General features: G+C 42.9%; 115 protein-coding genes and 1 tRNA gene (2 of these 116 only partly in view). 71 read left to right on the top strand and 45 right to left on the bottom strand.

All coding sequences use genetic code 11. The annotated features are described in order from the left end of the window. Positions 1-894, bottom strand: the 5' portion of a protein-coding gene (locus CYL31_RS13300) for a LysR family transcriptional regulator (protein ID WP_212915689.1). The gene continues 12 nt to the left of window position 1, outside the view; the window shows 894 of its 906 coding nt (coding positions 1-894); the start codon lies at positions 892-894; the stop codon falls past the left edge of the window. A gap of 118 nt (positions 895-1012) precedes the next feature. On the opposite strand from CYL31_RS13300, the gene CYL31_RS13295 reads away from it, so the two are divergent. The 5 genes from CYL31_RS13295 (at position 1013) to dld (ending at position 6018) form a co-directional block, all read left to right on the top strand. Then, positions 1013-1786 (top strand): YqcI/YcgG family protein, encoded by a 774-nt coding sequence (locus tag CYL31_RS13295; RefSeq protein WP_206610566.1) that lies wholly within the window; start codon positions 1013-1015, stop codon positions 1784-1786. Next, positions 1783-2409 carry a LysE family translocator gene (locus CYL31_RS13290; protein ID WP_212915688.1) on the top strand — a complete coding sequence of 209 codons (627 nt, stop codon included), beginning with the start codon at positions 1783-1785 and terminating at the stop codon, positions 2407-2409. The genes CYL31_RS13295 and CYL31_RS13290 overlap by 4 nt, the downstream gene beginning before the upstream one ends. A 217-nt stretch (positions 2410-2626) precedes the next feature. Then, positions 2627-3505: an alpha/beta hydrolase gene (locus CYL31_RS13285; RefSeq protein WP_249411579.1), complete on the top strand. Its 879-nt coding sequence runs from the start codon at positions 2627-2629 to the stop codon at positions 3503-3505. A 171-nt stretch (positions 3506-3676) separates the two neighbouring features. Next, a complete protein-coding gene (locus CYL31_RS13280; RefSeq protein ID WP_212915687.1) occupies positions 3677-4105 on the top strand; it encodes a BLUF domain-containing protein in 429 nt (142 codons plus the stop codon). A gap of 173 nt (positions 4106-4278) precedes the next feature. Beyond that, positions 4279-6018, top strand: a complete 1740-nt coding sequence (dld, locus tag CYL31_RS13275; RefSeq protein ID WP_212918904.1) for a D-lactate dehydrogenase — start codon at positions 4279-4281, stop codon at positions 6016-6018. Positions 6019-6088: 70 nt separating this feature from the next. Here the strand turns inward: dld and CYL31_RS13270 are convergent, their stop codons facing one another. Then, positions 6089-6403, bottom strand: coding sequence for an XRE family transcriptional regulator (locus CYL31_RS13270; RefSeq protein ID WP_212915686.1), 315 nt, complete (start codon positions 6401-6403; stop codon positions 6089-6091). 11 nt (positions 6404-6414) lie between these two features. Next, positions 6415-6783: a type II toxin-antitoxin system RelE/ParE family toxin gene (locus CYL31_RS13265; protein ID WP_212915685.1), complete on the bottom strand. Its 369-nt coding sequence runs from the start codon at positions 6781-6783 to the stop codon at positions 6415-6417. A 208-nt stretch (positions 6784-6991) separates the two neighbouring features. Here CYL31_RS13265 and CYL31_RS13260 point away from each other — a divergent pair, with 208 nt between their 5' ends. Beyond that, complete coding sequence (locus CYL31_RS13260; protein WP_212915684.1) at positions 6992-8482, top strand: carboxypeptidase M32; 1491 nt, start codon at positions 6992-6994, stop codon at positions 8480-8482. A 139-nt stretch (positions 8483-8621) separates the two neighbouring features. Here the strand turns inward: CYL31_RS13260 and CYL31_RS13255 are convergent, their stop codons facing one another. Continuing rightward, the gene (locus tag CYL31_RS13255) at positions 8622-9449 is read right to left on the bottom strand and encodes an SDR family oxidoreductase (protein ID WP_212915683.1); all 828 of its coding nucleotides are present in this window, start codon (positions 9447-9449) and stop codon (positions 8622-8624) included. Positions 9450-9549: 100 nt separating this feature from the next. Here CYL31_RS13255 and CYL31_RS13250 point away from each other — a divergent pair, with 100 nt between their 5' ends. The 4 genes from CYL31_RS13250 (at position 9550) to CYL31_RS13235 (ending at position 13891) form a co-directional block, all read left to right on the top strand. Next, on the top strand, positions 9550-10440 hold the full coding sequence (locus CYL31_RS13250) for a LysR family transcriptional regulator (RefSeq protein WP_212915682.1): 891 nt from the start codon (positions 9550-9552) through the stop codon (positions 10438-10440). 134 nt (positions 10441-10574) lie between these two features. Then, complete coding sequence (locus CYL31_RS20920; RefSeq protein ID WP_212915681.1) at positions 10575-10733, top strand: hypothetical protein; 159 nt, start codon at positions 10575-10577, stop codon at positions 10731-10733. Between the two features lie 604 nt (positions 10734-11337). Further along, positions 11338-11775, top strand: a complete 438-nt coding sequence (locus CYL31_RS13240) for a hypothetical protein (RefSeq protein ID WP_212915680.1) — start codon at positions 11338-11340, stop codon at positions 11773-11775. Between the two features lie 187 nt (positions 11776-11962). Then, positions 11963-13891 carry an AAA family ATPase gene (locus tag CYL31_RS13235; RefSeq protein ID WP_212915679.1) on the top strand — a complete coding sequence of 643 codons (1929 nt, stop codon included), beginning with the start codon at positions 11963-11965 and terminating at the stop codon, positions 13889-13891. Positions 13892-14269: 378 nt separating this feature from the next. Here the strand turns inward: CYL31_RS13235 and CYL31_RS13230 are convergent, their stop codons facing one another. Continuing rightward, complete coding sequence (locus CYL31_RS13230) at positions 14270-15001, bottom strand: hypothetical protein (protein WP_212915678.1); 732 nt, start codon at positions 14999-15001, stop codon at positions 14270-14272. Between the two features lie 163 nt (positions 15002-15164). Here CYL31_RS13230 and CYL31_RS13225 point away from each other — a divergent pair, with 163 nt between their 5' ends. The 9 genes from CYL31_RS13225 to CYL31_RS13185 all read left to right on the top strand — a co-directional run bounded on the left by CYL31_RS13225 (position 15165) and on the right by CYL31_RS13185 (position 19486). After that, entirely contained in the window at positions 15165-15605 is a 441-nt protein-coding gene (locus CYL31_RS13225; RefSeq protein WP_212915677.1) for a hypothetical protein, read from the top strand. Between the two features lie 28 nt (positions 15606-15633). After that, entirely contained in the window at positions 15634-15906 is a 273-nt protein-coding gene (gene brnA, locus CYL31_RS13220) for a type II toxin-antitoxin system BrnA family antitoxin (RefSeq protein ID WP_212915676.1), read from the top strand. 255 nt (positions 15907-16161) lie between these two features. Then, positions 16162-16767, top strand: coding sequence for a pyridoxamine 5'-phosphate oxidase family protein (locus tag CYL31_RS13215; protein ID WP_212915675.1), 606 nt, complete (start codon positions 16162-16164; stop codon positions 16765-16767). Positions 16768-16828: 61 nt separating this feature from the next. Further along, the gene (locus CYL31_RS13210; RefSeq protein WP_212915674.1) at positions 16829-17317 is read left to right on the top strand and encodes a 2-thiouracil desulfurase family protein; all 489 of its coding nucleotides are present in this window, start codon (positions 16829-16831) and stop codon (positions 17315-17317) included. Beyond that, a complete protein-coding gene (locus CYL31_RS13205; protein ID WP_283248205.1) occupies positions 17314-17535 on the top strand; it encodes a nucleotidyltransferase family protein in 222 nt (73 codons plus the stop codon). Before CYL31_RS13210 ends, CYL31_RS13205 begins: the two co-directional genes overlap by 4 nt. 46 nt (positions 17536-17581) lie before the next feature. Then, positions 17582-17734: a hypothetical protein gene (locus CYL31_RS13200; RefSeq protein WP_205114951.1), complete on the top strand. Its 153-nt coding sequence runs from the start codon at positions 17582-17584 to the stop codon at positions 17732-17734. Between the two features lie 141 nt (positions 17735-17875). Beyond that, a complete protein-coding gene (locus CYL31_RS13195; RefSeq protein ID WP_212915673.1) occupies positions 17876-18133 on the top strand; it encodes a type II toxin-antitoxin system Phd/YefM family antitoxin in 258 nt (85 codons plus the stop codon). After that, the gene (locus CYL31_RS13190) at positions 18121-18435 is read left to right on the top strand and encodes a type II toxin-antitoxin system RelE/ParE family toxin (protein ID WP_212915672.1); all 315 of its coding nucleotides are present in this window, start codon (positions 18121-18123) and stop codon (positions 18433-18435) included. Before CYL31_RS13195 ends, CYL31_RS13190 begins: the two co-directional genes overlap by 13 nt. A gap of 316 nt (positions 18436-18751) precedes the next feature. Further along, positions 18752-19486, top strand: a complete 735-nt coding sequence (locus CYL31_RS13185; protein ID WP_212915671.1) for a spermidine synthase — start codon at positions 18752-18754, stop codon at positions 19484-19486. Between the two features lie 209 nt (positions 19487-19695). On the opposite strand, the gene CYL31_RS13180 is transcribed toward CYL31_RS13185, so the two are convergent. After that, positions 19696-20856: a hypothetical protein gene (locus tag CYL31_RS13180; protein WP_212915670.1), complete on the bottom strand. Its 1161-nt coding sequence runs from the start codon at positions 20854-20856 to the stop codon at positions 19696-19698. A 114-nt stretch (positions 20857-20970) separates the two neighbouring features. Between CYL31_RS13180 and CYL31_RS13175 the strand changes: the two genes are divergently transcribed. Continuing rightward, positions 20971-21876, top strand: a complete 906-nt coding sequence (locus tag CYL31_RS13175; protein WP_249411577.1) for an ankyrin repeat domain-containing protein — start codon at positions 20971-20973, stop codon at positions 21874-21876. An 83-nt stretch (positions 21877-21959) separates the two neighbouring features. On the opposite strand, the gene CYL31_RS13170 is transcribed toward CYL31_RS13175, so the two are convergent. Then, complete coding sequence (locus CYL31_RS13170; RefSeq protein ID WP_212915668.1) at positions 21960-22835, bottom strand: MYG1 family protein; 876 nt, start codon at positions 22833-22835, stop codon at positions 21960-21962. A gap of 555 nt (positions 22836-23390) precedes the next feature. Here CYL31_RS13170 and CYL31_RS13165 point away from each other — a divergent pair. Together CYL31_RS13165 and CYL31_RS13160 are read left to right on the top strand one after the other, a co-directional pair. Further along, entirely contained in the window at positions 23391-24362 is a 972-nt protein-coding gene (locus CYL31_RS13165; protein WP_212915667.1) for a calcium/sodium antiporter, read from the top strand. Positions 24363-24406: 44 nt separating this feature from the next. Beyond that, entirely contained in the window at positions 24407-25258 is an 852-nt protein-coding gene (locus CYL31_RS13160; RefSeq protein WP_212915666.1) for a mechanosensitive ion channel family protein, read from the top strand. Between the two features lie 138 nt (positions 25259-25396). On the opposite strand, the gene CYL31_RS13155 is transcribed toward CYL31_RS13160, so the two are convergent. Together CYL31_RS13155 and CYL31_RS13150 are read right to left on the bottom strand one after the other, a co-directional pair. Further along, positions 25397-28285, bottom strand: coding sequence for a ligand-binding sensor domain-containing diguanylate cyclase (locus tag CYL31_RS13155; RefSeq protein WP_212915665.1), 2889 nt, complete (start codon positions 28283-28285; stop codon positions 25397-25399). 472 nt (positions 28286-28757) lie between these two features. Continuing rightward, positions 28758-29555, bottom strand: a complete 798-nt coding sequence (locus CYL31_RS13150; protein WP_212915664.1) for a M48 family metallopeptidase — start codon at positions 29553-29555, stop codon at positions 28758-28760. 379 nt (positions 29556-29934) lie between these two features. Here CYL31_RS13150 and CYL31_RS13145 point away from each other — a divergent pair, with 379 nt between their 5' ends. The 4 genes from CYL31_RS13145 (at position 29935) to CYL31_RS13130 (ending at position 34936) form a co-directional block, all read left to right on the top strand. Further along, positions 29935-32139: a GGDEF domain-containing protein gene (locus CYL31_RS13145; RefSeq protein WP_212915663.1), complete on the top strand. Its 2205-nt coding sequence runs from the start codon at positions 29935-29937 to the stop codon at positions 32137-32139. Between the two features lie 262 nt (positions 32140-32401). After that, entirely contained in the window at positions 32402-33091 is a 690-nt protein-coding gene (locus CYL31_RS13140; protein WP_212915662.1) for an AHH domain-containing protein, read from the top strand. Positions 33092-33102: 11 nt separating this feature from the next. After that, the gene (locus tag CYL31_RS13135) at positions 33103-33696 is read left to right on the top strand and encodes a hypothetical protein (protein ID WP_212915661.1); all 594 of its coding nucleotides are present in this window, start codon (positions 33103-33105) and stop codon (positions 33694-33696) included. 544 nt (positions 33697-34240) lie between these two features. Further along, positions 34241-34936, top strand: a complete 696-nt coding sequence (locus CYL31_RS13130) for a VC0807 family protein (RefSeq protein ID WP_212915660.1) — start codon at positions 34241-34243, stop codon at positions 34934-34936. Between the two features lie 120 nt (positions 34937-35056). Here the strand turns inward: CYL31_RS13130 and CYL31_RS13125 are convergent, their stop codons facing one another. After that, positions 35057-35299 (bottom strand): hypothetical protein, encoded by a 243-nt coding sequence (locus CYL31_RS13125; protein WP_212915659.1) that lies wholly within the window; start codon positions 35297-35299, stop codon positions 35057-35059. After that, positions 35296-35673, bottom strand: a complete 378-nt coding sequence (locus tag CYL31_RS13120) for a Tse2 family ADP-ribosyltransferase toxin (protein WP_212915658.1) — start codon at positions 35671-35673, stop codon at positions 35296-35298. The genes CYL31_RS13125 and CYL31_RS13120 overlap by 4 nt, the downstream gene beginning before the upstream one ends. Before the next feature lie 461 nt (positions 35674-36134). Here CYL31_RS13120 and CYL31_RS13115 point away from each other — a divergent pair, with 461 nt between their 5' ends. From CYL31_RS13115 to CYL31_RS13075, 9 genes are all read left to right on the top strand, one after another. Next, complete coding sequence (locus tag CYL31_RS13115) at positions 36135-37112, top strand: dipeptidase (RefSeq protein ID WP_212915657.1); 978 nt, start codon at positions 36135-36137, stop codon at positions 37110-37112. 67 nt (positions 37113-37179) lie between these two features. Then, positions 37180-37725: a DUF5943 domain-containing protein gene (locus CYL31_RS13110; protein WP_212915656.1), complete on the top strand. Its 546-nt coding sequence runs from the start codon at positions 37180-37182 to the stop codon at positions 37723-37725. 95 nt (positions 37726-37820) lie between these two features. Further along, the gene (gene dgcA / locus CYL31_RS13105) at positions 37821-39887 is read left to right on the top strand and encodes a dimethylglycine demethylation protein DgcA (RefSeq protein WP_212915655.1); all 2067 of its coding nucleotides are present in this window, start codon (positions 37821-37823) and stop codon (positions 39885-39887) included. 180 nt (positions 39888-40067) lie between these two features. Then, positions 40068-41996: a (Fe-S)-binding protein gene (locus CYL31_RS13100; RefSeq protein ID WP_283248204.1), complete on the top strand. Its 1929-nt coding sequence runs from the start codon at positions 40068-40070 to the stop codon at positions 41994-41996. Next, positions 41996-43270: an electron transfer flavoprotein subunit alpha gene (gene etfA / locus CYL31_RS13095; RefSeq protein ID WP_212915654.1), complete on the top strand. Its 1275-nt coding sequence runs from the start codon at positions 41996-41998 to the stop codon at positions 43268-43270. The genes CYL31_RS13100 and etfA overlap by 1 nt, the downstream gene beginning before the upstream one ends. After that, positions 43260-44036: an electron transfer flavoprotein subunit beta gene (gene etfB / locus CYL31_RS13090; protein WP_212915653.1), complete on the top strand. Its 777-nt coding sequence runs from the start codon at positions 43260-43262 to the stop codon at positions 44034-44036. Before etfA ends, etfB begins: the two co-directional genes overlap by 11 nt. A gap of 74 nt (positions 44037-44110) precedes the next feature. Further along, complete coding sequence (locus CYL31_RS13085; RefSeq protein WP_012070409.1) at positions 44111-44341, top strand: hypothetical protein; 231 nt, start codon at positions 44111-44113, stop codon at positions 44339-44341. A gap of 414 nt (positions 44342-44755) precedes the next feature. Further along, on the top strand, positions 44756-46723 hold the full coding sequence (locus CYL31_RS13080; RefSeq protein ID WP_212915652.1) for a methyl-accepting chemotaxis protein: 1968 nt from the start codon (positions 44756-44758) through the stop codon (positions 46721-46723). 150 nt (positions 46724-46873) lie between these two features. Then, the gene (locus tag CYL31_RS13075; protein ID WP_212915651.1) at positions 46874-47962 is read left to right on the top strand and encodes an ABC transporter substrate-binding protein; all 1089 of its coding nucleotides are present in this window, start codon (positions 46874-46876) and stop codon (positions 47960-47962) included. 79 nt (positions 47963-48041) lie between these two features. Here the strand turns inward: CYL31_RS13075 and CYL31_RS13070 are convergent, their stop codons facing one another. The 11 genes from CYL31_RS13070 to CYL31_RS13020 form a co-directional block, all read right to left on the bottom strand. After that, positions 48042-49025, bottom strand: a complete 984-nt coding sequence (locus CYL31_RS13070; protein ID WP_212915650.1) for an aldose epimerase family protein — start codon at positions 49023-49025, stop codon at positions 48042-48044. A gap of 62 nt (positions 49026-49087) precedes the next feature. Continuing rightward, entirely contained in the window at positions 49088-50398 is a 1311-nt protein-coding gene (locus CYL31_RS13065) for an extracellular solute-binding protein (RefSeq protein WP_212915649.1), read from the bottom strand. Positions 50399-50497: 99 nt separating this feature from the next. After that, positions 50498-51343, bottom strand: coding sequence for a carbohydrate ABC transporter permease (locus tag CYL31_RS13060; RefSeq protein ID WP_212915648.1), 846 nt, complete (start codon positions 51341-51343; stop codon positions 50498-50500). Continuing rightward, complete coding sequence (locus tag CYL31_RS13055; RefSeq protein ID WP_212915647.1) at positions 51340-52221, bottom strand: carbohydrate ABC transporter permease; 882 nt, start codon at positions 52219-52221, stop codon at positions 51340-51342. Before CYL31_RS13055 ends, CYL31_RS13060 begins: the two co-directional genes overlap by 4 nt. A 1-nt stretch (position 52222) precedes the next feature. Continuing rightward, positions 52223-53323, bottom strand: a complete 1101-nt coding sequence (locus CYL31_RS13050; RefSeq protein WP_212915646.1) for an ABC transporter ATP-binding protein — start codon at positions 53321-53323, stop codon at positions 52223-52225. Positions 53324-53366: 43 nt separating this feature from the next. Then, the gene (gene arfA / locus CYL31_RS13045; RefSeq protein ID WP_212915645.1) at positions 53367-54875 is read right to left on the bottom strand and encodes an arabinosylfuranosidase ArfA; all 1509 of its coding nucleotides are present in this window, start codon (positions 54873-54875) and stop codon (positions 53367-53369) included. Positions 54876-55164: 289 nt separating this feature from the next. Next, on the bottom strand, positions 55165-56085 hold the full coding sequence (locus CYL31_RS13040) for an ArsR/SmtB family transcription factor (RefSeq protein WP_212915644.1): 921 nt from the start codon (positions 56083-56085) through the stop codon (positions 55165-55167). A gap of 127 nt (positions 56086-56212) precedes the next feature. Next, the gene (locus CYL31_RS13035) at positions 56213-57493 is read right to left on the bottom strand and encodes a TRAP transporter large permease (RefSeq protein WP_212915643.1); all 1281 of its coding nucleotides are present in this window, start codon (positions 57491-57493) and stop codon (positions 56213-56215) included. Then, positions 57493-58014: a TRAP transporter small permease gene (locus CYL31_RS13030; protein WP_212915642.1), complete on the bottom strand. Its 522-nt coding sequence runs from the start codon at positions 58012-58014 to the stop codon at positions 57493-57495. The genes CYL31_RS13035 and CYL31_RS13030 overlap by 1 nt, the downstream gene beginning before the upstream one ends. Before the next feature lie 87 nt (positions 58015-58101). Then, the gene (locus CYL31_RS13025) at positions 58102-59097 is read right to left on the bottom strand and encodes a TRAP transporter substrate-binding protein (RefSeq protein ID WP_212915641.1); all 996 of its coding nucleotides are present in this window, start codon (positions 59095-59097) and stop codon (positions 58102-58104) included. 60 nt (positions 59098-59157) lie between these two features. Further along, positions 59158-60291, bottom strand: coding sequence for a mandelate racemase/muconate lactonizing enzyme family protein (locus CYL31_RS13020; protein ID WP_212915640.1), 1134 nt, complete (start codon positions 60289-60291; stop codon positions 59158-59160). A gap of 251 nt (positions 60292-60542) precedes the next feature. Here CYL31_RS13020 and CYL31_RS13015 point away from each other — a divergent pair, with 251 nt between their 5' ends. Continuing rightward, entirely contained in the window at positions 60543-61259 is a 717-nt protein-coding gene (locus CYL31_RS13015; protein ID WP_249411576.1) for a FadR/GntR family transcriptional regulator, read from the top strand. Positions 61260-61311: 52 nt separating this feature from the next. On the opposite strand, the gene hpxO is transcribed toward CYL31_RS13015, so the two are convergent. Next, on the bottom strand, positions 61312-62490 hold the full coding sequence (gene hpxO, locus CYL31_RS13010) for an FAD-dependent urate hydroxylase HpxO (RefSeq protein WP_212915639.1): 1179 nt from the start codon (positions 62488-62490) through the stop codon (positions 61312-61314). A 294-nt stretch (positions 62491-62784) separates the two neighbouring features. Beyond that, positions 62785-63150 (bottom strand): hydroxyisourate hydrolase, encoded by a 366-nt coding sequence (gene uraH, locus CYL31_RS13005; RefSeq protein ID WP_212915638.1) that lies wholly within the window; start codon positions 63148-63150, stop codon positions 62785-62787. Positions 63151-63344: 194 nt separating this feature from the next. On the opposite strand from uraH, the gene uraD reads away from it, so the two are divergent. Further along, complete coding sequence (gene uraD, locus CYL31_RS13000; protein ID WP_212915637.1) at positions 63345-63866, top strand: 2-oxo-4-hydroxy-4-carboxy-5-ureidoimidazoline decarboxylase; 522 nt, start codon at positions 63345-63347, stop codon at positions 63864-63866. On the opposite strand, the gene CYL31_RS12995 is transcribed toward uraD, so the two are convergent. Further along, complete coding sequence (locus CYL31_RS12995) at positions 63863-64468, bottom strand: LysE family translocator (RefSeq protein WP_249411575.1); 606 nt, start codon at positions 64466-64468, stop codon at positions 63863-63865. The genes uraD and CYL31_RS12995 overlap by 4 nt on opposite strands. 112 nt (positions 64469-64580) lie before the next feature. Here CYL31_RS12995 and CYL31_RS12990 point away from each other — a divergent pair, with 112 nt between their 5' ends. Then, a complete protein-coding gene (locus CYL31_RS12990) occupies positions 64581-65981 on the top strand; it encodes an aminotransferase-like domain-containing protein (RefSeq protein WP_212915636.1) in 1401 nt (466 codons plus the stop codon). Between the two features lie 68 nt (positions 65982-66049). Here CYL31_RS12990 and CYL31_RS12985 read toward each other — a convergent pair whose 3' ends face one another. The 8 genes from CYL31_RS12985 to CYL31_RS12950 form a co-directional block, all read right to left on the bottom strand. Beyond that, positions 66050-67036 carry an isopenicillin N synthase family dioxygenase gene (locus CYL31_RS12985; protein ID WP_212915635.1) on the bottom strand — a complete coding sequence of 329 codons (987 nt, stop codon included), beginning with the start codon at positions 67034-67036 and terminating at the stop codon, positions 66050-66052. A gap of 153 nt (positions 67037-67189) precedes the next feature. Then, positions 67190-67666 carry a nucleoside deaminase gene (locus CYL31_RS12980; RefSeq protein WP_212915634.1) on the bottom strand — a complete coding sequence of 159 codons (477 nt, stop codon included), beginning with the start codon at positions 67664-67666 and terminating at the stop codon, positions 67190-67192. 14 nt (positions 67667-67680) lie between these two features. Continuing rightward, positions 67681-68475, bottom strand: a complete 795-nt coding sequence (locus CYL31_RS12975; protein ID WP_212915633.1) for an ABC transporter permease — start codon at positions 68473-68475, stop codon at positions 67681-67683. Continuing rightward, positions 68453-69259, bottom strand: coding sequence for an ABC transporter ATP-binding protein (locus CYL31_RS12970; RefSeq protein ID WP_212915632.1), 807 nt, complete (start codon positions 69257-69259; stop codon positions 68453-68455). Before CYL31_RS12970 ends, CYL31_RS12975 begins: the two co-directional genes overlap by 23 nt. Positions 69260-69263: 4 nt before the next feature. Continuing rightward, positions 69264-70259 carry an ABC transporter substrate-binding protein gene (locus CYL31_RS12965; protein WP_212915631.1) on the bottom strand — a complete coding sequence of 332 codons (996 nt, stop codon included), beginning with the start codon at positions 70257-70259 and terminating at the stop codon, positions 69264-69266. Between the two features lie 284 nt (positions 70260-70543). Next, positions 70544-71032, bottom strand: a complete 489-nt coding sequence (locus CYL31_RS12960) for a DUF2127 domain-containing protein (protein ID WP_212915630.1) — start codon at positions 71030-71032, stop codon at positions 70544-70546. Positions 71033-71193: 161 nt separating this feature from the next. Continuing rightward, a complete protein-coding gene (locus CYL31_RS20730) occupies positions 71194-71325 on the bottom strand; it encodes a type II toxin-antitoxin system RelE family toxin (RefSeq protein ID WP_283248227.1) in 132 nt (43 codons plus the stop codon). A gap of 101 nt (positions 71326-71426) precedes the next feature. Next, on the bottom strand, positions 71427-71729 hold the full coding sequence (locus tag CYL31_RS12950; RefSeq protein WP_212915629.1) for a cupin domain-containing protein: 303 nt from the start codon (positions 71727-71729) through the stop codon (positions 71427-71429). Between the two features lie 245 nt (positions 71730-71974). On the opposite strand from CYL31_RS12950, the gene xdhA reads away from it, so the two are divergent. Genes xdhA through xdhC form a run of 3 tightly spaced genes read left to right on the top strand, consistent with a single transcriptional unit; the run spans position 71975 to position 76684 of the window. Further along, positions 71975-73474 (top strand): xanthine dehydrogenase small subunit, encoded by a 1500-nt coding sequence (gene xdhA / locus CYL31_RS12945; protein ID WP_212915628.1) that lies wholly within the window; start codon positions 71975-71977, stop codon positions 73472-73474. Further along, positions 73467-75812 carry a xanthine dehydrogenase molybdopterin binding subunit gene (xdhB, locus tag CYL31_RS12940; protein WP_212915627.1) on the top strand — a complete coding sequence of 782 codons (2346 nt, stop codon included), beginning with the start codon at positions 73467-73469 and terminating at the stop codon, positions 75810-75812. Before xdhA ends, xdhB begins: the two co-directional genes overlap by 8 nt. Continuing rightward, a complete protein-coding gene (xdhC, locus tag CYL31_RS12935) occupies positions 75809-76684 on the top strand; it encodes a xanthine dehydrogenase accessory protein XdhC (protein ID WP_212915626.1) in 876 nt (291 codons plus the stop codon). Before xdhB ends, xdhC begins: the two co-directional genes overlap by 4 nt. 137 nt (positions 76685-76821) lie before the next feature. Here the strand turns inward: xdhC and CYL31_RS20840 are convergent, their stop codons facing one another. Continuing rightward, positions 76822-76947, bottom strand: a complete 126-nt coding sequence (locus CYL31_RS20840) for a hypothetical protein (RefSeq protein ID WP_283248201.1) — start codon at positions 76945-76947, stop codon at positions 76822-76824. A 109-nt stretch (positions 76948-77056) separates the two neighbouring features. On the opposite strand from CYL31_RS20840, the gene CYL31_RS12930 reads away from it, so the two are divergent. The 5 genes from CYL31_RS12930 (at position 77057) to CYL31_RS12910 (ending at position 80701) form a co-directional block, all read left to right on the top strand. Beyond that, positions 77057-77326 carry a type II toxin-antitoxin system Phd/YefM family antitoxin gene (locus CYL31_RS12930; protein ID WP_212915625.1) on the top strand — a complete coding sequence of 90 codons (270 nt, stop codon included), beginning with the start codon at positions 77057-77059 and terminating at the stop codon, positions 77324-77326. Beyond that, positions 77327-77626 carry a type II toxin-antitoxin system RelE/ParE family toxin gene (locus CYL31_RS12925; RefSeq protein ID WP_212915624.1) on the top strand — a complete coding sequence of 100 codons (300 nt, stop codon included), beginning with the start codon at positions 77327-77329 and terminating at the stop codon, positions 77624-77626. 627 nt (positions 77627-78253) lie between these two features. Beyond that, a complete protein-coding gene (locus CYL31_RS12920; RefSeq protein WP_212915623.1) occupies positions 78254-78664 on the top strand; it encodes a hypothetical protein in 411 nt (136 codons plus the stop codon). Between the two features lie 106 nt (positions 78665-78770). Further along, a complete protein-coding gene (locus CYL31_RS12915) occupies positions 78771-79421 on the top strand; it encodes a hypothetical protein (RefSeq protein ID WP_212915622.1) in 651 nt (216 codons plus the stop codon). Between the two features lie 92 nt (positions 79422-79513). Beyond that, on the top strand, positions 79514-80701 hold the full coding sequence (locus tag CYL31_RS12910; RefSeq protein WP_212915621.1) for a helix-turn-helix domain-containing protein: 1188 nt from the start codon (positions 79514-79516) through the stop codon (positions 80699-80701). Positions 80702-80852: 151 nt separating this feature from the next. Here CYL31_RS12910 and CYL31_RS12905 read toward each other — a convergent pair whose 3' ends face one another. Continuing rightward, the gene (locus CYL31_RS12905) at positions 80853-81095 is read right to left on the bottom strand and encodes a DUF1127 domain-containing protein (RefSeq protein ID WP_212915620.1); all 243 of its coding nucleotides are present in this window, start codon (positions 81093-81095) and stop codon (positions 80853-80855) included. Between the two features lie 132 nt (positions 81096-81227). Here CYL31_RS12905 and CYL31_RS12900 point away from each other — a divergent pair, with 132 nt between their 5' ends. From CYL31_RS12900 to pssA, 8 genes are all read left to right on the top strand, one after another. Further along, positions 81228-82181, top strand: coding sequence for a LysR substrate-binding domain-containing protein (locus tag CYL31_RS12900; protein ID WP_212915619.1), 954 nt, complete (start codon positions 81228-81230; stop codon positions 82179-82181). A 295-nt stretch (positions 82182-82476) separates the two neighbouring features. Then, positions 82477-83280: an ABC transporter substrate-binding protein gene (locus CYL31_RS12895; RefSeq protein ID WP_212915618.1), complete on the top strand. Its 804-nt coding sequence runs from the start codon at positions 82477-82479 to the stop codon at positions 83278-83280. 27 nt (positions 83281-83307) lie between these two features. Then, positions 83308-83802, top strand: a complete 495-nt coding sequence (locus CYL31_RS12890) for a type 1 periplasmic-binding domain-containing protein (RefSeq protein WP_212915617.1) — start codon at positions 83308-83310, stop codon at positions 83800-83802. Continuing rightward, positions 83802-84551: an ABC transporter ATP-binding protein gene (locus CYL31_RS12885; protein ID WP_249411574.1), complete on the top strand. Its 750-nt coding sequence runs from the start codon at positions 83802-83804 to the stop codon at positions 84549-84551. The genes CYL31_RS12890 and CYL31_RS12885 overlap by 1 nt, the downstream gene beginning before the upstream one ends. After that, entirely contained in the window at positions 84548-85270 is a 723-nt protein-coding gene (locus CYL31_RS12880) for an ABC transporter ATP-binding protein (RefSeq protein ID WP_212915616.1), read from the top strand. Before CYL31_RS12885 ends, CYL31_RS12880 begins: the two co-directional genes overlap by 4 nt. Then, a complete protein-coding gene (locus CYL31_RS12875) occupies positions 85263-86234 on the top strand; it encodes a branched-chain amino acid ABC transporter permease (protein ID WP_212915615.1) in 972 nt (323 codons plus the stop codon). Before CYL31_RS12880 ends, CYL31_RS12875 begins: the two co-directional genes overlap by 8 nt. Before the next feature lie 6 nt (positions 86235-86240). Continuing rightward, positions 86241-87260, top strand: coding sequence for a branched-chain amino acid ABC transporter permease (locus CYL31_RS12870; protein ID WP_212915614.1), 1020 nt, complete (start codon positions 86241-86243; stop codon positions 87258-87260). 136 nt (positions 87261-87396) lie between these two features. After that, on the top strand, positions 87397-88734 hold the full coding sequence (gene pssA / locus CYL31_RS12865; protein WP_212915613.1) for a CDP-diacylglycerol--serine O-phosphatidyltransferase: 1338 nt from the start codon (positions 87397-87399) through the stop codon (positions 88732-88734). A gap of 178 nt (positions 88735-88912) precedes the next feature. Here pssA and gbca read toward each other — a convergent pair whose 3' ends face one another. Beyond that, positions 88913-90187 carry a glycine betaine monooxygenase oxygenase subunit gene (gbca, locus tag CYL31_RS12860; protein ID WP_212915612.1) on the bottom strand — a complete coding sequence of 425 codons (1275 nt, stop codon included), beginning with the start codon at positions 90185-90187 and terminating at the stop codon, positions 88913-88915. Positions 90188-90457: 270 nt separating this feature from the next. On the opposite strand from gbca, the gene gbcB reads away from it, so the two are divergent. From gbcB to CYL31_RS12845, 3 genes are all read left to right on the top strand, one after another. Further along, positions 90458-91588, top strand: a complete 1131-nt coding sequence (gene gbcB / locus CYL31_RS12855; RefSeq protein ID WP_249411573.1) for a glycine betaine monooxygenase reductase subunit — start codon at positions 90458-90460, stop codon at positions 91586-91588. 266 nt (positions 91589-91854) lie between these two features. Beyond that, positions 91855-92958: a choline metabolism transcriptional regulator GbdR gene (gene gbdR, locus CYL31_RS12850; protein ID WP_212915611.1), complete on the top strand. Its 1104-nt coding sequence runs from the start codon at positions 91855-91857 to the stop codon at positions 92956-92958. A gap of 229 nt (positions 92959-93187) precedes the next feature. Beyond that, the gene (locus CYL31_RS12845; RefSeq protein WP_212915610.1) at positions 93188-94903 is read left to right on the top strand and encodes a polysaccharide lyase family protein; all 1716 of its coding nucleotides are present in this window, start codon (positions 93188-93190) and stop codon (positions 94901-94903) included. 93 nt (positions 94904-94996) lie between these two features. Here CYL31_RS12845 and CYL31_RS12840 read toward each other — a convergent pair whose 3' ends face one another. Together CYL31_RS12840 and CYL31_RS12835 are read right to left on the bottom strand one after the other, a co-directional pair. Next, positions 94997-96427 carry an ArnT family glycosyltransferase gene (locus tag CYL31_RS12840; RefSeq protein WP_212915609.1) on the bottom strand — a complete coding sequence of 477 codons (1431 nt, stop codon included), beginning with the start codon at positions 96425-96427 and terminating at the stop codon, positions 94997-94999. Then, the gene (locus CYL31_RS12835; protein WP_212915608.1) at positions 96427-97452 is read right to left on the bottom strand and encodes a glycosyltransferase family 2 protein; all 1026 of its coding nucleotides are present in this window, start codon (positions 97450-97452) and stop codon (positions 96427-96429) included. The genes CYL31_RS12840 and CYL31_RS12835 overlap by 1 nt, the downstream gene beginning before the upstream one ends. A 169-nt stretch (positions 97453-97621) precedes the next feature. On the opposite strand from CYL31_RS12835, the gene CYL31_RS12830 reads away from it, so the two are divergent. The 3 genes from CYL31_RS12830 (at position 97622) to CYL31_RS12820 (ending at position 100704) form a co-directional block, all read left to right on the top strand. Continuing rightward, positions 97622-98302: a response regulator transcription factor gene (locus tag CYL31_RS12830; RefSeq protein ID WP_212915607.1), complete on the top strand. Its 681-nt coding sequence runs from the start codon at positions 97622-97624 to the stop codon at positions 98300-98302. Next, positions 98299-99576: a sensor histidine kinase gene (locus CYL31_RS12825; protein WP_212915606.1), complete on the top strand. Its 1278-nt coding sequence runs from the start codon at positions 98299-98301 to the stop codon at positions 99574-99576. Before CYL31_RS12830 ends, CYL31_RS12825 begins: the two co-directional genes overlap by 4 nt. A 123-nt stretch (positions 99577-99699) precedes the next feature. Further along, positions 99700-100704, top strand: a complete 1005-nt coding sequence (locus CYL31_RS12820) for a pirin family protein (RefSeq protein ID WP_212915605.1) — start codon at positions 99700-99702, stop codon at positions 100702-100704. A gap of 26 nt (positions 100705-100730) precedes the next feature. Here CYL31_RS12820 and CYL31_RS12815 read toward each other — a convergent pair whose 3' ends face one another. Then, positions 100731-101171 carry a GtrA family protein gene (locus CYL31_RS12815; RefSeq protein WP_212915604.1) on the bottom strand — a complete coding sequence of 147 codons (441 nt, stop codon included), beginning with the start codon at positions 101169-101171 and terminating at the stop codon, positions 100731-100733. 87 nt (positions 101172-101258) lie between these two features. Here CYL31_RS12815 and CYL31_RS12810 point away from each other — a divergent pair, with 87 nt between their 5' ends. The 4 genes from CYL31_RS12810 (at position 101259) to CYL31_RS12795 (ending at position 103107) form a co-directional block, all read left to right on the top strand. Further along, on the top strand, positions 101259-101537 hold the full coding sequence (locus tag CYL31_RS12810) for an NADPH-dependent FMN reductase (RefSeq protein WP_212915603.1): 279 nt from the start codon (positions 101259-101261) through the stop codon (positions 101535-101537). Positions 101538-101547: 10 nt separating this feature from the next. Then, positions 101548-101745, top strand: coding sequence for a 2-hydroxymuconate tautomerase family protein (locus CYL31_RS12805; protein ID WP_212915602.1), 198 nt, complete (start codon positions 101548-101550; stop codon positions 101743-101745). 110 nt (positions 101746-101855) lie between these two features. Next, a complete protein-coding gene (locus CYL31_RS12800) occupies positions 101856-102743 on the top strand; it encodes an EamA family transporter (protein WP_212915601.1) in 888 nt (295 codons plus the stop codon). 7 nt (positions 102744-102750) lie between these two features. Then, positions 102751-103107, top strand: a complete 357-nt coding sequence (locus tag CYL31_RS12795) for a VOC family protein (RefSeq protein ID WP_212915600.1) — start codon at positions 102751-102753, stop codon at positions 103105-103107. Between the two features lie 54 nt (positions 103108-103161). Here CYL31_RS12795 and CYL31_RS12790 read toward each other — a convergent pair whose 3' ends face one another. The 3 genes from CYL31_RS12790 to CYL31_RS12780 are packed head-to-tail and all read right to left on the bottom strand — an operon-like array spanning position 103162 to position 107086. Then, entirely contained in the window at positions 103162-104193 is a 1032-nt protein-coding gene (locus CYL31_RS12790) for an asparaginase (RefSeq protein ID WP_212915599.1), read from the bottom strand. Next, the gene (locus tag CYL31_RS12785; RefSeq protein ID WP_212915598.1) at positions 104190-105593 is read right to left on the bottom strand and encodes an aspartate ammonia-lyase; all 1404 of its coding nucleotides are present in this window, start codon (positions 105591-105593) and stop codon (positions 104190-104192) included. The genes CYL31_RS12790 and CYL31_RS12785 overlap by 4 nt, the downstream gene beginning before the upstream one ends. A 53-nt stretch (positions 105594-105646) precedes the next feature. Continuing rightward, entirely contained in the window at positions 105647-107086 is a 1440-nt protein-coding gene (locus tag CYL31_RS12780) for an alanine/glycine:cation symporter family protein (RefSeq protein WP_212915597.1), read from the bottom strand. Positions 107087-107299: 213 nt separating this feature from the next. Here CYL31_RS12780 and CYL31_RS12775 point away from each other — a divergent pair, with 213 nt between their 5' ends. Continuing rightward, positions 107300-108115 (top strand): helix-turn-helix domain-containing protein, encoded by an 816-nt coding sequence (locus CYL31_RS12775; protein WP_212915596.1) that lies wholly within the window; start codon positions 107300-107302, stop codon positions 108113-108115. On the opposite strand, the gene CYL31_RS12770 is transcribed toward CYL31_RS12775, so the two are convergent. Beyond that, a complete protein-coding gene (locus CYL31_RS12770) occupies positions 108112-108309 on the bottom strand; it encodes a DUF2986 domain-containing protein (protein WP_212915595.1) in 198 nt (65 codons plus the stop codon). The two genes, CYL31_RS12775 and CYL31_RS12770, sit on opposite strands and share 4 nt — an antisense overlap. 87 nt (positions 108310-108396) lie before the next feature. Beyond that, a tRNA-Leu gene (locus CYL31_RS12765) sits at positions 108397-108481 on the bottom strand. A 159-nt stretch (positions 108482-108640) separates the two neighbouring features. On the opposite strand from CYL31_RS12765, the gene queA reads away from it, so the two are divergent. The 6 genes from queA (at position 108641) to CYL31_RS12735 (ending at position 115245) form a co-directional block, all read left to right on the top strand. After that, positions 108641-109702, top strand: a complete 1062-nt coding sequence (gene queA / locus CYL31_RS12760; protein ID WP_212915594.1) for a tRNA preQ1(34) S-adenosylmethionine ribosyltransferase-isomerase QueA — start codon at positions 108641-108643, stop codon at positions 109700-109702. Positions 109703-109734: 32 nt separating this feature from the next. Next, on the top strand, positions 109735-110853 hold the full coding sequence (gene tgt, locus CYL31_RS12755) for a tRNA guanosine(34) transglycosylase Tgt (RefSeq protein ID WP_198135093.1): 1119 nt from the start codon (positions 109735-109737) through the stop codon (positions 110851-110853). Between the two features lie 72 nt (positions 110854-110925). Next, positions 110926-111252 carry a preprotein translocase subunit YajC gene (gene yajC / locus CYL31_RS12750; RefSeq protein ID WP_212915593.1) on the top strand — a complete coding sequence of 109 codons (327 nt, stop codon included), beginning with the start codon at positions 110926-110928 and terminating at the stop codon, positions 111250-111252. A gap of 78 nt (positions 111253-111330) precedes the next feature. After that, complete coding sequence (gene secD, locus CYL31_RS12745; protein ID WP_212915592.1) at positions 111331-113181, top strand: protein translocase subunit SecD; 1851 nt, start codon at positions 111331-111333, stop codon at positions 113179-113181. Between the two features lie 9 nt (positions 113182-113190). Beyond that, positions 113191-114105: a protein translocase subunit SecF gene (secF, locus tag CYL31_RS12740; RefSeq protein WP_212915591.1), complete on the top strand. Its 915-nt coding sequence runs from the start codon at positions 113191-113193 to the stop codon at positions 114103-114105. A gap of 150 nt (positions 114106-114255) precedes the next feature. After that, positions 114256-115245, top strand: coding sequence for a serine hydrolase domain-containing protein (locus tag CYL31_RS12735; RefSeq protein WP_212915590.1), 990 nt, complete (start codon positions 114256-114258; stop codon positions 115243-115245). A 75-nt stretch (positions 115246-115320) separates the two neighbouring features. Here the strand turns inward: CYL31_RS12735 and asd are convergent, their stop codons facing one another. Beyond that, positions 115321-115343 carry the end of an archaetidylserine decarboxylase gene (asd, locus tag CYL31_RS12730; RefSeq protein WP_212915589.1) on the bottom strand. Its footprint extends 838 nt past the window's final position, so only the last 23 of its 861 coding nucleotides appear in the window; the start codon falls outside the window, past its right edge — the gene reads right to left on this strand; it ends in the stop codon at positions 115321-115323.

Raw genomic sequence — 115343 nt, 5'->3', positions numbered from 1 at the left:
AACAATGTCGCCAGAAGGGGTATTTGGTGTTCGCTGCTTTAGGTAAATAAATAATTGATCGATCAGCTTTTTCTTAGTTGTTCCTTTTGGCCAAACTAAATAGTAGCCATCTCCGGTTGCGATAGCTTCATTAAACGGTGTGGCTAATAATCCATTATTAATCGTATCAGCGCTTAACAGTAAGTCTCCTATTGAAACACCATGTCCACACATAGCAGCCATATTGCCTTGTTCTAAGGTGTCAAATATTTTGCCTTGTGCAAGATGTAAATCGGGGTGTTTTTGAGTGCCTTTGAGCCATCGTCTCCAATCTCTCTTATCTGGTGATGGGTGAATCAGAGAGCAGTTCTCTAGATTGTTGTGAGCAATCTCTTTCATGTTTGGAGCGCATATTGGTATTAGCCATTCTAGAAAAAGCAGTGCGCATTCTGTGTCCTGACCAAACACCCCATTCCCTAAAAGGATCGCACAGTCGTAGGGTTCTTTACTAAAATTAACGGTATCAATATCCATCCAAACGCTGGTGGTTTCGATCTTATGTGTTGAATTATCTTCATGAAAGGTATGTAAGTTATCTAGCAACCAGCGCATCGTAATAGTAGAAGGTGCTTTTAGTCGAATTTCATTATGGCTACTGCGAAATTCTGAGCACGCTCTTTCTAGATAATTGAATCCTTCACTAATCTGCCCAGCGAGTGAGCTACCAGCACTTGTTACTTCAACTTTAGGGCCTTTCCGTTTAAATAGTTCACATCCAAACCATACTTCTAGCGTGCGAATGTGCTTGCTAATGGCTCCCGTTGTTAGATTTAGGTGGTCCGCAGCCCTAGTAAATGAGCCATATCGAGCCGCGGCTTCGAAGGCGCGAAGTGCATATAGTGGTGGTAGTGACATAGGGAATTTATCCAATGTTGAGTTTTATTCACATTTAGCTTTATTTTTTTCCGTTTTTCAACAGCGTTTTAAGTATTGAATAATATGCTCGTTTAAATGAATGGATGCAGGGAAAAAAATGTTAAGTAATGGAAAAATAGTAATTCAGTCAGATTTAAAAAAAATAATACAGGATCAGAAGTTTTTATCTATAAGTGAAGATTGGCGAGTTGAAGCATTCAGAAACATTATGACATGTCTTGAAGATAACGCTTTTCCCTGCTTTTTTGGTCGAAATGCTTGTAGAAAAAATTCCCTTCGTTTTGCCTTTATTGGGGAAAAAAAAACGATTGTTGAGATGGTTGGAGCTTTAACTGAGTTTACGCAAAGTATCGCTAATACTGAACTAGAAGATCGGTTGTATAGCCCATTATTGATTGTATTCAAAGAAAACGAATTTAAAAAGTTAACTGATGAACATGATTTCGCATGGAATCGAATACAAGAAATGCATGATCATGATATCTCCCCATGGCCAAAAACGATTCCGACAGAAACTGATAATTCTGAATGGTCTTTTTGCTTTGGTGGAGTCGAACTATTTATTAATGTGAGTTGCCCAAGTCATACTCAACTGAAAAGCAGGAATCTTGGGAGGCATGTAGTATTCGTTATTAACCCTCGGGAGCATTTTGATGTTTTAGCAAGTCATAAAACACCTAAAGGAAGAAATATCAGAGAAAAAATACGTCATCGAGTTGATAGTTATAATGGAGGAATTGTTCCTGCAGAACTAGGGTTTTATGGAGACTCTGATAACTTAGAATGGAAGCAATATATTCTAAATGAGCATGATTCTAATTCCAGATCTCGCTGTCCTCTTCATATTCAAAAAAAAGAAAATAGCTTATGAACTTAGCACTGTTAATGGCATACATATTTGCAATTCTAATATTGCTTCTAACACCCGGTCCGGTTGTTGCTCTTGTTACGGGTACGGCAATTCGTTTTGGATACCGAAGAGCCTTTGCTACTGTGGTAGGCACGAACTTAGCCTCATTCGTGTTGATTTTTTTTGCAGCACTGATGTTGATTGGCGTAGTCTCATTAGATATTTTTTATCTGCGAGTATTGGGAGTCATAGGCTCATGTTTTATTGGTTATATGGCTATTCAAAGCTTACAAACCATATCCACTGTAGCTAAAAATGACGAAAAAAATGCGGGTTCAAGTAAGAGTGGAATGCTTCAAGGCTTCATAACAGGTATATCGAACCCTAAAGATATTCTGTTTTTCGTTTCGCTGTTTCCCCAATTCATTGCCATTACAAATGATTTTAGTACAAGTATTTTTACTCTTTCTATTGTCTGGATGATTTTTGATATTACGGTGCTCTCTCTTTATATTCTTATTGTGAAACGGTGGCTTCCGAATAAGCATAATAAGGGGATGGAGATCTTGTCGTCTTTATTTCTTTTAGTTATAGCAGTTTTAGGGGTGATATATAATATCTATGAAATGGTGGGGCTTGATTGATTTAGATGGATGGAATGTCTGTTAGTGTTTCTTCTAAGGGGTCAGGTTGGGGGCAGAAACGTGTGTTGGGTTATTTATTGAAGTAGTCCCTGAGTTCAAGCATAAACTCATCACTTATGAACTAGTTGAGCCGTCCTAGAGCAAATATTGGTCTATTTTCCTATCCGCTGCGTATCATTTTAATTGAGTTCATTTTAAGAGAAGCAAGAGGTCAATTTTGAGGATAGCAAAAGTGTGTGTGGCGCTGAGTTCTTTATTGCTCGTTGCCTGTACCAAAGTAGGGTTAGGCGTTGCCAATTTACCTAATGCATTCAGTGATACCGAAACGACAAAAGATATCGCTTATGGCGCTGAGCCTTGGCAGAAGTTAGATGTTTATGTCCCGCCTCATTCTTCGGGTCAATCTCTTCCTGTTGTTGTCTTCTTCTATGGTGGCAGCTGGAAGGATGGTTCAAAAGACATGTATCCCTTTGTAGGCGAAGCCTTTGCGAAAAAAGGCTATATCATTGTGATTGCCGATTACAGTAAATACCCGCAGGTAAAATTTCCGACCTTTGTTGAAGACGGTGCCAAAGCGGTTGCTTGGACCTATCGTCATATCGCCGAATATCAGGGCGACCCTAAACGCTTGTTTATAGCGGGACATTCCGCTGGTGCGCACATTGGCGCCATGGTGGTTGCGGATAAGCAGTATTTGCAAGCCGAAGGCTTAACGCCATCTATTACCAATGCCTTTGCTGGCTTATCTGGCCCCTATGATTTTGTGCCTTACGAAGACGACTATAAGGACATGTTTGGCCCACCTGCAAACTACCCAAACATGCAAGTAACCACGTTTATTGATGGCAAAGAGCCGCCAATGTTACTGCTTTGGGGCGCTGACGATACTATCGTAGGCAAAAGCAATATGGATAAGTTAATCGCAAAAATTCATGCTGAGCAGGGCAGCGTGGAAAGTAAAATCTACCAAAGTGTTGGCCATGCCGATATGGTGTCTAGTCTTGTGTGGTTTTTGAAAAGCAAAGCACCAATTTTAGATGACGTGACGGATTTCTTTCAGCGCCACGGTGCGAATGCGGAAAAAGTGGAAGATTAAAGTGTACTGACATTTTGCTTGGTCAGGATAGCGTTGAAATCTTTTAATGGACATTAATCAGTTAAGTAAACACATACAAAAATTACTTAAATCCACATTACTTTTGTATAGAAAAACGATAGCCTCAATTTAAATGGTTTATATATTTATTCGATATAAAAAGGGCTTAATGTGGATTTAGTTCGACTTATTTATACTAGCACCATTACCGAGAAATTTGAGGTTGATGACATTGCCCGCATTCTTAAAGTGGCACGAGTCAATAATAAAGCCCTCAATGTGACTGGCTTGCTGTCTTTTAACAGGCAGTTCTTTCTTCAATGTTTAGAAGGAACACGCCAAGACGTGAATCAGATCTATCATAAAATCGCGACGGATTCCCGCCATAGAAAGCCTGAAATAATAGATTATCAAGAAATCTCCCACAGGGAGTTCGATAGCTGGAATATGGGCTATTTACAAAATACAGAAAGCCTTCGTGAGCTATTTTATCAGCATACAAAAAGCATCAGTTTCGACCCATATAACATGAATGGTGAGCGTGCTTTGTCTCTATTGCTGGATATCAGAGATGAGATAAAACGGGCAGAATCACAATGATAATCTAGGGAATATGCTCTTCGAAGTGGATGTAACTCTCTCCTTACATAAGCATTCTTTATGAAGTTGATACCCAATTGTGTGGTTGGAGTGTTTTTTACAGTGTGTTCAGTTTAGTATACTGGCCTCTTTTCCCGACACGTTGTGAAGTAGCCTCTATGACAGAAAACAGTATGACGGACACCAATTCCAGCTTCGATTTGGCCGCTGAGCTAAAAGCCATAGTTGGCAGCCAATATACGCTAACCGATGAAGACAAGACCAAACCTTACAGCCAAGGTTTTCGTCTTGGTGGTGGTAAGGCGTATGCGGTTGTTCGTCCTGGTAGCTTGGTCGAAATTTGGAAATGTCTGCAAGCCTGTGTGAAAGCGGACGTTATCGTCATTATGCAAGCGGCTAATACTGGCTTAACGGGTGGTTCAACACCTAATGGCGCGGACTATGATCGTCCTATCGTGATCATCAGCACCATGCGCATTGACGACATTCAGTTGCTTGATCAAGGTAAACAGATTGTGGGTTTTGCGGGAAGTACCTTGTTCGGCTTAGAAGACACGCTGAAACCTTATGGTCGTGAGCCTCATTCTGTTATTGGTTCTTCTTGCATTGGTGCGTCTATTGTTGGTGGTGTGTGTAACAACTCTGGTGGCGCTCTAGTTCAACGTGGCCCTGCGTACACAGAAATGTCCTTGTTTGCCCAAGTTACACAAGATGGCGAACTGCAGTTGGTAAATAACTTAGGTATTGAGTTGGGAACGGATCCAGAAGAAATTCTGACCAACCTGCAAAACAAAACTTACCAAGAAAAAGACGTTCAGTTCCCAGAAAAGCGCGGTTCTGACAACGAATACCACGAGCGTATTCGTGACGTAGACGCAGACACCCCATCACGTTTCAATAACGATCCTCGTCGCTTGTACGAAGCATCTGGTTGTGCGGGTAAATTGGCGGTCTTTGCTGTGCGTATTGATACCTTCCCGATTCCAGAAAAGTACCAAGTCTTCTACATTGGCACCAATGATCCTGCGGTGATGGAACAAATGCGCCGTGATATGTTGTCTACCTTCAAAAATCTGCCTGTGTCTGGTGAATACATGCACAGCAGCAGCTATGACATCAGTAAAAAATACGGCAAAGACAGCTATTTAGTGATCGATAAATTGGGCACTAAATACATCCCCAAAATGTTTGCGCTAAAACGTACAGTGGACAGATGGGCTGGAAAACTGAAATTCATGCCGTCTAAATTCTCTGACATCATGATGCAATACGCGAGTCAGCTGTTCCCAAATCATCTACCAAAGCGCATGGAAGATTTCCGTGAAAAGTACGAACATCATTGGATAGTGGAAACCAGCAACGACGGTGTGGCGGAAGCGCAAGCCTATTTAGAAAACTTCTTTAAAGACAACGAAGGTGACTTCTTTGTTTGTACCAAACGTGAAGCTGACCAAGCCATCTTGCATCGCTTTGTGACCGGCGGAGCATTGACTCGCCTTCATATAATGAATAAGAAAAAACTGGGTTCCATCATGACCATCGACGTGGCCTTCCCACGAAATGAGCGCGATTGGTTTGAAGAACTACCAAAAGACATCGAAGAAAAAGTCGCGGTGAAAATGTACTACGGGCATTTCTTCTGTCACGTCATGCACCAAAACTACATCATGAAAAAAGGTGTTGATGCCAAAGCGGTGAAGAAACAAATTCTATCCAGCTACGATGCACGCGGTGCAGAATACCCAGCCGAACATAACGTGGGCCATGAATATGTTGCGAAACCAGCATTGCGTGAGTTTTACCAAAAAACCGACCCAACCAACAGCTTCAACTCCGGCATCGGTGGCACCAGTAAATTGAAAAACTGGCAAGAGCTGAGTGGCGAACACACAGGCTGTGGTTGTCATAAATAAGCGTTAGAACAAGAGTAAATGCAAAAAGCCGAGACGTTTCTTTTAAAGATGTCTCGGCTTTTTTGCTTCTTTACTTAACCATTGAGAATTGAGAGATTTCTATATCTTGTCCGTCAGGGAACTTTGCGTGTATTTCTAGCTTACCTCCCAATGCTTCAATATATTGATTCAATGTACTGATAAGGGCATCGGGACGATTTTCAATTTGAGAGATGTTTGGCTGAGCGATATTCATAAGACCTGCTAAATCTGCCTGATTTATGCCTCTTTTTTTTCTAACTTCTGCAAGAGACATCTCTGTAATGATGGCAACAGCTTTAGCTCTAGCTGCGGCTTGAACCTCTGGTTTAATTTTCTTCCGTAATTCGTTGATCGACTTAGCCATAACTAAACCTCCTATCTTGTGTTTTCTGAATCACTATTTTTCAAGTAATTTAAGAATTCTTTTTCAGCTAACGGAATATATCTATCATAAAAGGTCTTATCTTTTTTCCCATCTTTGCGGCCACCACATAACAATATGGCTTTTCTTGTTGGGTCAAAGGCATAAAAGACACGATAAGGTTTTCCTGCATGCTGAACTCTCAATTCTTTAAGGTTCTTTACCTTATTTGTTCCTTTTATAGAGTCTGCATAGGGTCGTGCTAATTGAGGACCTTTAATCTCTAATACATCAACCATTGATAGCACGTCTTCTTGCTCTTTGTCCGTCAAGCCAAGAAACCATTGTTCGTATTCGTCGGTTATTAATATCTCCCAAATCATAAGCAATCCTTGCTGTCTTTATGATCAAAAAATACGCTTTAACGTATATACTGTCAAGAGTATATTTTAAAAGCCTGAACTTGTTAGATTCGCTTATGAAGAGGGTTATGAGATAGTTTTTTGTCTATTCCCATTTATACCAATGTAATAAGATGACTGAAATGGATACCGCTCTGGTTAGCCAACACCACATAGGATGAAAACGACCATGTCCAACTACGACAAGTTAACGTCACACTACCAAACACTCAGCCATTTTAACCACGCTCAAGCCATGCTGAGCTGGGATGCAGCGGCAAACATGCCATCGGGCGGCAGCGAAGCACGTTCCAACGCCATGGCGGAATTATCGGTTCACATTCACCGACTATCGACACAACCCCAGCTAGAAGAATGGTTTGGTAACGCTGAACAAGAATCCTTAAGCACAGAACAACAAGCCAGCCTGCGAGAGATGAAACGTCAATGGCAGCAAGCCACTGTCGTTCCAGAAGACCTAGTACAAGCGCAATCCAAAGCGGGTTCGAAATGCGAACATGCGTGGCGCTCTCAGCGCCAAGAAAACGATTGGACAGGCTTCGAGAAAAACTGGAAAGAAGTCGTTGCTTTGTCTCGTGAAGAAGCCAAAATCCGTGGCGAAGCACTTGGTCTTACACCTTATGATGCCATGCTCGACAAATTTGAACCGGGCACTACAACCGCATCTCTTGATACCTTATTTACCGATGTGAAAACTTGGTTGCCAGAACTGATTGAAAAGGTTTTGGAAAAACAGAAGTCTGAATCCATCCTATTGCCATCGGGTACTTTCTCTACTGCAACGCAAAAAGCCCTTGGTTTAGAAGTCATGAAGCTGCTGCAATTCGACTTTGACCGTGGTCGACTTGACCAGAGTGTGCATCCGTTTTGTGGCGGTGTACCAAGCGATGTGCGCATTACCACGCGATATGATGAAAAAGACTTTGTACAAGCCTTAATGGGCATCGTACACGAAACAGGGCACGCCCGTTATGAACAAGGTTTACCCAAAGCCTTTGCTGGATTGCCTGTTGGCGAAGCCCGCTCCATGGGCATTCATGAATCTCAGTCGCTCTTCTTTGAAATGCAAATAGGGCGCAGCAAGCCATTTATTTCCCACTTATCACGACTCTCAGCTGAAGCTTTCAACGCACATAACGACCCTGTCTTTGCCGAAGACAACCTCTACAAAATCTACACCCAAGTAGAAAAAGGTTTCATTCGTGTCGACGCTGATGAACTCACGTATCCCGCTCACGTCATCTTGCGTTACGAGATCGAGCGTGACCTGATCAACGGCGTGATAGAACACACAGACGTACCGGCATTGTGGGATGAGAAAATGAAAGCCGCCCTTGGTATCTCCACCAAAGACAATTATAAAAACGGCTGCATGCAAGACATCCATTGGACAGACGGCGCTTTCGGCTATTTCCCAAGCTACACACTCGGTGCCATGTACGCCGCCCAATACAAAGCCACCATGATACAAAAGGTCGACTTCGACGCCGCAATCCAAAGTGGCGACCTAACCCCCATCTTCCAATGGCTAAGCGACAACATCTGGTCACAAGCCTCGCTTCACACCACAGATGAACTCGTCAAACGCGCCACAGGCGAAACCCTAAACGCCGAACATTTTAGAAAACACCTAGAAGGGCGTTATTTGCAAAAGAGGTAAAATCATTTAGATGAGTGGGTCAAGGCTAGACAGACCACTGTCTAGCCTTTTAATCATAATGGCTTGAACTTATCTTTTTGGATAGCCGTGTTTTAGCAATACTATCTTAGTAAAGTTTATGTAGATTAGAGTGAATATATCAGTTTTTATCTGCTGAATAAGCTAGGCTTTTTTGTTTTTCAAGTTCAGCCAAACGAGATGTTAAAGCACGGTGGATGTTGTCAAAGGCGATACTTCCTAGCGCCACGCGAAATGGCGCTTTAGGCATATCAATCACTTTAAGCATTGCCGTAACCGTATTATCAGCGTCTCCCTTAATTGGGAAATCACCATTAAACAATGCATGTCGCATTTTTTCTGCCGCGCTATTTTGATAGCTCTCTAGGGAGTTAGCTAAGTCCAATCCCTTTGCAAAGTTAGTTTCTGTTGGGCCAGGTTCTATAATGACACAATCAATACCATATTCATTCACCTCTTGAGATACCGATTCTATAAAGCCTTCAATTCCCCATTTACTAGCATGATATAGGCTGAAATTCGGATAGGCGACTTGTCCTCCTTCAGATGAGATTTGAACAATACGGCCTTTATCTTGTTTGCGTAAATGTGGTAGCGCGGCTCGTATAAGCTGAATAGACCCAGTTAGGTTCGTGGTAATCTGACGGTCAATTTGCTGATCAGTCAAAGCCTCAGCCACACCAAATAAGCCGTAACCGGCATTACTCACTACAAAATCTATTGGGCCGGCCATGAATGCAGTATCAACCGCACTCCGCACTGAGCCTAGGTCGGTGAGATCTAATTGCAACACTTGTAAACTTTCAGGGAAGCTCGCTTTTAGCTCATCTAATGTTGATATTTTCCGAACGGTTGCGAATACCTTATCTCCACGCGAAAGCGCTTGTTTTGCGAGCTTTAAACCTAAGCCTGAAGAGGCTCCAGTGATAAACCATGTTTTGTTGAGCATAATACTTATTCCTTCTGATTGATGAGGATTCACTATAGAAGATTGTTATTAGTAGTTTAATGATCAATAATTCGAATGACTTGTTTAGGATTATTCAACAATGAAAAAACCATCACTCAATGATTTGGGGGCTTTTCGAGAGGTTGCGCATCAGCGTAGTTTTAGCAAAGCGGCAGATCATCTTGGGGTAAGTCGTTCAGCTTTGAGCCATGTTATAAAAGGATTAGAGGCATATCTAGGCTCTCAATTGCTGAGACGTACTACTCGCAGTGTTTCCTTAACACCAGCTGGTGAACATTTATTCTCAGGCTTATCGCCAATACTTAGTGACTTGGATAAATTGCTGTTTGAAACTGGTCACGACAAAGAGCACCTGTTCGGAGAAATTCGAATTAATGGTAGCGAGTCGGCGATAGCTTATTTATTGGAAAAAATTGTCCCTACATTTCGAGAGCATTACCCCAGCATCAAGCTAGACCTCGTTTGTGATGGTGAGTTAAGTGATATTACTCAGGACGGATTTGATGCCGGTATCCGGCTTGGAGAGTCTCTTCTTAAGGACATGATTGCTATTCCTCTTGGCCCTAAAATAAGGTTTATTGCTGTCGCATCTCCTCAATATTTAAATCAATACCCTGCCCCAATAACACCTATTGAGCTTAATAAGCACCATTGTATTCGCCAGCGGTTACCAAGTGGTAAACGTTATCACTGGGAGTTCTTTAAAGATGAGCAATCTGTATCGGTTGATGTTCCAGGTTATATTTCATTAGACAATAACAATTTGATTATCAATGCGGCTACACAGGGAATGGGAGTCGCATTTGTTCCTGAAAATTATGCTAAGGAGCAAATAGCCTCCGGCAACTTAATTAAAGTTTTAGAAGACTGGTGTCCTGAAGAGCCTGGGTTTCACATTTATTTTCCTCGCTACCGTCACATGTCTAAAAGTCTCAGAGCGTTTATCGACGTAATAAAAGAACATAATTAGTTAAAGAGGCGTCTTGCGATAATCTAAGTGCGGTAGTTTTCCAAGGCGTGTATTGTCTTAACACGATGTTGTGTAATCATATTAAGGTGATGCAATCTAGGTTAATGGGATATTAGAAGGATAATTAGGGGCCGATGAAATGCACTAGCTCGGCCCTAAATTCACAATGGCTAAGCGACAACATCTGGACACAAGCTTCACTCCACACCACAGATGAACTCGTCAAACGCGCCACAGGCGAAACCCTAAACGCCGCGCATTTTAGAAAACACCTAGAAGGGCGTTACTTATAGTCGGACTGTGCCTTCCCCTTTTTACTTGAACTAAAGAGCCAAGGGGAAGGCTTTGACCCTGACTGCCACCTCAGCGCTTGCAGCAAACCAAACACCACCGCTCGACGTTATTTTGAGAATTGACGTTTGACCTCGCTCTGGCGTTCTATTTGCTCCTCTTTTCACCTCGTAACTGAACTTAAATACCCCAAAATGTAGGGCACGATGAGCGACGCGTGATCTGCCAAGTTCCTTCCCCTTATTAAGGGGAAGGCTAGGATGGGGTTCCAATTCTCTAATCTTCACAATCCCACAAAAGTCTTATGGTTTTAACTACGCTTTCATTGTATTGTCAGTTTATTGTAATGGATTAATTGGTATGGATTGCTTAGCCGATATTGACACGAAATCAAAAATATCAGGCTTAAACGGTCTAAATTTAACAGAGTGATACACCAAGCTTTGCTTAGTAAAAAAAGAGCGATGGCAAGACGGCGGAATTCATCAGGGATAAAAGCTAAAAATCCTAATAGATGGCTGCGAAGCTGCTTTTGTTAGATCTTGTTTTTTTGCAAAAAATCGTGGTGTCTATAGATAGTTATTTTTAGCTAAAGAAGGAGGATTAATGAGTAACTATGGACTAGTGAAAACCGTCCAGATTGACGGTGATTTTGAGGGATTTGATGATGAAGTCCTCTTTAAACTCATGGATGGAACGTACTGGATTCAAGACCAGTATTTCTATTGGTACCACTATTCATACTGCCCGCGAGTTAATATCCTCCGCGACAATGGTAGGTTTTACCTCCAAGTTGAAGGGCAAAATCAAATTGTTCCCATTCGACAAATATTTGATGTAGTTGAGTCTCAAATTAATGGAGAGTTTAAAGGGTGGGAAGGTGAAACGGTTTACGAGCTTACCAACGGTCAAGTATGGCAACAGTGTACTTACAATTATGAGTATACATATTCTTATATGCCTGAAGCCTTAATTTATAGCGTGGGTGGTGGCTATAAAATGAAAGTGGAAGGTACTTCAGCAGATGTTCGCAGGGTCAAATAAAAATAATAAGCTACAGACCGCATAATAACATATAGTGCGTCGATAGTTTTTGTGTTTATCTGCATATCAATCTACACAAACAATACTTTTTACAGTATATGCTGGTGAGCGGAGTGTTTGAAGTCTCTTAGATTCGCATGTTGGGTCTGATTAAAAATTAATTTCTCAATTAGTTAAAAGGGTAATAATGATAATTGGAACATTTTTAAGATATTATAAGACTTATCAAGGAATTAACTATATACCAATTACTGATGAAGATAAGTTTTGTGGGCTGGTTGGTGACAATGGAATAGGGAAAAGCTCAGTTTTGGAGGCGCTTGATACTTTTTTTAATATTAAGCCTTGGAACTTCAACACCGTCACCAAAAAGAGTGGTAAATCATCTACTAAACCCCAGATAGTTCCTGTCTTTCTCCTCGAACGGGCGTATTTTGATGGTGATGTACTTGAAAAAGCAGAGTTGTTAAATGCTGTTGCTTTAAATATTGGAGAAAACGATGTATCTCCTTCACTTAAAAGTCATGCTAAAGCTTTTGTCGAACATAGAGATAGATTAGAAAAAAGGCTAGATTTGGCTGACTTATTAATTATCCCAATTGGGATTGATTATAAAGGTGGAACATCAATATCGCTCTTTAACAACCGCATGATAGTTGAAGGGTTATTAGGAAGTGAAGTAGAAATTACAAAAACTTCCCTATCTGATGATGAACTTGATTCTTTTCAACCTGTTCTAAACAAAATAAAAGAGATAGTTGATTACATCTATATTCCAAGGGAGATAGAACCAGAGCTTTTTACAAAGTTAGAAACTAGCGAAATTCAGGTTCTTATGGGTGAGACTTTAGTTCAGATACTGAGTGAGAGAGTTCCACAGAGACAAATTAACGAGATCAACTCTAGTCTGAATTCTTTCATCGATACACTTGCGCAGGAACTGGAAATATATTCTTACAGGACTCCTACAGATAGGCAACAATATCTCAAGAAAAATGACGTATACAATCTAATAATTCAATCATTCTTTAGTACAAGAAAACTACACAAAAAACAAGGTGAAAATTGGTTAGAGATTAGTTCATTAAGTTCAGGTGAGAAGCAAAAAGCCATAATTAATGTTGCTCATAGCTTGCTTAAAAAGCATAGAGATACAGGTGCAAATTTAATAATAGGAATTGATGAGCCGGAATCATCTTTGCATATGTCCGCATGTTTCGATCAATTTGATGCTTTATATGAAATTAGTCGAGATGCTATGCAGGTTTTATTTTCATCTCACTGGTATGGTTTTTTACCAACAATTGAGACAGGTAGTGCAACCGTAATATCCAAAAAAGATTCAACACATGTTTTCGACATGATTAACTTGGCTAATTATAGAGAGCAAATTAAGCAGTTAACTGGCATATCTAAAGGGCGTCTACCATATGATATAAGGCTTAAGAGCGTTAATGACTTCGTACAGTCAGTAATTACGAGCGCAATTGGTGAAACACCATTTAACTGGATTATTTGTGAAGGATCGTCTGAAAAAGTGTATTTGAGCTATTACTTTCAAGATTTAATAGATTCAAGAAGGTTAAGGATTGTTCCTGTTGGTGGGGCGAAAGAAATCAAAAGGCTTTATAATCACTTATCAATCTCCTATGAAGATTTTCAAGAAGAAATATCAGGGAAGATTATTTTGCTATCTGATACTGATGCTCAATTGGTTAACTATGATGTAAAGAACTATTCGAACCTTTACTGTAAAAGAATAGTTAATTGCATGAAAGATCGAACAACTAAACTTGTCAATATTCAAGCGAATCCAATTTCTCCAGCTACTGAAATCGAAGATGCTTTAAATGGCAAGTTGTTCTATGAAACTTTATGCTCATTTGTTGATATTTACCCTGAACAACTTAGTTTTTTGAGTGAAATAGTAGATGATATTTCTCAAGAAAGTTCAAAAATTGCATTAGATTTAAAGGCTAGCCAATGGGCTAAAATTGAGCAGTTTTTCGATTTAGATAATAATAAGTTTCTATTTTCTAAGCGATATGCTGAGGCCGTAAATGTTGACTACATTGAACCTTCGTGGATAGAAGAGATTAGGAGGTGGTTAAGCTAAATTAAAAAATCTCTGTAATCGGGATTTTACTCGCTTGGCTTCATAATATCAGTGAGAGTAGTCAAGGTTTCGGAATGAATTGGGGGCAGATGAAAAATTAGGAATGAATTGGGGTCAGAATGAATTGGGGTCAGATGAAAAATTAAGATATTTAGGATTTTTTATCTGACCCTAAATTCAAAATTCTCAGAAGCTTGGTGAGTATTTAGAAAGGGGGCCTAGGGCCAAATCCACGACAAGTAACTATTGAACGTGGTGATGATAAAATGCCACCAACACAAGAGCTTGGACACACATGGGAGCGGGTAAGCCCACACAAGTCATGAGAGTAATGTTTCTGCATTTACTGCGAATTTTTATATCCAGAAAGTAAGCTGGTCAATAGAGTCCTTGCCACAAACTTTCAATTTTTTCCTTTAGGTGTTCTTTATATCGATCAACTATTTCTGTATCTGCAAATATTACACACTCAAGATAAATGTCGTTTGATGTTGAATTTATTTTTACATCAAGGGATTGTGGCTGGTTTTTTAGAGTAATAGCATTACTGTTAGATTTTATGATGTTGCTTTCAAAGGATTTAAGTAGTTCTCTGACTTGCTTTTCGTAATCAGCTAGATAGTTATTTTGTTGAATTAATGCGGTTTCATATTCGCACATATTTGCATCCAGATGGTTTGATATCTTTATACGCCCATCTTCACTAGTTAGATCCTCCTCGTACACCTCCGAGTAGAATCTTTCTAGTTCGTCCTTCAGCCACTTTCTATGCTGAATAGCTTTCCGGTGAATTTCTGTAATTTCACCGATTATGCTTAAGTCAAAATAGGCTAATGAAATTGACAGTAGTAAATCATCCCTTTTATCTAATTGGCGTCTTTCTATCCATTCGTCCGATTTAACCCAACCAAAAGTCAGCAGGCCGACAGTGCCGAGTCCGGCTAGCATTGAGCCAACCATAGTCCAAAAATCGGTAGCGTCCATGTAGCTAAGTGCAAGTGAAATTGTCGCACCGAGCGCAGCCCCTGTTATTAGGGTTAGTCCTTCTTTAAGGAAGAAATCAATTATGTGGCTTAGTACAGGTTTTGGAGATGAAGGCTTCTTGTCCATTTTGTATTGTTCCATGTTGGTTCGATTGTTCACGCTAGCCTTTTCATCTTTAGTACAAAGTTAAGAAAGCGTTAGGTGTTGTTTAGCGTTTAAATAATATGTACATTTCAATTGTCTTTATGGAAGTTAGCACACACCAATTAAACATAATATGGAGATTTATATGTCAGATTCTTTTGTTTTAGAGGCTTTATTTATCCAGCAGCGTCTTCAGATATTATCTATGGTCGACTCACTCCCTGATTTCTATGTTTATGCTTGGGAGGAAGGTGTCTACCCTTACTTAGAAGATACAGATGGAACAGTAATTAAAAAGCCACATGAACCTTATGAGTCGTATTTCCGCTATGGCATGCTAATGGTCAAGTCGGTTACAGAATTTATAGATGAGAAATGGATCAATAAAGAAACTGTTACATTCAGAGATCTTGAGCGTCAATTCAAAGGTTATGAGCCACACCAGCTCCAAAGGGTTTGTAGATACTTATTTTTAAAGGGTACGTATGATGATGAACTATGGAATAGTTTTATAACACCTCAGTGCTCTTCTTCTGCTTATGGAATAAAAGCAGACTACGACTCAAGCTCTATCTATTACATTTGATATAGATGGCTAAAGGAGATTGAGCTCTGTGAAAGCTAAAGACTTCGATAAAAAATTTGAGGAAGGTCAGGAAGATATAGTTGATGATCTGGATCTGTCCTCTGCTCGTCGCGTTAATCAGGAACAGAAGCGAAGCAATGTCGACTTCCCAGCTTGGGTTGTGGAATCATTGGATCGTGAGGCTGCGCGTATTGGCGTTACCCGTCAATCTATCATCAAGGTATGGCTTGTGGAGCGTCTTCAGGCAGAATCTGCTAACAAGCTGCTTAATGGTGACAACGCAAGCAACGCACAAAATTAACAAGCCCATCTTTGTAAGCTAGTTATACCAAGGGGTTGGTTTTTTAGTGAAGAAGGTAGTGTTACCACGAAGAAGCCGAGACACGTATTCGTTATGTCTCGGCTTTGTTTTTCGGTACCTCAAGCCCAGAGTAAAACCAAAGAAACACACCACCGCCAAACACCACCGCAAAAAATATTGAGTAAGAATAGAACCATTTTTTCGTTATACTCTGATTTCTTTCTGGAAGTTAAGCGCTAAGTATAAGGAGGTTTTATGTATCTTGATTCCGAAGAGCAGCTCAGAGAATTCTATGGTTATCCAAAAGGGCGCGCCAAAGATAAGCAGTTGCCTTCCTTAGAGCGTCACTCCAGTAACTTTCTCGTGCATTCTCCGTTCGTGACAATTTCGACCTACGCAAAATCTGGCTTTGTTGATTGTTCCCCTCGTGGAGGAAATCCGGGATTCGTAAAAATTATCAATGACAACTGCATTATTTTGCCCGATGGGAAAGGAAACAATCGGCTTGATAGCCTTGTTAATATCATTGAAACGGGGCAAATCGGGTGTTTGTTTTTGATTCCAGGTGTTGATGAAACGCTTCGAATTAACGGGCTTGCTCGTATTTCAACCTCACCTGAATATTTAAACCTGTTTTCTGACGACAGAAACCCACCCAAAACCTGTATTGAGATCACCATCAAAGAAGTGTTTTTACATTGTGCTAAAGCGTTAATGCGCTCTGAACTTTGGTCTTTAAAGGCGCAAATAGATAGGGCGGATTTTCCTACGATGGGAGCGATGATTAATGATCAGCTATCCATAAAGGATGATCCCGAAGCACAAGAAGATATGATTGCTCGATACAAACGGGATTTATGATTTTTATTTTAAGTCCCGTGTATTATTCTGTGCGGCACTTTAGTTTTTTACAGGAGTTCTAGTGGTAAAAGTTCTGGTTAGTTCGTGTTTAGTTGGCAATAAAGTGAGATACAACGCGAGTTGTTTATCCATCCCTGAGTCTGATTTTTCTTGGCTCAGATCGAATGCAGAACTGGTGGTTTTTTGCCCTGAAGTGTCTGCTGGTCTACCGACTCCAAGAGCGCCTGCTGAAATAATCAAAGGAAGAGGAATTGATGTTCTCGACGGTTCTGCAAAGGTGGTTGGGAACGATGGCGTTGATGTAACGGCTCAATTTGTGAGTGGCGCCAAGAAGGCTTTGGAACTTTGCCAAAAGCAACACATAGACTATGCCGTGCTTGCAGAAGGTAGCCCTTCATGTGGCAGTTCAAAAATATACGACGGTACATTTAAGGGAAATAAAATCGATGGCGCAGGTGTAACCGCTACCTTGTTAGAGCGTAATGGCATCAAAGTATATAGCCAGCATACGATAGCGGAACTACGAAGCCTACTAGAGATAGATGTATGAAGTTTAGCGATCAAGTCATTGAATGGATTGAATCTGATAGTGACCGAATGGAAGCGCTTGAACTTGCTTCAACACTTGGTCTGAATGATTGGTGCTTGGCTGCTGGATTTGTTAGAAACTTGATCTGGGATAAGCTCCATAACAAAGAGGTTTTAACGCCATTACCTCAAAGTGATTTCCTAGCTGCTAAGAAATATTATCTTCTCTATCTTTGCTGAGCTAAAATAGCGATCTAATTCATACTTCAATACAAGAGATTTATAAATGACCGCATTTGATACCAAAGTGGAAGAGTTGATCGCTAAGCATCCTCATTTAACCAAGGATGAAGCCATCAAGATCGTCACTGAGAAAAATAACCGCAAGAAACAGAAGAGAAACGAAAGATCCAATAAAGGCGGTGTGAACAAGGGTTAGTAGCACAAAGCCGTTGCTGCCCGTCATGAGCTAACTAAATCAGACCGAAGGTTTATTGCTTATTTAACCCTAAACATCTCCCTTAGTTTTTTAAGTGTGAAGTGATACTATAGTGATACTTTTACTGATGAAGGTGTCACCATGAGAACGGAAGTTGTTACGACGTTAAAGAGACAAGCGACAAAATTGCTTGCCGATTTACATGAAACCAAAGAACCTATTCTCATAACAGAGCATGGTCAACCTTCTGCATACCTGTTAGATGTTACTGATTATGAGCTGATGGTTGAACGGATGAAGATTCTAGAAGGCATTACGAAAGGAGAGCAGGCCATTCGGGATGGCAGAGTGATGGACATGGAGCAGGCCAAAGATAAGATGAGTAAATGGCTCAAATAATTTGGACTGAGCCAGCCTTAGATAATTTAAATGACATTGCTGAGTATGTTTCTGTTAGTAATCTAGAAGCCGCTAAGCAGTTAGTTAACAATGTGTTCAGCCAGGTACAGAGACTCGAGAGTTTTCCAGAATCAGGAAAAGTACCCGAAGAAATTTCGACATTAAATTATCGAGAAGTTGTTGTTAATCCTTGTCGCGTTTTTTACAAGGTAGAACAGGACTCCGTTTATATTCTGCATGTGCTTAGGCAAGAAAGTGACCTACGGAGGTTTTTAGTCTCAGCAGGGGTGACGCGCCGATAACTGCAGGGTTGTGACATTGAATAGCAGCAAAAGGCCCCTTTGCCAGGTTGCAAAGGGGCCTTTTGCTTCAAGTACCAGAAGCCACTATTAAGCACTGTTTAGAGCTGGCTTTAACCTATCACCAACGTAAACATTTGCCACTTCTCGGGGCGTGAAAGCTTCACATAGCAAGTGACTTCTTATCTCGCTTACAGCCATTTTTCCACACATTAGACGCTATGTTTAATGCGCTTTTTCAAAAACTATAGCCATTTTCATCTGCCTCAAAAGTTTTTATGCGTATACTAGCGCCTCATTTACCCGTTTAGGATCATATATGTCGCTTCTGTTTGAAGAGCTGGACAGCCAAGAATCACCGTTGGGTGAGATTTCTCTTCGTAAACGCCGCATTCCAGCCTTGGGCGATCGTGATATTTATGAAGTAAAACTCGGCGATGAGTTTTTGATGTCGAGTATGTTTGTCGCAGCGGAAGAGGCTCTGTCTACACTGGGCTTGGCGAAGGTGCAAGGCGAGCAGCTTAGCGTCGTCGTGGGCGGTTTGGGTCTGGGTTATACTGCGGTTGCAGCGTTGGCCGACGAGCGTATTGCCGAGCTATTGGTGGTGGATGCGTTAGAGACGGTGATTCATTGGCATCAACAAGAAATGGTGCCATTGGGGAAAGTGTTAAACGCTGACCCTCGTAATCGTTATGTATTAGGCAGTTTTTTTGATTTGGCAACAGCGCCTGAAACCGGTTTTGATCCGCAGCATGCGGGTAAGAAGTTTGATGCGATTTTGTTAGACATTGACCATTCGCCAACCGAATATCTGAATCCTTCCAATGCTGGGTTTTATAGCACGGCGAACTTGTCTTTAATGGCGCAGCAGTTGGTTGATGGAGGCGTCTTTGCGATGTGGTCACAGAATCCACCGGAAGACGATTTTATCGCTTTGTTGGGCACTGTATTTGAAACAGTGGAATCCCACTTAGTGAAGTTTGAAAACCCTTTCCAGGGCGGTTTTGCCACTAACTCTGTTTACGTGTGCGAACGTCCGATTCGAAAAGCCTAATGGTTTTCGGTTGACTCTAAGGTTTTAGCAGAGAAAAAAGCTGATGGATTTGTACAAAAGTGGGCCCATGTCAGTTTTGCAATTTTGGTAGTTAGATTGGCAAGCGGTGGGATTGCCTGTCGTTTGCACGCATTGAACAAACTGATCACGACAGGCATCAGCATAGACACTTATCGAACACAGTAGAACACTGAAACCGAGTAAATATCTCACTGGTAAATCTCCGAAGCACAAGCACTGTAATAAGCGCTCTGTGCCGCTTCGAGATCATCTATCAAATTACAACTAGCGGCTTTAGCATAATGTTTCATGGCATTAGCGCAGGCTTGGCTATTGGTTTTAATTGGCGCATTAATTTTAGTACTGCTTGGCGAAGGGCAAGAGTCGCGATAAACAAAGTCGATGGAAAAGCTTTGCGTTTGCCCACTGCCGTTTGTTTGTCCACTAGATAGGCTGTTTTGACTAGCTGATGCTTGCTTCATTTGGGAATTGAGGCCATTCACCGTCGCTTGTAAATTATTCATTGAGGAGTCGTTAGAGTAGCTATCTTGAATAATGCTACTGATGATTTCCGTTTGCGAATTAATATCTAGCTCGCCTAAACCACCCGCTAGTGCCCCAACGCCCATCGCCATAGCTTTACCCCAATCAAACCCTGAGTCTTCTTCTTGCTGGGCAATAGCCGCTTCTATTTGGCGGTTTTGTTTTGTCAGTTTTTGTGCAGTCTCTTGGCTGGCTTTTTCTACCTCGTTAAGAAGGCTCTTATAGCGTTTGATCACCACTACTTGTTGTTGCATAGCTTGAGGATCATCTGAGGCAAAATTTTTCGCGTTATTCCAGCTCTGGCAAATAGTTTTCGATTGATTGGTAAGAATTTGGTTGGCCTCATTGGCGGCACTGATGACATTTTTCTGAGTCAATCCCAATGAGCGAGCGTTAAAATCGTAGCAAGCATTAGATGAGCTTAATGAGCAAGAGCAATCGCTTCTAAGCTGATTGTTAAGGGAAACTAGCTCTTGCTTCGCGGTCATCAGCTGATGTTGAGACCTTCCTTGATAAATGTTTTCCAGAGAAAGCTCCCCTTGCTTTGTTGGGGTTTTATCCATCATAGCCCCTATGGAAATGCTTAACTCTGGTTTTGTTTCTGCTTTTGCTGCTTCTGTTTTAATAGCCTCTTCAAAAGCCGCGGTGGACGATGCTTGAGAACCATTAGCTTGAAAACCACTAGCTTGAGAGCCCCTAGAGCTACTTTCCTGATCTTCGTTCATTAGTGATTCAAGTGATAGGGCATTCGCCTTCACACCAAACAAAAATATGACGCTAACAAACGTTATCGATACAAAATAAATTAAGCGCTGGTTTATCTTCATTAGATTCTCTTCGCACAGCCCAATATGCTAGTTAAATACTATGGTATATAGCAAAAAATTGTATTATGGTCTTAACTATTTCTAAAGCTAAACTATAGTACAAGTAGAGACTTTATGAACATATCCTTTTCTAAAATCACAAAGCCCTGTGCATTAATACTTCTTCTGATCCTTACAGGATGCTCTTCACAACCCGCATTAATTTCTGCCACTAGGAATAATGATGTGGCAGAAGTAGAAAGCCTACTGAGTTATGGTTATAACCCAAATGTCCGTAACTATACTGAGAGCTATGACCATGGGCGCACTCCCGTTTACTACGCCGCAGAAGGCGGTTACAACTCTCTGGTAAAAAAACTGATTGCGGCTGGAGCAGATGTAAACCAAGCTTCCGATGAACAATGGACTCCTCTCTTAGTTGCCGTGCGATACAGTGGCAACCTTGAAACCATACGTATTTTGGTCGAAGCTGATGTAAATATCCATTTCACCAATAACTATGGCACAAACGCTTTAATGCTCGCTACTTATACGGGCAAGGCTGATATAGTGCAATATCTGCTCGGCCTGGGAATGGACCCTGAAATTAAAAACAATGATGGAAAAGATACTTACGGCTACGCCAAAGATAATAAAGACGTTTCCTCAGATATGATCCACCAATACAGAGAAGCCTATTTACTAAAGCAAAAAATGGCTGGAATTGAAAATCGCATAAAAGAAATTGAAGCTCGTGACGAAGGGCTCCCTGAGTCGCTAAAACACGACAAATACCTTATCGCTTATACCGATGCCTTAAAACAAGAAGAGTATTTAGATGCGGTTATATACGCCAATTTACTTGATAAGCTTAATACTCCAATGGAAGATGCGTTTTATTATTTCTGGGGAGAAGCTTTGCTAAAATTGGAAGATCCAGAGCAAGCTAAAAGTAAACTTAATGAATACCTAAAGCGTACAGGTTCTGGCGGAAAATACTATACACAAGCCTTAAGGCTGATTATTCAAGCGGAAGCTTAGCTCGCGACTAGCAGATATAATACCTACAGGAAAAACAAAAAAGACCGATGCTTCACTCATCGGTCTTTTTTCATTTCGAATTTCTAATAATCCAAGGCCATTTCTGCCATTTTCATGGTGTTTTCAAATGACGCGCAGCCAGCGATAAATAAGCCGTTATGACAGAACATGGCGTCGTCTAACCCAGTGACGTCTTGTAGTTCTTTGTCGGACAATCCGGCCCATGGCGCAGGAAGTTTTTTGCGATCTTCAAACGAGCCGAGTTCGACTGGCACGGTTTGTATGCGCCATTGCCCTGTTTGCGAAGGGTAAACCATAAACAATGCATCTTGTGATAGTCTAAGTACGGTGGTTTTCCACGGTGTGTATTGTTCTAACACGATGACTCTTGGGTCTTCGGCTTTTTCGATGGCATTGGCGACGATGGCTTTTGCATTTACGCCACCGCTTGCCGCGGCGATGAATCGAGTTAAGATGCGTGAAGCAAAGGCTACCGCTTCATCGAAACAAGCGTCAAAGTCGCTTTCTTCTTGCCATGTTGGGTTAAACATGGAGATGGTTTGGCTCAGGCTAATGCCTGTTTGTACGCCTTCTACGTGTCCGCAGTCTATGGCGTCGATGGTGGATACTAAATTTTTATCCAATGAGTTAGCGACTTCTTGGTCACCTGCACATATTTCTAGACCGTATTTTTGCCAAATTAAGCCAAAAGATGAGAATGGGATGCCGTTTTCTCGTGCGCCGGCGCCACCTTTTTGGTGGTGATCAAAACGGCCTTGTTCTGCGTCGTAAATACCGCCTACGTCTAGCACTATATCGGCTTTCGCCATGACGTTTAAGTCACGTGTGCGTATTATTTTTGCAGACGGAAAAAGGTGTTTAAGTGCCGCTACGGCAAATACGTCGTCTGCGTGAAAGTTGCCATTGTGCGTCGCGATTACTTGAACTTGTTCGGTCATTCTACAGTCTCTTTTATTGATATCATTTCACTTAACAGCACACACGTCACTTCACAGTACATACGTACTAAAGGTCGGCATTTTACGGGGTTTTAATGGTGGGTGACACCCTTCGTTTCAACTGTATCTAAGACAAGCTTGTGTAAAAGCCAATAAGAATAGTGTGGAATCACTGAATTTGTCGGGAAAGGGTAAAGATAGTCTAGGCGTTGTTTTGCTCGCTCTGCGCTTATTGTTAAGCTGAAAAAATAGGAATATGATTCCTAAAACCTTAGGGGAGTAGTCTCTCAGCTTTGTCTGAGATAACCGTCAACAGTCTCCGAACAGTCGTTCGTGGCGGTTATATCCAGTTTGTTTGGATTGACAAGACTTAAGGCAAGCGTTGTTCTCGGGGTGGAGGGCAATTCTTGCCTTCTGTCATTTCCACCCCGAGGGTAAGACTGTGTTTCCTATCATTGCTTTTCTAACTTTCGTGTTTTGTTTGTTGAGATCGTTACGATTTCTGTCCACTGTTTTTTATACATCGCGTTTTTTCTTTATTCGTGAGGTGATGCTATGACGCTCGCTATTTTAGCCTTGTTAGGCGGTTTTGTTTTGTTGGTGTGGAGCGCGGATCGTTTTGTGGAAGGGGCGGCGGTTACGGCGAAATACGCAGGTATGCCGCCTTTATTGATCGGTATGGTGATTGTGGGGTTTGGAACCTCGGCACCTGAAATGGTGGTCTCTGCCATGGCGGCGTTGGACGGTAATCCTGATTTGGCATTGGGGAATGCGTTGGGTTCCAATATTGTGAATACAGGGCTGATTCTGGGTGTGACGGCTTTGATTGCGCCGATCATGGTGCAATCCAATATCGTCCGAAAAGAGCTGCCCTTGTTGTTGCTAATAGGTTTGTTATTTGGCTATTTTATTTGGGATGGATCGTTAACTCGTGTTGAAGCTGTGCTCTTGCTGGTCGGCTTTTTTGCCTTGATTGGTTGGAGTATCTTTTCTGCTATGAGAGGCAAAGGTGATGCGCTGGAAGGCGATATGGAGGAAGACCTAGTCGCACATTCTATGTCGATGAAAAAAGCCATTTTTTGGTTGGTTTTTGGACTGGTTCTTTTGATAATCAGTTCTCGTGTACTTGTATGGGGAGCTGTTAATATCGCTCACGCATTTGGTGTTAGTGATTTGATTATTGGCCTCACGATTGTCGCATTGGGAACCTCTTTACCAGAATTGGCAGCTTCTATTATTGCCGTTAGAAAAGGTGAGCATGATATTGCCATTGGCAATGTGGTTGGTTCTAACATGTTTAACATATTGGCCGTGATAGGGATTGCGGGAGTAATATCGCCAATGCAAAATTTGTCGGCCGATGTGCTGTCCCGTGATTGGTCGGTGATGATGGCAATGACGGTTGTTTTGTTGATGATGGCATATGGCTTTCGTCGAGCGGGTCGTATCAATCGCTATGAAGGTTTAGGCTTGTTGCTTGCTTTTGCTGCTTATAATGTCTGGTTGGTTTCATCAGTCATTGCATAATATGAAATTTTATTGATTAAGATAGAAACTAAGAAGAGAAGTATATGGAAGAGTTATTCGCTCAATTTTGGCAAAATCATTCAAATACCATTATTACGCTTGGATATAGAGTTGTATTGGCAATTGTTATATACACAGCCAGTTCATTTATAGCAAAGGCAGTACGTAAGGCCATTCTGAATACAAATTCTAAGCTTAATAAGCTGGATGCAACCTTGACTCCTATATTTTCAACCGTCGCCAGTTATGCTGTTTATGTTATCGGCGGTGTGTTCATTTTAGATATATTTGGTGTCAACACGGCCAGTCTTATTGCTTTGGTTGGTGCGGCAGGTTTGGCTGTTGGCTTAGCTCTGAAAGACACGCTAAGTAACATTGCCGCGGGGATTATGTTGCTGATATTACGGCCTTTTCGAGCCGGCGACTTTATTGAGTTTGGTTCAACACAAGGTACGGTAAAAGAAATCAATTTATTTACCTGCGTGTTTGAAACGGTTGATGGCTTATATATTGCTTCACCTAATAGTGTTTTGTGGGGCGATAATATTAAGAACTTTACTCGTAATGGAAAGAGACGAATGGATATTATTGTCGGAATATCTTATTCGGATTCGATTGATGTCGGTTTGTCTGTATTGCGAAAAATCATTGAAAGCGAATCTCGATTGTTGTCTGATCCCGTTCCTCAGACAATGGTGGTTTCTATGTTGGACAGTTCGGTAAATATTCAGCTTAGGGCGTGGGCAAAAAACGATGACTATTGGCCAACTTACTGGGATTTAAATAAGCGAGTGAAAGAGTCGATTGAAGCGGCTGGCTTGACGATTCCGTTCCCACAACGAACCTTGCATGTGGTTAGTGAGCAGGGTGCACAGGCTTTGAAAGAGAAGCTATAAAGGCTTTTGATCTAAGTAACTGAAAGCAAGATAAAGTCTAAATTTACTGGTTTAGCCGCCTCTGGAATAGCATTATTCAGGGCGGCTAAGCATTATTTTGGCTTTTGTTTTGTTTTCTATTTTATTCGTAGAGCGTGCTTATTGCCAAATTTCAACTCGGTTACGGCCTTGTTCTTTGGCTTTGTATAAAGCTTGGTCGGCAAGTCGAAGTAAATCAGAATAATTTTCAACTTGATGAGAAAACGCCACGCCCATACTGACTGTCATGGTTAAATCGGCCGCTATGTCACTATAGTCGTAGGTTTCAATACAGTGACGTATATTTTCGCAATAAGCCGCCACATCAGTATCATCCATGCCTTTGATCATCAGTGTAAACTCTTCACCACCCCAGCGAGCAGCATGTACTTTATTATCGACAAGCTGCTGAAGCTGATTGGCGAGCGCTTTTATTGCTTTATCTCCGATCAGGTGCGAGTAGTGGTCATTGATTTTTTTGAAGTGATCAATGTCCATAATAACCAAGGCGAGTGTGACCTTCTTATGTTTGGCCTGAATAAATTTATCGCTAAGCCATTTGTCAAAAGCACGTCGATTTGGTAGCCCTGTCAATTTATCCTCGTTAGCTTGGCGTTTAAAATCTTCTGATTGTTGGCGTAAAGCATAGGTTTGTTTTTCGATTAAGGCCTTTAGTTTTAATTCGCTCTTTTGCAATCGATGTATGCGCCATTTTATGCTGCCAGCTAAAAAGATTAATACTAAGAATGCTAAGCTTATTTGTACCTCTAATCGTTGCCAGAAGTGAGGTAAAATAGTGAACTCATAAACCTGATCTGCATTATTCCAATCACTATAAGGGTAGCGTGCGCTGACAAGGAATTGGTATTTACCTGGTGCTAAATTGGTGTACTCGGCAATAGTGTTCTTGCCTCTTGAGGCCCAGTTCTCTTCAAAACCGACTAGCCTTGTTCTATATTCAATACGGGATGACATAATATATCCCAAGCCCGCATAGTTAAATGCTACCCGATTGGTACCGGGGGGTAATATGTTTTCTTGATTGGCTGACAGCTCGACGCCATCCGCTATTATGGATTCTATAGAAATCGGTAAACGCGTCGTATTTTTCTGCGAGATAGACGAACTGTCTATCATGGCAACGCCTTTCGCGGTGGCAAACCATAGTTTGCCATTATCCATGGCCACAGCAGCGGGGTTAGATCCACCATTAGCTTGAGCGCTTGCTAAACCATCGCTTTCAGAGAAGTGTTCAAATGCTATTTTGCTTTGACGGCCATCAGCCACAGCATGAGCTGCATGGTAATCTATTCGCCAAATACCGCGATTACTGGTCAGCCAGAGGCCATTGGTACCGTCGTAAACGACTTGGAATAGCTTGTCAATCGGCAATCCTGAGCGCCGACCCACTAAGCCCAATTGATCATTTTGCTGGTTATAACGAATTAAACCGCGATCTGTGGCAATCCACACATAACCTGCTTCTATCCAGAAGCCAAAGGCATATTCAGCATCTTCAAGATCGTGAATTGGAACAATTTCAAAACCGCTCGCTGTTAATTTGGCAACGCCAATACCTGTTCCTACCCAAAGCTGACCTCGATCATCTTCCGCTAAGGCCATAATATAATTATCAGGCAAGCCATTATTACGAGTGAAAATAGTTTGTTGTCCTGAAGCGTCCCGTTTAACAAGGCCGTTCGTGGTGCCAATCCATAAATTACCGCGACTGTCTTCCAAGATGGATCTCACTTCATCACTGGGTAATCCATTATTATGATCAAATTGAGGCGATAGCTGTTGGTCTTTCCACAGCATGAGACCTTTGAGATAAGTGCCCACCCAAATACCGCCATCGTGGCGCTTGGCAAAACTAAGAACAGAAATAGGATTGTTATTATTCGTTTGGGCATTCTGGGCAATATTATTGCTTATCAGACTAAGCCCTTCACTTGAACCCACCAAAACGGACTTATTATCAATGTTGATAACGCTGCGAACATAATCGCCGACGAGCCTGCGTTTTTTTGTCCAAGTGGTAAAAGGGGCTTTACGAAGTCGCATCAAACCGCCATTGGTGCCAATCCAAACGCTGCCTTCAAAATCCTGTAATATCGACAACACCCGATTATTTGGCAAACCTGACTCTGTGTTTAGTCTTTCAATTTGATGGTTACTTACTCTTACCACGCCATTTTTAATCGTGCCTAACCACAGATTGTATTCATCGTCTTCCATCAAGGTGGTAATGGCTTCGCCAGCCAAACTTGGGTGCAATAATGTGGCTCGTTGATCATCTATGACATAAGCACCTCTTTCTGTTGCTACCAACATTTTTCCATCGTGTGTTTCTAGCATGGAATAAACATGTAGTCCGGGAAGGTTGTATTGCGCTAATACCTCTAGTTTGTTTTGCCCATTAACTTGAAATAAACCTTTGTTTGTTGCTGCCCAAACTCTACCTTTACTGTCTTCAAGCAATCGATATGCACTAATATTCTGTAATGCCCAAGCTTCTTCTGTAACACCTTCTGCATTACTTGGCTTTGCTCGATGAAACACACCCAAGCCTTCAACAGCTATCCAAAGGTCACCAGAACTGTCTTTGATTAAGTGGTTAACCATACTGGGAGCGGCAAAGTGAGGTTGCCAATTATCGCCATGACGATAGGTGATTCCGCCTCGAACACCAGCAATCCATAAACCATTATTAGCGTCAGACACTAGCGTGCGAATACCTGAGTCAAGAATCCCTTTTTCGGTTGAGCGCTCATAAAAACGGAAATCGCGACCATTGTAACGGGCAACACCTTCCCATGTGGCGAACCATAAATAGCCATCGGAAGTCTGCGCTATGGCATTAATACTGTTGTGTGGCAGGCCTTCGTGAGTAGACCAATTGTCTTTGAAATAATCTGAAAGAGGGATAGATGTGTTTGCATGAGCTAAATTAAAAGCGCATAGCAGCACAACCCCAATTATCACTTGTGACGAATGGATAAGCGTCATATTTCCCTCATACTTATACAGATTAGTAACATCGAGTTTGGCTGTGCTTTTCGATAAAGACGGTTCTTAAATCGTGATATATATTTCTTAGATCTAGGTTTTCTATATTTTTTTATTGCTTCTTAATATGAAACGAATACTAAAAGTGGATAGTAAAAACATTATTAAATTAGCCGGATACTACCACAAAGAATTTTAATGAAATGTTTCCAAATGTTACTGAAATGCCGACTTCAGCCTAGAAAATTGTGAAATTTAGGTCTAATTCACAAATGATGACAGAGTTTCTAGAGTGATTTTTACCATCTATAAATTCTGCTTATAGTTTATGCCTGAATTTAGATAGCAAAAAGGGGGCGTTAAAATATTGTTGTAACGTGACGGTAGGAAAAGTAGAACGAAATATTTGTGAATAAGAAAGTAAAAGACAGGTTTTAATAGCTAACCTGTCTTTACTGTCAGGATTAAAATATCAGTAGCACTTAGCGCCTTTATTTTGCGCGATTAAAGCTTCATAAACTGGAAGGTTTTTTGGCAAATTTGCTTGTAAGTTTTTAATACGATTAGAATTTGATGGGTGAGTCGACAACAACTCAGGTGTTTTGCTTTCACCACCAGCACTCATATTGCGCCATAGTTGAACGCTTTCTCGTGGGTCAAAGCCCGCTTTTGCCATGTATTCTAAGCCCAACAAATCAGCCTCAGACTCATGGGAACGACTGAAAGGCAAAATAATACCGACTTGAGCACCAAGCCCCAATGCTTGGAAAATCGCGATTTTCTCCGGCGATTCCTCACCACTCAACTGATAACCTAATGACAAAGCCTGGCTCGTCGCTAACTGAGTTGAAACTCGTTCGTTACCGTGTCGTGCAATCACATGTGCCAACTCGTGACCAACCACTGCGGCTAATTGGGATTGATTATCTGCCACAGTCAATAAGCCAGTGTAAACGCCCACCTTATAACCTGGTAGAGCAAAGGCATTAACCTGTTCATCATTAAACAACACCACTTCCCATTCTTGGTTACGGTATTTATCTGGCAATACCGCAATCAGAGTATCCGCCACACACTGTACTTGTTTGCGTAACTTTGCATCCGAAGATGCAGGTGTTTCTTTCTTCATCTCAGTAAAAGACTGAACGCCCATCTCATTCATCTGACTATCCGGCAACACAGCAAACTGCTTACGACCTGTCGGCGAAGAGCTACAACCCACCATCACAACCAACGCCGCAGCTAGCGCTGCCTTAAAAGAAACTTTCATAAACCCCATCGTAAAACCGCCTTGAAAACTGCATGGACTATTAGATATAGCCACTATTATAGAGAAGGGTTTTCGTTAGAAGCAAATGGAGATCAGCGAGTTTGTTAGAGGTTTTGTCAGAGCTATGACAAATATTAGTCAACATCATGTAGGATCAAACATTGTTGCTCTGAAGCCTTTATAAATCGTTCTACTATTTTATTCACACCTTGTCCTAAAAAATGTAAACGATTCTTTACAATTCCAATATCTATCTTGAGTTAGGATATTAAATGCTCTAGGTGCAGAGCATATCTTTTAATGCAAGGAAAGCGACTAAAGTATTGAGATGCATATGATGCATTTCGCTCCCTTAATATAAGCTTTGGTTGAGAATATCTTGAAGCAATTGCAGACTGCATATTTTTATTTTATTTCGTTGTTTTTTGCTACCGCATTCTTATGTTTGTCGGCAAACGTATTTGCGCAGGATGTGAATTTAGATGACGGTTGGGAATATGCGTGGGGAGACTCTACGTTTAACCCTGACGGTGTTCCCTTATGGACTCAACAAGATAATTTAGCAGATTGGCAACCCATTGCTTTTCCAGCCAATCCCCCCGCTCGTGGTGCACACCATAATGTTTGGTTTCGTATAACGCTTCCGCAACATGTTTACAGAGATCCTGTATTTTTTGCGTCCAGTATCGATTTATTGGCTGAAGTATATTTGGATGGTGAGCTTATTTATAAGCATGGTCAGTTAGATCAAAATGGCATGGGGCCATTTGCTGGTTGGCCTTGGCACATGATTACTCTGCCTGAGGATTTTGCGGGAAAAACACTCTATTTTCGGGTGTATTCAGATTATATCAGTATTGGTTTTTGGGGAGAGCGAAAACTCACTGAGCGAGTTGATGCTCTCACACAAATTATTGAAGAATCTCTGCAAGGTTTTATTGTCGCTGGCGTGACAATTTTTATTGCTTTGATGGCGGCCATTTTTGCCATGTTAAAAGGTCAGCGTCGCCAATTTCTGAATGTATGTCTCTTTTCCCTTGCGGCAGCGGGTTTAGTATTGGGAGACATCCCTGCCATGAAGCTTATCTGGGATCAACCCTTACTGTGGAACTATATTGGTGCGTATGCGTATTTTTTATTGCCGATTCCGATGTTTATGTTGTTGGCTGAGTGGTTATCAGATGCCGGTTTAGAGGTTCGTCATTTTCAGTGGTTATGGCGCGCTCATGTTGTATTTTTGTTGTTAGCGGCAATTGGAAGTGTGCTTGGGCTCCTTCATCTTACCCAGCTTTATCCTGCATTTGATGGCATGTTTATCGTGACGTCACTCTTGTTAGTCGTCTCTGTGCTATTGGTGTTTAACCGTGTTCGTCTCGAGCAAAAATTACTCATCCTAGCTTACTTTGGTTTTTGCGCTGTCATGATGCTTGATATGGCGGTTGCACATAATTGGATCTCGTGGAGTTCTGTTCCTGTTTCTAGTGGTGCGCTGCTATTTTCTATCGCGATAATTGGCTTATCTTTTAACCACTATCTGTCGACTCAGCGCCGATTGGCGAAGCTGAATATTTCATTAGAGTCTAAAGTCATTGAGCGTACCGAGCAGCTTAGTATCATGGTAAAGCAAGAGGCACTTCGCGCTAATGGGCTGTTATTTCAACAGGAAAAGAATGAAATTGTCAGTGATGTCATCGTTGAGCTGGAAAGCTGTCATACACTAGAAATGGGAATTGAAAAGATAGCCAATAACATTGAAGCGCTTTGCATGCCTTTTTCTGGTGTATTTAGCATAGCGAGTACCGATGGGTGGCAAAAGGTCCATAGCTGGGGGCAGGGAATTAACGCTCCTCTCCCTGATAATACCGCGCTGATTAAGCTTAAGTTTAATAACGAGCAGGGCGTTTTTCCATTTAGATTCGTTAATCAGCAAGGTTCTGTTCGTTATGTTGCGATGCTGCAAGTTCAGGCAACAGAAGTGCTCAATGGTTATCCCATTGCGCACTTTATGAAACTGCTAAAGCGAGCCATAGAAAAAATAAACATTACCTTAGCGAATATAGCCTTACGCGAGGAACTGCAACGTTTCTCCTATGAAGACGAGCTCACAGGGTTAAAAAACCGACGCTTTTTTTCTGAAGTCATGGAATGTGAAATTGCAGCGGCAGAACGAAATCAAGAAGCGTTATCCCTACTGATTTGTGATATCGATTACTTTAAAACCTTCAACGACACCTATGGTCACCCTGCGGGTGATGAAGCACTAAAAACCCTTGCCAGCCTACTGAGTCACTTTTTCCATGAAGGCGATATTGTTTGTCGTTTAGGAGGTGAAGAGTTTGTCGTTGTTATGCCAAGAGTCAGAAGTGAAGACTGCCTACGTAAAGCCGAGCAACTGAGGGCCGCTGTTGAAAAAACGCAAATAGAGTATGAAGGGAATTTGCTCGAAAATATCACCATATCCATTGGTATCTCAAGCTGGCCAGAACAAACTACAGATCCGCGACAATTATTCCAACAAACAGACTCTGCCTTGTACCAAGCCAAAGAAAGTGGCCGCAACTGTATTCGGATAACGGAAAAGTAGTTCAATAACATCATGACCTGCGAAACCAGATAGGCTGCCAAGCAATTGGCGGCCTTTTTCGTTATTGATTTAAAAGACTTAAGTTGTATCATTTGACAAAAGTTACGCGTGCAAGAATGGAAGTGGCAACTTAACATTGGTGAGTTGAAGCGAAAGGGCTAGCGGGTAAACGACTATCTTGTGTCATATTATGGAGTCGCGCTAAAATGCATTCTAGTAATGTTGTATCCAGTTTACAGTGCAGATATAAAAGGAGCTTATTTTGCAGCCATTAGCTATTTATCCACAACCTGATCGGCCTTCCAATCCCACACCTCTAGAAATGGCTATTTATAACTATGAGTTAAAAGCCAAAGCTTTTTATGATAGAAAAGCAAAACTGCGAGGTTCAAAAGACTCAGAAATAATTGATAGATTAAATCAAGACTATAATCACCTCGAAAAAGAGCGCAAGAGGTTAGAGTCGATTACCGTGATACAAGAATCTTTAGACGCGTATAGAGCTGCTAACGAATTATCAGATGAAGAAACTTTACTCAAAGAAAATCACCATCCAACCAATAAACTTGCTAGGTTTTTGACTGCGGTAGGGGAACCTAAGCCGACAGTTAAGCATGAGGCTCATCATATAATTCCTGGAAAAGGTCGTTTTGTAGCAATGCCTTTGCTTAGAGCCCGCTTGCAATTACATACACATGGAATAGGTATCAATGATCCTATGAATGGAGTGTGGTTATATGGTACCGAAAAAGGTAAGGATTTTGATTGGGCAACGGCGGATACCGTTTCTCATCGACGTCTTCATAGGCATAACTATGAGTTGTGGATTTCGGATACGTTAAGAGCCCAAGTAAATAAAACCCAATTTGTGAATTTGTTGAGACAAGTTAAATTAAAGATTAAAATGGGAACAATGCCACAAAATGTAATGATGCCAAAAAATAAGGCTTAGGATGGTGAGTTTTGATTTATGTTCCAAGGAATTATGAAAACACATGTGATGTAATTGATTTTGATTATTTTGAGGTTGTGGAAAAAATTAAGACGAAAATGAGCGATAATGTCAATCCATTACACTATTTGATGAATATGCATCATGAAAATAATACTTTAACTGAATTTTGGCCTGAGACGATATGTTTTAAATATTTACGAGACGCTAAGGAAGCTAACGTTGATATTAATATTCTGGCTGGTCTGATTTTTTTAAGTGAAAAAGCACATGATACGTTATTTAAGTTGCTTTCTTCGTATGGCGAGTTTTTGAAAATTAATGTTGAAGGAGACTTGAAATACCTTTTCAACCCTCTTGTTTTTGGTAAAGAAGATCTGGTTTTAAGTGAAAGAGACTATTTTGATGGGCTTCCCGTTGGCTATAAGAGTATAGTTTTTAAAAGTGACGATGTAGATAAAAAAGTTATTTTTAAGAGTAAGCTAGGTGGTGCAGAGTTTTATTGTAATGATGACTTTGTTGATGCCTACAATACCTATTGTTTGACTGGTATCAATTTTACACCTCTCGTTGATTTTACCTATAAAGATTTCATTGGTGCTTGAGTGATATAAATGAAATATAAATAAGTTCAATCATGAAGCAAACGAGTAGTGCTTTTAAGCTATGCATGAAAATGCAAACTTTTACTGAAAAATTGATTTAGATTTATTTTTAACTAGTTGCTAAGGAAAAGCTCGTTCGACGCAATCCTTAGTGCGGGACCCTATGGAGTTTCAGAGTCAGTTAAAAATCCCCTTCCTAAAAGCATCAAAATCAATCCATGCCTTACGGTTTAAATCGTCTTGCTAAAGGTTGCGTAAACACAGCAAATGAGACGTTTGGGCGATAGCCCGATAAAAGATTTTTTGCTTTTCTTTTAAGGTGGCGTTTTGCATCGTTTGGCAAAAGTTACACGCCCAGCCTTTGCTGAATTAAATAGTGGAGTAAAGGTCAGGAATATAAAGCATTCGAATGGAGCCAAAAAAAGATGAAATCCACAAATCCTCTGGCACTTCTATCAAAAAACACTGTCTACTCACCACAGTGCGCATTTTTCCTTTATGATAGTCGCCATTAGCATTTGAATTAAACTTGGAACCAGAAATTATGAGTAACACTCCCGAACACAAACCGCGTCCTATGATAGACCTTATTGTTAGTGTCATCTTGCCGTCGTTAATTTTAATGAAGTTGAGTGGTGAAGATAAGCTAGGTACGACCGGTGGTTTGCTTGCGGCGCTGGCGTTTCCTCTTGGTTGGGGGATTTACGAGTTAATTAAGTATCGCAAGTTTAACTTCATCGCCTTGTTAGGTTTGGTGAGCGTGTTGCTGACGGGCAGCATTGGCCTGTTTGAATTGGATAATAAATGGTTAGCGATAAAAGAAGCTGCTATTCCCGCTGTCATCGGGATTGGCGTTTTGGTATCGACTTTTACGCCTTACCCTTTGGTGCGAGCCATGTTCTTCAATGCGGCGATCATGGATGTGGATACCATCAAGCAAAAACTAGAAGAGAACAACAGCACAGAAATGTTTGAAAAACGCCTCATGAAAGCCACGTATTTTATCGCCGGCTCTTTTGCTTTTTCTGCGACGATGAATTATGTCTTGGCGAAATGGATCGTCACCAGCCCAGCGGGAACCGAAGCCTTTAATGAAGAACTAGGGCAAATGACGTTATACAGCTATCCAATGATAGCCATTCCTTCTATGATCATGTTAATGGCTATTTTTTATTACCTATGGCGCAGCATCCAAAAAGCCACAGGATTGAAACTAGAAGAATTAATCGTTAAGAAATGAACCTGTCATGAATTGAGAAAAGATGAATTCATGACAGGTTCAGACTTTTTTAAACGAAGTATTTTATAGAATATGCATTTTTTAAAGCTAAAGCGGTTCCAAGAAACAGCTTTAGCTTAATCATAAAGCATCTCTACTAAAATCTGTTATTTGTTGACCAAACAATTCTATTGCATGGTTTTCCAGCCTTTCTTTAAGACCAATTAGTTCTAGATAGTCATTTCCAGCATCTGCTGCCTCATCTTCGTCTTCCGAGTGCTCACAAATACTCTTTAGGCGAGAGGCTTCTCGACTAACAGATTCAAGAATTATTCTTGTTTCCCAGTCACATAGAGAAATAGTGAGTTCTTTAATATACGTCATAATGCAATCTGCTTTTTAAATACTTTTTGGCATTTTAATGCCAGTTTTGAAAGTAGGCCTTTGAATTCGTCCAAGGGAATGTTTGATGTTGGTGCTATGCTGTAATGCCCTGGTCGATCATTAAGAAGTTTAAGACCCACAGGAACGGATGTTCCTTTAGGAATTTTCCAAACCCAGCCTGACATAGGTGTTGATTCAATACGATCTTTAGTCGAAAGGGAAATCCCCTTTCCATTTGCGATCACAACCAGAATACCGTTGATTTCAGTAGTATCTACATCCTTTGGTCGTCTAATATTATCGAGCCTCGGGCTTGTTGAATTACCTAATCTGAATAAATCTTCTGGTGCCATGAATAGATCTTCGACGTTCATTCCATTCTCCTTGTCGATAGTTGGTGCTTAATACGATTTTAAAAATCGTTAGTATCTTATTTCAATTAGTGATTATATTTAAAATATTCGAGTAATAATAGAAGTGAGAGTCTCTTCGACGCATCAGAGTTACATGTCCAGCTGAGCGGAATAAACTAGCAGCTCAAAGTCATTGAGCTGAACCAAAAGGACAATAATAACCCCATCTTTCGCCTTCCCCTTGAAAAAAAGGGGAAGGCGGAATAAATGCCATGAATACAAAGCGTTTGAGTGGGGACTGAGTTTCTTGTCGCCCTGAAGGACGACTTACAAAAATGGTTTTAAAGCGACTATGCCACTAAGTCGCTTTTAGTCTACCTCTAGTCGTTTCCAGCCACCTCCTGCCTGTAGCTAAAAATTACACTGAGTTCATTGATAGTCACTCCTTTAAAAAGCCCATATTTGATAGGTAAGGAAGAGTAATGAACGCAGCAGAGCTACACGATAAGTCTATTATTATTGACGGTTTGATTTGTGCGAAGTGGAATCGCGAGTTATTCGAAGACATGGCCAAGGGGAAGCTGACGGCGGCGAATTGCACTGTGTCGTTTTGGGAGAACTTCGAGGGCACGGTTCGCAATGTGGTTGAGATGAACCAGTTGATCGAAGCCAACAGTGATTTGCTTACCAAGGTTTACACGACGAAAGACATTCATCGCGCTAAAGCCGAAGGCAAAACAGGTGTGATGATGGGCTTTCAAAATGCCCATGCGTTTGAAGATCAAATCGGTTATGTGCAGATTTTTAAAGACCTTGGCGTGGGCATTGTGCAGATGTGCTACAACACGCAAAACTTGGTTGGTACAGGTTGTTACGAGCGTGACGGTGGTTTGTCGGGTTACGGTCGTGAGATTGTGGCGGAGATGAATCGTGTTGGTATGTTGTGTGATTTGTCTCATGTTGGACCAAATACCGCGAAAGAAGTCATCATCGAATCGAAGAAGCCTGTGGCGTATTCCCATTGTTTGCCAGCGGGTTTAAAAGAACATCCACGCAACCGCACTGACGAAGAGCTTAAGTTCATTGCCGACAACGGTGGTTTTGTCGGTGTCACCATGTTCGCGCCTTTCTTAAAAGCCGGTATTAACGCGACCATAGACGATTACGTGGAAGCCATTCAATACATTTATAACATTGTTGGTGAAGACGCGATTGGCATCGGCACTGACTTTACTCAAGGTCACGGTTACGACTTCTTCGAATACCTAACTCACGACAAAGGTTATGCCCGCCGTTTGACGCGCTTTGGCGAGATCATTAATCCACTTGGTATGCGCACCGTTGGCGACTTCCCGAATTTAACCGAAGCCTTGTTGAAACATGGTTTTAGTGAACGTCAGGTGGTGAAGATTATGGGTGAGAATTGGGTGAACCTTTTGGAAGAAGTCTGGGGAGAATAGTCAATCGACTAGGCTCGTAATACTTTGCAGGATTTGATTTTAACGAAAAGAATTTAAGGAATTGAACATGTCTACACATGCGCCAGAAATGCCGATAGTTGTTGATGATGAGACGGGCGTTTGGACGACGGATGCGCTGCCGATGCTGTATGTGCCGCGTCACTTCTTTGTTAATAACCACATGGGAATAGAAGACGAAATCGGTGCCGAGCGTTATGCCGAGATCCTATATAAAGCGGGTTATAAGTCGGCGTATTTTTGGTGTGAACAAGAGTCTGAATGCCATGGTATTTATGGCGAGGAGATTTGGCACCATTATTTGAAACGCCTATCGCAGCGCGGTTGGGGCTTTTTTATTACTGAAGAGTTGGACATCGAGAAAGGCACGGCAAAAGTGCGTTTAGAAAACTCGGCCTTTGTTTATCACTACGAAAAAATCCACGGTAAGAAAGTTAACCGCAAGGTGGATTATATGTTTACGGGTTGGTTTGCTGGTGCGTTGGATCAGATCCTAGAAAGCAAGGGTTTGACGACCCGCACTAAAGCGATTCAAACCCAGAGCGCAGCCGAAGAAGGTTGTGATGTAGGTTATTTTCAAGTTTCTCCACTTTAGTTTTTTAATCAGAACTTAAATGTATGAGGTCACCACGGGCAGGTGGTGACCACAACAGTAAAAGTTAAACGTCGTTTCCAAGAAGGCAGGATGTTATGTCCCAGTATGATGCGTTGTTCGAGCCACTCAATATTAATAAATTAACTATCCGCAATCGTATCGTTAGTACGGCTCACGCAGAGGTATATGCGACTGATGGCGGCATGACAACAGACCGTTACGTGAAATATTACGAAGAAAAAGCCAAAGGTGGCTGTGGTCTTTGTATTTGTGGTGGCTCTAGTGTGGTGTCTATTGACAGCCCACAAAGTTGGTGGAGTTCGGTCAATCTTTCGACAGATCGCATTATTCCTCATTTCCAAAATCTTGCTGATGCGGTTCATAAGCATGGTGGCAAGATCATGATCCAGATCTCTCACATGGGACGTCGTTCTCGTTGGGACGGTGAAAACTGGCCTAACCTAATGTCGCCTTCTGGTATACGTGAGCCAGTTCACCGTGCGACTTGTAAAACGATTGAAGTAGAGGAAATGTGGCGCGTTATTGGTGATTTCGCTCAAGCGGCGCGTCGTGCGAAAGAAGGTGGCTTGGATGGTGTTGAGCTGTCTGCGGTTCACCAACATATGATCGACCAGTTCTGGTCACCACGCGTAAACAAGCGTACCGACGAATGGGGTGGTACGTTTGAAGGCCGTATGAAATTTGGTATGGAAGTGCTCAAAGCCGTTCGTGCCGAAGTAGGACCTGATTTTGTTGTGGGTATGCGTATCACAGGTGATGAGTTCCACCCTGATGGCTTAGGCCACGAAGAAATGAAGAAAATTGCTCAATATTACGATGCGACTGGCATGGTGGATTATTTTGGTGTAGTTGGTTCTGGTTGTGATACTCACAATACTTTGGCTAACGTTATTCCAAACATGAGCTATCCGCCTGAGCCATTCTTGTATCTGGCTGCTGGTATCAAAGAAGTGGTTAAAGTGCCGGTTATTCATGCACAAAACATCAAAGATCCAAACCAAGCGAAACGTATTATTGAAGCGGGTTATGTAGATTTTGTCGGCATGACACGAGCGCATATTGCTGATCCGCACTTTATTGCCAAAATTAAGATGGATCAAGTTGACCAAATTCGTCAGTGTGTTGGTGCAAATTATTGTATCGACCGCCAGTACCAAGGTTTGGACGTGTTGTGTATTCAGAATGCGGCGACATCTCGTGAATACATGGGCTTGCCACATGTTATTGAGAAAACCTCTGGTGTAATTCGTAATGTCTTAGTTGTTGGTGGTGGCCCTGGTGGTCTTGAAGCCGCTCGTGTTGCCGCGGAACGTGGGCATAAAGTAACTTTGCTTGAGAAAGCAGAAGAGCTGGGTGGTCAGTTGGTATTTGCAGCCAAAGCGCCTCAGCGTGACCAGATTGCGGGTATTACTCGTTGGTTGGTAATGGAAGTAGAACGCTTGGGTGTGGACGTACGTTTAAATACTGCAGCGGATGAGGCGATGGTTAAAGAGCTGAATCCAGATGTGTGTATTTTGGCTACCGGTGGTCGACCATTTATTGATCAGAATGAGCATTGGGGGGCGGCGGAAGGTTTGGTTGTTTCTTCTTGGGATATTCTGAGCGGCGCCGTTGAGCCAGGTAAAAATGTTTTGGTTTACGATACGATCTGTGAATTCTCTGGTATGTCTGCAGCGGACTACTTGGCTTCTAAAGGCTCTTTAGTGGAATTGGTAACAGACGATATAAAACCAGGTGTAGGTGTAGGTGGTACAACATTCCCAACTTACTATCGTTCTTTATACGAGCGAGAAGTCATTATGACGTCAGATATGCTGCTTGATAAAGTGTATCGTGAAGGAAACAGTTTAGTAGCCGTGCTTGAGAATGAATATACCGCGCAAAAAGAAGAGCGTGTTATAGACCAGGTTGTGATTGAAAACGGTACTCGTCCAAATGAGGAACTGTATTACGCTTTGAAAGCCAGCTCACGTAATAAAGGTCAAATTGATAACGAAGCTTTATTTGATATTAAGCCTCAGCCAGTACTGGATGGTGGTTCAGGTGAAGGTATGATCTTGTGGCGTTTGGGAGACTGTGTGTCTCAGCGTAACGTCCATGCGGCTATGTACGATGCACTTCGTCTTTGTAAAGACTTGTAGGGGAGCGATTACTGCGCTCGTAAATGCTGAGTTAAAATGAACTCGAAATGCTCATTTATCATTACAAACTGTGCTTTCGTGTTCATTTTTCCTTGTCTTTACTTCGCTTGTGACATCGCTAATGCATATATTGGTAAATACAGTATGTGCCTTCTGTATTTATAATGATGAGGATTCATCATGATTCTTGATTGGTTACCTCCAACTTTGATTGGTTTTCTTCTTGTGCTAGCGGGGATTGGTGCTGTTCGCCGCATGAATTTATGGCGCGCAGGACAGGCTGAAAAAGTCGATATTCTGGCTGGTTTGCTGGCTATGCCGAAACGTTATCTGCATGACCTTCACCATGTTGTAGAGCGAGATAAGTATATGTCTCGTACTCACGTTGCGACAGGCGGTGGTTTCGTTTTAGCAATGGTGTTAGTTCTGTTTGTTCACCTATTTGGCGTTAAGAGTGAAATTCTTGCTTGGGCGCTATTAGCAGCTTTAGTGCTGATGTTCTGTGGTGCTCTGTTTGTTTATAAGCGCCGAATGAATCCACCATCACGCCTTTCCAAAGGGCCGTGGATGCGCTTGCCAAAAAGCTTGCTAACGTTTTCGATTACCTTTTTTGTTCTGACTTTACCTGCAGCTGGAATCCTTCCAGAAGGAACGGGTGGTTGGATACTCACTCTTGTATTGTCTGTGCTAATTTTAATGAGCCTTAGTGAAATGTTGTTTGGCATGACGTGGGGCGGACCGATGAAACACGCTTTTGCGGGGGCTTTGCATCTGGCGTTTCACCGTCGTTCTGAACGTTTTGGCGGTGGCCGATCCACTGGACTGAAACCTGTGGACTTTGGTGATGGCGTTACCATTAAAGAAGTGCATGGTGTAGCTAAACCAACAGACTTTAAATGGAATCAATTGTTAGGTTTCGATGCTTGTGTGCAATGTGGTCGTTGCGAAGCAGTTTGTCCTGCGTTCGCGGCAGGTCAACCACTTAACCCAAAGAAACTTATTCAAGATATGGTGGTGGGTTTTGCTGGTGGTACTGATGAAAAGTATGCTGGTAGCCCTTACCCAGGTGTTGAGGTTGGTAACGCTAAAGGAGCGCCAGACCAGATTATAACCAATGGTTTGATTAGTTCAGATACGCTTTGGTCATGTACAACATGTCGCGCCTGCGTAGAAGAGTGCCCGATGATGATCGAACATGTGGACGCCATTGTTGATATGCGTCGTTTCTTGACCCTTGAAAAAGGTGAGACACCAAATAAAGGTGCACAAGTTCTGGAAAATATTATCGCTACGGATAACCCGAATGGTTACTCTCCAGCGAGCCGTACGCATTGGGCAGCAGATCAAAATTTGAATGTTATGAAGGATGTGAAACAGGCAGATGTGCTGTTTTGGGTCTCTGACGGTGCTTTTGATATGCGTAGCCAGCGAATTTTGCGTTCTTTCGTGAAGTTGATGAAAGCCGCCAATGTCGATGTGGCGATTTTGGGTGACGAAGAGTTAGACAGTGGTGATGTTGCTCGTCGACTAGGTGACGATGCCGCTTTTCAAAGTTTGGCGAAACGTAACTTAGCGACTTTGTCGAAATATAGTTTTAAGACAATCGTGACGACAGATCCACACGCGTTCCATTGTTTGAAAAATGAATATGGGGATTTTGGTTCTGATGCTCTTAAAGGTGTAGAGGTACTGCATCATACGACATTTTTGAATCGCTTAATAAAAGAAGGCCGTTTTAATTTAAGTCCTCTACAAGGTGGCAGTAAGGTAACGTATCACGATCCATGTTATTTGGGACGCTATAACGGGGAATACGAAGCTCCGCGCGAGTTGTTGGCGAGTTTGGGGATTGAAGTGGCTGAAATGGAACGTTCTCGTTATCGCTCACGTTGTTGTGGCGGTGGCGGTGGTGCGCCAATTACCGATATTCCTGGCGAGCGTCGTATTGCCGATATGCGTATGGAAGACGTTACCAGCACGGGTGCAGACATGGTTGCTGTTGGTTGTCAGCAATGTACAGCGATGTTGGAAGGTGTCGTCGAGCCTAGACCCGTTGTAAAAGACATTGCTGAAATTCTTGCTGGGCAGTTAATTGAGGAGACACACTGATGAGTGATTTATCATCAAAAGACAGCTCTTTAGATAACCTGTTTCGACGAGACCCGAGAGCAGAATGGATAGCGCGTAACCGATTACACCCTTTACATGGTGAAATGTTACAAGCAGGAAGTGGTGAGGTGCGTGGACCTTCTGGGTTGTTGCGTAAGAATCCACATGTTATTGGATTTATTGGTCCAAACGGCATTAAACGTATAGATAGGGCTAACGTATCTTCTGCTGCCGTTGGTGGCAAAAAACGCTCAGGCGAGGCAAAAGAAGTACAGTTGCCTTTGCATATTGTCGAAAATCCAGATTTTTATATCATGGTGGTGGCGGATATGGTGGGTGGTCGTTTGACCGGTCACGATAAAGATATTCTTGGCTTGGCGCATCAGTTGGTTGCTAGGCGCAATGGTGCCGTGACGCTGGTGTGCTTTGGTGAAAACAAAGAAACACAATGTGATTTAGCGGGTGTTGATAGATTGATTCACCTCGAAGGTGCTGAGTACGAAGGCTTTGCACCAGAAGCTAGGCTAACTGCGTTGCAGAAAATAGAAGCGCAATATAAACCTCATCATTGGTTGTTTCCTGACAGTGTTCATGGTGGAACGGATCTGGCTTGTCGTTTATCTGCGCGTTTGGGCGAACGTCTTGCAGCTCAGGCTTGGCAAGTAAATGCTGAGCAAACTGTGTGCCGAGGAGCGTCTGCTAGTCATGATATTTTGCGTGACACACCGCGGATTTTAACCTTGATGGAAGAGTGTGGTGACGCGGTAGACGAAACTCGTCATCAGGTATTGCCAATCTCACTTGATAGCATTGAACAAGTATCTCCTGCCGTTGTGGATAAAGGCTTAATTGCTGTTGATTCAAATGCGGTGCCTTTGGCAGAAGCTGAGTTTATTTTGTCAGCAGGTAATGGCATTCATAACTGGGATCAATTTCATTCCACTGCTGCAGTGCTTGGTGCTACAGAAGGTGCAAGCCGTGTTGCTGTGGACGATGGCTTTATGCCGCGTTCTCGTCAAGTGGGTGCGTCGGGTACTTGGGTTACGGCGCGAGTTTACCTTGCTGTTGGTATCTCTGGTGCGATTCAGCATATGCAAGGTATCGGTCAATGTGACAAGGTGATTGCGATTAACACCGATGCTGGTTGTGATATGGTGAAACGTGCAGACTTGGCTGTCATTGCTGATAGTGAAGAGATATTGGCCGAACTGACTAGACTGGCTCAAGCGTATTCATCATCTAAAACTCAAGAGGAGAAGAGCGATGCAGCCTAGCGTCAAAGTTGTTTCATTAGTGTCTGTTGGTCGTCATCCTCAATCCGGTCGTTCTCGCCGTGCCGAACAAGATGGTCGCGCTGTAGAGTTGGGTCTGAAATTGGCGAATGCCGAACTGACGGTAGTGCATGCTGGCAATGCTCAAGAGCAAGTCCTTAGGCAATATGCAGGTATGGGATTGCCTTCGTTAACCGTATTGGAGCAAGAGAGTGATTGTGATGCTGTGCCTGTGCTGGTTTCGTTCTTACAAGACAAGCGTATCGATGTGGTGCTAACGGGAGTTCGTGCCGAAAGCGGCGAGTCGTCTGGTATGTTGCCATATCTATTAGCCGAAAAACTAGGATGGCCTCTAGTGCCAAGAGTGGCTGATATTATCAGTATTCAGGGGGGGGCGGCCGAAGTTTTGCTGGCTTTGCCTCGTGGTCAGCGCCGTGCCGTAACGGTGAAGTTACCATTTATTGCAAGTGTTGATAATGCCGCGCAAGAGGCGCGTCAAACGGCTTTTGGTCCTGGATTAAGAGCAGATGTCAAAGTGTTAAATGTTGACTCTGTTGTTGATGAAGCCGCAAGTCAATGGCAAATCAGCGCCGCCAAACCTCGTCCTAAGCGCATCAAGGTGGTAAAAGCAAAAACGGCTGCAGACCGAATGAAGGCGGCAACTGCAAAACCTATGGGCAGTGGTGGCAAAGTAATGAAGGACGAAACGGCTGCAGAAAAAGCCCAAGCCATATTTGATCTTTTATTAGAAGAAAAAGTGGTTCGCTAAGTGTTCGTTTAGGTATAAGCTATATGTCCCATTGGTTATTGATTGAACAAATTGTTTGTTTATAGGTATGCAAAATGATGATTGTAGATTTGGTCGACGAAGTCGATTTTAAAGAAAGACTCATCGCGCTAGGAGCGCCTGTTACTCAAGAGCAAAGTTTGGCACAAGTGCAGTCTGCTGTGCTGTCTTGGTTGCAGGCATATCCCGAGCAAACTCCCTTTGTAAAAGACCTTTGTATTGAAATGCAAAAGGACAACACAACTGTTTTGCCCGAAGTTTCTACAGTTATGGCGGCGTTCAGTTAACATTGGCGTTTTGAAATATAAGCTTTATGTCTATCAATAAATCTCTGTTGTGAAGTAGTAAACTTGTCTAAGTTGTATTACTTCATAATGAGGTTTTCATTACCCCCATTTTTTATGAGTCTAATCTCTCTAAATTAGACTTTCTCTATATTCTTTCCATAATTGTTACGTTTTGAAACTTGCTATGGTTTATGCGCTTCTTATGCAGTACTTTGTCTAGGTATATGGATAATAAAGTAGTAAGGAAATAAAAATATTTCGTTATGGCCTTTTTTTATAATGTCATTAATGATGATGTTTTTGGGTTATTAATAATCATTTTCAATGTATAAGTTAATGTTGATGATCAGCTGGTGAATTTATAAAAATTCCTTCTTGGCTCCATATGGCTATTATAATATTTGGGTGAATTCTATGAAAATCAAAACGAAGTTATTGATTGCTTTTTCAATCGCTACCTTGTTGCCCGTCTTAGTTGTCAGTTCCATAACTGCTTTCCTCGCGTCAGACCAAGCACTAAAAAACTTTTCAAAAAATAGCGGACAAACATTGGGCGCTGTTGAAAAATCCTTTGATCAATTTATGAATGACATCAAGTATGTTGTTGGTTTTATTGCTGAGAGTGATCCAGTTACTGTCACTGATGCAGCACCATTAACGACTTATTTTGAGGCAAAAGGAAAGGCACCAAGCAAAATTGCAGAACAAAATGGTGGCCGCGAAGCAGATGTTTTTAATATGTTTGAGGCGATTGGTAAAAATAATCCCAATTTTGTTTATGTTTATATGGGAGACGATGGTGACGGTTATTTAGAATGGCCGGGGACTTATGAATACGCTGAATGGCATCCTAAGCAACGTGGTTGGTATACAAGAGCGATGGAAACGCCTGGTAAAGTTGCGTTGCGTGATGCCTATTATTGGGAGCCTGATGATGCTGTTTATGTGTCTGCTGTTCGGACTTATAAAAAAGGCAATGCTATTGGTGGTGTCGTTGCGGTTGATGTGTCGATCAAAACTCTCACTGAAATGGCGAATAAAACTAAGTTGGGTAACTCCGGTACTATTATGGTCATTGAAAATACCGGTACTATTTTGGTTGATGCCCTCCATGCAGATAATAACTTCAAGAAAATCAGTGAGGTAACGGGTGAGGCGTATCAAAAAATCGCTCAAACTTCTTCAGGTTTGATTAACTTTAAATTGGATGGTGAAGATTATTATGCCGATGTTTACACTTCTCCGAATTTAAAATGGAAGTTTATTGGTTTAATGCCAGCGTCCGAAATTTACTCTAGTACTGTGGAGCTAATTCAAACCACGGCTATTGTTTGTATCTTGTTATTGATTGTTTTTGGTTTTGTTGCTTATTTGATGGCGAAAAGCTTAATCACTCCAATTGAATCTGTATCAGATCACTTACGTATTCTTGCAGAAGGTGAAGGTGATTTAACATCCAAAATTGACATTAAAACCAATGACGAAACAGGTACATTGTCTAATTGGTTTAATCAGTTTATTGAGTCAACTCGTAAACTTATTCTTGGTATTAAGCATTCCGGTATACAGATCGATAAAATTGCTGCTGAAACCTCAGCGAAAGCGAATGAAGTGGCTCAGTCAGCGACGGATCAATTACAGTCTATCGAACTAATCGCAGAAGCAGGGCAGCAAATGCTGATTGCATCTAATGAAGCGGCGGAAAGTTGTGCTAATTCTGCTCAGTTTTCTGAGAAAGGATTGGAGACAACCATCGCCGGAAAAAATCTTCTTAAGAACAGTGCTGAAGGCGTAAATCGTTTAGGTGCTCGTTTGAAAGATTCGAACCAAATCATTACCGAATTGCAAAAAGAAACCGTTAATATTAATCAGATTCTATCGACTATACAGGCGATTGCTGAGCAGACTAACTTGTTGGCGTTGAACGCGGCTATTGAAGCGGCTCGTGCCGGTGAGCAGGGGCGCGGTTTTGCTGTAGTCGCTGATGAAGTAAGAACCCTTGCGGGACGTACACAAGAGTCGACGGAGCAGATTAGTAATATCTTAGGGCTTCTTGCTAACAGAACTAAGCAAGCGTCGGATTCTATGGTGACAAGTTTAGCAGAATCTGAGAATGCGATTAGCTTATCTGATCAGGCGCTTGATTCTTTTGAGCAAATAGAAGAAGTTGTTAAGCAAATGCGCGATATGACGATGCAAACGGCTGCGTCTGCAGAAGAACAGCGAGCAGTGACCGAAGGTGTTAATGAGAATATTGGTGCCATCAGCGAAGCAGCACACCGTGTTTCTAGCATCTCTGGCGATGTAGCAAGTCTTTGTAAGAAGCAGGATCAATTGAGCAAAGAACTGCATTCTATGGTTGTTCGTTTCCGTACTGAATAAAAATGCTGCGTTCTTTCCTAGTTAACCTACTAAAGCTTCTCTCCTTAATTGGGGCGGAGCTTTTTCTTTTAGGTGTTTTTTAAAATTCCTTTCTAATATGAAGTGATAACGATTATCATACCGAACAAATTTACTAATGAAGGTGTCAGTATGGTTAAGTCGTTTGTAATGCTTCTGTTCACTCTTTTTGTGAGTGCAACCTGGGCTGGTCAAGTTACGGTGAAGGATGTTCTTGATCGTGAGGTAACATTTAATGCGCCAGCTCAACGTGTCATTGTCGGGTTTTATCCTGAAGACTATATGGCTATCGGCACGGAAGCCGCTTACGACAAGGTTGTTGGTATGTCTAAATACATTTGGCAAGCGCGTCCTGCGAACTGGGAAATGTATGTTAAACATCGTCCATCTTTAGAAAATATTCCTGGCATTGGACGTGTTGATACGCAAACTTTTTCTGTAGAAAAAGTAATTAGCTTGAATCCAGATGTATTGATGTTGGCCGACTGGCAATATAAGGGCTTAGGAACGGATATTGAACGCCTTGAAAATGCCGGCATTAAAATCATCGTGGTGGATTACAACGCGCAAACGTTAGAGCGACATATTAAAAGCACTGAGTTAATCGGTGTCATTACAGGGCAAGAAAAACGCGCGGCGGCGATTGCTGCAGAATATAAGAAAACCGTTGAAAGCATCAGTAAGCGCCTTGCAGATGCTAATTTGCAAGTACCAAAAGTGTATACCGAGTTTGGTGCTTCTGGTGTACAAGAGCTTGGTTTTACTTTTGGTAAAAACATGTGGGGCGCGATCTCTACTATGGCGGGTGGCGACAATATTTCTGCACCGTTTGTTGAATGGTGGGGGAAATTGAACCCTGAGCAAGTGATTGCTTCGAACCCTGATGTCATTGTTATTACGGGTTATGAAACAGGCAAGGGTTCTGATTCTATGTTGATGGGCCAGGGTGTAGATAAAGCCGAGGCACTTAAACGTCTGGAAGGTTACAAAGATCGTTTGGGTTGGTCTTCTATTTCAGCAGTGAAAAACAATCGTTTATACGGTGCTTATCATGGTGCATGTCGTACTATTTTAGATGCGGCAATGATAGAGTTCTATGCAAAAGCCATGTATCCAGATTTGTTCGCAGACCTGAACCCTGAACAAGCTTATTTGGACTTCTACAAAAAATATCTTCCTGTCACGCCAGAGGGAACCTTTACTCTGTCGCTGCAAGATTAATTTTCACATGTAAAAAAGGGCTTGCTACATTCGTGGTAGCAAGCCCTTTTTTTGTTTATATCCTGTTTAAATCTAAAGATTACTCGAATGCATACCGCGTAACTTGTCGGTAAGTATCTTCTGGTGCAAGTAATATTGGTGGGAAGTGTGACTGATTGATCGCATCAGGCCAGTGTTGGGCTTCAAGGGCAAGGCCTGCGTAAGCTGTCAATGCGCCTTGGTTAATATTCGATTCAGCATCAAGTTGGATATGACGGCCATCGTAAACTTGCAGTCCTGGCTCAGTCGTCTGGTAATCTAATGTGAGTCCGGTGATGCGGCCTTTTAGTGTTGCTACCGTTTGTATTGGGCGGTGACTAGCAAGAGAAAGACAAAAGTTAGTGTCTAACCCAGGATAATCGTCACGACCAATGGTTCGAAGTTGGTGAAAATCAAACGCGCTGCCAGCAGTTGGAGTAACTTCTCCTGTTGGAATAAGCCCTGCATCGACTGGTAAATAATGATCGGCTTGGATACTAAGTTGGTGATCTAAAATAGAGCCTTTGCCATCAAGGTTTACGTAGCTATGACCAGCAAAATTGCAAATCGTTAGCTTGTCTGTGGTGGCAGTGATTTCCATTTCCAAAGTGCTATCGAGTAGACGATAAAACACATCGATAATCATGTTGCCTGGATAACCCATTTCACCGTCAGCCAACTTGGTTTGTAGCTGAACCATGTCGTCATTTTGTTGAATGATTGACCAGTTCTTGCTGCCTGTTCCAGCTGGGCCGCCATGTAAATGATGTGCTTCTGGCAGGGTTGGTGGTAATTGATAGGTTTGATCGCCAATGACTGCATGGCCTTTATTGGTTCGGTTTGCCACTCGACCGACGACTGCACCAAAGTATTTTGCCCCCTGAAGGTAATCGGACAACTTTGGCGAGCCTAAAACTAAAGAATGTTCGTAGCCATTTAGATAAATAGATTGGATGCTAGCGCCTAATGTCAAAATAGACACCTTGAGTTGCGCGTTTTTTAGCGTGACAGATTGAACTTGGTTTAAGTCTGGAGCGAGGTTCACGGAAGTATCCTTTTCAAATAAACGGGAGCCGAAGCTCCCGAAAGTATAGATATATAGATAAATCAGATATTTTCTAACAAGTCGTTAATGCGATATTGCGCTGTTTCTAACGCATCGTCTATTGATTTGTTGCCAGTAACGGCAGAACCTAGTTCTTCACCAAGAATGTCTTGAATGGCAAATTGTCGTAATACCCCAGCTGGTAAGGCTTGTCCTGTTGTGGCTATTTTTGCAATATCACTACGATGCGGTAAGGATTTGAACTTGTCGCTGGCGATGACTTTTTTGACTGTTGGCAAGTGGCCAGTACGAGACCATTCGTAATCATTGTCGTAGAGGAATTTAAACAGTTTGCCAATAGCAGCCATTTTTTCATCGCTACGATCACCACGAGGAACAACCCAACCGTGTCCGTCGGCATAAGTGGCGTCTTTTTGTTTAAAAAACTGAGGCACAGGGAATACGCTATAGCCGTCAGACAGTGCGTTATTGGCTTGTTTAGATTGGGCGTCATAAGAGCCAATTAACCAGGTCCCATTAACTGCAATACCGCCAGCGCCATTAGCAAAGGCTGATACGGCAGCAGGGTAATCCATATTTTTTGTACTTAAGTCTTTGTCCATGATGTTTTTCATCAAGGTAAGTGCGGCTTTTGCATCTTCACCACTTAAATCAATATGGCCAGGATCGGCGAAGAATTTGCTGTCTTGTTGCATCATTAGGGTATAAAAAATACGTGCGTACGTGGCGGTTTCGTTAGCTAAAACTTGTACTAAGTAGGGCTTTCCTGTCGCTTCGTTGAACTGTTTGCCTTGCGCAAAAAGCTCATCACGGCTGGTTGGTAGCATGGGCGTGCCATCGGCTTTCATTAGATCTGCTTTTTTCATCAGATTGTTATTTACGTGAAATAACATGGTCCAGTTATCAAATGGAAGAGCATAGACTTTGCCTTCTTTCGTGACACTGGAAATAGCCGCGTCTGTAAAGTCTGTTGCTTTGATACCTTGGTCTTTTAGTAACTTATCAAGCGGAACCAAAAGGCCACGGGATTGGTAATCTGACATGGCAGAGTAATGCATAGAGACCACATCTGGAGCGGATCGAGACGCTAACTGAGCGTTAAGTTGATCGTATCCTGGCCATTCTACTGTGGTGACTTTCACGTCAATATCAGGATTGTCAGCTTCAAATTTATTCACTAGCGTGGTAATAATGCCGCATTCACCAACGGCAGCAGACACATCGGTTGTCTTGCCATATTCCGCTTCACAAGCGCCAAAGAAACGCTGTAACTCAATGGTTGTGTTGGCATTGGCCCATGAAGACAGCGCCAGTAGGCTGACTGCGGTTGTTCCAAGAAGTAGCTTTTTCATTATTGATTCTCCTAGGTCGTTGTTATTGTTGTAGCCCTATTTCACTTCCAATTTCTGATCTTTTTAGTTCAAATTATTTTTTAGTCATTGTGACAAGTGTTATTTCACGGCGCCTCCTGATACCGCGGTCACTATGTGGCGTTGAAAGAAGATGTAGACGATCACCACGGGCAAGGAAGCGAAGATGGCTTGCGCCCCTAAAAAGCCTAATCCTTCGGATTGCGCAAAGTTCGTTTGCGAGGAGGCTATGCCTATAGTGAGTGTGTACATGTCAGATTTGGTCGCGGAGATAAGCGGCCACCAGTAATCATTCCAAGCTTGCAAGAAAGTGAAAATGCCCAAGGTTGCTTGTGCAGGTAACGTCAGCGGTAGCAGTACTTTCCAGAAGATACGGAAAGTTGATGTATTATCTAGCATGGCGGCTTCATCAATTTCTTTTGGAATAGCCCGAAAGAATTGCGTCATTAGAAAAACGCCAAACGCCGAAGACAAGTTAGGCAATATCAAACCAATGTGGGTGTTGTGTAGATCAAACCAGTTAAACATCTGATGACGGGCAATAATCACCGCTTGTTCTGGTACCGCTAAGCCAAATAATACAATGATGAATAATGTCTTACGGAATGGAAATTCCAGTCTTGCAAAGGCATAACCTGCTAGAGAAGAAAGTAGTAAGACACCAAACGTTTGCCCAACCGCCACTATCATCGAATTCATAAACCAGCCAAAAACGCTGGAAGATTCAAGGATGTTGGCGTAATTCACCAAGGTATAAGGAAATGAAAAGACAGCTTCTGTGCCTTTGAGCAATTCCGCGTTGTCTTTCAGCGAGAGGCCAATAATCCAAGCTACTGGCGCCATCATGATGACACCAAGTGCAGCCGCGATCCAGAACAAGCGACGGTTCGAGGTTAAATGCTCAGGCGAATAGTTTAATGCTTTCATGCGTCTGTCTCCTCTTTACGAGTGCTGACCCAATATTGCAGCATGGCGGCACACAGAATAATTAAGAATAGGATTTGTGACGCAGCTGCGCCCATTCCTATGTCCCAACGTAAGAAGCCAATCTCATATATGTACATCACAATGGGTCGTGACGAGCCCGCAGGGCCGCCGTTGGTCATCAGTTGTGCCTGACCAAATAACTGGAATTGCATGACTACCTGAATGATGGCCACCAACATAATGGTCGATTTAATGGATGGTAGGGTGATACGCGTAAGCACGCGCCAGCGGGAGGCGTTATCTAACGCTGCCGCTTCATACAGGTCTTTTGGTATCTGTTGTAAGGCGGCTAAGAACAGCATCATGGGTAAACCAATGCACCACCAAACGGTTGCTACGCCCACTGAAAACAGTGACCAGCCCGTCGTTGAAAGAAATCCAATTGGCTGCCAGCCAAAATAGTTGAAAATCAACGCCATTAAGCCGTCATTAGGGATAAACACGATCCGCCAGATGAGCGTCACTATGGTGACGGACAAGATGGAAGAAGCAAAAAATAAACCTCTTAAAAAGGACGAGCCTTTGGTGGTTTTATTCAAGGCCAACGCCAGAAACAATCCCAGAATAACCAAAGTAGGCACGGACACACCAACGAAAATCAGTGTGTTTTTTACTGCTTGACCAAAGATTGGATCGCTCAAAACGCGCGCGTAGTTTTTTAAACCAATGAAGCGTTCGCCACCAAACAGATCGACTTTATTAAGCGATAGCCAAATTCCCCAACCAAGCGGAAATACCAGCAAGGTTAAAAATACACTGAGGTAGGGAACGACAAATAAGCCATTTGTCCAACGAGAACGACGATAACTTTCCGCCATTTTACACCTCCATTTGACTGTGATGAGCAAGGCCATCACCGTCAAAGATATGTGCAGCGTGAGGTGAAATCGACACTCTGACTGTTTCACCTGCTTTCACTTTTGAGCGACCCGAATCTTCGGCGATAAGGTCTGTGCCGTCGATTAAAGTGCCATATAGCAGCGTGCGATCACCAAGACGCTCAACCACTTTTATGGTCAGATCAAGGCCATCTTCTTCTGAGGAAACCACCGCAGTGTCTTCCGCTCTAATGCCAATTACTGCGTCTTTGGCGTTAAACTCCGGTGGAAGGGTAATCGCTGTGGCGATGCTTCCTGCTCTACTGACTTCAACAGTGACGCCATTAGCGGTTTGTTGGATGTTATTAATCGGCAACATAGACATAGGTGGAGAGCCAACAAATTCCGCGACAAAACGACTCACAGGGTATTGGTAAATTTCCATAGGCGTGCCGATTTGTTCAATTTTTTGGTTGTGCATAATGACGATGCGATCTGCTAACGTCATAGCTTCCACCTGATCATGGGTAACAAAGATCATAGTCGAACCAAGACGCTGGTGGAGTTGTGCTAGCTCCAATCGCGTCCTGCCGCGCAATGCGGCATCCAAGTTAGATAGTGGTTCATCAAACAAGAAGGCTTTTGGTTCTTTTACAATGGCGCGACCTATGGCGACGCGCTGACGTTGACCGCCAGACAGTCGTCCGGGTTTACGGTCTAACAAATGATCGATTTCGAGGATTTTCGCCGCATCATTAACACGACGATCAATTTCGTCTTGGGCTACTTTCACGTTTTCTAGACCAAACGCCATGTTTTGGCGAGTCGTCATGTGTGGATAGAGCGCATAGGACTGAAACACCATAGCGACGCCACGTTGACCCGGAGGTAAGGTGTCAATGCGCTTGTCGCCAATTTCAATGGAACCTTCTGTAATGGATTCCAGCCCCGCAATCATGCGCAATAAGGTGGATTTTCCGCAGCCAGAAGGACCAAGGAATACAACAAACTCACCGTCTTCAATGTGTAGGTTAATGTCGTCTAAAACGGTAACACTGTCATATCGCTTTGTTATATTTTTTATAGAGATAGATGCAGACATGGTTTCCTCTCTCAGCAAATTTTAAACGGAAAAACTTGGGGTATTACGCCCCAAGTCGAATCATGCGATAGCTCATAGGAGCAATGCTTGCCGTTAGTTTTTGCTGCGTAACAGATGCGCCTTGACCATCTTTTGGTGCTACTTGCTCTGCATCTGGGCCATTTTTTGCGTCAAGTGCATGACCTGACATGACTTTATCCATAATCACTTTCTGGTGTGTGAAGCCTTGTAGAGACAGATCTAATTCAATGCTTTCATCTGGGTGGCGGTTGACGATGAAGAAGGTGAGTGCGCCATCTTTATCGGATTCCACGGCAGAAATATCCAGATAGGAAACATCACTGGCGAACTCTGTATCGTAACCTTGACATTGCACGGCAAGATTAAGTGCTGTACCGCGTCCATATTGAGAAGCATACAAATATGGGTAGTAAGTAGACTGACGCCAAGCTGGGCCACCTTTCACTGTCATGATAGGTGCAATAACGTTGACCAATTGCGCCAAACAGCCAATTTTGACCACGTCGCTGTGGCGAATGAAAGTGTTCAGAATACAGCCAACTTGCAGCGTGTCAGCAAAGTCGTAAATGTCTTCTAATAAAGCGGGAGCATGTGGCCAGCCGTCATTGCCGCCGAGGATTTTTTTGTCTTGTTCGTTAGAGTGATACCAGACGTTCCATTCATCGAAGGAAATATACACATCGTGTTTGGAGCGTTTTTTGGCTTTAGTGGCTTTAATGATTGCTGCGATGGTGTCGATATAGTTATCAAGCAAGCTGGCTTTGGCTAAGTAATTGGCGGTGTTTTTTTCGTGATTATCGAAATACATATGCAGTGAAATGTAGTCGACTGTGTCGTAGGTGTAATCTAGTACAGTGCTTTCCCATTCAGGGTAGGTCGGCATTTTAGGGGAAGAAGAGCCACAAACAACCAGCTCGATGTTTTTGTCGAAAGCGCGCATGGCTTTAGCGGTTTCGAATGCTACTCGACCATATTCAGCGGCGGTTTTTTGTCCGATTTGCCAAGGTCCATCCATTTCATTACCCAGACACCAAAGTTTAACATCCCAAGGTTTTTCACGTCCGTTCTTTTTACGCAGATCAGACCAATAAGAGCCACCAGGGTGATTAACATATTCTAAGAAGGCGCGGGCTTCGTCTAAACCTCTAGACCCAAGATTCACCGCTAGCATCATTTCTGTACCGGCTTGTTCTGCCCATTCTGCAAATTCGTGAATACCTATTTCGTTGCTTTCTGAAGTATGCCAAGCAAGGTCTAGGCGAGTTGGGCGGTCTTCTTTTGGCCCTATGCCATCTTCCCAGTTGTAAGCAGAAACGAAGTTACCACCAGGGTAGCGAGTAACTGGTACGTCTATATCTTTAATCAGTTCGATAACATCTTGGCGAAAGCCGTGTTCGTCTGCGGTTGCATGACCTGGTTCGTAGATGCCGCTATAAACAGCACGTCCTAAATGCTCGATGAAAGAGCCGTAAAGGCGAGGGTCTATTTTGGCAATCACATAATCTTTATGTGCGGTCACATTGGCGCGCATGGAAGTCTCCTTTCTTATTTTTGTATTTTTTAAGAATTTATTAAGTATCTATATTTATGTTTCTTATCTGATTAGTGGATATTAAAAGCATATTTGACCTGAGGTCAATCAATAAGACGTATATTTTTTGTGCAGATAAATACCAAAATTGGTATGGGTGAGTGAGATTTGTAACGAAAAAAGAAAGAGGTAAGTGTTTTGGTTTTTTTAAAGTATTGAAACTTATAGGGTTTATAAATTTTATTTGTTAAGGCAGGCTTGCTGACATCTGCATCAGAAAATAAGATGTTTAAGATTGAAGGCGTAAAATAATGTCTTGGTCGTAATTACCAAATTGCTTGCCAAAAATATTGATGCCGCCAGGGTGTTCAGCATCATCGGGAACAGAGATTCGTACCCGAATCGACCTATGCTCTTCAAGCGCGAGATCTTTCAAAGAGATATCAGAAACCCGTACACCATCGACGTATGTACCGTCATTAGTGACACGAAAGCTTTTTAAATGGCCATACTGACTGCCTGCAAGCTTCCACCAATCGGGTGTGTATTTGCCTTGGTGATCGCCATAATCTCCAGGAGCTGTCCAGATCGCTGCAGTCTTGCCATTGATTGATATATGGATATCAGAAGGCCAGTTTTCGGACGTGCCAGGTACTTCGGATGAAAGCTCCATGACCAGCTCTAGCTCTTTCACTGTCTGGCCTGCAATGCGGGCGTTGTTGGGGAATTGATATTCCACATAGCCCTTGGTGAACCACAACAAACTGGCGCGCATGCGGTCAGGAGAAAGGTAAGTGTCTGGGCTGTCTAGGAAGCCAACAATGCCGGACTCAGAACACAAACCACAAGGGGCCATGACATCAAATTCAGAATATAAGCCCACAGGCATAGCCACTTCGATGACATTGTTTTTGTTCTGTTTGGTGTTGCTGAAAGACAAGACAATTTCTTCGTGGGTTGCACGACAAATTTTCTGGCTGCCTTTGCGGCCTTTTTGGCTTTCGGTGGTTATTAAACCGGCACTTTCGAGGGAGTTGATATGACTGGAAGTCGATGATTGAGGTAATTCGAGAAGGTCTGAAATGTCGTTAACATTCATTGGTCCTTTTTCATGTAACAAGGACAATATTGCCAATCGAGCGGGCGCAGCTAGGCTTTTCAGAACATCGGCGCCATCCTCAGGTGTCAGCAATAAGAACTTTTTACTCATCGTCATCTCCAGTTGAAGATGTATTTATATCGAGTTTTTTGATTCTTATCAAGTTTTAATTGGCTTTCTCACCTGAGGTTAAATGGTGAGAAAGCCATGACTATTATGCTTAAGCTTTAAATTCCGCTTAATGATATAAGGCGTTAAACGGCACCATAACCAATGACGGAAATAAAATTAAAGCAATGAGCAAAGCGAGTTGAGCTAACAAGAAAGGCGCTATGCCTTTGGTAACTGCGCCCATGCTGGTATTGCCGACACTGGATATGGCGGCCAAAACCGTACCTACTGGCGGTGTTAGCAAGCCAATGCTGAGGTTAAGCACAAAGACAATGCCAAAATAGACAGGATCAATACCCGCTGCTGTAATGACGGGCATAAGAACCGGTGTCAAAATTAAGATAACCGGAGCAAGATCCATCGCCATACCAATGATTAATACCAAGATGTTGATAATGATCATTAGGGTGGTTGGGTCGTCTTTCCAGCGTTGTAATAACTCAGATACAGCGCCAGGAATATCTGCCATGGTAATCATCCAAGCAGCAATAGACGAAGCGGCAACTAAGAACATAATGATGCTGGTTAGCGTTGCACAATTTACCAATACACCATAAAGGCGTTTTGGCGTGAGTTCGCGATACACGAATGTTCCGACAAACAGTGCGTAAAACGCTGCGACAGCACCAGCCTCCGTCGGGGTAAACACACCAAAGCGCAAACCGACAACAATAATGACTGGTAGGATGAGCGCCCATAGCGCATTTTTTAGAGCATGTAGACGCTCGCTAAGACTGGCCTTTTCTAGTAATTCGATATCTTCTTTGCGAGTTACGTACCACCACACAAAAATGAGTAATACACCCATCATGAGCCCTGGCGCTAAGCCTGCAATAAACAGTTGTGAGATAGAAACGCCACTGGTGACACCAAATAAAATCAGCGGAATACTCGGCGGTAAAATTGGGGCGATGATGCCGCTAGAAGCAATAAGACCACAAGAGCGATTATGGTCATAACCCGCTTTCACCATAAGTGGAATCAAAATGGCACCAAGCGCTACGGTATCAGCCACTGCAGAGCCAGATAAAGACGCAAAGAGTATTGCTGCCACAATGGTGACATAACCCATGCCGCCTTTTTTATGGCCAAGCATAGTCATGCCTAAATCAATAATTCGGCGGGTAATCCCCCCAGCATTCATTAATTCACCGGCGAGTATGAAGAATGGAATTGCCATCAAAGAAAAATTATTACTGCCACTGACTAGGTTTTCTGCAATTAACTGACTGTTAAACATATCCATGTAAAACATCAGCGCCATACCTGTCATGATAAGCGCGAAGGCGATAGGCATACCGATAACAATGGCGCCAAACAATGCGCCAGCAAAAATGACCAGCTCCATTATGCTTCTCCTTCTTGATGGTTTTTGTTTTTGTCGAGAGCGTCTTGTTGCTGTTCGTTTTCAAATAAGCACCTAATGCCAAATAGAATAAACAAGCACATGCAAGCCCCCATAATCATTGCGCCTGCATAGAGTAACCATAAGGGCATATTTGTGGCGGGGCCGAGAGTATTCATATTAATCTTAGCTAATTGCCAGCTACCATCGATGAGTAACCAGAGTGCGTACAGCATCAAGGAAGCTGAAATAAGTTGCAATGTGACTCTTAGCCATTTGAATGGCATAAGCTTAATAAATATATCGACATTCAAGTGTTGATTGAATTTCATGGCTCGAGTAGTACCAAGAAAGATCATAAATACAAACAAGTAACGTGACATTTCTTCCGACCATGTGATACCAGAATCGAATAAATAGCGCAAAATGACATTCGAGAAAACAAGGCAAGACATAGCGGCCAGACAACTCGCCATGCCGATTCCTAGTAGTAAGTCTACAGAGCGAGATAGCTTTTTCATCATGGGGATGCTCTTAATGGGTCAAATAGTATTCAAGGTTTAATAGGAAAAAGGGCATCTATACGTATTAGATAGACACCCTTATCAAACTTACTTTTCGCCTAGTGCAATGATTTCTTGAACAATATCGCGAGCACCTGGATGAGACTTGTAGAAGTTTTCATAAGCAGATTGTTCTGCTTTTATTAGCGCATCGTGGAAAGCCTGATCTGGAACTGTGATTTTCACACCATCTTGCTCAAGTTTTGCTTTGTTTTGTGCTTCTTGCTTGATCAACAAACTCCACTCTTGCTTTGCTGCATTTTGGGCTGCAGTAGACACAGCTTGCTGCTGCTCCTTAGTTAAAGCGTTCCAAATGTTGTTGTTCATTAAGTACAAGTTTGGCGTGAAAACGTGATTCGTTTCTGTGATGTATTTCACAATTTCATACCACTTAGACGCGACAATATTTGGGTATGGGTTTTCTACACCATCCACAACACCTTGCTCTAGTGCGCTAAACACTTCTGAAATAGGTAAAGGCGTGATATTCGCGCCTAAATTTTTACCGATTTCAAGCATGCTGGTAATGCCAGGGAAGCGTAAACGAAGTCCTTGGAAATCACTCATAGAAGAGATTTCTCGGTTACTGGCAACGACTCGGAATCCTTGAACGCCGTAAGCAAGAAAGTGCAGTCCGGTATTGGAGTCCATCTCATTAACCAGTTTTTGACCGATATCGCTATTTAATGCGTTTTGAGCGTGCTCGTAATTTTTGAATAAGAAAGGCAGTTGGATGATTCCAACATTGGGAACCTCTTTATCCATAATTGTGCCAAGGATAGCCATGCTGACTGTGCCACCTCGAACGGAGTTATAGAGCTTTTCTTCTGCACCTAAAACGCCATTACTAAATACTTTAACTTTTAGCTCGCCATTACTAAGACTTTCGACATCTTTCTTGAAGGTGTCTTTTAGTGCAATGCTGTTAGGGTGAGTGTCAGGGAAAAAGTTAGCAACCGTAATCATTTTTGCTGCATATGCCGCTGGTGTAACAGCAAGGGCTGATGTAATTGCAAGGGCGGCAAGGTTTTTTCTTGTGAACATAGTCTTCTCCTAAATACGCTTTAAGCGTAGTTTGTTTTTATTGTGCTAAGAAAGATTGTGCTATTTATCGTTAATTAAGCTGCATGCTATGGTGTATTTCTCTAAGATTTCCGGCTTTGGTGAGAAGCCTAATCCAAGAGTGTCACCAAGATCATATGTCGCAGGGCATTCATTAAGTGGATGAAGGTGATCACCTAATTCAATAAAAGGTATTTCCAATGATGTTTCGGGCATGTTTGCGGCGATGAAATGGGCGGTAGCGACCATGCCTGCACCATAGTAGAAACAGTGAGGGACGACTTTGACGTTGTGGTGTTTGGCACGTTTGCAAACATCATACATGCCAGTAATACCACCTATTTTGCTCGCGCTAGGCTGAGCAATATCAATGGCTCCTGCTTTAAATAACTGTTCAAACCCTTCTGGGCCAGAGGCGTTTTCACCCGCCGAGACAGGCACGCCAATTTTTCTAATAGTTGCAAGTTGAGCTGCATCTTCTGGCGGCCAAACAGGTTCTTCTACCCAACCTAAGTTAAGCGGTTTTAACTCAGTGACGTTGTCTGTTGCTTCCGTAAGATTCCAAGGGCAATTAACATCAACCATGAGCTCTACGTCGTCAGGCAATGCATCGCGTGCAGCAGCAATAGCCGCATAGGTTGTTTCGTGTAGTTTGATTTTTTTGAAGCCAGCATTGGCAGTTCGTAAGACGTTTTCACGGACTTTATCTGGTTCGTTACCGTAGCTCACTAAGCTAGCGTAAAGACTGATCTTGCCCGTAGTGCCGCCAAGAAATTTGTACAGGGGTTGCTTGGCATGCTGTGCTTTAAGATCCCAAATGGCAATATCGATTGCTGATAAGGCATAGAGCATAGGACCTGAGCTACCAAAGCTATGCAATGCACGCTTGGCTGCGTAGAGGTGTTGTTCGTAATTTGCGATGTTTTTGCCAACAAACATAGGTGCAACAAGGTGTTCTAAAGCCGCATAAGTCACGACGTTTGAGGCGTGTCCGAATGCTTCGCCCCAGCCAGTTAGACCCGTATCGGTTTCTATTTCAACAAGAAGTGATTCCATCTTGTCTATGTTAGGAGAGGCGCCGTTGAATTTATCTTCCTCTTTTACGGGGGCTATGTCTCGTATGCCAGCCGTAAATGGAATAGCAATGCGCCTGATTGTTATTTTTGTAATTTTCATGGCTAAGAAAATCTCTTGTAATCAGCAGTAATAAATTGATGTAGTACATCATACAACTAACTTGTTTTCGGTCAAGAGGTATGATGACTATTTTTTATATGGTGTTTAATATCACTTTTTCGAGCCATTATCACGTTTAACTCATGTGTTTTTGAAGTTGGTTAGTAGTTAATGTCTTGTTTTTTTTTAGTTTTCCGTATTTCTTTTATATGTTGTATGATGACTTTTTTGGTTGTTAGGAATAACTAAAAGTGAAAGAAGATGCATTACTGACTACTATTTCTGCTGATGAGCCCCGTCCAGAACAAAAGCCACAACGGAATTTGGCGCAAAAACTGGTTCAAGAAATACTAAATAAAATAGAAATTAAAGTATTAAACCCTGGTGATAAGTTGCCTAAAGAAGCGGACATCATGCAAGAGCATGGAGTTAGTCGTACTGTTGTGCGAGAAGCACTACAGCGACTTCAAGCATCAGGCTATGTAGAAACCAAGCATGGTATTGGCACCTTTGTTTTAAATAATAAAGGGCAAGGACCAATGGATTTGTCTTTTGATTATGTGAACGATGCGGTAGAGATTTTGGAACTGCGCATTGGTTTGGAAGTGGAAATTGCGGGTTTGGCTGCCATGCGGCGTACTGAAGAGCAGCTAGTGGAAATACGCAAAGCACTGGATGAACTGCGAGCTATAGACCGAAATGGTCATGTATCGGATGCTGGTTTGGCGGATTTTAACTTTCATTTATTAATCGCCAAATCGGCTGGCAATCATTACTTTGTCGATATCATGCAGCACATGGAAAACAGCCTTGTTCCGCGTAAGCGTATTGATGTCGCCCATGTCAACCACGAGCATGAAGAAGTGTATACTGCAATAGAGCGAGGTGATTCTTACGCTGCGCGTGCTGCTATGCGGTTACATTTAACTAACAGCAGAGAGCGGTTTTTGAAACTGGCAAGAAAGTGATTCCCCAGTAGGGAAATCACTTCTCTAGTGCTTTCTTGGCGACTTATTGGCATTACGCTAGCGGCCCTCCAATAATAGTAGTACGCAATCCTGCAATAATGTTTTCGCCTGTTTCGTGTCTTAGCTCATCATACCAAGCTTGGGTTTCTTGCATGTCTTTACCATGGGTAACATCACAGCGTTTGCGAGCTTTTAGTACTAGATCCTTTACGCGGAAGCGGCGTTCTTCTTCGTACTGCTTCAAAGCGGCTAGCACACCAGAAACCGTTTTGCCTTTCTCTTTGAATTGATCCGCGAAACACTGACCAAGTACAACGGCGTCTTCGAGTGCAGAGCAACCGCCTTGGCCAATGTCTGGGGTTGTGCTGTGGGCCGCATCGCCGAGTAGGGCGATATTGCCTTTTACCAAGGTATCGAATGGTTCGATGTCATGAATTTCGATGCGATTGGTGGTTTCTGGATTAATGGTAGCAATCAGTTTTTGGACAGGTTCAGCCCAGCCAGCAAAGTAACCCGTTAGATCGGCAACGACTGTACTTCTGTCTTCTGCTAGACCTTTTGGTAATGGCACATCAAAGAAGAAGTAAAAGCGGCCTCCGGCAATTGGCATAATAGAAACGCGTTTGCCTTCCCCGACAAAGGTTGTCCATTGATCGCCAGGGGCAATGCTTTCATCTATTTCTACTAAGCCATTCCAGTTCACATAATCAGCGTAGCGACGTTCGGTTTGATAGCCAATGACATCAGCGCGAACGACAGAATGCGTGCCGTCAGCAGCAATCATAAAGTCACCCACAGCGCTGCTACCATCGCTAAAATACGCGGTGACGCCAATGTCACTCTGTTCGACTTTTTCAATACGCTTGCCAAATTGAACTTTATCGCGGCCCCACCAATCGATCATTTGGCTTTGTAGGTCTGCACGGGACACAGGACAAGGGCGTTCGCCAACCGCATCAACCAATGGTGAAAGACTAAATTGGGTCATTACGCTTCCAGTTATACCATCGTGGTAAGCCATGTTGTGCATCGGGCCGCCGAGTTCATCCATAATGCTGCCCATACCTAAATGGTTCATGCATTTTACACCGTTAGACCAAATAGAAAGCGCCGCGCCAACAGGTTTGATTTCTTTCACCGCTTCAAAAATTTCACACTCGATGCCTTGTTGCTTTAACGCGGCCGCTGCAGACATGCCACCAATACCGCCACCAATAATAAGTGCTTTCATATCATTCCCCTTTAATCTTTCGCTTCGTTCTCTTGTTGTCTTAGCGAATTTTTAATGTCTTGTTAAAGGAGTAAATGGCAATAAATATGCCATGAAACAAATGAACCTATATTTATTTATGTGAAACCTTTGTTTTAGGGTGGTGCGTAATCAGTGGTGATAGATCAAAGAAGAAAAAAGCGTATTTTCTTCTTTGACCGATAGGACAGAAAATGTTTTATCTTGGTGCGAATTTTGTGGGTTTTGCTTCATTCTGGCTCACTAAGTCTTGGGCTGAAGTCTAATTGCATAAGACTAGCTGCCGCGATAAGTGCTGTAAGAATAAGGCGAAACTAGAAGGGGGACATGATAGTGAGCGTTTTCATCACTGATGCCGAAACGAATAATTACGGTATTTAAGAAGCTTGGACTCTCTTTCAGAGTGTCTTCATTAGAGCTGGAAGCAAAGTACTCATCAATGGCGAACTCCAGCTCATATATGCCGGCAGAGAAGCTATCTGCTTGTAATAAGGGCTGATCACAGCGCCCATCGTTGTTGGACACAGTGCTATGAATCAGCTGTCGTTGACCGTCTTTAGTATGCTGGTAAAGGTCAATTTTAACTCCAGCGGCCGCGATTCCTTTTGTTGTGTCTAAAATGTGAGTGGTTAAGTATCCCATTGTTTTACCTCAATCTAATCTGAAAGCTTGCCTGATTTTTGCAGGAAAGCGTCTTTATAAGTGAAATGGATCTGAAAATATTGTTTCATAGGGATCAATATTTGTGCCATGTGTTTCTGTAATATGATTTTTGTTATTCATAGAGATCTTTTTTGTAAGAAATTTTTAGAGCCGTCAGAAATTGGAGTCCTATTATGCACGACCCGTTAGCTGTAATCAGTGAAATGGAAGAAGCGGATTTTATCACGCTATTTAGCAGTATTTATGAGCATTCCACTTGGGTTGCAGAAGAACTATGGCGACAAAAAGCAGAGCATCCAAGTGAGTATTTCGACAGTATCGACAAAATCAAAGCCACTATGGCTGACATCGTAGAACAAAGTACAGATGAACAAAAACTCATACTACTTCGGGCTCACCCAGATCTAGCAGGCAAAGCAGCGTTAGCGGGTGAACTCACTCATGCGTCAACCTCAGAGCAGTCAGGAGCAGGGCTGGATCAATGCTCAGAAGAAGAGTTGGCGCATTTTCTACAGCTGAACGATACTTATCGAGAGAAGTTTGGCTTTCCCTTCATCATGGCCGTAAAAGGCGCGACCAAGGATCAGATACTTGCAGGCTTTGAAGCCAGAACGCCCAATGACTGGCAAACAGAGTTTGACCGCGCCATGAGCGAAGTGCATAAAATTGCTGGATTCAGATTGGCCGATCTTTAGATAAAGATCATAGGTAAGGTCGCAAGCAGTAATAATCCCATTGATACACTAAAGTAACGGTGGAATTTAGGTTCTTGGAGTCTCTTAGATACGAGCTTGCCTATGGTAATCCACATGAATGTGCCGGGTAACGTCGCGATATTAAACATCATGATGCATAGCAAAGCCGACGACCAATAAAGCTCTCCAGTCAATGTGAAGACAGAGCTTGCTGTCATTAAGCTGGCCCACGATTTAGGGTTAATTGCCTGAAATGATGCGGCTTGTAAAATGCCCATTGGTTGAAGGCTCTTTTTGTCTGAAGGCATTTTTGCACAAGCGATTTTTATAGACATATAAACAATGTAACTTGCCGCAATAAAGGTGAACACCTCATGAAGGTAAGGCCAATGCTTAAACATTTCACCCAAGCCAAATAAAATCATTATATGCAGTATTGTCATGCCAAAACGAATGCCAATCACGTGAGGCAAGGTTCTTTTAATGCCAAAATTGGCCCCTGAGTTAGCCAGCAGGATATTGTTGGGTCCAGGTGTGATGGTGCTTATTAGGCAAAAAAGCATCAGAGCGGGAGCGAGTTCCAATAGGGCGCTATTTATCATTTCCTTTCCTTATTAGAAAAATCCAGCCAAAAATTGTATCGATACAATTATTGGTGTAATGTATCAATATAGGTTTACATACAATACAATTTTGGGCAATTTATTTATTGTTATGAATACAATTATAGAAATTAGTAAAGACGCATTCGATAAAGCTTGTTTGGCGCATCCAAAGTACAAAGCATTGGCTTTGCTTATCGAGCAGGCGATTCAGTCTGGTGAATTACCAAATCGACAAAAGTTGCCAGCGCAAAGACTTTTGGCGGATAAGCTAGAAATTACCCATGGCACGGTAACAAGAGCGTATGACTTGCTTGAAAAGAAAGGCTTGGTAAATGCAAAGCTGGGAGCAGGCACTTATGTAAACCTTCCAAGCTCCTTTGTGACTAGTGATGTGTCAGCCATTAAAGAATACGATTTCGCCTCCAGTATGCAGCCTATGTTAGGTCAGCAAATGTTGGTGAAAAATGCGCTAAACGAATTGGCTCAAGATCTTATTTCAATAGAAGAGGTGATGACTTATTCGCCAAATGGCTTGCGAAAACATCGGCAAATATTCAGCGATTGGCTTGCTTCTAAAAAGATTCAAATTGATAAAGATGACATTACTTTTACACAAGGAGCCCAGCAAGGGATTTATACTTGCCTGCAAATTCTTACCAAAGAAAATGACTACATTCTACATGAAGAGCTAGCGTACCCAGGTGTATTTCGAGCGGCTGAAGCCCGCGGCGTCAATCCGCTAAGTGTGCCATTAACGGCGGAAGGTTTAGATTTAGCTGTGCTAGAAGAGTACTGCCAGAAGTTTCGCCCAAAAGCACTGTACATCACGCCTAACATTCAAAATCCGACTAATATTCAGTACTCAGAAAAACAGCTAAGTGAAATAGTAAAGTTAAGTGAGAAATATCAATTTTATATTATCGAAGATGATGTGAATTATTGTCTACCAGAGAACTGGAAAGTGCCGTTGCAACAGCAAGCCCCAGATCGAATATTTTATCTTTCAAGTCTCTCTAAATATGTGGCGGGTGGTTTAAGAATTGCCTTCTGTTTGGTTCCTAAACAGTGGCAACAAGCTTTTAATATGAGCATTCATAGTCAGTGTTGGATGGTATCGACATTAAACTTCGAATTGGCCATTCGTTTCTTAAGAAGTGAAAATTTTCAACATAACCAGTCTCTTCTCGAAGGTGAGATGCGTTATCGGCAAGGCGCTTTTCATGCATTGGTTGAAAAGCATGGTTTCCGTTCTCGGACTGGCGGTTTGAATGCGTGGTTGGAATTACCGAGTCATATTAATGTAAATCAACTGAATAATTTTTTTGCATCAAAAAATATCAAAGTTAGAACGGCAGATTTATTTCGTTGTCCTACTGCGTCTTTACCTTCAGTAAATTGCTTCAGAGTATCTTTAGGTGGCTTTAATTCAAGAGTGGATTTTGAAAACGCGCTTTCTGAGTTTGAAAATGCCTTAATACAATTCAACCGCCAAGAAGATATTGTTATTTGATATTTTGAATCAAGTCTTACATAAAAAAACCATCATAGGATGACTATGATGGTTTTTTAATTTTCTACTTATTTATCGACGAAATTAGCTTGAATGCGCTGGGTCAAAAAGTCTGCCGCGCTGATAGGTTGATAACGTTTAGCCGGACCTTGGATGATCTGCGTTTTATTGGCTTGGCAAAAGAAGGCAATGGAATGACGGCTGCCACAGTATTCATCGATTCGTGGTTGGCGAACTCTGTGTAAGTTGGATTTCAACTGGTCATCGCTCCAGCGCATGAGCATATCGCCGATGTTGCAGGTGATTACGCCACCAAGTGGCGGAATGCTGGTCCAGCGCTGAGTTTCTGCTTCTGCGCCGGGGCAAACTTGTAAACCGCCGTGGCCTTCGTGTTGGAACAATAGCGTTAAACAATCGAAATCCGTATGAGCGCCAGCACGCCAAATATTACCTTGTTCGGTGACGCCTTCAGTTGCGTAGTAGTGCAACAAGCGCAAGGTGCTTTGGTAGTCTGGCTTACGTGGGTCATGGGCTTTGCTAAAGAAGTCTCGATCAAAGCCTAGTTTGTCGGCAAAGCAAGACAATACCTTCATGCCGACTTCCCAACATTGTTTTTCAAAACGCAGCGTATTAGCTTGAAAGTTTGGCAACTCTTCTTCAGTCGGCCACAAATTATCCATGTGGTATTGGGTAATCTGATAAGACTCTTTTTGATCCTTGGTGCCAGTAGAAGGGCGAATTTGGCTGCGACTTTCCCAGCCCGCATTGACGCTTTTTGGTCTTGGGTATTTACTTTTAATGCTTTCTGGAAGGTTAAAGAAACGCTCGGACTCTTTGAAGGCGGCTTTTATTTCTTCAGGATCGATGCCGTGGTTGCTTAATTGGAAGAAACCGATTTCGGTTGCGGCAAGCCAAAGTTGCTCGGTGATTTCTTCTCGGCGATTTTCAAAATCGCTCATATCGATAATGCGAATTTCTCGGTCGTTGGTGTCTTCGCCTGCACCACCAAACGTGGTTTCACGTTGTAGTTCTTCCAATGAATATGAATCAGTCATTATGGTCTCCTCCTAGTGGAAAATGGAGCAATGACCTGATGCACTTCAAAAGAAATGCATCTGACTGCTTCTACTCCGATTGTTTTCTATTGCTTAGTTAATTGTCGCTTTTCGTTACCGTTTTTAATCACCGTTTTTAATCACCGCTTTTATTTACCAGACCCCCTCATGCAATTTTGCTGCCTCTTCTTCAAGACAAGGCCCAATGACTTCCACTTTTCGTTGTCCCGATTCAAACACAGTGCGGCAAGGCAAAGCCAAGGTTGGGTTTTCTGGGTGATTGCCGGTGATCTGTTTCAAGCTGTCTTCGCTTAATCCATACACAAGGCGTCCTAATCCTGCCCAATAGGCAGAGCCTGCACACATGGCGCAAGGCTCGGCGGAAACGTACATGGTGCATTTCGCCAGAAAGTCAGGGCGATAGGCTTTGCTTGCGCGCGTCATTAATTTGCGTTCGGCGTGTCCCGTCATATCGAAATCAGGCAAGTAGCCATTTACTTGGCTCATTAGCACATTGTCTTCATCGTCGACCAATATCGCCGCAAACGGGTGGATGCCTTGTTGTTTGGCTTCATCCGCTAGGGCAAAGCTTTGGCGTAAAAATTCGGTGTCTTTAGTGTTTAATGTCATATCTGTCTCTATTATTAAGATTTCTTCTTAGGAAGGCTCCACGGAAAAAGCCAAGCCTGAATCCACTGGATCGATTTAAACAGCAACAAACTGATAACCGATAAGAAGATCAGCCCAGCAAACGCTTGTGGAATTTTAAAGAACGAGGTGGAGAACTGAATGAAATAGCCCAAGCCTTCTTCTGCCGCGACGAACTCCGCTACTACAGCGCCGATAATCGCCAAGGTGATAGAGACACGAAGGCCACTGAAAATGTGTGGAATCGCATAAGGAATTCGGATCTGCCAAGTTTCACGATAACGCGGAGCACGCAAAGATTGGCTGAGTTCGATCATTTCAGGCGGTGTTTCCAACATGCCCGTCGTGGTTGATACCACAAGAGGGAAGAAGGTGATTAAACAAGTAATCAGCACGCGAGAGGGATCGTCTGTGCCAAGCAAGACAATGATCAAAGGCGCAACCGCAACCACAGGCGTAGACTGAATCACGATCAAAGCTGGATACAACACGCGGTTCATCAGTTCAGAACGCATCATGCTAATCGACAAGGGAATCGCAATAACGATAGACAAGGCGAACCCCATTAAAGCCACACGTAGTGTCGCCCAAAGGTGGGTTAACCAGCGAGAAAATTCCACATCAAAAAAGGCGGTAAAAATCGCTGATGGCGACGGCAGAATGTAGTTTGGCACATTGCCAAAACGACAGATTAATTCCCATAACAGCACAAGGCCGATAAAGAACAAGCCAGGCGCGAAGCGATTTGCCTGCTGGCCGAGCCAGGATTTAGGCTGGTACGTTGGGTTCATAGATATAGCCTCTAATTAAATCGGTTAGCTCAGCAAAACGAGGGGAGTTGATGGTTTTCGACGAGCGCGGGCGAGGTAAATCCACCTCAATCAAATCCAGAACCGTGCCGGGGCGCTTGCTCATTACCAAAATGCGATCAGATAACAGCACGGCTTCACTAATGGAGTGGGTGATAAACAACACGGTTTTTGGATTCTTCTTCCAAATATCCAGTAGATCAAAACCGATTTGCTCACGAGTTAACGCATCCAAAGCCGAGAAAGGTTCATCCATCAAAAGAATGTCTGGGTTAAGCAACAGTGCGCGAATAATACCCACACGTTGTTGCATACCGCCTGACAGCTCGTCTGGCATCTTGTCAGCAAACTGGGTTAGCCCCGCCATTTCTAATAGCTCGTTTGCGCGCTTTTCATCGCTGGCGGAATAGCTGCCGTATTTGTGTTTGAGTGGAAACAACACATTTTTACGCACGGTTAACCAAGGTAATAAATTGGCCTTTTGAAACACTATGCCCACATCATCACGAGGTTCTGTTACGGGCAGATTGAATACCGATACTTCACCATGAGAAGGGATCAGCAGTCCTGCCACCATGCGCAACAGGGTGGATTTACCACACCCAGAAGGTCCTACAACCGCCACGAACTCGTGACGGTGGATGTCGAGATCAATACCTTGCACTACCATTGGTGTTTCTGGACGTGGGTCGTATTTATGACCCACGCTTTTCATGCTAACGTAGGCCGCTTTAGCATTGTCATCTGTCGTGTTTTTGTCTTCCATTTGGCTACTCCGGTTTAAAGCTATTGTTCACGGCAGTTTTTGGATCAATAGCGTCCGCCATTAGACCGTTGGCTTCGGCTACGTATTCCCAAGTTTTTTGAATACGTTCGTCGGTGAAATTACCGAAGCCATCTTTTGTGGTGACATCGTTGTACACCAAGTTATAAATGCTCTTTATTTGTGCGGAGACAATGTTGGCGTCTACTTCTGGTACCATTTTGTGCAAGTCCGCACCCGCTTGATCTGGGTTGGCATAAGTAAACTCAATGGATTTCGCGAAAGCTTTGATGAAGCGTTTTGCAACATCAGGACGTTCTTCTAAGAATTTTTCAGACGCTAAAACAGAGGAACTATAAAGTGACAAACCAGAATTTGACCAAGGCATTTCGATCAGCTCTTTGCCTGCGCCTTTTGCTTGTGCTTCATAAAGCGCTGTGTTGGTAACCCAAGCAATAATGGCGTCGGTACTACCAGTAATCATCATTGGTGCTAATGCACCCGGATCAGATTTCACTAATTTAATATCGTCTTCACTCAAACCGTTTTGCTTCAATACCAAAGGCAAGAAAGCATTAGATGAAGTAAAAGGCGACGTCGCGACTTTTTTGCCTTTCAAATCTTTAATAGAGGTAATGCCGCTGCTTTTTAGCACAAAGAACGCGTGGGGCGCTTGGGTGAAGTAAGGAAAGACGGCGACCACTGGTACATCGGCTTGCGCTTTGGCTGCCATCAAAGCGCCAATATCAGAACTGCCAATATCCGATTGGCCTGTGGCCATCTTAGTCAACGCATCAGTAGAACCACGACCACTGGCGATCTTAACTTCCAAATCTTCGTCAGCAAAGAAACCTTGTTGAATCCCCACATAAACGGGCGCTTTATCACCGCCTGGTAGCCAATCTAATTGAAACGTCACCTGATCTGCCGCCATGGCAGAGGTGGTTGAGATGAGACTGGCTAAAAGTGTTAATCGGATTGCTGTTTTCTTTGCCGCTTTCATAAACATGCTCCATACAAATAATAGGGACTAAAGACCCGCTTGTTTCACATTTATATTGGTTAGCAACATTTGTTCCATATTCTGTGGGAATCTGAGATTTTCTGTAAGTGTATGAATTTAAAGTGAAAAATAAAAATTTAAGGTTTGGATAGATACGTTTTTTCAGATATGGAGTGGAGATGTGAGACAAAATGGTGCGTTAAAAAAGTGATATTGGGTGTAACAGTAGACGGGGAAGTAAATATGATTTGCTTGGAAATAGAGAGTAGATATCAAATCTAGTTCTATGAGGTTTCACTGGATGGCAGCAATGCTGTGTCTTTTTTTCGTTTGCTGTAAAGTACACTCGCCATGTAGCAAACCACTATGACATTTAGCAAAAATACGCAGACAGTCAAAATGTGTATATGAAAAATGATTTCATAGATCTCAAATGGTAAATAGATTGCTCCTGTTACTAAGGCAAACCATTCAGTCCAAACAAACGCTTTCCATAAACCATAGGCTTCAACGAACCGAATTAGTGAATAAACTAGTGCACCAATAGCAACCAAACTCATATTGCGGTCTGTAATTGAGCTTGCAGCATGGATGAAAATACTTGGAAAATGGCTCGCAGGATTTAGATGAGCGTGAGAGACGATGGATTCAGCTATTTTTTGTAAGTTCTCGCCAGCTAAGACATGGATTCCTAACCCTACGATAAGAGACATTAAGCCTTTTAGTGCCTCTATAAACGCGATGGCTTTCAGCCCATTTTTTGATGATGTCATCTCGATCTCTTAATAAGCCAAATAGTATGTGTTCAACAAGTTCAGGCTTAGTTATACCAGTATAAAGCCAATAGATTGTTGAAAAATAAATAATATTTACGGTAACTTGAAAAGTGTTGTCTAGCTTGCTTGTTTCGGCTTTTTTGGTGAGAGAATTAAAGTCAATCAATCCGAGAGGCGAGTTTTTTATACACCGCGTCTTTGTCTCGTTTGCCAATTGCCAGTACATAGATGACGATTTCATCATCAATGACTTCATAAGCTAGGCGGTAGCCTGAGGTTCTTAGTTTGATTTAGTAGACAAAATTTAGGTCATATTTCAGACCTAAATTTTAGGAGGTACTGTATCTTTGTCGTTCCGGACTTATGTTTGATGCTTACTTTGGAGTGCGCACTAAGACGGTTCTATCATCATGAAGTGCGTGTCAGTTTGTGCGACAGGGCAGTGATCAACCCCTTTTGGCATGACATACATATCGCCTGCATCAAGGACTATGTCACTAGATGATTTGAGCTTTAAGGTCAGTTGGCCTTTGAATACCATGATTATTTTCTCTTCGTCTTCATGTTTGTGCCAGCCTAACTCTCCTGTCCCCTTTAGAATTCGTACCGATTGCCCATTGGACTCGGCAATGATTTTTGGTGCCCATTCTTCGTTTAGAGATACAAATTCTTCATTAATGTTAATCTTGTCCATATTGGTAACCTTATGTCCTTTATCAAACTGTATTAATGATAATAAAACTCATTTTTCTTTGTGGCTAGAGAAAACCGTGCTCTTTACATATTCAATTCATTTTTGAGTGGGATGGTGGATGTTTTTGATTACAAAATTAATTGTTCAAGTGGAAAAATTCGTTTTAAACTAAAATTTTGTACGATTGGTCAGGTTTTTGCATTTAAGCTATCATTGCTTACATCATTTTAAATAAGGAGAGCGCTTTGCAATTTATACTAAACGATGAGCTCATCGACGATAATACGCTCCCTAGCGACTTTACGGCTTTGCGTTACTTAAGAGAAAAGCGTGGATTAACTGGAACGAAGGAGGGATGTGCATCGGGAGATTGTGGTGCATGTACGCTTCTTGTTGGTGCGTTAGAGAACGGCGAATTGACCTATTCAACGCTCAATTCATGTATTACGCCAGTACAATCCTTGTCGGGCAAGCATGTTGTCTCGGTTGAGTATTTGTCTAAAGTTAATGAATTGCATCCAGCTCAACAAGCCATGGTGGAATCTCATGGTTCTCAGTGTGGTTTTTGTACACCGGGTTTTGTGTTGTCGTTGGCAGGGTTATACGAAAACAAACAGAACGCTGATCAGCCCATTGATCGTGAAGCGGTTTGTGATGCTATTTCAGGTAATTTATGCCGATGCACTGGCTATCGTCCAATCATCGAAGCTGGTTTATCTATGATTAAGGTGCAAGAAGCTAAAGAGACACCTTTTATTGAGCTGATGAGTAAAAACGAAGGCATTAAAAGTCTGCTTGAAAACCTACAAGCCGAGACGAATGCCAAAAGCAATTATCTGCAACCAATCAATTTAGAGCAACTTGCTCAGGCATTAACCTCTAATCCAGGCGCCACCTTGATCGCTGGTGGTACGGATTTGATGCTAGAAAATACTCAGCGCTATCGTGATTTTGATACCTTAATTGACGTATCTAGCGTGGTTGAACTTAAAGCGCTGGACATTGGTGCCATCACTCTAACCATCGGCGCATCGGTGACTTACAGTGAGTTGGAAGATTTCAGTAAGTTGCTCTATCCGCAGATCCATGGCTTGCTGAGTCGAATTGCTTCTCGACAAATTCGTAATCGCGGTACGATCGGCGGCAACGTAGCGAACGCCTCACCCATTGCCGATTTACCGCCCTTGTTATTGGCGTTTGATGCCGATATTCAATTGCTAAAAACAGACGGCAGTACCAGAACGGTAAATATCAATGATTTCTACCAAGGCTACAAACAAACCCAATTAGCGAAGGATGAAATGATCGCATCCTTTGATTTGCCGCTCGATAAGCTCGCGCAGTTTCATCGTTTCTATAAAGTCTCGAAACGCATGGAAGACGATATTTCCAGCGTCATGTTAGCGGTTCGATTCGATGTGGATAATGGCAAACTAAGCGATGTGCGCTTGGCATTTGGTGGTATGGCCGCCACACCGATTCGCGGCTTAAAAGCAGAATCAGCGCTGACCGGCAAAGCCATTAACGACGAACAAGCCTTAAATCAAGCTATCGAAGCATTGCGTGGTGAATTAACGCCAATGAGCGACATGCGAGCCAGCGCGAAATATCGTTTAGATATGGCCAGCAACCTGATTCGTAAAGCATGGCTGGAACTAAACGGCACCGAGGTAGTGACTTTCTCTGGTCACGCTGTCAGCGATTCCATTTTATCGACCGGTTCGGAGGGCAGCACTCATGCGTAAACTTCCACAAGATTTCACTCTCGACACAAAAGCCTTTAATAAAGGGCTTTTGCCCGTCCATGAATCGGCTATTAAGCACGTAACAGGTCAAGCTGTTTACATCGACGACATGCCAGAATGGCCAAATGAATTGCATGTGGCAACGGGATTATCGACCGAAGCCCATGCGGATATTGTGTCGATCAATTTGGACAAAGTGCGTGCTTATCCAGGCGTGGTGGATGTTATCGTGCAAGCGGATATTCCTGGGGAAGTGGATGTGTCACCTGTGTTAAGTGGCGATTTACTACTCGCTGGTGATTTTGTTCACTTCATCGGCCAATCAATTTTTGCGGTCGCTGCAACCAGTTTACGTGCGGCAAAACAAGCCGTTGCCTTGGCTGAGATAGAGTACAAACCGCGAGAAGCAACCTTGCATCCTCGTCAATCGTTAGAGCGCCAAGAGTTTGTCTTGCCAACTCACACCATCAGCTGTGGCGATGCCAAAGGCGCATTAGAAACCGCGCCGAACAAGCTTAAATCCGATTTGTACATCAAGGGCCAAGAGCACTTCTATTTGGAAGGGCAAATCAGTGTGGCAACGCCTAATGAAGATGGCGGCGTGCAAGTATTTGCTTCCTCTCAGCATCCTGCCGAAGTGCAAAAGCTGGTGGCGCGTGTGCTAGGTTTACCCGTGGCACAAGTTCTTGTTGAAGTACGACGTATGGGCGGTGGCTTTGGCGGCAAAGAATCGCAAGCGGCTGTTCTTGGTTGCATGGCTGCAGTGCTTGCAGTACGAAATCGTTGTCCGGTGAAATATCGCATGCCTCGTCAAGATGACATGGTACAAACGGGCAAGCGTCATGACTTCTGGAACAGCTACCAAGTAGGCTTTTCTGACGCGGGAGAAATCCTCGCGGCAGAATACGATATGGTTGGAAAATGTGGTTGTACAGCCGATTTGTCGGACGGCGTTGTCGATCGCGCCATGTTTCATGCGGACAATGCTTACTTTCTACCGAATGCTCGAATAAGTGGTTATCGCGGTAAAACCCACACAGTTTCCAATACTGCATTTCGTGGTTTTGGTGGGCCAAAAGGCGTGATCTTAGCGGAAAACGTCATTGAGGAAATCGCCTGCGCTGTGGGCAAAGATGCGTTAGACATTCGCAAGCTAAATTGTTATCAAGCCGGTAAAGACACCACGCCATATGGGCAAAAAGTCGATGACGATGTGTTGCTGACATTGATTGAAGAACTGGAAACCAGCTCAGATTATCGAGCTCGTCGTGAGGCAATTAACGCCTTCAACAAGCAGAATCCTTTCCTGAAAAAAGGTCTAGCGCTTACGCCAGTAAAATTTGGTATTTCCTTTACCTCGAAACACTTAAACCAAGGTGGTGCCTTGCTGCATATCTACACCGACGGCAGTGTGCACGTGAGCCATGGCGGAACGGAAATGGGGCAGGGGCTTTACACCAAGGTGGCGCAAATTGTTGCCAAAGCCTTTGGCATTGATTACCAACGCGTCAACGTAGGTTCTACTCGTACTGACAAAGTGCCAAACGCGTCACCAACCGCCGCATCAGCGGGAACGGATTTGAACGGCATGGCTGCGTTGGATGCGGCCATGACGATCAAAAGCCGCTTGCAAGAATTCGCCATGGAACACTTTGCTATTGCTGCCGATGAATTTGCTATTGAAGACGATCAAGTCATCCTAGGCAGCGAGACAATGAGCTTCCCTGAATTCATCAAATTGGCATACATGAACCGCGTGTCTTTATCGTCTACCGGGTTTTATAAAACCCCGAAGATTGGCTACGACCGCAAAGCCGCCAAAGGCCGACCTTTCCTATACTTTGCCAATGGCGCGGCCGTGTCTGAAGTGATCGTCGATACCTTCACAGGGGAATACAAAGTTACCCAGGTTGATATCTTGCACGATGTAGGGGATTCGATAAACGCAGATTTGGACATAGGTCAGATCGAAGGCGCGTTTGTGCAAGGCATGGGCTGGCTCACCTCAGAAGAATTAAGCTGGGATGACAAAGGTCGCATCACCACCAACAGCCCTGCGAATTACAAGATTCCAACCTCGGCGGATATTCCAGAAAAATTCAATGTTAAATTGTTCGACCGTCCTAACAGTGAAGAATCGGTGTATCGTTCTAAAGCCGTGGGCGAACCACCACTCATGCTGGGGATTTCCGTTTGGTGCGCATTAAAAGACGCTTGCGCTGCGGTGGCAGACCATAAAATCTCGCCTCCATTGGCCGTGCCAGCTACGCCAGAAGCGGTGTATTACGCCATGCAAGCGGCGCAAAATCATAAAACAGGTGGGGAAGTCAGCCTATGATGTCTTCTATGAGCTGGGTTCAGGCGTTACAGGAAGTAGAGAAAGCAGGGCAAGCTTGGGTGATAGTCACCGTGATTGGCACCCAAGGTTCTGCGCCTCGGGAATCATCCAGCAAGATGATCATTACCGAAGAACACAGCTTCGACACCATCGGCGGCGGACAGCTGGAATACGCTGTTTGCCAAAAAGCCCGAGCCATGTTGCAAGATGCATCTTCGCCTTCTCATGTGTTGGAAAACTTTCCACTCGCCGCCAAAACCAACCAATGTTGCGGCGGTACGGTTAGCGTGCTGCTGGAATATTTCCCAGAGCCTGCCAACAAAATCACCATCTTTGGAATGGGACACGTCGCAACCACCTTGGTCAATGTATTGGGGAACATGCAGGCGAAAATCTCTTGGGTCGACAGCCGTGAGAACCTAGCTCAAGACCAGAATATCAAAGGCCTACCGAGTAACGTCACACCGTTTCTGTATGAATCCATGTTGGAACACATCGACCACATGAGCCATAACGAAATCGCCTTAGTCATGACCCACGACCACGCCTTGGATTATCAGCTAGTGGAAGCCTTATTGGATCGAAAAGACTGCCGATTCATCGGCCTAATCGGCTCGAAAACCAAAGCCCTGCGCTTCAAAAAACGCCTCGTCAGCGCCTCCTTTAGCCAAGCGGAAATCGACTCCGTGCATTGCCCAGTGGGGCTAAACGAAATCGCAGGTAAAAAGCCCTTCGAAATCGCCATCTCCATCGCAGGGCAAATCATCCAAATCATCCAAATAACCCAAACCAAAACCGAAGCAAAAAAAGGCAGCGGACTTACCTGGAAAGAAATCAACAACACCTTAAGTAGCTCAGTCGCAGAGACTTGAAGAAATGATATTCCTCCTGCGAAACTAGCGCCTACCTCGTAGGAATGTCATTTTTCAATTCTAGCTTGCTTTGCTCCGCATCAACGTAATTATTCCCTCCCCTTATGTCTTCCAAGGGGAGGGCGAGGGAGGGGTTATTACTTTGGCTCTTCGGAGCTTTGACCCTGACCTCCGTTGTAGACGCGAGCAAACCAAACACCACCGCTCGACACTATCGTTTGACCTCGCTCTTGGTGTTTGCCTTGCTCCACGTCAATCAACAAAATACCTGACCTCCAAGACCAGTCTTAAATGCGAGCCCTATTATGCTCCTTGACCGTACCTGTTAACGGGTGCTATTAATAGCACTTGATTGCTCACTAGGAAGTCATTATGCAGATTAAATTTTCCGAGGATGTTGTTCCTCTATCAGACCTGAAGATCAATCCCGGAAAGGTAGTTGGTCGAACACAGGAAACGCATCGCCCAATTTTGCTTACCAGTCGCGGCCGCGGCGTAGCGGTGGTTCAGGGGCTTGAAGATTATGAGAAAACCGCAGAGGAATTGCGGTTTGTAAAAGCGGTGGCGCAGGGACTAATGGATGCTCGCGAAGGCAACACCGTATCCTTGGAGGACGCCAAGAAAACCTTGGGAATCAAGTAAATGGAATTATGCATTGCACAGTCTGCTCTTGAGGATTTGCAGGCTATTCAGAAGTATTACCAAGAGGAGGATGTGCCGCATATCGGTGAGGACTTCGTCGCTGCAATATTGAAGCGTTGTGGCATGCTTCAAATTCACCCTGATGCAGGTCGAATTGTCCCTGAATTCAATATGGATCATATTCGTGAATTGATTCACGCGCCATTTCGGGTTGTCTACCTCAGACAAGCTAAAGAAATTGTGCTCATACGCGTCTGGCGAAGTGAGAGACAGCTTGAATTAAAAGAGAATGAGACATAAAACGCCATCACTCAACTTGACTGCCTTAGATGGCCGTTTGACCTAGCTTTTGGTGTTCGCCTTGCTTCCTGCAAGTCATCTCCAAACGTAGGGCACGATAAGCGGAGCGGTTTTTTATACATTTTAAAAGTGCCACGAAAGCGAAGCTTTCTTTGTATGACTTCCGTTGGAGATGCGAGCAAGCCGAAACCATCACTCGACACTATCGTTTGACCTCGCTCTTAGTGTTCGCCTTGCTTCACATCAATCTTATAAATCATTGATCTAACATTTTTTTGTAGGTCGCGGCTTCAGCCCGACAATGTAATTAATTTCCTTCCCTTCAGTTAGGCATAAATACATTGCCTTGAAAGCGGATTAGGTCATAAGGTCTGAGGGAATCGCTTGCCTCGCGGATCAAATCGCGCTACAAAAGAGCAAACGAAGAACCAATGTAGCGGCGATCAAAGACCATCTGAAGCGGCATAGTCCAAACAGACTCTGAAGTTTAGCGAGTTATTTAACAGGGAAGTCCCACCATGAAAAAAGCAAATCCCCTATATAGACAACGCAGCCGTTCAACAGTGGGTTATAACCGCAGCTACGCTGCCGTATAACCCTTAATTGTTATGTATCAAGGAGAATTTAGTGAGCAACGAGTTTTATCTATCCGTACATAATCAAAATAGGTGGAAGCTTACTGATGAAGAAGGTCAGCACCTTTTGGTTAAGGCGATGATTGATAAATGTAATGACCTTTCAGTTGGCAAAATCAACAAGGTGACATCAGGCTTCATGACAAACAATTCTGAGGCTGAAATTGTTAATAGTTTGCTGACGGGCTTGTCTATACCTGCTCTTGTAACTTCTGTTGGTTACTTGCTAAAGCACCTATCTCCTTTATTAATACAATATATGAAGAATCAGTCTGCTAAAGAAATAACTGTAGATATTCACGGTATAAGAATAACTGTTAAAGGTGGCTATAATTTTGAAAAAGAACTGGAAGCCATAATTCGGCAGGCAGAAAAACTTGACGGTTCAAATGAAGATGCATAACAAGGCACTCCACCCGCGGTCTGCGGCCGCTGGGACGTCAAACGTTAAAGCGTTTTTCCGTCCGTGTACTTTGTGTTATGTTGATTAAGAATTTTAGAGGTTTAACTTGAGAGATAAGAAGTTCTTGAGAACAGTTTTTGATCACATCAAAAGTGCTCACCAAGGTATTGAACGTAAAAACTTTCAGCAAGAAGCTGGTTATATTTCAGCCGTGATGGGACGCTTGAGCGGAACGATAAAAGACTCAAAAAGCAACGGAACATTAGAATTTAAGTTCGATACAGTGGTTGTTAATGATCGAGGGCCAGGAGCTGCAGAGAAAAAATACGGAGCGGATTTTGCTATTGTCTTTAAAAAGCAAGGCGTTGCAAACGGCTGCACTAAAGCAATTCTAGGACAAGCAAAAAATGGTCAGTCAGATAAGTTATCAGAGAATGAGCGTTCTCGCTTGATTGAGCAGTGCAATAAAATGTACAGCCATACAGCGGACTATATTGTAATTGAAGCGCCTCAAAATGGTAAACTCGGGCCCATGGTTCGAATAGGTGATCAACAAGAGCAACTGAGAATCGGTAAAAACAGAATTAGTCTTGAGCATTATATTTTAAATAAACTTGTTGGGTGCAATCATGGTGACCGGAGAGATTATTTCATAGAAGCAGTTCAGGATAGTTCATTATCAAAGCTCGAAATCATAACCAATGGACTAGACCTAGACTTAGATTTAACTCTAGATGGTCCATCCATCGAACCATAAACCTAACGCTCCCATCCAAGCGACCGCATTCTGCGGCGCTTGGATGGGAGCGTTAGGTTTCCAGAATGCGCGGGCAGAACTATAGGATTTAAATGAAAATTCAAGAAGAGCTAAGATTCGCTTTTGTAAATTTATCACCTCAAGGGTTCGAAGATGTATGTTGTGAATTACTGAAGGTTCACAGTAACGAATATGACACTATTAACTCAAATAGAGATGCTCTGGGAAAAACAAGAAAGGGAACGCCTGATGCTTATGTTAGAGAGAGTGATGGAAGATATATAGCTATTCAATTTACCACTCAACAATCCGAAATTAAGAAGAAAGTTCTATACGATATAAGCCAGCTTACAACTGAAAAATGCCATTTCAAGGATAAAATTCATAAAGTAACTATCTGTATTACTACTAATCCAGGTAGTGAAGTTGAGTTATTCTATGAAGTATGTGAAGAACTTGGTTGGCAATGCATTGTTTTTACATTGGATGATCTAACTAGGATTTCTGAAGCGCATCCTGAATTCTGCCGTATTTATCTGAATGTTTTTGTTCCTTCAGAGAGTAATGAAAAACTTCATGAGCAGTTTTATCTCTGCGGTAAACGTATTAAATCTCTCAGAGAGGAGCGGGGAATATCTTCCAGCAGGTTCATTGAGCTTATTGGGCACTATAGTGAAAGGCATCTACTAAAGATCGAAGCAGAAGACGAAGAATGTCCATCTTCATTAATAGAAAGAATTTCTGAAGTAACCGGTGCAAAGTCAGATTGGATTAAACATGGTGAGAACGGGAAATATCTCAGTGAGAGTTTGCCGTATTACGCACCAAATCAATGCATTGATATCCTTAATAAAGAACAACCTAAAGAGCTGTATTTCTGTCTAAATACAGATAATTTCAACCTCTACCTATTAGTCAAAACTAGCGACTACAGGTGGTCTAAGTACTACTTTAACTATTCTCTAGATTTTTGGAATTGGATGGGTGACCACCACCATATCCCCGAGATCTACAATCAACTAAAGAAAATATATGAGACATTCGATAAGTCAGACTGCTGGGTAAGGGGAAGATTGTTCAATAAGATCGAATTTCAACGTCTCGAAGATAGTGATAATGACTTCCTAGGGAAGGCTATATCTTCCCTTCCTTCCAGAGGAGAAAACTGGATGGACGATATAAGAGATATTAATCACAGATACCCTATTTCAGATAGTTATGAGTCAATGTATGGAAAATGGTTTATTGATATACAGAGCTATTTTAGAAAAAGCACCTAACAAGCGGCAGCAGTCGGAACCAAAAAGATTCACTCCTTCGTCGCTACACTTTTTGGTCCGCTGTGCCGAGCGTTAGAATACAACCCAAATCTGTCTATAGAAACAACAACCCTGCAACAAGGGCACTCCACCAAGCGCCCTCCTCAAAAAATCACTTCCACAGTGGCTTATTCACTTCTTGATCCACGTCGACGGCGGTTAGGCCTAGGTCTTTTAGTTGAGCGTCGTTAAGTTGGCTCAGTCTGCTTCTAGTGCGCCAGTTATGAGCAATTTTTTTGAAAATCGCTTTCCATGGTTTTTCTTTTAGTTTGGCTAATGCGTTTTTGCATTCGTTAGTGATGACTAATTCGCTGCTTTCGAGCTTGTTCATTTCTTCTGATGTGCAGTTTTTCATGGCGCTATCCTTTTCTTTGCTAATTGGTTTGTTTGCTTTATGTTCAAATAATCGGCTATTAATTGCGGTGCGACAAACGAGAAAAAGTGTTTTATAGTTAAGAAAATCTTACTTATAAAAGGTGTTTTTTCCATGTCTTCTAATCGAGCTTTGCCGCCGCTTAAATCTTTGCAGGCGTTTCGTTATGCGGCGCAGTCGTTGAGCTTTAAGAAGGCGGCGGAGTCGCTTTTTGTGACGCAGGCGGCGGTGAGCCAACAGATTAAGACCTTGGAGCAGGTGTTGAGTGTGGAGTTGTTTGAGCGACATACTCGCCAAGTGGTGCTGACGTCGGAAGGGCAGTACTTGTTTGAATACGTTGAGAAGGCGTTTGCTTTATTAGAAGAGGGTGTAAAAGGCATTACGGAAGATCCGAACCCCAATACTTTGGTGATTAGTTCGGTTCCGTCGTTTTCGAGTCGTTGGTTGGTGTCGCGTTTGGGTGGGTTTCAAGCTAAAGAGCCAGAGATTAATCTTCGTCTGAGTCCGAGTATTGAGTTGTCGACGTTTGCGGACAGTGATTTGGATTTGTGTATTCGCTTGGGTCGAGGTGAATACGCAGGGCTAAAGTCGCAATTATTATTTCAAGAGCATTTAGTATTGGTTTGTCATCCTTCGATGATTAATATGGACGAGCCGATTAGAGAGCAGTTAGTTTCTATTCCGATTATTACCGATACTGGACCTGATGTTGCGCATGTGTGGCCTGTGTTGCAGCGTTTTTTGGACCTTTACGATATGCCGATGAAGTCGCATTTGCATGTGGCGGATTCGACGTCCTTGGTGGAGGCGTTGTTGTCTCGACAAGGTCTGGCGATGATGCGTTATGGTTTGGTGTATGAGCAGATCGAGAAAGGTCAGCTTATTTGTCCGCTGCCTATTTATATGAAGTCCCAGTATGACTTTTATCTTGTGGCGCCTGCGCCGCATTTTAAGTACCAAAAAGTGACGGCGTTCAAGCGCTGGATTGAGGGCGAGGTGAAGGTAATTGATTTGTCTTGGAAGACGTATTTGAAGAATAATCCTGACATGGAAGAGGTTAAGATTTAATTTCTATCACTCATGTTGGTTATATTTTATTGCTGATGTTGTCGACTTTTTGCTTTATGAAATAGACAAGTCCTTTTTGTTTTTCCTTCCGTTTTTTATCAAATAATCAATTGATTATGCCTTCCATCATTGCTCAATTACGTTTTTTTAATCGCGATAAAATCTTATAAATCAGCGTGATAGTTCTTATTTTTTGCATATTTTTCGATGTTTTTATTCTGCGGCACAGTCATTGCTATGACTTATTTGACCATATTTGTTGGTTCAAACAATAAAAATAAAAGGAAACAATTGTATGTCAGATAATAAGTTGATTAATCAGTTTATCTCGCGTCGTCATTTTATTAAAGGCGCAAGCACCATTGCTGGGGGAAGTATTGTTTCTCTTGGTTTGATGGGTTCTCAGTCCATTTTTGCAAATCCAGATAACATTATTCGTATTGGTTATGTTGTGCCTCGGTCCGGTCCGCTTGGTGTGTTTGGGCAAGGGGATGAGTTTTTGCTTGCACAGATTAATAAGCAGTTTGCCAATGGATTAAATATTGAGGGCAAGCAATACGCGGTTGAGATTTTGGTTGGGGATACGCAGTCGAGTTCGATTCGCGCTAGTCAGGTGGCGAAAGATCTGATTAATGGCAATAACGTAGATTTGATGTTGACGTCTTCGACACCAGAAACAGTCAATCCTGTTGCTGATGCTTGTGAAGCGGCTGGTGTACCTTGTTTGTCGACCACAGCGCCATGGGAAAGTTTCTATTTTGGCCGAGGAGCTAAACCGGGTGAGCCTTCGCCGTTTAAATGGACGTATCATTTTTGTTTCGGTGTTGCCGATTTTGCCAAGTTGTATATTGATCAATGGAGCAAGGTCGAAACCAATAAGCGTGTCGGTGTGTTGTTGCCCAATGATGCTGACGGTAATGCCATTCGAAGCTTGCTGTTACCTAGCTTGGAAAAAGCTGGATTTAGTATTGTTGACGCGGGGCCTTATGAAAATGGCACCAGTGATTTTTCTCAACAAATTAATTTGTTTAAAAAAGAGCAATGCGAGATTTTTAATACCTTTCCTTTCCCACCTGATTTTCCTGTTTTCTGGCGTTAAGCTGCACAGAAAGGTTATGCACAACAGGTGAAAATTGCTCAGTTAGCCAAAGCGGGTTTGTTTCCTGCAGAGCTCGAATCGTTAGGGCGCTTAGGTTACGGCCTTCATGCTGGTGCCTATTGGCACAAAGATTTTCCATTCTTTTCTAAATCCACGGGGATGTCTTGTCCTGAAATTGCTGCGGGTTTTGAAAGCGCTGCCGGTAAGCAGTGGAATCAGCAAGTAGGTGCAAATGCTGCATTGTTTGATGCGGCGGTTGAGTCACTGATTGCATCGAGAACGCCGAAAGACAAGGTGGCTTTAGCAATGGCTATTTCCCAGTTAAAGACAGAAACAGCCGTTGGTATTGTGGATTTTACTTCTGGTCCGGTGCCGAACTGTGCGACGACAGGTTTGGTCGGCGTGCAGTGGGTGAAATCTAAGTCGGGGCCATGGGAATTTGATCTTCCTATTGTGTCTAATGCGGATCATCCGTTTGTACAGCTTACTGGTCAGATGACTCCTTACAAAATAGGGGGTTAATGATGACGATTCTTTCGACGCCGATCATAACCGGAATCGGGATAGATAAGCATTACGGTGCATTTCAAGTCTTGCATGAGGTGGATTTTTCTGTGAATAAGGGTGAAGCCGTCGGTATTGTCGGACCAAATGGCGCGGGTAAAACCACGCTGTTTGGTGTGTTGTCTGGAGCGACAACGCCTTCTGCTGGTTCGGTGATTTATCAAGGTGAAAACATTACGACTATCAATGCTGCTCAGCGTTGTCATGCTGGTATTGCTCGAACGCATCAGGTGCCTAGGCCATTTTTAGGTATGACGGTGTTTGAGAATTTACTGACCGCTGCGAACAATGGCGCAGGTCTGTCTGGTGATGACGCCGAAAAGTATGCGGTGAAGGCTTTGCAACAAACTGGTATTGCTCACCTGGCGAATCGGCCGACGGCAGCTCTGGGCTTATTGGATAGAAAACGCTTGGAGCTTGCCCGTGCCTTGGCGACGGCGCCTAAGGTGTTGTTGTTGGATGAAATTGGCGGTGGTTTGACGGAAGGCGAGTTGCATCAATTAGTCGCGCTGATTAGCGAGTTAAAAGCAGAAGGCCTGACGATTATTTGGATCGAGCATATTTTGCACGCTTTGCTGAAAGTGATTGATCGCTTGGTTTGCATGAGTGAAGGCCGAGTGATTTCGGAGGGAGTTCCTAGTGATGTGATGAATAATCCAGACGTGATGAAAGCCTACCTTGGTTCAGAATTGGAGGAGGCAATATGAGTGCTTTGGTTGTTGATCGGTTAGTGGCGAAGCATGGTTTGCTAACTGCGGTGAGAGGTGTGTCATTTTCTGTTGAGCAAGGAGAGGTTTTATCTGTGGTCGGTGCCAATGGCGCTGGTAAAACCACGTTATTTCGCACCTTAAGTGGTGTCCATTCGGTTGATTCTGGTTCAATTTTGCTTAATGACGATGATGTTTCTGAGTTGCCTGCTTACCAGCGAGTGGAGAAAGGTTTGGCTATGGTGCCAGAAGGTCGTCGTTTGTTTGTCGATATGACAGTGCGAGAAAACTTACAAATAGCTGGTGAACATGGACGTTCTGGTTCGTGGTCGTTGGATAAGGTGGTGGCGGCTTTGCCTGCTTTAGAGCCGATTCTAAATAAAGTCTCGGGTGGTTTGTCTGGCGGTCAGCGTCAGGCGGTAGCGATTGGTCGAGCGCTTATGTGTAATCCGTCGGTGTTGTTGTTAGATGAAGTGTCTCTTGGTTTATCTCCGATTGCGGTGGAAGGCTTGTACCAGTCTTTAGAACTGCTGAAGAAAAGTCAGGAAACAACCATGATCATTGTCGAGCAAGACTTGAATAGAGCCATTCGATTCTCTGATCATTTGTTGTGTTTATTAGAGGGCAAGGTGGCGCTATCTGGGCGTTCGGATGAACTGTCACACGCAGATATTACTAAGGCGTATTTTGGCTTGGAAGAGGAGGTGCTGCATGCTTGATTCTCTGATTCAAGGTCTTTTGCTAGGCGGCTATTACGCTATGTTGGCAGCTGGTTTGTCGTTGATGTTTGGTGTGGCGAAGTTTATTAATTTGGCCCACGGCGATTTGGCAATTCTCGGTGCCTATTTGGTTCTGTTTGGTGTGGATCAATTAGGATTTTCTCCTTGGTTGGCGGTATTGCTGTCTTTGCCTGTGATGGCGTTGCTTGGTTGGCTCCTGCAAAAGTTTCTTTTTACGCGGACGCAAGCGGCGGGTTTTTTATTGCCTCTGTTGGTGACCTTTGGGCTAGGCGCGGTGTTGCAAAATGGCTTGTTCGGCGTGTTTGGCTCCGATACGCGTTCTTTGGCAAATTACATTGGCGATTTGTCTTGGGATAGTTGGCAGATTACCGATGAGTTAAGTGTCGGAAAGTTGCCCGTTATGACCTTTGCTATTGCGATTTTAGTGCTGTCAGGCTTGCAGTTAATGCTCAGCTTTACACGCCTTGGGCGAGCTATTCGAGCGACGGCAAGTGATCCAGAGGCGGCAGAACTAAATGGTATTAACTCTCATGCTGTTCATCGTTCAGTAGCGGCGATTGCAATGGTGTTAACGGCATTGGCAGGTTCGTTATTGGCAATGCGAGCTCAGATAACGCCATACGATGGTCCGATGCAGTTAATCTTTGCGTTTGAGGCTGTGGTCATTGGTGGTATCGGTTCGTTGTGGGGAACCTTGGTTGGCGGCATTGTGTTGGGTATTTCTCAAAGTTTGGGTGCCACGCTGATCTCCTCTCAATGGTTTCAACTTACTGGGCATTTGGTGTTTCTTGCCGTTTTGAGTGTGCGTTTCTATGGAACCATTGCTCACCAACGAGGTGGCTGGTGGATGTTGATTAAACAGCTCGCCGGGCCGATGACTGGTTGGTCATCACAAGGTTCTATTAAAGCAAAAGCCACGAAAACAAGAATAAAAAATGGGTGATTAAATATGAAGCAATTTTCACGAGAGACTCCTGAGCGTTTTACTACAGAACGTTGGTATCAAGTAGGGCGACCTGCTTTGTTAATTGGCGTGCTTTTGTTGGTGGTGTTAGCGACGGTGCCATTTTGGAGTAGTGGTTTGGTGGTCGATAAGTTGACTACCTTGTTTGTCTATATCTTGTTAGCTGTGATGTGGAATTTATTGGCGGGCTATGCAGGGTTGGTGTCTGTTGGTCAGCAGGCATTCTTTGGTTTGGGTGCTTATTTTGCACTGCGTCTGGTGGAAATGGGTATGTCGCCTTATCTGGCTTTTTTTGTCGGTGCATTGGGCTGTTCTGTTATCGCGCTTTTTATCTCGGTGTTTGCGCTGAAATTTAAAGACGGTGAGTTTGCCATAGCTATGTGGGTGACGGCGGAAGTGATTCGGATATTGGTGATGTTTGATCCTATTGTTCAGGGTGAAACAGGTACGTCTTTGTTGGCAATGAATCAATATGAACCAGAATTTCGCCGCAATAGTAATTTCTGGTTTGGCTTGGTTGCTATGGCGGGTATGTTGGGGCTGGTTTTGTGGTTAATCAACAGCCGTATAGGTGCCGCGGCGCAAGCTATTCGTGACGATGAAGAAGCCGCTAACTCGGTGGGGATTCGTGTGATGCGAGTGAAACAAATTATTTTTGTTGTGGCAGCGTTTGGTTGCGCTTTGGCTGGTGCTATTTGGTTAGCCAGCGCAGTGACCTTTCAACCACGAACCTATTTTGGTGTGCAGTGGACTGTTTTTATGCTGTTTATGGTGCTGGTTGGCGGGTTGAAAACCTTTGAGGGCCCAATTATTGGTGCAATTGTGTTCTTTTTATTGCAGGAATTTTTAGGGGTGTATGGCGTTTGGTATTTGGCTGGGTTAGGTGTGGTGGCGATTCTTTTTGCTTTGTGTGTACCAAATGGTATTTGGGGGGAATTAGAGCAACGTCGCGGTTTAAGGCTTTTGCCAACTGGAGTGATGCTTAAATTACAGACAAAAGATTGATTTACTCCCCTTAACTTAACAGATATGGCGTGTTCGAGTTGAGGGGCTTTTTTATTCTACTATTATTTTTTAGGAAAAAAGCGGCGAATTTGTTACAGTCTGTCGTTAGTTAAAAATAAGGTAGCACCTCTGTATTATGCCCATTAGAAATTCATTCGGTTCATTGCCTACTTTTGCAGTTGAACCTGACCAATTCCATGTCCTGCAATCTGCCCTTAGTTTTCGAGAGTATTTGTTAGAAGCGATCAATAACGCGACGTCTAGGATCTATCTTGTTGCGCTTTATCTTGAAAATGATGAAGCGGGCAGGGAGGTTTTAGCGGCGGCCTATGAAGCCAAGCAGCGTAATCCTGAGTTAGATATTGTTATTTGTGTGGATTGGCATCGTGCTCAGCGCGGTTTGATCGGCGCAGAAAAAGCCAAAGGCAACGCCGCTATGTATCAGGCGTTTGCTGAAAAATATGAGCATGCGATTCCTGTTTATGGTGTGCCGGTTCGTAATCGTGAAGTATTTGGTGTTTTGCATTTAAAAGGCTTTGTTATTGACGATACGGTGATTTACAGCGGTGCGAGTTTAAATAACGTTTATCTACATTATCAGGATCGCTATCGATTTGATCGTTATCATGTTATCCATAATCCATCGCTGGCTGACAGCATGGCGGGGTTCATTCGTAACGATATGATCGAAAATCCTGCGGTGAATAATCTTGCTGAAATGGATTTGCCTTCAACGAAAGAGCTTAAACCTACGATTCGACAGTTTAGAATTTCGCTGGGCAAGTCATCTTATGGGGGCGAAAAGCAAGCGGTAGGCGTTCAACAAGTGGCTGTGACGCCCATGGTTGGTGTAGGTAAGCGTCACAATGTACTCAACCAAAAAATCATCACGTTGTTGGCTGATGCGAAACAAGAGATTGTACTTTGTACGCCTTATTTCAATTTGCCTAAGGTGGTGTTGAGAGAAGTTAAGCGCGCTATTAAGCGCGGCGTGAAGGTTCATATCGTGGTTGGTGATAAAACCGCCAACGATTTTTATATTGCGCCAGATCAGCCTTTTAAAGCCATTGGTGGTTTGCCGTATTTGTACGAGATGAATTTGCGCAAGTTTGCTCACGCTAATGAACGTTATATTGCATCGGGTGGTTTGTCGATTCACTTATGGAAGCACGACAATAATAGCTATCACCTAAAAGGGCTCTGGATAGATCGTCGTACTATGTTGTTAACGGGCAATAATGTTAACCCTAGAGCCTGGGCGCTTGATTTGGAAAACGGTTTGTTAATTGAAGATCCAAAGCAGCATTTGCTTGCTAAATTCACGGCTGAATTTGACAATATCTATCAGCATACACAGCGAATTTCATCTTATAGTCAACTTGAAACGATCCATGATTACCCAGATAAAATTCAAAGATTGTTGAAAAAAGTCATTCGTACACGAGCGGATAGATTGCTTAAGCGAATCTTGTAGATTTCTTGTTTTAAAATCAAAGGGTTGAATCTTTAAGTTTCAGCCCTTTTTTATTTGTTCTAAAGTTTTTTATGCTCAGTAAAAGTCCGTGTTATAAGCAAAAAAAACGAATCCGAAGATTCGTTTTTGGTGTTTTTTGGTTTTTTGGTTTTGTGTTGCTGAGCCACTTAAAGCTATTTTATTTAGCTTTAAGGTTCTTTTGAACAGTATTTGAGTACCATTCTAAGAAATTGATGACGCCGAATTCGTAGGTTTCTGAGTATGGACCAGGTTGGTAGCCAATGGAATTGATGCCTAGCTGGTTACGTTCGCCAAGTACCTTGTCTTGCTCGTTTGTTGCATCCCAGACTTTACGTAGGTTTTCAGTATCGTAATCAATACCTTCTACTGCGTCTTTGTGGACGAACCATTTGGTCGTAACAATGGTTTCTTGAGCGGAAACTGGTAATACACGGAATACGATGAAGTGGTCGGATTGCATGTGGTTCCAAGAGTTTGGCAAATGCAAAATACGCATGGAACCAAGCTCGCGGTTTTGAATACGACCAAGTGGTAATGAACTGGCGGAAGAGCCGTCCATTGTCATTACTTGGGTGCCTTTTTTCAGTGGCATGCGTACGATTCGGTTACGCTGTACTTCGCCAAAGCTTTTACTTTTGTGCGGAATGCCTTCTTCGTCCCATTTCGCTGCTTGAGCGTTGTAATGGTCGTGGAAGTCTTGTGGCGCGCGAGGGTCTTCGGTGTCGTCCCACTCTAGTAGTGTATTGAGTAGTTCAGGGTGACTGCCCGCACAGTGATAACATTCGCGGTTGTTTTCAAGTACTAGTTTCCAGTTAGCGCGTTCGTACATGGTGGATTCAACCGCTAATTTGGTGTTCTCCACGTCGTAGGGTTCCATGTATTCTTCAAGTGTCGACAAAAAGTCATCGAATCCGTCATCAGGCGCAGTTTTACCTAGGCAAACAAAGATAAAGCCGCCAGCAGTTTTGCAAAATGCCGATTTTAGGCCATGTTGCTTCATGTCGAAGTCTTTATTCATTTCTGTGCCAGCAAACAATAAATTGCCTTTTAGATCGTAAGTCCATTGGTGATAAGGACAAACGAGGTTGGCAACCTTGCCTCTATGTTCGGTACAAAGTATTGAGCCGCGGTGTCTACAGGTATTGTGAAAGGCGTTCACATTGCCTTCGCCATCCCGCAGGATCAGCACTGGGTTTTGCCCAATTTCGACGGTGATATAGTCGCCTTTTTTGGGGATCTCGCTGGTCATACCCACAAATAGCCATTCTTTTTGAAAGACTTCTTCCATGTCGATTCTAAACATGTGTGGGTCATTATAAAGCTGGGCGTCAAGTGAATAATTGCTAGGACGTTTTTCTAGCATATCTGTCATCGCTGTTTGGGCTTCATCTAAAGAAGCATGGCGTATATTTAGTAGGTCGTGTTGATTCATCTTTCTGGGCCTTAAATGACAAAAAGAGTGATGGAAAGCGTCTTTTAACTACGAGGCTATAGTCGCTTAATCAATAGGGAAGGAAATGACCATTAACGACAAGAGTTGATACATAAATCGACTCGCAATCGCTTGAGCTACCTAGCTTTGACTGCCATGAGCAACTAATTGTCGCGCAGAGTTAACTCGGATTGTTCAACTGGACCCAAAATGGCCCGAAATGGTGTCATTTTACTTTTAGGTACTCGACTTTAATTAAGAGATTTCAATATGACCAATTCTTCTTCTACAAATATGGTTAACGCTGATTACTTGGCGCCAGTTAATACTCAAACTTGGGTGAACGGACGTCACAATGTTCGTTGTGTGAAAGTGATTCATGAAACGTGGGATGTAAAAACATTCTGCTTTATGGCACAGCAACCGGTTATGTTCTTCTTTAAGCCAGGGCAATTTGTCACCTTGGAACTTGAGATTGAAGGCAAGCAAGTGATGCGCTCTTATACGATTTCGAGTTCACCTTCTGTTCCTTATAGCTTTTCTATTACGGTTAAACGTGTACCTGGCGGTCAAGTGTCCAATTGGTTACATGACAATATGATTATGGGGTCTGAGTTGGCCGTGCATGGTCCAGTTGGTCAATTTAACTGTATTGATTTTCCTGCTGAGAAAGTCTTAATGCTTTCTGGTGGTGTGGGTATCACTCCTGTGATGTCTATGGCACGTTGGTGGTTTGATACTAATGCGGATGTTGATATTACCTTTATTCACAGCGCGCGTTCTCCACGTGATGTTATTTATACTCGTGAACTTGATCATATGGCGGCGCGATTAGATAACTTCGGCCTGTATTTGATTGTTGAGCGCATGGAGAATGGCATGCCTTGGCAAGGCTATCGCGGCTATTTGGATGAAGCAAAACTGGATATGATCTCTCCCGATTTTATGGAAAGAGAAATCTTTTGCTGTGGTCCTGTGCCTTATATGAAAGCAGTGAAAAGCCTTCTTCAGTCAAGAGGCTTTGATATGAGCCGCTACCATGAAGAGTCGTTTGGTGCGACGCCTGTAAACGTGGTAGAAGAGGCGATTGAGCAAGCAGAAGTGGCTCAGGCGGAAGCTGATTCCGTTAATCAAGCTGATTTGATGAGAGTTGAATTTTCAAATAGCGGTAAGAGCATTCAAATTATGGCTGGTGAAACCTTACACAATGCCGCTGCAAGACTAGATTTAATGATCCCGAAAGCCTGTGGTATGGGGATTTGCGGTACATGCAAAGTACTTGTCAAAGAAGGCCAAACGCAAATGGATCATAATGGCGGGATTACAGATGAAGATGTTGAAGCTGGTTATGTTCTTTCTTGCTGTACCGTGCCTCAATCTGATGTGGTTATTGAATACTAAATTTTATGAAATAAAGTGTTCCTTAAAAAGGCACTTATGGTCTATATTGGTGCATGGCATGGTATTGATTTTAGTAAAAAAGGAAAGGGCTACATTTTCACTGTCTTAGTCCTAGATTTTTGTCTTTTACTGTGTGAATTGAGAACTTTGTGTTTCCTTAGAAAAATAAAAAAAAGTATGTTTTATCGATATTAATTAGGGTTATCTAGATAACTTGGTCTGGATCTTGCCTAGCAATATAGATGCGCATATATGAGGACATTAATATGGAAAATACCCCCCTAGCTTTTGATGCAAGAAGCACAACTAAAGTAGGTTTTCTGTTGCTCGATCATTTTACAATGATCGCGCTTGCTTCTTCTATAGAACCGCTGCGAATGGCTAACCAGTTGTCAGCAGAAGAGTTGTATAGTTGGAGCTTGATTTCTGAAAGTGGTCAGCCTGTCACGGCAAGTGATGGTTTAGTTTTGACCCCAGATTTGTCTATGGAAGAAAGTGGTGAGTTTGATTTGATTATTGTCGCTGGTGGCGTTGATATCACACGAACTTTTACCGCAAAGCAAGTTTCTTGGCTGATGAAACAATCGCGCAAAGGTGTTCAGCTTGGAGGTATTTGTACCGGCGCTTATGTCCTTGCTTATGCCGGTTTGCTAAATGGTTATCAATGTAGTGTGCATTGGGAATGTTTAACGGCTTTGCAAGAAGCCTTCCCAAAAGTTAATTGTAACAACAAGCTATTCTCCATAGATAAAGATCGCATGACGTCTTCTGGTGGCAGTGCGCCGATGGACATGTTTTTAAACATGATGACCAAGCAGCACGGCCCTAAATTATCCAATGCCATTTCCGATATGTTTATTTGCGATCGTATTCGTAATGAATCCGATCAGCAGCGCATGCCAATGCGTCAGTTTAATAGTGCAGGAGTTTGCACGCCGAAGCTGGTGGATGTGATCGAGTTAATGGAAAACAACTTGGAAGAACCTATTGAGCTAGATGAATTGGCGACTTTTGTTGACGTGTCTCGTCGTCAAATTGAGCGTATGTTTCATCGCCATTTAGATTGTTCACCATCACGCTTTTATTTACGTTTACGACTCGAACGAGCGCGTAAATTGTTAAAGCAATCGAATATGTCGATTGTAGAAATCTCCATGGCGTGTGGATTTATATCGACGCCGCATTTTAGTCGCTGCTATCGCAAACACATTGGTGTCTCTCCTCGTGATGAGCGAAAAATTGCATGGAAAGGTGAAACCTCTGAGGCTCTGAAAGCTGAAAAAGATGATTCGATTGTCTATATTCCCCATGCCCATGATGCGTTAAATCATTCGCATACTGAGCCGAGTTATGGGTCGGTTGCTGTGTAAAACTGCTAACTCTTTCTGATAAAAGCCTGAGTTTTATTAGTGATAATACGACTTGGGCTTTTTTGTGTGATTGTTTTTTTGATAAAACGTGATGGCAAAATAAAAGAAACGCATTTTTATTTATTTGTATTGATTTCCTTTTGTTAGTACAACTAGTCAGGGCGACAAGTTAGAGCAAAGTGCATTGTTAGCCCGATGGATGACAAGATAACAATAAAAGGAGACCTCCATGAAACCTTCCATTAGTCTTTTGGCGTTACTCGCTTTGTTTTATCAAGCGTCGGCCCAAGGCCTTTCTTTAAGCGAAAGTGAAGACCGTTATGTGCTTGATAATGGTTTAATTCAACTAACTTTATCTAAACAAGGTGATGCTCTATCTTTGATTAAAGACGGGGAGAACCTTGTCAAAAAACTGAGTGGTGTGAGCCGAGATCCGAATAAAACGCGTAGTTTCTATTTGGATTATCACACTGGAGTTTCAGGTGGTGCGACGAATTTTATCGCAGCATCTAGCGAAGTGCTCGAGAACAGTGATGAGCAAATTCATCTGCGTTTTGACGGTAAATCAAGCGATCATATTTTATTGGAATATCATTACATTTTGCGCCCAGGTGTTAGTGGTGTTTACAATTATGTTGTCGCGAAAAATCAACATGACTCTGTTACGCGATTAGCTGAGTTGCGTACGGTTTATCGTTTTGATTCTGCTTTAATGCCGCATCTTTATAATGGTGAAACGCTCGCTACACCACCAAGCTATGCATCTTTAGAAAACAGTGAGTTTGTGCAAGACGAAACTTGGCGTCTGTCTAATGGCGATGTTTATAGTAAATATGATTTGGTGAATTATCAGCGTGAAAGCAACTTGTGGGGAGTATTAGGCGAGAAATTTGGCGCGTGGGTTATTCCTGCTAGTCACGAATATTATTCAGGGGATTTGCTAAATCAAGAGTTACTGGTTCATCAAGATGCTATTGCGCTTAATTATTTAACTGGCGCTCATCTTGGTTCTCCTGATTTGCAAGCTCCTCCAGGGTGGCAAAAAATATACGGCCCTTGGTTAGTCTATGTGAATAAGGCAGTAACCCCCCAACAACTTATTAAAAATGCTCAGCAGCGAGCTTCTATAGAGCAAGCTAAATGGCCTTATGACTGGCTAAAAGACACTCGATATGAGCACCAACGGGCTTCTTTGAAGGGGAATGTGAAAACTAAGGTTCCTGTGGTAGTAACTTTAAGTAACGATCCAAATGCTGAGTTCGATCAGCAGACTTTAGGCTATTTCTATTCGTCTAAAACGAATGCTCAAGGTAATTATGCGATTGCCAATGTCGTGCCAGGTGATTATCGGCTTGCTGTGTATGCGACATCAGGCTCTCAAACAGGTATTTTGTATGAGAGCTCTGTCACTCTAAAAGCTGGAAGTCAGGTTAAGCCAATCGAGTTGCCTTTATCAACACAGACAAGGCTATGGCAAATAGGCCAAGCAAATCGTCGAGCGGATGAATTTAAGTTCGCAGGCGAGCCTCGAAATAATCGTTGGCAACACGAAACGCCTGTTAGTTTGATTTACGATATTGGGAAAAGTAATGAAAAAGAAGATTGGTACTATGCACAAACCAAACCGGGTATTTGGCAGGTAAACTTTGATTTAGATAAAGTGGCCGACGCTAAACTTAATATCGCGTTTGCTGCGGCGAGTAATAGTGGCATGGGGAAAGCGACGACGGCACCTAGGTTGCTTGTTCGACTTAATGGCAAGCTGCTCAAAGAAGTGCACTATGCTAATGATAAAGCTATTTATCGAAGTGCGATGCAAAGCGGACGTTATCATGCAGAGACACTGGATGTTCCTGCTGAGCATTTAAAGAACCAAGGTAATCAGCTTGAGTTTGAAGTGCTTGGCGGGGCGTTTATGTATGATGTGATCAGTTTAAACCGCTAGATATATGCTATAAAAAAACACAAAGAAGCTTCAGCTCCTTTGTGTTTTTTTATAGCTCAATTTCTTGGGAATTCGTAATTCTATCAATTGCCATTATTGAGAAGGTTGGCAATACAGCAGTATTTCCCTATCGGTTTTGTCTCTTTCACCGCATGACCAGTTTGAATACACAGTATGATCATTCGCGGCTTGAACGATGAAAAATGCTTTGCTCTGTGTTGGTAGCCAAGAGTTTACATCGGTTGAGCGCTGTTTTGCCTTACCTGATGAATAGTATTGGCCAGAGAAAGGGCGTTTATGCAGATAAAATAAATCGCTTTGTGTGGCTTCTGGTTGTTGTTTCCAAACCGCAAGTATTTTGTCTTCTGAGCGTTTTGGCACTAAATCGAAATGTAACACGCTGATTAGTACAATAAGCAAAAATGGCGTGATGAAGCCGACTTTATAGAGCCAGCTTTGTAATGGTCTTTGGCTATGAAGATGCACCAATAATAATGCCATGGCTGGCAGTGCTGGCATCACGTAGCTGGCTAAAATATTGCCCGAAAAGCTGAATAAAATCATCGGCGACAACATCCAAAATAACAAGAAAGTGCCGAATCCATCTGAACTTTCTTCAACGTCTTTGTCGTCTTTTATCGTGCGAATCCATTGCCAGATGACAAGTGGGCTCCAAGGCAACATAGACATCAAGGCGTAAAACCAAATAGTGCCGCGAGTTCTTTCATGCGCACTGCCATATAAGTCACCCTGCCAGCCACTGACGATGAAGCGTTTAATATGTTCACCAACGATGAAGTAATCTAGAAACCCCGGTGTTTTGTATTCCGCAATGGCATACCAAGGCACGCAAATAACAAGAAACAGTAAGGTGCCAACTCCCCAAGGTAAAGTGTTCCATAGTTTTTTCCAGCGGCCGTTAGGGAGCAGCCAAATAGTCAAACTTATGCCAATCAATACAATTGCTAATGGGCCTTTTGACAGCATGCCTAATGCTAAACCAACAAAAAACAAATAGCCCCAGATCTTGCCTTTGTTGCTCCATGCTTGCCAGAAGCTAATCATACTTAGAGCAATAGAAAAGGTGAGGGCCGTATCTGTCATTACCGCGCCACTTAAGACAATAAATGAGACGGTAGATGCTAAGATGCTGGCAGCAAAAAATCCCATGCTTGATGATTGGAAATGATCTTTTGCCAGTTTATAAACTAACCCAATCACTCCTAACCCAACGATGAGATGAGGTACGCGAGCAGCGAATTCATTGACGCCAAATAGGTTGAATCCAAGGCTGCTTAACCAAGTGAAAATGGGCGGTTTTCCCCAAAATGGCACATTGTAGTCAAACATTGGCGTGATCCAGTTGCCAGTTTCGAACATGATGCGCGCCATTTCACCGTAACGCGCTTCGGTGGTGTCCATCAATGGGTAGAGGGATAAAGAAAGAAAGCGCAATACTAAGCAGCTAATCAACAATGTGATCAGCAGTTTTGCAGACGGCAATGATAAGGTCGGTTGTTGCATTATTCAGAGTCCGAGTATTTGAAAGTGGGTTTTGTCATAGCATCTTCCATGAGTACATACAAAGGTCGTTGTTTGGATTCAATAAATAAGCGACCAACGTATTCGCCCAGCACTCCAATAGATAAGAGCTGAATGCCACCTAAAAATAGTACGACGAGTATTGTCGATGGGTAACCAGCAACAGGGTCACCCCAAACGATGGTTTTGGTGAAAATAACCAGAGCCATAATAAAAGCGATAGCTGACGTGGTTAGGCCAGCCATGGTTGCCCAGCGTAATGGTTTGGTGCTGAATGAGGTAATGCCTTCCAGAGCTAAATGAATGAGTTTTGGGTAGTTCCACTTGGTATCACCAGCCAAACGGGGGTCGCGGTCAAAGGTGAGGACTTTACGAGTAAAGCCAGGCCAAGCAAGTAAGCCTTTCATAAAGCGGGTTCTTTCTGGCAAGGTGTTAATAACCTTGACGACTTTTTGATCCATTAGGCGAAAGTCACCGACGTTTTCGGTAATCGGGTGATCGCTAATTTTGGACATAAAGCGATAGAAACAATGTGCTGTGGTGCGTTTTAACCAACTTTCTCCGTGACGCTCGCGACGTTGCATCTCGACGACTTGAGCGCCATCTTGCCATGCTTGTACCATCGCAGAAATATATTCAGGTGGATCTTGTAAATCTGCGTCAAGTAGAATGACACAGCGGCCTGATGCGGCTTTCATTCCCGCGCTCATTGCCGCTTCTTTGCCAAAATTTCGGCTTAATCGTAAGCTGCGTATTTGATGTAAAGGGTGCTTAAAATGACTCACTAATTCCCAGCTGTTGTCACTACTACCGTCATCAATGTAGATGACTTCACAATGCTGCTGTAGTTTAGAAAGTGCCTCACAGACACGTAGGTGGCAAACAGCCAATACATCCGCTTCATTTAAAAAGGGGATAATTACGGATACCAAAGGTTGTGCCTTGACTGCTGGTTCCTTTGCCGCGGATTCAACGTTCGCGTATTGTCTATATGGAATGGCGCTCATTGATGTTCTCCTGAATACGGAAAAATTCGTTGAGTACATCCTAATAAAAGTGGTGTCGCAAAAAGGTGATTCACTTTTTTTTCATGCTTTTATGTGACAATTCAGCTTTATTAGCCCACTCTTTTTTTACAGCACTTTTTTATAGCGCTTTTTGATAATTGAGAAAAATATGAAATTACTATTAGTAGAAGATCACAAAGATATTGCTGGCGTAATCTTTGATTACTTTGAAATCAAAGATTACGTATTAGATTACGCGAACAATGGTTTACAAGGGTATGAGTTAGCAAAAGCCGAACATTATGATGCCATTATTTTAGATGTTATGTTGCCTAAAATGGACGGATTAACGGTATGTAAATCATTGCGTGAAGCAGGCATTGATACACCTATATTAATGCTCACGGCCCGCGACACTAAAGATGATATTTTGACGGGTTTTGACCATTTAGCTGACGATTATTTAGTGAAGCCTTTTGATTTGGAAATCCTTGATTCTCGATTGCAAGCCTTAGTAAGAAGACGAAAGGGTAGTGTGGCCAATCGGACGTTAACCTTCGGTAATTTATCTTTGGATATGAATACTCGAGTGTTGCAGCGTGAAGGTGGCCGTTACTCTTTAAATCCTTCTCAATACACCATTTTAAAATGCCTTATTCAAAAAGCGCCTGATGTGGTATCAAAAGATGAAATTTGCGATGCCTTATGGGGTGATGAAGAGCCTGATAGCAAAGTATTACGCAGTCATATTTATCAATTACGTAGTTTGATTGATCGACCTTTTGAGCATGCTTATTTAAGAACTGTCTCTAAGGTGGGTTATCGTCTTGTTGCTGAAGGTGATGAATGAAACAAATTAAATCCGCGAAACAGCTTACCTTCACTTATTTTTCGATTGTAGCATTCGCTATTATTGCATTTCATTTTTCTATGTTTACGTCGATGATTGAAAACATAGAAATGATTTATGCAGAAAACCGCATGTTAAAGGACAAAAATACTGGGATTGCTTTGTTAAATGGCACTCAGTTAACTCATGTTTCTGTGCCGCCTTTTTCTGAAGTCTATGTGGGGAAAGAAAACTTACCGTCTGGGGTGGTTCTTGCTGAGAATACTAAAGATGATAAGCCTTATGAATTAGACAAAGAATCAGATACGACGCTAGAAATGTTTTCCATGCATTCTAAAGCTATGCTGAATGGTGAGTTAAAAGATATTTATGTGATTCATTACGACGAGATTTATGAAATCTCTGAAGAGCAGATGTTTGAAACACAAAGTACTCAGCTAGTGTTGTCTCTGTTGTTATTGATCGTCAGTTTGTGGGTGGTCATGCGAATATCTGATCGTTTAACCAAGCCGCTTGCCCAACTTTCTAAAAGTCTTGGTGATAGAACGCCTGCCAATTTGTCTGCGATTGAATTGCCAGAAGGGGCGGCAACACGTGAAATCCGTCATCTGGTGGATCGATTAAATAGTTACCAAAATCAAATTCGAGAATTGATTCAGCGAGAGAGAGCTTTTAACCGCTATGCGAGTCATGAGTTACGCACGCCTCTTATGGTCATGAAAGGCGCGACAACCTTGATAGGCAAATCTGATTCTAAAGAATTTTTAGAGCGTCAACGAGTGCGCATGGTTCAAGCCTGCCAAGAGATGGAAGACTACATCGCGACTCTGTTGTCTCTGACTCGTGATGAAGATTTGGCTGCGATTGCTTCACGGGTTGTGCAAGATAGCGAATTTGAAGATATTCGACAAATGCATTTGGGCTACTTAACTGGCAAGTCTGTCACAGTTGATATTGTAAAAAACGGTGAAGTTATTACCAAGTTACCTGTTCCTACTTTTCATATTTTAGTGGGGAATCTGCTGAAAAATGCCATGGCTTGCACCGAAGAAGGCTATGTGAATATCGTGGTATCTGAAAATGAGTTGTCTATTGTTGATACAGGTTGCGGTTTGAGCGGCAAACCGGGTGGTGAAAGTTATGGTTTAGGATTGATGATAGTGCGCGATATTTGCGCTAAGTATCATTGTTCTTTCTCTTTGAGTGATAATTTATCGATAGACAGTGGCGCGCCAGGGTGTACGGCGAAAGTAATTTTTCCAAGTGGTGCATAAGTTTTTCTGAGAATATATATTGAAAAAGTGAATGGGTTAGAACCGATATCAGCATAAATCAATCAAGTTTATAGATGCTATCATGTACGTATTGGTAACATGATTTCTTGATGGAGAAACATAATGAGCTCATCAATTTTAAAACGAATTCCCCTTCAGATGTTCTGGCCAACATTTGATCCTTTTTTATTTTGTGCTTTTCATAACGACACTTATCCAAAAGCAAATGCTTCTATGGGCCCTGATGTATCGTTAAATAATCGTCCTTTGGGACAAGATTTTGGCGGTATTGATGGCTGGCGTATGTACCACGGTAAAAGCATTCCAGGGTTTCCTGCTCACCCGCATCGCGGTTTTGAAACGGTAACCATTGTCAATAAAGGCTTTGTTGATCATGCCGATTCTATTGGTGCGGCTGGCCGTTATGGGGAGGGCGATACTCAGTGGATGACGGCAGGCGAAGGTGTTCAGCATTCTGAGATGTTTCCTTTGCTAAACGAAGATGGTCCTAATCCCTTAGAATTGTTTCAAATTTGGCTAAATTTACCAAGCAAAAATAAAATGGTACCACCGCATTTCACTATGCTTTGGAATGAAGATACGCCTGTGGTAAAGGTTGCCGACAGTAAAGGTCTGGAAACTCAAGTTAAGGTGGTTGCTGGCGCGTTTCAAAATGTTGATCCTTCACCTTGTCCGCCTAATTCATGGGCGGCGGATAGTAAAAACGACGTTGCTATTTGGTTGATTGATTTGCCAGAAAATGGTGAATGGACCTTGCCTGCAGTGGCAGCTAATTTGAGCCGTACTTTGTACTTTTTTGAAGGTGAGAAGGTCACGTTAGATGGTGTAAATGCCTCTATTAATGAAGCTTTTGTCTTGAAAAGTGATTCGGCTTTGGTATTGCGTAATCAGGGTAAAAAAGCCAGATTCTTGTTGTTGCAAGGCCGCCCAATCGGTGAGCATGTTGAACAACATGGTCCGTTTGTTATGAATACGCGTGCCGAGTTACAGCAAGCGTTTGAAGATTACCAGCGTACGCAATTTGGCGGTTGGCCTTGGCCGCGCCATGATCAAGTGCATGATAAATCGAAAGGGCGCTTTGCAGAGCATGGTGCTGAAGAAGCCTAAGTTGGCAACATTGATTTTGTGGCAGTTTAAAATTTCGCGGGAGAAAATATCCAGAAACGTGAGAAAACGTAATTGAGCATCATGCCAATTAAAATGCCAGGGATCATGGCTAGATAAGGCCATAAAAGACTCAGTGTGGAGTTAGGTGTGGCTGGTGGTTGAGACATGAGTACTAAGTAACATCCCCAGTTGGGCACAAAAGCAATAGCAGAGCTGCCGAGAAATTGTATCCATTGCAGAGCGGTAGCTTTTTTGTTTGTGCTTGTTATTTGAGCTTTTGACTCGGTAAAGGTAATAGTTCTATTCCACCACCAATTTGAGCTTGCCGCTACCCAAAATGCGATGCCTCTTGCGACAAGGTGCGGCAACCAAAAGGAAAGCAGCAGCATACAGGTAAGGTCGACCAAAAAACCAGCACCACCCACGATGGCAAAGCGTACAAAAGTATGTTTGAAAATTGAGTTCATAATGGCATTCTAAACAAGGTAATATCAAAAAAAGATGAAACAATTTTATCTTAGCGTTTTAACCTTAACGAAATAAAAGGATCGAAAATGAAAATACTTGCATTTGGTGCGAGCTCTAGCAAGCAGTCAATTAACAAAGCATTGGCCGGCTACACTGCAAATCTCGTTGAAGGGGCAGAAGTAACGCTTCTTGATCTTAATGATTTTGAAATGCCGCTTTTCAGTGAAGACTTTGAGAAAGAATCAGGTGTTCCTGCTCAAGCGCAAGCTTTCGTTGATGCTATTGCTCAAACGGATGTGAAAGACGGTGAAGTTGTTGATGCGTCTGTTAAGCAAGCCTTGTTAGACATTGTTGCTAAATTTTAAGGACTTCATTATGCCCTATGTCAATATACGAATTACCGATGAAGGTGTGACTAAGGAACAAAAACAAGCATTGATTAAAGGTGCGACGAATTTATTGGTTGATGTGCTAGGAAAGAACCCAGCTACAACCGTTGTGGTGATTGATGAAGTGAGCACCGATAACTGGGGGATTGCAGGAGAGCAAGTCACTGAGTTGAGAAAGAAATAAAAAATTAAACGAATTCCTAATTGGAATCCAAATTATAAGATTTATTCCTTTTACAAATACATTTCTTAACCCCATGCTAGCGCTTTCAAATTGCAACATAAGGCGTTGGTATGTGGATCTTTATTACTCTGTTCGCAGCAGGTTGTCAGTCAGTTCGAACGGCTTATCAAAATACGTTGGCTCGTCAAACTGGTTTCTTGCATGCCACCATGTCGCGTTCTTTATATGGTTTGCCACTAGTCAGTGTATATCTTGTTATTTGTTGGCAGGTGTTTGGTTGGGTGTCTATTGGTAATCATTTTACTTTTTTTGTTGCTGCTAGTGTTTGTGCAATTGCTCAAATTTTGGCGACGTATTTTATGTTGCGGGCTTTTCAATCAGGCAGTTTTGCAATGGGAACCTTGCTAGCAAAAACCGAAGCTGTTTTGGCGGCATTAATTGGTTTGCCCTTGCTGCATTACACTTTGACGATTGGTTCATGGCTTGGCATTTTTTTGGGAGTGCTAGGCGCTGTTGTGATGAGTGTAAAGTGGAGTAATGTCAGGCAAGCTCATAAAGATATTTCTCTTCTTCTAGGGCTAGGTAGTGGCTTGTGCTTTGCGATTACTTCTGTGACAGCATCGATTGCTAGTCATTCTTTGTCAGGTTCTCTTATTACCAGTGCTGGTGTCACACTTTGGTATGTTTTGGCTCTACAGTCTATTATTTTGTGCGGCATTCAAATTTATAAAAGCAAAGATGTTCTGGCGCCCTTTAAGCATGAGTTTGCCTTAAGTTGTAAAGTGGGCGTGTTGAGCTCTTTAGGGTCAATCGGTTGGTTTACGGGGTTTGCTTTGGTTAATCCTGCTTTGGTAAAAACATTAGGTCAGATTGAAATAGTTGGAACCCTGTATTATTCAAAAGTGCGCTTTGCAGAGAAAATGACCAAACAACAATGGATCGGTGGCGCTATGATCGTAATCAGCGTTATTTTGGTAGTAACATCGACAATTAAGTGAGAGATATATGGAATCCAATAAGATCAATTATGTTGAATTACCAGCGCGAGATTTAGCGTTAAATAAAGCTTTTTTTAGTCAGGTGTTTGGATGGGGGTTTAAAGATTATGGGCCCGAATATTCAGCATTTGAAAATGCAGGATTGGATGGTGGTTTTTTTCAGGCGAACTTCTGTTCAAGACCTCAAAATGGCGCAGCGCTGATTATCTTATACAGTAATGAGCTCGAAGTGGTATTTGAAAAAGTGCAGGCGGCGGGTGGAACGATTGAACAAGTAATTTTTGACTTCCCTGGTGGTCGTCGTTTTCACTTTCTGGATCCGTGTGGTAACGAATGGGCGGTATGGAGTGAACCTAGCGAGTAAAAAAATGGCCTTTATACTGTATCGTGCAAAGGCCATTTATAAGCATGTCGAGTATTATTGATGAGTGAACTCACCACAATAATTCGTGTTCCATTTCTCAAGAATGCCGTAATAGTTTTCACCTGTGGCAATCAGCCAATGGAGTTTGCAGAAGGCGGCTTCTAAGGTCATGTCTCTTCCACTTAATACATTCATCGAAGATAATATAGATCCCGCCGCATAAGCGCCCTGAGACACGCCACCATGTAGGCATTGGGTCAAATTAACGATGTTTTTCTTGCGCAACATGGCTTCTGTTAAAAACGATAAAAACGCTGGGTTTTGATCTGGCACATTGCCTGCGCCATAGGTTAGTAGAACAATGGCTTTGCAATCTTTGTCGTCCAACAGGCTTTGGTAGACAGCAGCTGGCTGACTCGGATGCAGAGTAATCACGCCAACAGCGCTAGCTTTAAAACTAACTATGTTGTTTTCAAGTGATGTTGCTGTGACTTCTTCATCGCTTTTAAGCATACGATTTGGATAAAGCTGCATACCAATGGCGAGTTCGCCCAGTAAATCATCATTTGGGGTATGGAAGGCTTCAAACCGACCACTGCTGATTTTTTGAATGCGATTACCGCGCATTAGCTTGCCATCAAACACCAGGCTCACGTCGGCAATTCTATGGGAAACTGCCAGTGATAATGCGGCTTGTAGATTTGATGTGGCATCACTGCGATTCATGCCTAACGGAATTTGTGAACCGGTCAGGATGATGTTCTTAGTGCAAGCGCCCAACATGAAAGACAAAGCTGAAGCGGTATACGCCATGGTGTCCGTACCATGGAGAATCACAAAGCCATCATAATCTTGCCAATGGGTTGCAAGAATAGACACCAGTTTTGTCCAGTGTTTTGGTGTGATATTGGCACTGTCTATTAAAGGCGAAATTTCCAGTACTTCAAAAGAGGGAAGGGTATTAATGCTCATCCCTAACGCCATTTCTATACGTTCTTGCAAACCAGAAGCAGGGGCCAAGCCCTGCTCTGTTTGAACCATGCCTATGGTGCCGCCCGTGTATAAGATGAGTACTTGCGCGCTCATATGACAACCTTACTAGGCGATAGCATGGATTGTGGGCTTAGTAAAATATTCACCTGTTCTTCCGTAAGCAGGTTTTCTTCAATCACTAAAGCTTTTACCGTGCTGCCTGTGTGCAATGCGGTGTTAGCAATGCGTGATGCGTTCGCGTAACCAATATGCGGAACCAGAGCGGTAATGATACCGATACTGTTTTCAACGTGGCCAGCACACACTGCTTCATTAGCAGTGATGCCACGTATGCAGCGAGTTTCTAACATTTGGCAGGCTTCTTTCAGCATTTTTAACGAATTTAGTACGTTATAAATGATCATAGGTTCCATAGCGTTTAACTGTAATTGACCTGCTTCAGCGGCCAATGTTACAGCAAGATCAGACGCGATAACTTGATAAGCTGTTTGGTTCATCGCTTCAGGAATAACAGGGTTTACCTTGCCTGGCATAATAGACGAGCCTGGCTGCATTGGTGGTAGGTTTATTTCGCCTAAACCAGTACGAGGGCCGCTTGATAATAGGCGCAAGTCGTTGCTCATTTTGCTTAGTTTAATAGCAAGGCGTTTCAAAATGCCGGAGAAAAATACGAACGCACCCATGTCGGATGTTGCCTCGACTAGATTGCTTGCTGGTACAAGTGGTTTTGTTGATATAGTCGCTAATTTTTCTACAACCAGTTTGGCGTAACCTTCAGGAGTATTGATGCCTGTACCGATTGCGGTGCCGCCAAGGTTAACTTCGCATAGCAGTGCGCAAGCTTCACTGATGCGATCAATGTCTTCGCCAAGAGTAACGGCAAAAGCGTCAAACTCTTGGCCTAGTGTCATTGGCACAGCATCTTGAAGTTGTGTGCGGCCCATTTTTACGATGTGCGAGAATTCACGAGCTTTGGCTTCTAGTGCTTCTTTTAGTGAAGCAAGACTTGGAACAAAGTTATCCGCTGCAAACTGAATGCCTAAGCAGGCCGCTGTTGGGTATGCGTCATTAGTGGATTGTGAGCGGTTTACGTCGTCATTTGGATGTAGGAATTTGTATTCGCCTTTCTCATGACCCAATTTTGTTAGGGCTATGTTGGCAATGACCTCGTTGGCGTTCATGTTGGTTGAGGTACCAGCGCCACCTTGAATAACATCGACAATGAATTGATCGTGATGTTGACCTTGGATCAAATCTTGGCAGGCATAGACAATGGCATCGGCTTTTTCGGTTGTTAGTAGTTTCATTTCTTGGTTGGTTCGAGCGGCAGCTGCTTTTACCATTGCCAAGGCTTTGATCAATTCAGGAAAGTGTGAAATCGGAACGCCAGTAATTGAAAAGTTTTGAGCTGCACGCAATGTCTGTATGCCGTACAGCGCGTCAGCAGGAACGTCCATATTGCCAAGTAAATCGTATTCAGAGCGAGTATTCATGATGTTCTTCCTGACGCCTCACTGGATCACAGTGAGGCGTAATCTAAGTTGGGTTATTGGTGGTTTGTGCTATGTGGCTTTTCACTATTTGGCCAAGATTCTTGGTCTAGATCCAAATCGGCGAAACGGTTTGCTTCAAATGTTGGTGTTTTATTGCCTTGTTTACGCTGACCGTCAAAGTCTTTCATGACGCGTTTAGCAACTTTAAATAACAGAGCTAGAGCAAATAAGTTAACTAGCGCCAATAAGCCCATGCTCAAATCTGCAAAAGCGAACACAGTGCCTAGATCAAGAATAGCGCCTGTACAGCAAAGGCAAATGATGATGACGCGGAAGGCGTTCATGTAAAAACCATGATTGTCTGATTTAGTTAGGTAACTAACGCTGTTTTCACCCAAGTAGTAGTTATACAAAATAGTACTAAAGCCAAATAGTAGTAGAGCAATACTGACGAACATGCGGCCATAATCGCCCATGTGAGTTGCCAGAGATGCTTGAGTTAAGGCAACACCTTGGATTGTATCGGTGCTGCTTGGGTCATAGGCGCTGCCAAGAAGAATGATCAATGCTGTACAAGTGCACAATACGATTGTGTCGATAAATACAGAGAAAGCTTGAACAATACCTTGGTTTGCTGGGTGTGGAATATAGGCAACCGCTGCAACGTTTGGCGCGCTACCAAGACCTGCTTCGTTAGAGAATAGACCGCGTTTTACGCCCATTAATATCGCTGCGCCAATACCACCGCCAAACGCTGGCTCTAAACCGAACGCACTTTTTACTATCATGATCAAGGTATCTGGAATCGCGCTTAGGTTCATCGCAAGAACGATAAGGGCAATTAACAAGTAGCCGCCAGCCATAATAGGAACTAGCACTTCAGCAACTTGTGCGATACGTTTAACGCCACCAAAAATAATCAGGCCAACAATTAACGCCATGCCGATGCCGCTGTAGTAGGGCTGGATGCCAAAGGCGTCTTCTAATGATGTCGCAACAGAATAAGATTGCAAGGTTGTGAAGGCGATGCCAAAAGTGGCTAATAGTAAGATTGAATACAGTACAGACAACCATTTCCAGTTTTTGCCTAAACCGCGCTCGATATAAAACGCTGGACCGCCGCGGAAGGTACCGTCTTTTTCTGCTGTTTTATAGGTTTGTGCCAGCATACATTCCACGAAACTGGTTGCCATGCCCATCAGGCCAACAACCCACATCCAGAATATCGCACCTGGGCCACCGATAGTGATAGCAACGGCTACGCCGGCAATGTTACCGCCGCCAACACGACCTGCTACAGATAAGATTAAGGCTTGGAATGAGCTTAAATGTTTTCCATCGGCTTCATGGTGTTTGGCTGTAAGAATACCGAACATATTGCCAAAATAACGAAATTGTACAAAACGGGTTGCAACGGTAAACCAGATTCCGATGCCGATTAATACAGCGATAAGAACCTTACTCCAAAGCAAGTCGGTGATAAGAGATAGCATGAGGGGGAACTCCTGTTTTTTTAGATTTATTATTTGGTTTTAAGGAGCTCATTGGAACGAAAAAAAAGTAGGAAAGGGAGTTCGTAAAAAGATGCTTGCTGATGCTAGTTGGTGCTATTGAAGCATCAGATAGCATCATTTTTTAAGTGTTTTCGAAAGGCGAATTCATTACACTGCTGATGTTTAACTTTGGCTCGTAATGTGGGGTGAATTGTGGCTCAGGATTTTGCGGATAACTTGCAGTTATTATGCAGTTACTACAAGTCGGTGGCAGATGTGTGTCGTCGGTTAAATATCAATCGCGCGCAATTTAATCGTTATTTAAATGGGACAACAGTACCGAGTAATAGTACTCAGCGGCGCATTGGTGAGTTTTTTGGTGTTGAGCCTAGTGAGATGGTGTTGGCGCATGCTCATTTTGCTAAGCTGGTACAGGCACGTCCGATTCGTCAAAATGAAGATGTCAAAAGTCTTACGCCAGAGCAGATGCAATTTAATAAACTGAATCAGTCTGGCCAGCATGGTTTAGCCAAGTATTGTGGCTATTACTTTGAATATTATCTTTCTATGGCATGCCCGGGAAAGATTTTACGCACCTTGGTGCACGTAGAGTCTCAAGGTGATAAAACTTACTATCAGCGTACTGAACGCTTGAACCCACGTAATTTAAAGAAGTCTTTTCATGGCGTTTATAATGGCGTGGTGCAGTTATTGTCGGATAGATTATTTTTGATCGACTATGAAAGCCAAACTCATGTGGAGATGACGCAGACGATTCTTTATCCTTCTTTTCAAAACCGCGTCGAGCGATTGACTGGATTGCGTTTAGGAGTGTCTGGGAGTGGTGAAAGAGCGCCATGTTGTGCGCGAGTTGTCTATGAATATTTGGGTTCGAATATTAATGAAAAGCGTGCTGTTGCTCAGTGCGGATTATATGAAGTGGACAGTGATCAGATAGATGAGGATATTTGCCAGTCAATCAAAAATGATATGAAAGAGGGAGACTGGCACTTTAGGGCGCGATTTTAAGCGTCTTTTACTTCGCTTGTCTCAGTTGCTTCTGTATCAACGTCTGAGTTTAGGTTGGCAGCCGCTTCGGCTTCCATTTTTGCACGCTCCGCTTTTGAAATATATTTAGGCTTGGCTTTTTTAGGGTTTACCTTTAGGTTAGCCTGTTTCATGCGCTTGTCGTATATGTCTTTGATTTTTTTGCGGCGATTCATGTTTTGTTCCTAAGATGACGCTGTTGTCCCAGAATAGCATTCAAGGAACGAAAAAAAGCCCTGATCAACGATCAGGGCTTTTTATGTTGGTACCAGTAGGCGGACTCGAACCGCCACACCCGAAGGCAACGGATTTTGAATCCGTCGTGTCTACCAATTCCACCACACTGGCCTTGAAAAAGGTGAGGCGTATTCTAGGGTATTTATAGGATAAGTCAACGGCCATGCGCATTATTTTTTATCTTTTTAACAAGTAGTGGCTTGGAAGTACCTTTTTGAGTGGATTTTCGCTAGAATGCTGGGTCGTTTTTTCCTAGGTAGCTTTCTTTTCATGCTCGTTTCCGATTATCACTTTGATTTACCTGATTCATTGATCGCTAATTACCCTATGCCTGATAGAACAGCCAGTCGGTTGTTGCATCTTGATGGTCCTAGCGGTGAAGTAGTTCATCGTCAATTTCCAGATGTGTTGGACTTGGTTCAGCCAGGTGACTTGATGGTGTTTAACAACACTCGAGTTATTCCTGCGCGTGTTTTTGGGCAAAAGGAATCTGGCGGAAAAGTTGAGATACTAGTCGAGCGAGTCATTAATACAAATGAAGCACTAGCGCATGTTCGTGCGAGTAAGTCGCCAAAAGAAAACAGCAAGCTGATTTTGGGACAAGATAAAGGTGAGCAGATTGAAGCGACCATGGTTGGTCGTTCAGGTGCGTTGTTTCACCTTGTTTTTAATGAGCCTGTTTTAGATGTGCTAACGCGTGCTGGGCATATGCCGCTGCCGCCTTATATTGAACGTTCTGATGAAGATAGTGATCAAGAGCGTTATCAAACTGTTTATAATCAAAAACCTGGAGCTGTTGCTGCGCCAACCGCTGGCTTGCATTTTGATGAGGCTTTGCTTGAAAAGCTTAAAGCAAAAGGGGTTGAAACAGCATTTGTTACCTTGCATGTTGGTGCTGGAACTTTTCAGCCAATGAAGGTCGAAAAAGTAAAAGACCATATTATGCACGCTGAATATGTGGAAGTTGAGCCTAGTGTGGTTGAGCAAGTTAAAGCCACTAAAGCGCGTGGTGGTCGAGTTATTGCTGTTGGTACGACCAGTGTTCGTAGTCTTGAATCGGCAAGCCAAAGTGGTGAGATAGCGCCGATGCAGGACGACACCAGTATTTTTATTTACCCAGGTTATGAATTTAAAACAGTGGATGCTTTGGTGACGAATTTTCATTTGCCAGAGTCGACACTGATTATGCTAATTAGCGCTTTTGCGGGTTATGACCATGTGATGGCCGCTTATAAAAAAGCCGTTGAGCAGAAGTACAGATTTTTTAGTTATGGTGATGCCATGTTTATTACACGAAATGCGCAGGCTAAAGGCCCGCAAGGTGAGGAATAAGACGTATGTCTGATAAGCGTCCAGAATGTTTTATGGATTTTGAACTTCACACTACGTCAGGAAAGGCGCGTCGTGCGACCTTGACGTTTCCGCGTGGGAAGGTTGAAACGCCAGCTTTTATGCCTGTTGGTACTTACGGTACAGTGAAGGGCATGTTGACCAAAGATATCGAAGAAATTGGTGCTGATATTATTTTGGGGAACACTTTCCATCTTTGGTTGCGTCCGGGAACGGATGTGGTGAAAGCCCATGGTGATTTGCATGATTTCACTCAATGGAAAAAGCCGATCTTAACGGACTCTGGTGGTTTTCAAGTGTTTTCGCTTGGCGAAATGCGCAAAATTACCGAAGAGGGTGTGAGCTTTCGTTCACCAATTAATGGCTCGAAGGTGTTTTTAAGTCCCGAAATCTCCATGCAAGTTCAGCGTGATCTTGGCTCTGATATTGTGATGATTTTTGATGAATGTACGCCTTATCCGGCGACGCCTGAGGTAGCGGCTAAGTCTATGCGCATGAGTTTGCGTTGGGCGCAACGTTCTAAGGATGAGCATGGTGACAGTCCATCTGCATTGTTTGGTATTATCCAAGGCAGTATGTACGAAAACCTTCGTGATGAGTCTCTAGAAGGCTTGGTGGATATTGGTTTTGATGGCTATGCGATTGGCGGATTGTCAGTGGGTGAGCCGAAAGACGAAATGATGAAGGTTTTGGATCACACCACTCCCAAAATGCCTGCAGATAAGCCACGTTATTTAATGGGTGTAGGTAAACCAGAAGATTTGGTCGAGGGTGTTCGTCGCGGCGTAGATATGTTTGATTGCGTTATGCCAACGCGTAATGCACGTAACGGTCATTTGTTTACATCAGATGGCGTGGTTCGTATTCGTAATGCTCAATATCGTCACGATGTTGGTCCATTAGACAAAGAATGTGATTGTTACACTTGTAAAAACTTTTCTCGGTCTTATTTACATCATTTAGATAAGTGTCAAGAAATGGTAGGGGCGCAATTAAATACAATTCATAACCTACGATATTACCAAACACTCATGGCGGGATTGCGTCAGGCGCTCGATGAAGGTAGATTTGACGCCTTTGTTGATGAGTTTTATGCAAAGCGAGGCCTAGAAACGCCAGCTTTGAGTGAATAATAAACAAAATTATGCGGATTCCTTTACAGAAGGGTTCGCAACAGTTTCATAAACCATTGGAGAGTTAACACCATGATCGCATTGATCTCACCAGCTTACGCTGAAGGCGGCGCACCAGCAGATGCAGGTATTTTTAACCTAGTACTTCTTGCTGGCTTCGTTGTCATCTTTTACTTCCTTATGTGGCGCCCGCAAGCGAAACGTGCAAAAGAGCATAAAAACTTGATTGCATCTCTAGCGAAAGGCACTGAGGTAGTAACTGGCGGTGGTGTAATAGGTAAAGTGTCTAAAGTAGACGATAACTATGTAGTACTTGAAGTGTCTGAAGGTATTGAAATGAAATTTCAAAAATCTTCAGTTGCTGCTGTTTTACCTAAGGGAACGTTAAAGTCAATTTAACCTTCTTTGAAAAGCGCCTACCAAGGCGCTTTTCTTCTTTATCGATCCATTTAATTTTTTAGGTGTAAAGGAATTTTCATGCTTAACAAGTATCCCTTGTGGAAGTATTTGCTAATTCTTCTTGTTTTGGCTTTGGGGCTACTATATGCCTTCCCAAACCTTTATCCGGATGATCCAGCGCTACAACTATCTACCCAAAAAGCGACTGCTGTTGTTGATGAGCAGGCTTTGCAAAAAGCGAAAAGTGCGCTTTCAAAAGCGAATATAGATTTAAAAGAAGCAGAGCTTACCTCTGCTGGCGGTACCTTGCGCTTTAATAGCGGTGAGGACCAACTTGCTGCTAAGCCGGTTGTGGCGGCAGCATTGGGTGAAGATTATGTGACGGCGCTTAACCTTGTACCTACGACGCCTGAATGGTTGTCTTCTTTAGGTGCTGGTCCTGCTAAATTGGGCCTTGATTTGCGCGGTGGTGTCCACTTCTTGCTAGAGGTAGATACGCCTGCAGCGCTAAAACAACGACTTGATGTTAGTGCTAGCGAGATGAAGGCGGCATTGCGCAAAGATCGTATTCGTTACCGTAGTGTTGATATTGAAGATGGCGTGCTTTCGATTCGTTTCTTGCAGCAGCCTGATTTGGCTTCAGCTGAAACCTTGTTGAAGAAGGACTTTTCTGAATACCGTTACGCAACGCGTCAAGATGGTACTGATTTTTACTTAGATGTTAGCTTTACCGAAGCGGCTAAGAAAGAGATTGAGTCTTATGCGTTACAGCAAAACTTAACCACCTTGCGAAATCGTGTAAACGAACTTGGTGTGGCCGAACCTTTGGTGCAGCGTCAAGGTAGTAATCGTATTGTTGTTGAGTTGCCAGGTGTTCAGGATACTGCAGCAGCGAAACGTATTATCGGTGCAACAGCTAACCTTGAATTTCATTTGGAAGCAGGTCTGGATGACAACGGTAGTGATGTTGAGACTTTAACTTTCCGTGATGGTAGTGGTCGTACTGCTCGTTTAGAGCGCGATCTTATTATTACTGGTGATAGTGTTTCTGATGCGAGTTCCTCTTTCGACGAAAATGGTCGCCCACAAGTAAACATTAGTTTGGATGCTAAGGGCGGCAAGCAGATGAGTAAAGTTACTCGTTCTGCGGTTGGTCGTAACATGGGGGTGGTGTTTATTGAGCATAAGTCTCGCAGTCGTTTTGTCGAAAAAGATGGCAAGATGGAAGAGGTGCGTAGAAGTTATAGTGAGAAAGGCATTATCTCTCTGGCGACTATTCAAACGACGCTAGGGAATTCATTCCGTATCACGGGTCTAGATAGTCCTCGTGAATCTTCTGAATTAGCTTTGTTACTGCGTGCTGGTGCTTTGGCTGCGCCAATTTACTTTGTTGAAGAGCGTACTATTGGGCCAAGCTTGGGTGCTGAAAACATCAAGTTGGGTGTGAGTTCGGCGCAAATCGGTTTGCTCGTTGTTATGTTGTTCATGCTGGTTTACTACAAGGTGTTTGGAATTTTTGCCAATATCTCGTTGGCGTTGAATATTGTGCTTTTGATGGCTTGTATGTCTTTACTTTCCGCGACGCTTACTTTGCCGGGTATTGCCGGAATTGTATTAACGATGGGGATGGCGGTGGATGCTAACGTGTTGATTTTCTCGCGAATAAAAGAGGAATTAGCAAGTGGTGTGCCAAGCCAGCAGGCGATTCATTCTGGCTTTAACCGTGCGTTTACGACTATTTTCGACGCCAACATCACGACCTTATTGGTTGCTGTGATTTTGTTTGCGGTAGGAACAGGTCCTGTTAAAGGCTTCGCAGTGACATTATCACTGGGTATTCTTACTTCTATGTTTACGGCAATCGTTGTAACTCGTGCACAGGTTAATCTTGTGTATGGCGGCCGTAAAAATAAGAAACTGTACATTTAGGAGAATGCCATGAAAGTGACAAATATTCCGTTTATGGCAATGCGTAAAATCGTAGCTGTCTTTTCACTTACGTTGATACTGATCTCTCTTGTTTCTTTGGCAACAAAGGGTGTGCAGTTTGGGTTGGATTTTACTGGCGGTACATTAATAGAGGTAGCTTATAAAGAAGCACCAAAATTGGATGACGTTCGTACACTGCTAGGTGAAAACGGCTATTCTGATGTTGTTGTGCAGAACTTTGGTTCGCCAACTGATATTGTGGTTCGTATGGCAAATGCCTATACGGCGACTTTGGGTGATGAGGTTCTATCAACACTGCAGAATAATGGAGCGACTGATGTGTCTCTTCAGCGTTCAGAATTTGTTGGTGCGCAAGTGGGTGAGGAGTTGCGTGAGCAAGGTGGCCTAGGTATGTTGCTTGCGTTGGCTATCGTGATGATTTACGTGGCTGTGCGTTTTCAATTTAAATTCTCTGTAGCATCTGTTGCGGCTTTGATTCACGACGTGATCATCACATTGGGCTTCTTTTCTATCTTTGAGGTGGAGTTTGATTTGACGGTGCTGGCGGCCTTACTTGCTGTGGTCGGTTATTCCCTCAACGATACGATAGTAGTGTGTGATCGGATTCGTGAAAATTTCCGTATTATGCGTGATACAACACCATATAATTTAGTAAATGATTCTATCAATCAGACGCTTGGTCGAACTTTGATTACATCGTTAACGACTTTGTTTGTATTGGTTGTGTTGTTTGTTGCTGGTGGTGAGGCTATTCATAACTTTGCTATGGCATTGTTGGTTGGTATTGTGATTGGTACGTATTCTTCTATCTTCGTAGCGGCAAATTTATTGCTAGCGATGGATGTTAAACGAGAAGATTTAATTCCAGCGCCAAAAGAAGAGTTGGAAGACGACTTGCCATAGTAGCTAAGTTGACTTTTATCGTTAAGAAAAAGCCTGCTTCGTGCAGGCTTTTTTATGTGGTTTAATCGACAGAATGATTTTGTTTATCGGTTGCTAGTTTGTGTTTTTTGTGAGTTGGCCTTACTTTGAAATTAGGATGAATCGTTCAGTATGTATGTTGTTTTGCTTAGTTCATTGCTTTTGTTCGCTAGTGTTCAGGTTAATGCCTTAGATTTGAGTGCTATGGATAAAACGGCTCAAGGCTTTTCCAATATAAAGACGGTACAGATCGCACATAAAGGAGAGCTTGTTTGGTCGAAGGCATATAACAAGGCGGATATTGATGCTGTTGCAAATATCAAGTCGGCCTCAAAATCCCTTATGTCTGCCATTGTAGGTATAGCGATTGAACGTGGCGTTGTTGAGGGTGTTGATCAGCCAATTGCGCCCTTGCTTGCCGATCAATTGCCTAGTAATCCAGACCCTAGTTTGAATGATATTACGATAGGTCATTTGCTTTCTATGCAGGCAGGGTTAGAACGAACCTCTGGTCGTAATTATGGTCGCTGGGTGGCGAGTAATAATTGGGTGAAAGCGGCGCTATCAAAGCCTTTTGTTGAGGCTGTTGGCGGTAATATGCAGTATTCAACAGGCAGCACGCATATGTTGTCAGCTATCATAATGCGCCAAAGCGGTCAGCATACTTATCGACTGGCTAATCAGTGGCTTCAGGGAGCAGGTATTCAAATACAAAGTTGGGAAACAGATCCGCAGGGTATTCCAATGGGAGGGAATCAAGTTGGTATGACGCCAGCTTCATTATTGGCGTTTGGTGAATTGTATCGGCGAGGGGGTGTCACGGAAGCTGGTCAGCGCTTAATCTCTGAAAAGTGGATAGAAGAAAGTTGGACGCCTCGAACGCAATCTCGCTTTCATCGCGGGCAATATGGCTATGGCTGGTTTATTCAAACCTTTGCAGGGGTGCAGGGGTACTATGGTTGGGGTTATGGTGGGCAAATGATTTATGTATTGCCCGAGTTGGCTTTAACTATAGCGATTACGTCTCAGGAAAACCTACCCTCTGGTCGCACTGGTTATCGCGACTTATTGCACGAAATGGTCAGTCAGGATATTGTCCCTGTTATTCAGTTGGTGATGTAGTTTGTGTTTTAATGGTTTTGTTCCAATAAAAAGCCTGCTCAATGCAGGCTTTTATTAAGTGGTGTTTTTTTGTGATTATTTATCTGCAATCTTGCCGA

The sequence above is a fragment of the Marinomonas sp. A3A genome (genome assembly GCF_018336955.1).
GTDB lineage: Bacteria > Pseudomonadota > Gammaproteobacteria > Pseudomonadales > Marinomonadaceae > Marinomonas > Marinomonas lutimaris.
The sequence above is the reverse complement of the archived record's forward strand: the minus strand, read 5'-3'. Positions and strand labels throughout refer to the sequence as shown.

Excerpts from the sequence above, each read along its gene's own strand:
- hpxO (WP_212915639.1), bottom strand. The coding sequence starts at position 62,490 with ATGAAAGCACTTATTATTGGTGGCGGTATTGGTGGCATGTCTGCAGCG.
- CYL31_RS13240 (WP_212915680.1), top strand. The coding sequence starts at position 11,338 with ATGAGTAACTATGGACTAGTGAAAACCGTCCAGATTGACGGTGATTTT.
- CYL31_RS12960 (WP_212915630.1), bottom strand. The coding sequence starts at position 71,032 with ATGACATCATCAAAAAATGGGCTGAAAGCCATCGCGTTTATAGAGGCA.
- CYL31_RS13075 (WP_212915651.1), top strand. The coding sequence starts at position 46,874 with ATGGTTAAGTCGTTTGTAATGCTTCTGTTCACTCTTTTTGTGAGTGCA.
- CYL31_RS12835 (WP_212915608.1), bottom strand. The coding sequence starts at position 97,452 with ATGAGCGCCATTCCATATAGACAATACGCGAACGTTGAATCCGCGGCA.
- xdhC (WP_212915626.1), top strand. The coding sequence starts at position 75,809 with ATGATGTCTTCTATGAGCTGGGTTCAGGCGTTACAGGAAGTAGAGAAA.
- etfB (WP_212915653.1), top strand. The coding sequence starts at position 43,260 with ATGCAGCCTAGCGTCAAAGTTGTTTCATTAGTGTCTGTTGGTCGTCAT.
- CYL31_RS13030 (WP_212915642.1), bottom strand. The coding sequence starts at position 58,014 with ATGATGAAAAAGCTATCTCGCTCTGTAGACTTACTACTAGGAATCGGC.
- etfA (WP_212915654.1), top strand. The coding sequence starts at position 41,996 with ATGAGTGATTTATCATCAAAAGACAGCTCTTTAGATAACCTGTTTCGA.
- CYL31_RS13050 (WP_212915646.1), bottom strand. The coding sequence starts at position 53,323 with ATGTCTGCATCTATCTCTATAAAAAATATAACAAAGCGATATGACAGT.
- CYL31_RS20920 (WP_212915681.1), top strand. The coding sequence starts at position 10,575 with ATGAAATGCACTAGCTCGGCCCTAAATTCACAATGGCTAAGCGACAAC.
- xdhB (WP_212915627.1), top strand. The coding sequence starts at position 73,467 with ATGCGTAAACTTCCACAAGATTTCACTCTCGACACAAAAGCCTTTAAT.
- CYL31_RS13230 (WP_212915678.1), bottom strand. The coding sequence starts at position 15,001 with ATGGACAAGAAGCCTTCATCTCCAAAACCTGTACTAAGCCACATAATT.
- CYL31_RS12790 (WP_212915599.1), bottom strand. The coding sequence starts at position 104,193 with ATGAGCGCGCAAGTACTCATCTTATACACGGGCGGCACCATAGGCATG.
- pssA (WP_212915613.1), top strand. The coding sequence starts at position 87,397 with ATGCCCATTAGAAATTCATTCGGTTCATTGCCTACTTTTGCAGTTGAA.
- CYL31_RS13165 (WP_212915667.1), top strand. The coding sequence starts at position 23,391 with ATGACGCTCGCTATTTTAGCCTTGTTAGGCGGTTTTGTTTTGTTGGTG.
- CYL31_RS13180 (WP_212915670.1), bottom strand. The coding sequence starts at position 20,856 with ATGAAGATAAACCAGCGCTTAATTTATTTTGTATCGATAACGTTTGTT.
- CYL31_RS13290 (WP_212915688.1), top strand. The coding sequence starts at position 1,783 with ATGAACTTAGCACTGTTAATGGCATACATATTTGCAATTCTAATATTG.
- CYL31_RS12975 (WP_212915633.1), bottom strand. The coding sequence starts at position 68,475 with ATGAACCCAACGTACCAGCCTAAATCCTGGCTCGGCCAGCAGGCAAAT.
- CYL31_RS13235 (WP_212915679.1), top strand. The coding sequence starts at position 11,963 with ATGATAATTGGAACATTTTTAAGATATTATAAGACTTATCAAGGAATT.
- CYL31_RS13250 (WP_212915682.1), top strand. The coding sequence starts at position 9,550 with ATGAAAAAACCATCACTCAATGATTTGGGGGCTTTTCGAGAGGTTGCG.
- CYL31_RS13205 (WP_283248205.1), top strand. The coding sequence starts at position 17,314 with ATGAAGTTTAGCGATCAAGTCATTGAATGGATTGAATCTGATAGTGAC.
- CYL31_RS13195 (WP_212915673.1), top strand. The coding sequence starts at position 17,876 with ATGAGAACGGAAGTTGTTACGACGTTAAAGAGACAAGCGACAAAATTG.
- CYL31_RS13265 (WP_212915685.1), bottom strand. The coding sequence starts at position 6,783 with ATGATTTGGGAGATATTAATAACCGACGAATACGAACAATGGTTTCTT.
- CYL31_RS13175 (WP_249411577.1), top strand. The coding sequence starts at position 20,971 with ATGAACATATCCTTTTCTAAAATCACAAAGCCCTGTGCATTAATACTT.
- CYL31_RS12805 (WP_212915602.1), top strand. The coding sequence starts at position 101,548 with ATGCCCTATGTCAATATACGAATTACCGATGAAGGTGTGACTAAGGAA.
- queA (WP_212915594.1), top strand. The coding sequence starts at position 108,641 with ATGCTCGTTTCCGATTATCACTTTGATTTACCTGATTCATTGATCGCT.
- CYL31_RS12845 (WP_212915610.1), top strand. The coding sequence starts at position 93,188 with ATGAAACCTTCCATTAGTCTTTTGGCGTTACTCGCTTTGTTTTATCAA.
- CYL31_RS12885 (WP_249411574.1), top strand. The coding sequence starts at position 83,802 with ATGATGACGATTCTTTCGACGCCGATCATAACCGGAATCGGGATAGAT.
- CYL31_RS13125 (WP_212915659.1), bottom strand. The coding sequence starts at position 35,299 with ATGACGTATATTAAAGAACTCACTATTTCTCTATGTGACTGGGAAACA.
- CYL31_RS13130 (WP_212915660.1), top strand. The coding sequence starts at position 34,241 with ATGAGTAACACTCCCGAACACAAACCGCGTCCTATGATAGACCTTATT.
- CYL31_RS13020 (WP_212915640.1), bottom strand. The coding sequence starts at position 60,291 with ATGAAAATTACAAAAATAACAATCAGGCGCATTGCTATTCCATTTACG.
- CYL31_RS13260 (WP_212915684.1), top strand. The coding sequence starts at position 6,992 with ATGTCCAACTACGACAAGTTAACGTCACACTACCAAACACTCAGCCAT.
- CYL31_RS13270 (WP_212915686.1), bottom strand. The coding sequence starts at position 6,403 with ATGGCTAAGTCGATCAACGAATTACGGAAGAAAATTAAACCAGAGGTT.
- CYL31_RS12815 (WP_212915604.1), bottom strand. The coding sequence starts at position 101,171 with ATGAACTCAATTTTCAAACATACTTTTGTACGCTTTGCCATCGTGGGT.
- CYL31_RS12795 (WP_212915600.1), top strand. The coding sequence starts at position 102,751 with ATGGAATCCAATAAGATCAATTATGTTGAATTACCAGCGCGAGATTTA.
- CYL31_RS12995 (WP_249411575.1), bottom strand. The coding sequence starts at position 64,468 with ATGATAAATAGCGCCCTATTGGAACTCGCTCCCGCTCTGATGCTTTTT.
- CYL31_RS13185 (WP_212915671.1), top strand. The coding sequence starts at position 18,752 with ATGTCGCTTCTGTTTGAAGAGCTGGACAGCCAAGAATCACCGTTGGGT.
- uraH (WP_212915638.1), bottom strand. The coding sequence starts at position 63,150 with ATGGGATACTTAACCACTCACATTTTAGACACAACAAAAGGAATCGCG.
- arfA (WP_212915645.1), bottom strand. The coding sequence starts at position 54,875 with ATGCGCGCCAATGTGACCGCACATAAAGATTATGTGATTGCCAAAATA.
- CYL31_RS13295 (WP_206610566.1), top strand. The coding sequence starts at position 1,013 with ATGTTAAGTAATGGAAAAATAGTAATTCAGTCAGATTTAAAAAAAATA.
- CYL31_RS12870 (WP_212915614.1), top strand. The coding sequence starts at position 86,241 with ATGAAGCAATTTTCACGAGAGACTCCTGAGCGTTTTACTACAGAACGT.
- uraD (WP_212915637.1), top strand. The coding sequence starts at position 63,345 with ATGCACGACCCGTTAGCTGTAATCAGTGAAATGGAAGAAGCGGATTTT.
- CYL31_RS12950 (WP_212915629.1), bottom strand. The coding sequence starts at position 71,729 with ATGGACAAGATTAACATTAATGAAGAATTTGTATCTCTAAACGAAGAA.
- dld (WP_212918904.1), top strand. The coding sequence starts at position 4,279 with ATGACGGACACCAATTCCAGCTTCGATTTGGCCGCTGAGCTAAAAGCC.
- CYL31_RS13150 (WP_212915664.1), bottom strand. The coding sequence starts at position 29,555 with ATGAAAGTTTCTTTTAAGGCAGCGCTAGCTGCGGCGTTGGTTGTGATG.
- CYL31_RS12980 (WP_212915634.1), bottom strand. The coding sequence starts at position 67,666 with ATGACATTAAACACTAAAGACACCGAATTTTTACGCCAAAGCTTTGCC.
- CYL31_RS12780 (WP_212915597.1), bottom strand. The coding sequence starts at position 107,086 with ATGCTATCTCTTATCACCGACTTGCTTTGGAGTAAGGTTCTTATCGCT.
- CYL31_RS12990 (WP_212915636.1), top strand. The coding sequence starts at position 64,581 with ATGAATACAATTATAGAAATTAGTAAAGACGCATTCGATAAAGCTTGT.
- CYL31_RS12880 (WP_212915616.1), top strand. The coding sequence starts at position 84,548 with ATGAGTGCTTTGGTTGTTGATCGGTTAGTGGCGAAGCATGGTTTGCTA.
- CYL31_RS12785 (WP_212915598.1), bottom strand. The coding sequence starts at position 105,593 with ATGAATACTCGCTCTGAATACGATTTACTTGGCAATATGGACGTTCCT.
- CYL31_RS12925 (WP_212915624.1), top strand. The coding sequence starts at position 77,327 with ATGGAATTATGCATTGCACAGTCTGCTCTTGAGGATTTGCAGGCTATT.
- tgt (WP_198135093.1), top strand. The coding sequence starts at position 109,735 with ATGGATTTTGAACTTCACACTACGTCAGGAAAGGCGCGTCGTGCGACC.
- CYL31_RS12900 (WP_212915619.1), top strand. The coding sequence starts at position 81,228 with ATGTCTTCTAATCGAGCTTTGCCGCCGCTTAAATCTTTGCAGGCGTTT.
- CYL31_RS13055 (WP_212915647.1), bottom strand. The coding sequence starts at position 52,221 with ATGGCGGAAAGTTATCGTCGTTCTCGTTGGACAAATGGCTTATTTGTC.
- CYL31_RS13100 (WP_283248204.1), top strand. The coding sequence starts at position 40,068 with ATGATTCTTGATTGGTTACCTCCAACTTTGATTGGTTTTCTTCTTGTG.
- gbcB (WP_249411573.1), top strand. The coding sequence starts at position 90,458 with ATGACCAATTCTTCTTCTACAAATATGGTTAACGCTGATTACTTGGCG.
- CYL31_RS13200 (WP_205114951.1), top strand. The coding sequence starts at position 17,582 with ATGACCGCATTTGATACCAAAGTGGAAGAGTTGATCGCTAAGCATCCT.
- CYL31_RS13170 (WP_212915668.1), bottom strand. The coding sequence starts at position 22,835 with ATGACCGAACAAGTTCAAGTAATCGCGACGCACAATGGCAACTTTCAC.
- CYL31_RS12770 (WP_212915595.1), bottom strand. The coding sequence starts at position 108,309 with ATGAATCGCCGCAAAAAAATCAAAGACATATACGACAAGCGCATGAAA.
- CYL31_RS13060 (WP_212915648.1), bottom strand. The coding sequence starts at position 51,343 with ATGAAAGCATTAAACTATTCGCCTGAGCATTTAACCTCGAACCGTCGC.
- CYL31_RS12895 (WP_212915618.1), top strand. The coding sequence starts at position 82,477 with ATGTCAGATAATAAGTTGATTAATCAGTTTATCTCGCGTCGTCATTTT.
- CYL31_RS12800 (WP_212915601.1), top strand. The coding sequence starts at position 101,856 with ATGTGGATCTTTATTACTCTGTTCGCAGCAGGTTGTCAGTCAGTTCGA.
- CYL31_RS12820 (WP_212915605.1), top strand. The coding sequence starts at position 99,700 with ATGAGCTCATCAATTTTAAAACGAATTCCCCTTCAGATGTTCTGGCCA.
- CYL31_RS13155 (WP_212915665.1), bottom strand. The coding sequence starts at position 28,285 with ATGACGCTTATCCATTCGTCACAAGTGATAATTGGGGTTGTGCTGCTA.
- CYL31_RS13110 (WP_212915656.1), top strand. The coding sequence starts at position 37,180 with ATGTCTACACATGCGCCAGAAATGCCGATAGTTGTTGATGATGAGACG.
- CYL31_RS12875 (WP_212915615.1), top strand. The coding sequence starts at position 85,263 with ATGCTTGATTCTCTGATTCAAGGTCTTTTGCTAGGCGGCTATTACGCT.
- CYL31_RS12830 (WP_212915607.1), top strand. The coding sequence starts at position 97,622 with ATGAAATTACTATTAGTAGAAGATCACAAAGATATTGCTGGCGTAATC.
- CYL31_RS12825 (WP_212915606.1), top strand. The coding sequence starts at position 98,299 with ATGAAACAAATTAAATCCGCGAAACAGCTTACCTTCACTTATTTTTCG.
- CYL31_RS13115 (WP_212915657.1), top strand. The coding sequence starts at position 36,135 with ATGAACGCAGCAGAGCTACACGATAAGTCTATTATTATTGACGGTTTG.
- yajC (WP_212915593.1), top strand. The coding sequence starts at position 110,926 with ATGATCGCATTGATCTCACCAGCTTACGCTGAAGGCGGCGCACCAGCA.
- CYL31_RS13040 (WP_212915644.1), bottom strand. The coding sequence starts at position 56,085 with ATGAGTAAAAAGTTCTTATTGCTGACACCTGAGGATGGCGCCGATGTT.
- CYL31_RS13120 (WP_212915658.1), bottom strand. The coding sequence starts at position 35,673 with ATGAACGTCGAAGATCTATTCATGGCACCAGAAGATTTATTCAGATTA.
- CYL31_RS13080 (WP_212915652.1), top strand. The coding sequence starts at position 44,756 with ATGAAAATCAAAACGAAGTTATTGATTGCTTTTTCAATCGCTACCTTG.
- secD (WP_212915592.1), top strand. The coding sequence starts at position 111,331 with ATGCTTAACAAGTATCCCTTGTGGAAGTATTTGCTAATTCTTCTTGTT.
- CYL31_RS12840 (WP_212915609.1), bottom strand. The coding sequence starts at position 96,427 with ATGCAACAACCGACCTTATCATTGCCGTCTGCAAAACTGCTGATCACA.
- CYL31_RS12810 (WP_212915603.1), top strand. The coding sequence starts at position 101,259 with ATGAAAATACTTGCATTTGGTGCGAGCTCTAGCAAGCAGTCAATTAAC.
- gbca (WP_212915612.1), bottom strand. The coding sequence starts at position 90,187 with ATGAATCAACACGACCTACTAAATATACGCCATGCTTCTTTAGATGAA.
- CYL31_RS13255 (WP_212915683.1), bottom strand. The coding sequence starts at position 9,449 with ATGCTCAACAAAACATGGTTTATCACTGGAGCCTCTTCAGGCTTAGGT.
- CYL31_RS12965 (WP_212915631.1), bottom strand. The coding sequence starts at position 70,259 with ATGAAAGCGGCAAAGAAAACAGCAATCCGATTAACACTTTTAGCCAGT.
- CYL31_RS12905 (WP_212915620.1), bottom strand. The coding sequence starts at position 81,095 with ATGAAAAACTGCACATCAGAAGAAATGAACAAGCTCGAAAGCAGCGAA.
- gbdR (WP_212915611.1), top strand. The coding sequence starts at position 91,855 with ATGGAAAATACCCCCCTAGCTTTTGATGCAAGAAGCACAACTAAAGTA.
- CYL31_RS13160 (WP_212915666.1), top strand. The coding sequence starts at position 24,407 with ATGGAAGAGTTATTCGCTCAATTTTGGCAAAATCATTCAAATACCATT.
- CYL31_RS12735 (WP_212915590.1), top strand. The coding sequence starts at position 114,256 with ATGTATGTTGTTTTGCTTAGTTCATTGCTTTTGTTCGCTAGTGTTCAG.
- CYL31_RS12970 (WP_212915632.1), bottom strand. The coding sequence starts at position 69,259 with ATGGAAGACAAAAACACGACAGATGACAATGCTAAAGCGGCCTACGTT.
- secF (WP_212915591.1), top strand. The coding sequence starts at position 113,191 with ATGAAAGTGACAAATATTCCGTTTATGGCAATGCGTAAAATCGTAGCT.
- CYL31_RS13190 (WP_212915672.1), top strand. The coding sequence starts at position 18,121 with ATGGCTCAAATAATTTGGACTGAGCCAGCCTTAGATAATTTAAATGAC.
- CYL31_RS13065 (WP_212915649.1), bottom strand. The coding sequence starts at position 50,398 with ATGAAAAAGCTACTTCTTGGAACAACCGCAGTCAGCCTACTGGCGCTG.
- CYL31_RS13025 (WP_212915641.1), bottom strand. The coding sequence starts at position 59,097 with ATGTTCACAAGAAAAAACCTTGCCGCCCTTGCAATTACATCAGCCCTT.
- CYL31_RS13225 (WP_212915677.1), top strand. The coding sequence starts at position 15,165 with ATGTCAGATTCTTTTGTTTTAGAGGCTTTATTTATCCAGCAGCGTCTT.
- CYL31_RS13035 (WP_212915643.1), bottom strand. The coding sequence starts at position 57,493 with ATGGAGCTGGTCATTTTTGCTGGCGCATTGTTTGGCGCCATTGTTATC.
- CYL31_RS13215 (WP_212915675.1), top strand. The coding sequence starts at position 16,162 with ATGTATCTTGATTCCGAAGAGCAGCTCAGAGAATTCTATGGTTATCCA.
- CYL31_RS13085 (WP_012070409.1), top strand. The coding sequence starts at position 44,111 with ATGATGATTGTAGATTTGGTCGACGAAGTCGATTTTAAAGAAAGACTC.
- CYL31_RS12930 (WP_212915625.1), top strand. The coding sequence starts at position 77,057 with ATGCAGATTAAATTTTCCGAGGATGTTGTTCCTCTATCAGACCTGAAG.
- CYL31_RS12910 (WP_212915621.1), top strand. The coding sequence starts at position 79,514 with ATGAAAATTCAAGAAGAGCTAAGATTCGCTTTTGTAAATTTATCACCT.
- CYL31_RS12985 (WP_212915635.1), bottom strand. The coding sequence starts at position 67,036 with ATGACTGATTCATATTCATTGGAAGAACTACAACGTGAAACCACGTTT.
- dgcA (WP_212915655.1), top strand. The coding sequence starts at position 37,821 with ATGTCCCAGTATGATGCGTTGTTCGAGCCACTCAATATTAATAAATTA.